This window comes from Fusibacter sp. 3D3 (genome assembly GCF_001748365.1).
GTDB lineage: Bacteria > Bacillota > Clostridia > Peptostreptococcales > Acidaminobacteraceae > Fusibacter_A.
The window spans coordinates 57,672-173,014 of record NZ_BDHH01000009.1 but is presented as its reverse complement, the minus strand read 5'-3'; the positions used below and the strand labels follow the sequence as shown (position 1 = coordinate 173,014).

Below are 115,343 nucleotides of genomic sequence, written 5' to 3'. Positions count from 1 at the left end.
GATGCGGTTTCAAAATTCATATTGAAAAAAACATACCGATCGCAGCAGGCCTTGCTGGGGGGAGCACAAATGCAGCTGCCGTCATAAAGGCTATTAATAGATTGTGTCATTTAAACCTTTCACTTGAAACTATGAAAACGATAGGGTTTAAGCTCGGCGCGGATGTACCTTTTTGCATACAGGGGAATTGTGCTATAGCAAGAGGCCTTGGTGAATTACTAGAGCCCATTAAAGGGTTAGAACATACTTTCATAGTGCTCATAAAACCGAATTTTGGGGTTTCAACTCAAGAAATCTATCAAAATCTGAACTGGCAAAACATAAAGGAACATCCGAATACGACTGCGATGGTCGCTGCGCTTGCTGAAGATAATCGGTATCGGGTTAATCATCTGTTGTGTAATGTTCTTGAAACGGTGACCTTTGAACGGTATCCTAAAGTACATATGCTAAAACAATTTGTTAAGCGATATGGTCCAGATGGTATCCTGATGAGTGGAAGTGGTCCAACAATTTTTGCGATTTATAAAAATTACGATCGTGCAAAGCATGCAGTAAAAAGTTTAAAAAAGCATTTTCCACAAACTTATTTGGTCATGACACACAACGTTGAAAGTCTATGAAAGAGAATATACTTATGGAGGGAAATATGAGCGTAAATTTCGATAAATTGGAAATTAGAAATTATAAGCCTTTAGGGGAAGTTGTTTTTGAATATTTGAGAAATGCGATTTTAAGTGGCGAATTAAAACCAGGCGAACGTTTAATGGAAGTTACAATTGCAGAACAACTCGGTGTGAGCAGAACACCTGTGAGAGAAGCCATAAGAAAGCTTGAAAAAGAGAGCTTTGTCATTATGATTCCCAGAAAAGGGGCATATGTTGCGGATTTAACTAAAAATGATATCCTAGAAGTATTGGAGATTCGAAAAGAACTTGAAGGATTTGCTGCAGCACTCAGTGCGGAACGCATGACTGAAATAGAAAAAGATCAACTTGGAAAAATTGTTGAGGATTTCAACGAATGTTTGGTCAGTATGGATAAAAAACGCATGATAGAATGTGATAATGAATTTCACTCGTTAATCTTTAATGGCAGTAAAAATCAGAGATTGATTAACATTATCTTTGACTTACACGACCAATTTCAAAGATTTAGATTGATCTATTTCAATGAATTCACCAACTATCAAGAAATTCAAGCATCACATAGTAAAATATTTGAAGCGATTCTAAATAGAGACCCGAAAGTTGCTAGAGCAGAAGCAGAAAGTCATGTTGAAAGCATTCGAGAACTTGTTAATAGATGGATAACGGAAGTATAGAGGATGAATGAGATTTTAATTAAGGTAAGTAGTAAAATTACAAATGGCCTTGGAGAAACAGAAGAGATGACACTCTACGCAAATGCACAAGCACAAATCAAAGAGGGCAGTCAATATCTCATCTATGAAGAGTCAGAGATCACGGGCATGGAAGGGACAAAAACCATGCTGAAATACGACGGAATCCATCTCAGTATTAAACGCTTTGGCAATGTGAGCAGTAATCTTAGAATTTCACTTAATGAAACACATGAAAATCATTACAGAACACCCTATGGTGTTTTTACGATGATTACAAAAGGCAATCTAATAAGGTGGCAAGAAGTACCACTGGAAATTGATATTGATTATGATCTTGATATTCTTGGAAATAATGATAAGACGCATATCAGCATAGAAATAAGAGAAAATCAATGAGAAGGGATATTTCCCCATGAATAATAATAAAAAGCAAATGGATCAACAAACACTACTGATCATTAGATTAATTCTTGTGAGTTTGAGTGCGGCGATAATCCCAACGCTTTTGGTGATGAGTATTGGCGCAACAACGTTTTTACAACTTTACCTCATTGAGTTTATTTTTACAATGACGATTACATCCATTGGTTTACAAAGCTACCTAAAATTCATCACACGAACGCAGAAAGAAGTCAAAGCAGTGGTGAAAAATGAAAAACTTATCAATGGCGAATTGATTCTGATCAATAATGAAGAAAAGTTGAAAAATGTTTTATCTCTTGAAATTGAACGCATTCAAGCACTTAATAAAGAGTCAGCAGTCGTCTTTTTTGACGTGGACGATCTGGGTGTTATCAACAATGAATATGGTTATGACTTTGGAGATACCATTCTTGTTGAACTTATAAAACTCACGAAGACTTTAATTACAAATAAAGAGCAACTTGCGAGAATTAAAGGCGATACGTTTGCATTAATATTGCCAAACCAATCCGTTAAGGATGCTTATAGACTAGCAGAGCGACTCAAAATAGCCGTTGAGAAAACCACTTTTGGAGACGTAGGGGGATTAACCTGCAGATTTGCAGTTGTCTCTATATCAGACATTAGATCTGAAGATAAGATTTTAAATATAGCCTATGAAAAACTCATCTTAGCAAAAGAGTATGGAAAAGGTGTTATTGTATAACGCTTAATTTTCGGCGAAACAGCCCAAAATTCGGCGTTTTTTTCGAATTTAAAATAGGAGGCTACATGAGTACTTTTCTAACAGAAGCTCAAGTTAAATTCTTACTCAACTATATCAGTGATGGCATTCAGATCGTCAACAATGAAGGCGTCCTGATCTATTGTAACAGGCAAGCTGCAATGCAGGATGATATCAACATCTCGGAATCTATTGGCAAACATATAACCGAGGTCTATCCGTCGCTACTTCAAGAAGAATCCACGCTTCTAGATGTTATTGAGTCAAAAGAAATGATTTTGAACAAAGATCAAACTTATAGAACCTATAGAGGTAAATTGGTGACAACAGTCAACTCGACACTGCCTATTTTGGATCATGACAAGATTAAAGGCGCGATTGAAATTTCAAAAAATATTACGGAATACAAAGAGCTATCAGAGCGTTATTTGGATCTTCAAAGCCAAGTTAGAGAGAATATTGGCGGGTTAAGAGCCTCAAAAGCCTCAAAGCATTACTATAATTTTGAAGATATCATAACGGATAATGCAGAGTTCAACCGAGTGAAAACCATTGCAATGAAAGCGGCCAGAACAGATATCCCCGTATTGATTTATGGTGAAACTGGCACCGGAAAGGAACTTTTAACTCAAGCAATTCACAATAGTAGCAAACGACGCAGTAAACCCTTTATTGCTCAAAACTGTGCGGCACTGCCTTCTACATTGCTTGAGGGGATACTCTTTGGCACTACAAAAGGCGGATTTACTGGGGCAGTAGACCGCCAAGGCTTATTTGAGCTCGCTGATGGCGGGACTTTATTTCTCGATGAGATAAACTCAATGCCTGTTGAGCTTCAAGCAAAATTGCTCAGAGTGCTCCAAGATGGGAAACTCAGACGCATTGGAGACTCAAAGGAAATCTATGTAGATGTTAGAATTATAGCGGCTTGTAATATTAACCCGAATATTGCACTTGAGCAAGGCTTAATCAGGCGTGATTTATACTACCGTTTAAATACGGTGACGCTTTGGATTCCAAAGCTTTCAGATCGTAGAGAGGATATCCCTCTTTTGACAAAGTATTTTATCAGCAAGTATAACAACAAGCTCTATCGCAATATCCAAGGGATCTCTAAGGCGGTTGAAGCTCTTTTTTTAAACTATGATTGGGAAGGCAATGTCAGAGAACTTGAACATGTGATTGAAGGGGCTATAAATTTTGTTGAAACCAACGAAATAGGCCTTGTGGATTTACCACCGAATTTGAGACGTTTTTCTGAGCTGAATGCCCAAAGGCGATTCGATCTGAAGGATTCTGCTGAACCTGAATATTCTGTTTTAGCGATGTTGAATACAGATTTTGATAAAATGAAAGACCTTAAATCGGTTATGGATGATACGGAGAAAATCGTGATCTTAAATGCGCTTAAAAAATGCCATGGAAATGTGACGAAAGCTTCTAAACAGTTAGGTCTACCACGACAAACACTACAATATAAATTGAAAAAATATCACTTGGATATGATTGAATAAACCATTCCAACAACAATTCGCCCAATTTTGGGCGTTTTTTATTTTTTGGAATGTCCACCCATCACAATTTAGCTCAAAATGCGTGTAATTTGATGATTTTTAAAAGCTATGATATGATGGTTATAGAAAGATTGGATAGTATTTTCAATGCTTTAGAAGGTCAAGGGCCATCTAAAATATTTTTTATGATAATAATTTAACAGTTTGGCATAGCTCTTGCAACTGTAGTAGGGTGATAAATAAATCGTGTTTATGGGAGGCTCATATAATGAAAAAAGGATCAAAATTTGGAACGCACAGAGTAATTGAACCAAAAGGTATTTTGCCACAACCAGCGAAGGTTATTTCAAATGATATGGAAATCTATGACAATGAAATTTTAATTGACGTTCAAACGCTAAACATCGATTCGGCATCATTTACACAAATCAAAGAACAGGCTGGCGGTGATGAAGCTAAAATCAAAGAAATTATGCTTGGCATCGTTAAAGCGTTCGGAAAACATAAAAATCCAGTCACTGGTTCTGGTGGTATGCTCATCGGCACAGTCGCTGAAATCGGATCTGCCCTTGAAGGCAAAACAGACCTTAAAGTAGGCGATAAAATTGCAACACTTGTTTCATTATCATTGACACCACTTGTAATAGAAGAAATTGTAGAAATTAGAATCAATATAGATCAGGTCGACATAAAAGGTAAGGCCATTTTATTTGAAAGTGGCATCTATGCTAAAATACCAACAGATATTCCTGAGAATTTAGCCTTATCTGTCCTTGACGTTGCAGGTGCCCCAGCCCAAACAGCCAAACTTGTAAAACCAGGGGATACTGTTCTTGTAATTGGTGGTGCGGGTAAATCAGGTATGCTTTGTTTATATGAAGCGAAAAAACGTGCAGGCGTTACTGGTAAAGTAATTTGTTTGCAACACTCCGATAGTGCTAAAGACAGAATCATGAACGCGAATCTTGCAGATCACTATATCACTGCGGATGCCACAGATGCAGTTGATGTGCTTGAAAAAGTGGAAGCGGTTACAAACGGTGAAATGTGTGATATTGTCATCAACTGTGTAAACGTAGAAAATACTGAAATGTCATCTATTTTGGCAACAAAAGATGATGGTCTTGTATACTTCTTCAGTATGGCTACAAGTTTCACAAAGGCAGCTCTTGGCGCTGAAGGCGTTGGTAAAGACGTTCAAATGATCGTTGGCAATGGCTATACGAAAGGTCATGCAGAAATTACGCTTCAGATTATGAGAGAGAGTGAGACGCTTAGAAAGATTTATGAGGATCTCTATGCATAACATATGAAGTAATCCTGCGGTGCAAGAGTCCTCAGCTTCGCTTGCGGATTGCACCTCCGAATCACTTCATATGTTTATGCATGAATACAGACATAAATTATCGTTCGCTTGACAAAGGGGCATAAATCATTCTGCGCTTGATATGAGAGACGTAGTTGTAATCCTGCGGATTGTCCTACAGAGCACATAATCATTTAAGCACAATTATAGATGATAAACGTATTAGCGTTAAATCAGTACAAATATTATGGTTTTGAAAAATGATTTAACGATCATTTTAAATAAAGTTGTAAATTAAAACGGTTTACTATTGATATAAAAACGATGTATTAATCCGGAGGCACAATCCGCAGGCAAAGCCGAGGACTCTTGTGCTGAAGGATTAATACAGCGTTTTGTATCTTTTTAAATCGTTTCAAGATATTTAATTAAAAAGGGAGTTAATAACATGAGAAATTACAAAGAAATTGAATTGTGGAAAAATGTGACTCAAGAAGAATGGGATTCTTGGGAGTGGCAAGTTAGAAACAGAATTACGACTTTAGAAGATCTCAAAAAAGTAGTGACTTTAACTTCAAAAGAAGAAGAAGGCGTTGTGAAAACGCTCGAAATTCTTAGAATGGGTATCACGCCATACTATGCACTTTTAATGGATAAAGAAGATTCTAAGTGTCCAGTGAGAATGCAAGCGGTGCCTACTATTAACGAAACTTTCCAATGTTCTGCGGATATGGATGATCCACTTCACGAAGATGGTGACTCTCCAGTTCCAGGCTTAACACATAGGTATCCAGATCGTTGTCTTTTTCTTGTGACAGATATGTGTTCAATGTACTGTCGTCACTGCACAAGAAGACGTTTTGCAGGTCATAATGATGCTGCAGTAGGAACGGATAAAATTGATGCTGCAATTGAATATATCAGAAATACGCCTGTTATCAGAGATGTTCTTTTATCTGGTGGAGATGCTCTTTTAATTTCAGATGAAAAACTTGAGTACATCATCAGCAGATTAAGAGCGATTCCACACGTTGAAATCATTAGAATTGGTTCAAGAACCCCAGTGGTTTGTCCTCAAAGAATCACACCTGAACTCGTTAATATGCTTAAGAAATACCATCCAATTTGGTTAAATACGCACTTCAATCATTCAAAAGAAGTGACCCCTGAAACCAAAAAAGCATGTGCATTAATGGCAGATGCAGGTATCCCACTTGGCAATCAATCTGTACTTTTAAGAGGCATCAATGACAGCGTTCATATTATGAGAGATCTTGTACACGATCTTGTAATGATGCGTGTTAGACCTTACTATATCTATCAATGTGACCTTTCTATGGGTATTGAGCACTTTAGAACACCCGTATCTAAAGGCATCGAAATCATTGAGGGTTTACGCGGTCATACTTCTGGCTATTGCGTACCAACATTTGTTGTGGATGCACCAGGCGGTGGTGGTAAGATTCCAGTTATGCCACAATATATGATTTCACAATCACCAGAGCGCGTCGTCCTCAGAAACTACGAAGGCGTGATCACAACTTATGCACAACCCAATCCTTATGATCTTGAAAAAGAAGGTGCTTTTGAAACAGAAGCACAAAAAAATCATAAAATATTTGGTGTTGGTGGTCTTTTACAAGGCAATCGTGTGAATATTGATCTTAAAGAACTTGAGAGAGCAAAGAGAACAAATCACGAAGAGTAATCGTTTAAGAGATAGAGTATCCTATTTGGGGCGTTAATATAGAATTTATTTAAATTTAAGGAATGACATCGGAGGACCCGCCATGATGAAACTGTTTGAAAATGAATATAAAATTTTTTCAATTGTTGGCATGGCAAAAAACGCGGGTAAAACAGTCACACTCAATTATCTTATTGATCTTGCTAGTGAAAATCAAATACGATTGGGGCTTACCTCTATAGGGAGAGATGGTGAACGTCAGGATATCGTAACGCGAACGGAAAAACCAATGATTTTTATTACTAAAGGGACACTGATCGCCACTGCAGAAATGCTATTTAATCTGTCTGAGGTGAAACTTGAGATTGTAGAAGTGACCGCATATGAAACATCAATGGGCAAAATCATCATCGGTCGGGCATTAAATGAGGGTTATGTTCAACTCGGAGGTCCAACGACGAACCACACGGTTAGAAAAGTTTCGGAAAGAATGATCACACTAGGTGCTGATCGCGTATTGGTGGACGGTGCACTTGACAGAGCGTCATCTGCATCTCCTGCCATTACAGATGCCTGTATCTTGTCAACAGGTGCGGTGCTGAGCAGAGATATGAACAGGACCATAGAACAAACGGTTCATAGAGCCAATCTTTTTAAATTAGAAGGACTTAAAGATGAGGCGGTTATGGGTCTTTGGGACAAGGAAGGCGAGGAAAAAGGCGTTTATATTGTAGATGACACTTTGGGGGTGACACCTTTAGACACGCTAAAAACCGCTTTACTATCTGGACGCATCATAGGCACACATCTTGAAGCAAACAGTCAATATGTTTTTATAAAAGGGGCACTTGTTACCAAGACGCTCAAAGATATACTGGAATCATCACCTTATGCAAGGCAAGCGACTTATGTCGTAGGGGATGCGACGAAAATTTTTATTGAACAGAGAGATTGGAACTACTTTATGCGTGTGGGTGTCACCATTAAAGTGCGTTATGAAATCAACCTAATGGCACTTACCATAAATCCCTATGCGCCATCGGGTTATTTTTATGATTCTGAAAGTTTTAGAGGGAGGCTCTCAGACGCATTAAAGGACTTAGTCGTAGTGGATGTCATGACGTTATAAAGGAGAAGCCCTATGTTTTTAAGTGAGAAACAATATAATGATCTAGATTTAGAATTTATATTTGAACGCATAAAAGTAGAAACACCTTATGGCGAACTTGAAAAGCGTGGCGCACTTCCCTTTAAACGAGGTGATTTAGATTTACTTGAACATGAATTCGATGACCTTGAGAAAGTCATTCAATTATTAGAGGATAAGCGCTATGAGCTTTTAGAGCTTAAAAGTATCTTTAAAAATATCAAACAGCTTGGCAGTACTTACGAACGCATAGAGGCTGGTGAAACTTTATCGATTACCGAACTCTTTGAAATCAAAATTATGGCGATGCTCATGAAACAAATCCGTGCTGTTCTAGATCGAACTGGCTGGGAAAAACGGGGTCTTAGAGACGCATTAGAATCCGTGGACGAAGTCATTCAAATTCTTGATCCAGAAAAAACGGGCATACAAAGTTTTTATATTTATAACAAGTACTCAGAAACACTTAAGACCATCAGAAAAACAATTGAAATACAAAAATCAAAGCTTCAAGAACAAAATGAAGTCGTCAAACAGGAACTTGAGTCTAAAACACTTAGGGTTAAAAATAATGGTGATATTCAAATCCAAAAATCTGCGAGTGAACTGTTAAAATTTGCTACTTCTTATGAAAAAATAGAATATCAATCTGAAATGCCAACCACAGTGATTTATAGAATTAAGCAAGATGCTGAAATCACGGAAATTTTAGAATCGTTAGTGGTTAGAGAAGAAGAAGAGGAATACCTCATAAGAACAGAATTATCTTTGGCTCTAAAGGCAACGTTAGAGTGTTTAGTGGAAAACTCTAATAGGATTGGCAGAATGGATTATCTCATAGCGAGAGCAATCTTTTCAAAAGCATTCGATTGTACAAGACCCAAACTTAGCACAGAAGGCAAGATTGCCATAAAGGCAGGAAGACACCTCAAGGTCGCCAATAGATTAACACTCGAAAAGAAAAACTATACAGCCATTGATGTGGAAATCACTGAAAAAGTAACCTTGATTACAGGGGCAAATATGGGTGGTAAAACGGTTTCAATGAAGATGATAGGTCTTATTGTAGCCATGGCCCATTATGGCATTCTGGTACCTTGCAAATCAGCAGAAATAAGCCTATTTGACTTCATATTTATATCGGTAGGGGATTCACAGTCTATTGATATGGGTCTCAGTACTTTTGGGGGAGAAATTCATAAAATTGGTGAAGTCCTCAGAAGGCAGGATCAATATGGATTTATACTCATCGATGAACTCGCAAGGGGGACAAATCCACTTGAGGGATATGCGATTTCTAGAGCATTAATAGAACATTTGTCTGGAAGTCGGTTTGTGACGGTGATCACGACGCATTATGATGGCCTCACCAATATAGAGCACGTGGATCACTATCAGGTCAGAGGGCTTTCAGAGGTAGATTTTAGTCATCTAGAAGGTGAAAAGGGCATGATGTTACTTCATGAGTTGATGGACTATAGATTGGTGCGGGTCAGTCAATTAAAAGAAATACCTAAAGATGCAATCCGAATTTCCAAATTTATGGGACTTGATGATACGATTATAAGTAAAGCTAAAGTAATATTAGGAGGATCAAATGGTGAGTAAGTTAAATCTGGATTTTAGCGTGGTAGAGGGCGCTAGAAAGTCAGCAAGAATAATCGCTGAAGATACACAAAAGTTTATTGAACGCCATACGACAGTTTCTGTCGAGAGAACTGTGGCAAGACTACTTGGGATAGATGGGATTGATGATTTAGAAAGACCACTTCCAAATGTCGTTATCGACAATATCAAGCATGGTGGGGGCTTATCCGAAGGCGCATCATTCTGGATTGGAAATGCCATGGTAGCACTTTCGAAAACACCTCAAGAGATTGCAGAGTTGGTTTCTAAAAATGAAATTGATCTCACAAAAATTGAAATTCAAGAGCGTTCCAAAATAGATGCAGCGATAGAAACTGTAGCAAAAGAAATGGTAGAGCGTATCCGTGCGAATCGTGCGAAAAGAGATGCTTATTTAACCAACTTAGGCGAAGGCCCAAAGCCTTATTTATATGTGATCGTTGCAACTGGAAATATCTATGAAGATGTTTTACAAGCGCAAGCTGCAGCAAGACAAGGCGCAGATATTATCGCAGTTATTCGTACTACAGCTCAGAGCCTTTTGGACTACGTGCCATATGGCGCGACTACAGAAGGTTTCGGCGGGACATATGCGACGCAAGAGAACTTTAGAATCATGAGAAAGGCACTGGATGAAGTGGGTGAAGAAGTTGGTAAATACATCAGACTTTGTAACTATTGTTCAGGACTTTGTATGCCAGAAATAGCTGCAATGGGTGCGATTGAAAGACTTGATGTCATGCTAAATGATGCGCTTTACGGTATTCTATTTAGAGATATCAATATGCAAAGAACGCTCGTAGATCAGTTTTTCTCACGTGTGATCAATGGATTTGCAGGGATCATCATCAATACAGGTGAAGATAACTACTTGACCACATCAGATGCGATAGAAGAAGCGCATACAGTTTTAGCTTCACAATTTATCAACGAACAGTTTGCGTTATTAGCAGGTTTACCAGAGGAACAAATGGGACTTGGGCATGCATTTGAAATGAATCCTGATACTGAAGACGGCTTCTTATTAGAGCTTTCACAAGCGCAAATGGCACGTGAAATTTTCCCGGATGCACCGCTTAAATATATGCCGCCAACAAAGTATATGACGGGTAATATTTTTAAAGGTCATATTCAAGATGTGCTTTTCAACACCGTTTCAATCATGACTAATCAAGGGCTTCAACTACTTGGCATGATGACAGAAGCCATTCATACACCACTGCTTCAAGACAGAGCACTTGCCATTGAAAATGCGAAATACATCTTTAAAAACATGAGACATCTTGGTGATGAAGTTGAATACAAAAAAGACGGTATCATCCAAAAAAGAGCTCAAGCTGTCCTTGCTGAGGCGGCTGATATGTTAAAGGATATTGAGAAAATGGGTATCATGAGTACGATTGAACAGGGTAAATTTGCAGATGTGACACGAAAAATGGATGGTGGTAAAGGCCTTGATGGGGTCACTCAAAAAGGTGAAAATTACTTTAATCCATTTATTCCAATGATGCTAGGAGGTAACAAGTAATGCGTGTAAACAGCGGATTAGATTTAACGAAAGTTAAGCCTTATGGTGATACCATGAACGATGGTATGATGCAGTTTTCTTTTACTTTACCGATTCCTTGCAACGAAGAAAGTAAAGAAGCTGCAAAACAATTACTCACAAAAATGGGTATTGATGAGCCTGCAGTTGTGCATGCAGAGGACCTTGGTGTAGGCTATACGATGTTCATCATGTATGGAAAATGCATGCATACAGTTGACTATACGACGATTGAAGTCCCTAAGGTTGAATCTGACGTTATGGATAAGTATGGCGTAGAAGATTATATCAAAGAAAATATTAAAAGAGATGTGGTTATCGTCGGTGCATGTTCAGGTACAGATGCCCACACTGTTGGTATCGATGCGATTATGAATATGAAAGGTTATGATGGGCACTACGGTCTTGAGAGATATCACGGTGTTAAGGCGCATAACCTCGGCGCACAAGTGCCAAATGAGGAACTTGTTGCAAAAGCTATTGAGCTGAATGCAGATGCAATCATCGTTTCACAAATCGTTACTCAAAAAGATGTTCATATCCCAAATATGACGGAACTAATCGAACTGCTTGAATCCGAAGGCATCAGAGATAAAATGATCGTCTGTGCAGGTGGTCCAAGAATATCATATGAACTTGCAAAAGAACTGGGTTACGATGCAGGTTTTGGAACAGGTACTTTTGCAGAAGATGTGGCATCTTTTGTAGTACAACAGCTTGTTGAAAGAAAACTCGTTTAGGCAACAAATGTAGAATCGTTTATAAGCCAGTAGTCATCGATCCCTTGACTGCTGGTTTTTTTTATTATATGGTGTTACGTGTTGTACCACGTACACAACGTAACAGTTTTCATGGGAGAAGTCTTAATTTTTTTAAGATTACAAATAAAATGTAAAAAAATGTTACGAAAGTTGTTGCTTTTTCGTAACACCTTATGATATACTTTAAAAAAATCGCATTTGTTGTTAAGAGACAATAGTACTTTCACAACAATATGACTAAATTTTAAAGGAGAATTGTATGCATCATAAAGAGTACACGATTATTTGGATCATGGAAAATGTTTGCTACAAACCAGAGATTAGAATGGAATACGAGGGTACAAATGAGATCATACGCATAAAACCGGGCATACATACCCAAGTTCATAGAAAATAGTGCCTTATAGAGATGCCTTCGGGACGTCTCTATTTTGCGTTCTATGGCCAATATCAAAAGAAGAAGTGAGGCTATTTCTTAACGAGTCTTTGTGACTTGTCGACGATGAAATGAGATTCACTGCAATTTTAAATGTAAAAAAATGCTAAAAATAGCTTGATGTCCTGTGAGAAAACATGATATACTTAAAATAACATATTTTCTATTATGCGGCAGTTTGAATTTAACCCAAAATGATTAAATAGAATAAGATGTGTATATGGAGAACTGAAATGTATTGTGAGGATACAAAATCATGGGTTAGAGTGTCAAAAGTCAAAAGTTGAGCACGATGAGAAATAGAGCTATAGAGTGACGTAAGTCTCCTCATTATTTTGTCGCACTCGCCCATTGATACCCACCTACTACATTATAAAGTGATAAAGACCACCCAAAAAACAGATCAAATAGGAGGATATTTTATGAAACTCACTAAAATCTTAACCACAACCCTATTAACCCTAACCATCCTAACACAAACTATAATCATAGCACAACCCTCGTTTGCTACATCCACCCCAACCGACATTCAAGGTCACTGGTCAGAACCCTTCGTTACTTCACTTGTCGGTCAAGGCGTAATCTCAGGATATCCCGATGGTACATTCAAACCCGATAAAGCCATCAGCAACGTGGAGTTTCTATCCCTAACCCTTAAAGCCATGAATGAGACTGTTCAAGATGCAAGCTCTAGTGAATCATGGGATGTGCCGATCATGAAAAGGGCGTACGAACTTGGACTTGTTAAAACAGGTGAGCCCATGGCAGATGCTACAAATGAAATCACAAGAGAACAATCCGCAACAGTACTTTATAGAGCGTTACAGATCAAAGAGGGGATCCAGTATGACCAGTGTTACACACCTATACTGGATCAAGTGATCTTTGACCACGATCAGATTAATTCGCTTTATAGGGATAGTGTTTACAGTATGCTTCAAAAAGGAGTGTTTACTGGCAATGCGAATCACTTTAACCCTAAAGATATTTTAAATCGTGGCGGGGCTTGTGTGGTTATAGAGAGAGTGTTGGATAAGGAGAAAAGGGCAGAAGCGGGAGCGGTTAAAAATGGTGTGGCGCCATTTGTCGAAAAGAAAATACCTAAAGAAAGTGACGTGGCAAGAAAAGTTCAATTTTTAGATGGAAAGCCAGTAATAAAGAGTGAAGTTGTAATAGGCGAACTTAAAACTCATACAAATAATGCTTTTTCGGGAGCTTTAGCAGACTATTACGATTACGAAGGCTATATCAATTTAGAGTGGAAATCACCATTTTACAAAACCTATGAAAAGAAAAAAGAGGCCGTTGACGAATACTATGATACTGCGGTAAATGGCTTAAAAGTGCTTTATAACTTCTCATACGATGATATCATAACATATGAAAAAGACTTAAAATACTATGAAGTAGCTGACCATAGCACAGAAGATTGGATTAATAGACGACTAGACTGGATAAAGAATAATACGCTTGTTGTAGAAAGCCAGTTTGTAACAGATAAATCAGTATTTTATAGAAGTTCGGATGGATTAAAGCGAACAAGAGGACGACTTTATTTTATCTATCACTCTCCAAGTCAAGAAGCAAGTATGGGTGATGTAGAGCTTAAAGTAGACCAATGGTACTATGTTGATTTTGAAATGGTAACGGGTAGTTATCTTGGACAATCAGATGTTGAATGGAATCATGGGGAAGTAACTTTGGGACACAAAATTTACTTATCAGATGTTGTTCCTCTTGTTCCACAGAATTAAGGAGTTATTATGAAAAGAATAGTTAGCATTTTTTTAGTGATCTCAATACTGCTTCAAATGATGTATGGCATAGGTGTTGCTGATGATTCTGAAAGCAGATTCTTAGATTATTATAAGGACTACAACGCCTTCATCATGCTAACAGACGTCCCCATGGCAACAAATGGTTACGCTTTTAGAACCGTAGGCGTAAAACTCACAGCACCCATTGAAAACGGTGAAGCTCTGACGATATATATGCCTATGAATGAAATTTTAGATAAGCGACAATTATATGATGTTGGAAATAGAACATGGATGAAAAGTGAATTCCACATCAAACTAGATGAAATCTATAAACAATATAAAACCTTCTATGGAAACGATCCCGAGCGGTCAGACGGTCTTGAAAGATTTTTCGGCAATGATAACATCATGGGCGTAGATGCCATACTTGCCCCAGTTTTAAGTGGACAGGTTCAAGGGCAAGTTACAAGTGCTTCAACAGACTTGGGGACCGGTTATACTGGAACGCTCTATAAAACCTTTGATGAATTTAATGCTGCGCCGTATAATTGGCAAGATAGCACAAGACAAGCCGTCAGCAAAGACTATTATAATCGTAAAATTGGGTTCAAAGCTCAACCGGTGGGCAGTATGACCCCCGTTATTACAAAACTGCTTACTGATGGCACGCATGAGCGCAAAACAGAGTACACCTTCAAAGAGGGGGAAGTGATCACACTTGATGGCGTTCAGTCCAWATATACCGTTCATGATCCGATATATCACTGGTCATACTATTTATTTGGAAACAGTAYGCCACTAGGCACMATRGATAAGAACGATCCAGGTGTTTTCTTAAACCAACCCCTTGCAGTGGGCGATTATATCGTTAAACTCAGTATGTCACAAACTTTTGACACCGTTTGGCTAGGCACATCAAAGACTTTGACATCCTCAACTACAGCKGAWGTRCTTCTTCACATCATCCCAAACGAAGCCCCACTCATCACCGCAAGCATCACAGCACCAAATGAAATAAAGCTACCTGAGCATCAAGGCACAGCACAAGTGCCTGTRAACTTAACCACAATCGCAAAAAACATAAACCTAGAAGATATCCAAAGCATCAGTCTGACGCTTCAAACCGATGGCGGGGGACAACCCAAGACACAAATCTTTACCCCAAGTCTGGSCCAAGAATTCAGTGCAACCTTTAGCATCCCTTATCAAGGAAAACCCTTCCTCCAATTTTTTGAGGGTARGGCGACCCTGACACTAAAGGGTGGTAAAAAAATAGAGAGTAACATTGCAAGAACAGGCACATTCATTTACAAAGAAAGTTCCAATATACCACCAGTGCCAGTGATCTCGATGCCAGASAGYGCCATCGTCGGTCCCGTTCACATCTCGGGGAAACGGTCCTATGACAAAGACGGCGAAATCACAAACTATGATTTTTACATTCCAGCGATTGGCTTTAGCGCCAGTGAAGACAATTGCGATCCCAAGTTTTGGGGCACAGGTGAATTTTTAGTCATCCTCGGTGTGACAGATAATGATGGAGCCTACTCTGAAACGAGCGAGCGCATCACCATCACGAAACCTTTTCCGCAAGTACACATCAACACGACAGGGTACTACAAAGAAAACCGAAAAATAGCACTCAGTGCCTATAACGACACCGAATTTCTGAGCAAAGTCGGGAACAACTACACTTGGACGATTACCCCTATGAGCGAAGGAACCGCCGTCCAAAACATCAAAATGACCGCCAATAATGGACAGGCCATAGACGTCCTCTTTAAAAAGACAGGCAAATATCTCATAGAAGTGACAGGGACAAACACCTATGGCATGACCGACACAAAGCAGAAAATCATAGACGTATCCATAGATGAATCCCCGATCATGSTGATCGATGCCAATGAGATCGTTTAYAGGGATGAAAATAAAGTGGCCACGATTAAAGCCTATGACCACTCCTACTCAACAGATGGTGATTACCTCAAYGAGAGAACATGGCGCTATAAATTTGATTCAGATAATGATGGCATATTCACAGAYGAAGCCCCAGTACAGCTCAAAACAACAACCACCCAGTGGGATAGAGCCTTAGAGTTTGAAGCTTCACACGTAGGGCGGTATGAAATCACCCTCACCACCAAAGAAACCTTCGGGCAACCCACCCTACCGAGTTTTTTAGTGGCAAGTGATTACAAGACAGGGACCACCACAAAAGTCATCACAGTGGACAATATCAAGCCAGTGGCAACTTTCCTTGATATTCCCGATAAGAAAATAGACATCACCTTAGTCACAGACTATGAAGGTGATGACCTTACAACCCTAGAGAACCGAATGAATCAGTATGTATCGGATAGCTATGACGATTATAAAAAGGTACAGTTTAACATCGTATCCGGAAAGAAAATCATTGGAAAAGACATTATGGAACAAGCAGACTTCGAAGTCCCACTCAAATATACAACGCCATATACGGTTGCTTATGATGCATTTTATTCTAGAACAATAACAGCGACAGACGAAAATGCTGTAACCGCAAAATTTGTAATGTATGATAGTTATGACAATGCCAAAGACATTGTTTTCACTTACACCAAAACATTTGATTCAAACGTAAAATCAGTCAAAACGATTTTATATGCGGGATTTGTACTTTTAGAAAATGGGGATATTTGGATGTGCGGAACAGATCAAACAAGATTTTCTGATCTTGGATTTAATAGCTGGTACTTATCTTCTTACACACCTTATATGAGCGGTTTTAGAAAAGTTATGAGTGATGTTAAAGAAATCAGAAATGACTATAGAATGTATAATGGTAATGTTGATGGCCCCCAATATGGCATAGATAATATTTATGCACTTAAAAATGACGGTACGGTGTGGGTAAATGGGTGTAATATGGGAGATGCGAATAATGCTCAGTATGATCCAGGTAACTGGGAAGAAAAYAGGACKTTCTTTGCTGTAAATCTTGCGAATTTAAGACTGGAAGGACGTTATCCTGTAAGCGCAACGCTTGGATTTCAACAAATTCCGAATTTTAATAACATAACACGTATTGAAGTTCGAAATGGATTGGTGCTTGGCATGACAACAGATCATCGTTTTTTTACAGCAGGGCAAAGCCCCCAATTAGTAGGTGGGTTTTATAGATCGGGGAAAAACAGGCATCCGACATCAGCCGCGGGTAAAATAATAATGGATAACGCTCCAACAGCAATCGAAGTGACTTGTCTTGGTGGATATGATTTTATTGATATTGCAGCGGATAAATATGGTATTTACTATGTAAGTAAAGACAAAGGACTTTACAAAGTCACCGCATCAACAGGCGGATGGGAATGGGTTTGGAGTGAACAAGCGAGAAATTATTTTGTAACAGAACCGCCATTTACATTTGGAGTAAATCTTGTAAAACAATATCCACAAGATTTTGTAAGTCTTATAAAGTCGCAATTGCCCTATTATGATCGGGAATACAGTATCTATTATGAAATGAATGGGGATTACAATTTTTATAGTTATTTTAATGGCACCAAAATATTAGCTCAACAGGGTGTTAAATACGATAGGGAGGTTGATATTGGAGATGACGAAACAGAATGGGTAACTCGAACCTATATTAAAGCACCCCCCGAAGGCACAGAATGGGTTGAAGTCTACAATGAAGTTGGTAAAATTGCATACCCTGGTCGCAACATCGAAGTCATAGACGTAAACGATGCCACCACCTCAACTTACAGGCCAAACTCAAACCGTTACTTCATCTACCTCGCCAAAGGGGATTCGTTTAAAACAGCTACATCAGCCCTTACAGACTTTATCAAAGAACAAGATCTAAACGTCTACATCTCATGTGATCCAAAGTATAATAACAAACAATCGAAGCTGAATTCAGAAGCCATCACCCTCAGCCAGCTCTTAACCGCAAAACCAAACGGTAAAAAATATGGACTGGGTGCCCTTGAAAGCATTTTAACGGATATCAGCAACGTCAACAGCATCCAAAGAGCACCTGATGGTGGCCTATACCTCGTCTATGGAGAAGACACCATCACCTATGACAAATTCTACAGAGACTTTGAAGGAGACCCGAAACTTTCAGAGCAGTCAAAGGCAATCCACGACAAAGACTACTTTGAAAACACCATGGGCTTATCTGCATATCACAATAAAGTGCTGTCAGTACCCCTGACCACCTTTGACAAAGTGGGCAAATTTACCATCGAATACAGCGCAACAGACAAACCTAGCACAGATGCACGGTTTATGAACTACAATAAAACATCAGACCCAGACACCTTAAAAGTCTATGTACACAGACGGCCCATAGCAGACTTTGACATCACTTACAACTACAGCGCCACAGACATAGGCATCACCCTAAACGATCTATCCTATGACCTAGACCACGGCTCAATGGCAAACAAAGGCATTATCAAATGGGACTGGGCATACAAGATCAATGGCGAGACCACATGGCACACAGGCAAGCCTACAAATGTTAACTATAAAGACACCCTTGAAATCGCAYTGACAGTCACAGACCTAGAAGGGGCGACCTCGAAGATCAATCAAAGGGTGTTTATAATGCCTGATGAAATGCCCATAACCCTGACCAGCACCCTAATCACAGAAAGACCAGAATTTAACACCCAAAGTATCCCCGCATCAGAAATTCTAAAACTCAAAGACATAAAAGTGAACACCACCTTAGCACATGGCATAGAAGTCACTTTAAAAAACAACGCTGGCACAACCCTTAAAAAGGACATTGCCTACACCAATAGCTCTACCGCTCACTACACCGAACCAAATGCAAGCGAAAGGCACTGGCATGACATCACCATAGAGATTCCAGCGTCTTACAAAGATGGGGACTATCAAATCGAACTCGCCCTAAAAGACCTAAAGACGAGCACAAGTGTAGACTATCCGATTTCGGGCGAGGACCAGATGATCAACACACACCCTTTCAAAGTGAAGACACCCGTTAAAATCACCGCATCACTCACCGCAGAAAGTGGCAATGCATATAACCTCAAAGGCATCACAGGGCGATATTCAAACGAGACCCTTGTCAGACTCTTTTCAGGGACCCCCTATGAAAAGACCTTCGCTCTATCCAAAACCTCAGAAACGCATAAAGCGAATCGCCTGGAAGACGAAGAGACATGGAAGCGCAATATAAAAGTCATCGCAACAGATCCAGTCACAGGTGCACCAGCACCCTCTGGACAGTACACCGCAAGGTTTGAAACCCAGACGTTATCAGGGAATCGTGCCATAGACGAAGTGCCCTTTGACTATCAACCCGTAACCGTCAAATACTTCGATGCCATAGGCTACTGGAACCACTGGCGAGGACAGACCACACTCAAGGGCGAAGTCACCACCATAGAACCYCACCGGTTTCTATCACACGAATGYGTGATCTTTGAAGCCTTAATCCAAGGGGATATAGAAARGGCGCTCCTAAGGCTCAGCCCAGAACTGGAATCCATGACCTACTGGGACAAGTACAACAACGTCTACCGCTATGAAGATGACTTTAAAACGAGATACTACTTCCCAGAACGSCTAAGACGCACCAAGAAAACCGCAGAAGGTGACCTCTGGCAATTTGAATACGCCCTGCCCTATGCAGACTCCACCCAGAGCTTTGAGAACGAGCGCCTAAAGCCGAGCTATAAAGCCACACTCTACGTCATCCCAAAGGGCGTGGACTGGAACGGTGACTATAACACAGAGGGCATGATCAAAATGGAGATCACCGACATCGACATCACAGGCAACATCTACGACCTGCTCTACATTGAGCCGGTTCGGGGGAATAGGGAGTAAAAAATAAAATTTGCAAGAAATATTACAAAATTATGACGATTGAAATAATTCTGCAATATGAGTTTCACAATTTATTCACAAATACGTCATAGTGTATACACAAGTAAATTCTATACTGAGTATAAGTTAAGTGAAAGCTTAACGAACCCCATAAACCCCAAACATTATTAACCCCAATTAATAACAAAACCCCAAATGAATTGCGAGTGGGTTCCCCCAAAACTCCCACTCGTGCAATTCCCCCCTAAAAACATATTTATTTTTAAGCCTCTAGCCCGTGCTAGAGGCTTTCGATTTTTTGATCGTGTGTATAGGATTGATCAACTTGACGTACGTTTTAATGTACGTTATAATAGACACAGGAGGTGATATTATGATTACTACAAGCGTTACAAATTTTAGAAAAAACATCTATAATATTTTAAGCCAAACGATTAAATTCAATGAACCAGTGAATATAAATACTAAAGATGGAAATGCTGTTATTATTAGCGAAGAAGACTATAATGGACTGCTTGAAACTTTATATCTATCTAGTATTCCCGAAGTTAAAAAAAGTATTGTAGAGGGTCTAAATACGCCTATTGAAGCATGTTTGGAAGAAGACGAGGTAGAATGGTAAATGTACAAAGTCGTATTTACGAAGAAGGCTCAAAAGGATATCGAAAAACTGAAATCAGTAGGCTTAACGAAAAGAGCAAAAAATTTAGTCGAATTGATTAAGGGCAATCCTTATGCAGTACCACCCTCATATGAAAAACTTGTTGGTGATTTAAATGGTGCATACTCTAGACGCATTAATATTCAGCATAGGCTAATTTACAGCGTAGATGAGTCAGAAAAAATAATAAAAATTATCAGAATGTGGACACACTATGAATAAAAAACGTATTCACAATGAAAAAAAGCCCCATAATCACCTTGCAGGTTCCTCCGCAGTGCATTGAGAACCGCGAACAGAAAGAGTGGTTATGGGGCTTTTTTAGGATTTGGGTCCAAATTTGAACTTGAAACACATTAAAACTCTATAATTTGTTCTGTCGCATCTAAGTGAATTACCTTGCCAAAAGCAAGTGTCGGTTGTGGGAAATTATGACCTGCTCTTAAGTTGGCTAAAATGGGTTTGCCGAAGGGCATCAGAACTTCTCTAAAAATAGTATCAAGGTCTAAGTCCGTACCGCCATAACCTTTACTTTCAGGATTACAATCGCTAAAAGTGCCCAAGATAATTCCTTCGCAATCATTAAATTTACCAGCGAGCGCAAGTGCAGTGAGCATCTTGTCTATTTTATAGTTGGGTTCGCTCACTTCCTCGATAAAGAGAACTTTTCCTTTGGTATCCAGTTCATAAGGGGAGCCTAAAGTGGAGATGAGCAGTGAAAGGTTACCCCCTATGAGCTCTCCACTGCATTTTCCAGGAACAAGCGTTATAAAATCTTCACCAATCGGATTTTTAAGGATACCTTTAAAACCTAAAGTCATCAAATTCGCACGAAAGCTTTCAAGCGTGTACATGTCTTGATAACAAGCATGATCTTCGTCCACGAACACATCCGAAGAGGCCATTGGACCGTGGAAAGTTGCCAAATCACATTTCTGATTGAGGACGATATGAAGTGCCGTGATATCGCTAAAGCCCATAAAGACTTTTGGATGTTTGGCGATCTGTTCATAATCGAGCAATTTGAGTAAGCGTGTCGCACCTGATCCACCCTTGAGGCATATGATGCCTTTAATGCGATCGTCAAGAAAAGCATCGTTTATATCTTTTGCCCTGAGCGCATCTGAGCCTGAAAGATGGCCATGGTAGGCATAGCAAGACGGATACATAACCGGTTCAAAACCTAGAACCTTCATAGCAGCCTCAGCTTTATGAACGCGCATTTCATTGGTCGGTGTTGAGGGACATAGAACGGCAACCTGGTCCCCTTTCTTTAACGGATTTGGGAATTGCATAAAAACCTCCTTTTGTTGTAAATAAATGGGTGCGTATGGATTTGAAGCGTTTTGTGGTGAGTTTCGTGGTGTACGTGGTACACCACGAAACTCTTATTATGTGATTAACGCAAATTTAGTGCCAATCTTTAACTTCAGTATGATATAATTCTGTCAACGCGTAAATAGTAGAATTTATAAAATGAAAAAATTTAAATTGTTATTTAGGGGGTGCGCTTATGGACACATCCAGATTATTAGACGAAATTGATGAAGGATTCATCTATATAGACAAAGAGGGCATCGTTAAAGCTTACAACCAAGTGGCTAAGGAAATCACAGGTGTGGTCTTTTCGAGAACGAGTATCCATTCAGCGGGCAGAATTGAAAAAGGCGATCTCGTGGTAATCGCCAACAACAGAATGGGCTATGATGATGGCAACTTAACCGTTGAAGATTTAAGCGTCTTAAATTTGCCCTACAACGATCTAAAAGCTGGAGATGCCTTTATCGCTGTGGGCATATATGGCGATGACAGTTATAAAGGCATCATCAAAAACTGGCGTAATAAGGCGATTAATCGAAAATTAAAATATTCGGGTGCTTTTGCAGGTCGGTTTATAGAAGTGATTATAGACATTGTTGAAAAAAGTATGGAAATTGCTGTTGATAGCGTGCCTTACATCATGCATTATACACACGCCATTGGACACATGGTGGTAATCGATGGCGCTACGGGTGTGCTCAAGTTTCATCAAGCAAGAGGTTATACCATTCGAAAAGAAACCGTGAGAGATTTATTGAGCCAAAAACCTTTTAGAAGCAAGGTGCCAAACGAAGAATCTTATGAAGTTCTCCATAAGAAAATTGGCGATATCTTTGAATATAACGAGCTTCTGAGTAAAATTTATGACAGTTTAAATGGAAAAGCTTGTTATTTTGAAAAGACATTTTATCAGATCAATAAAAGACCGACACTCTGCACACTTCAACCAATAGGGGAACTTGATGCGCCAGAAGGTGTCGTTCTGAAGATCGTCGATGTTTCCAATCTAGAAGTGCTTATGATGAAGCGAAACGAAATTCTCATGAAGATGGAAATGGCAAATGAATCCTTGTTGACTGAGGGCGCAGATGGCGTACATCAAATGTTTGAGAAGATCATTGGCTCAAGTCAACCGATGCAACAAGTCATGCATCTTGCCTATAAGGCTTCCAAATCGAGATCCACCATTCTCATTACGGGTGAGAGTGGTACAGGGAAATCCCTGATCGCAAAGGAAATTCACAGACTTCAAGATGGAAAATCAAAGCCCTTTATCAGTGTGAACTGTACTGCGATTCCCAATACACTTTTTGAAAGTGAACTGTTTGGCTATGAAAAAGGAGCCTTTACAGGGGCTGAGAGAACAGGCAAAAAAGGTTTTTTTGAACTCGCATCAGGAGGCACCATCTTCTTAGATGAAATTGGCGAATTGCCACTTGAAGTTCAAGGCAAGTTACTCCACGTGCTACAACATAAGAGTTTTTACAAAGTAGGCGCACTTCAACCGACACATGTTAATGTAAGGGTCATTGCAGCGACGAATGTCAATTTGGAAGAAGCCATTGCAGAGAAAAAATTTAGAGAAGACTTATATTATCGCATCAATGTTTTTCCCATAGAAATGCCACCGCTCAGGGATCGAAAATCTGACTTATACCCCTTGATTCGAAACATCATGGAAAAACTTTCTGATGAAATAGAGATTCCGGTAAAGGATTTTTCAGGTGAAGCCCTTGATAAGATGGTGTCTTACCATTGGCCAGGGAATGTCAGAGAGCTGGAAAATGTCATTGAGCGCGCCATGAACATATCAGATGCTGATATTATTGAATCTGACTATATAACCATAAATTTGAGACATGAAGTGAAGCCTCTCAACATGAAAGAACAGCTTCAAGAAGTTGAAAAAAGCATGATTTTAGAAGCACTTGAGAGAAACGAATTCAAACATAAGGAAACATATGAAATGCTTGGACTTTCGAGATCGGTTTACTATGAAAAACTTAAGAAATACGATATCTCTAAATCCTGAGGTTAGGACGATAAAATCCTGACCTCGGGATTTTATTTCTTTTTTGTTACAAGTTAAGCGTATACAATAGTGAAGACCTGATGAGCTCTATAAATAAAGATCTTTTCCGTGAAGTGTTGAGGGTTGCCAGTAAATATCTGTTTTTCAAACCGTAATGAGATTATTCTAGATAAAATTATAGATTTGGCATGAGCTTTGCAATGTACAATACCGAGGTTTTACTTTAAATACATTTGTGATGCTAAAAAAAATGACAAATGTACATATCAAGACAAATTATCAAGACAATCTATCAAGACAATCTATGAAGACAAATTATCAAGCGAATTAAACAAGCGAATTAAACAAGAGAATGTAAAAGGGGGACTATCAAATGAAAAAAGTCATAGCACTGATACTTGCCATGATGCTTGTGCTTTCTGGCTGTGGATCCAAGCAACCAGCGACATCTGCAGAACCACCGACTACAGCACCATCAACAGATGCATCTTCTTCTGGTGATACAGTAGTTGTAGCAGAACAGGCAAAATACGATGAGGTACAAGAATATAAAGCGGTTTATTCTGGCGAAGTGACCACTTTAAACTATTTAACTACAGCTTCAACAAACGAATTTGGTGTGGCAGCGAACTTTATTGACACTTTAATTGAATACGATCAATACGGCGTGGAGCAGCCTTCACTTGCAACAGAGTGGTCTGTGTCTGACGATGGTCTTGTGTGGACCTTTAAAATTAGAGAAGGTGTCAAATGGTATGACAATGAGGGCAAAGAAGTGGCAGATGTGACTGCGCAAGATTTTGTGGATTCTATGAAATTCATCATGAATCCAGTAAATGAATCCAAAACAGCTCAAATTGCTTATGATGTCATTAAGAATGCTCAAGATTTTTATGAGGGTAAAATCACTGACTTTAACCAAGTTGGTGTGAAGGCAATTGATGCTCATACACTGGAGTACACATTATCCAAACCGACACCTTATTTTCTTTCCATGTTGACTTATGTGTGTTTCTTCCCAGTGAATGGGGCATTTCTAGAAGAAACAGGCGATCGCTTTGGCACGGATAATACAAAGCTCCTCTACAACGGGCCTTACATCCTTTCCACATTTGAGCCACAAACGAAACGTGTGCTTACGAAAAACGAAAACTACTGGGATAAAGACAAAGTACACATCGAAAAATTGACGTTTAAATACAACAAAGAAGCGGATGCGCTCTCCACTGAACTCTATTTAAGAGGCGAAATTTCGGCAGTTGCGATTCCATCATCTTCTATAGACGAGTGGATGAATGACAGTGCAAAAAGAGAATTGTTTAGACCTGCAACAACCAGTTTTTACACTTATTTCTTTACACTTAATTTTGAACCCACATTTGAAGCGGCGTTTGAACCAGAGAACTGGAAGCTCGCAGTGAACAATACAAGCTTTAGAAAAGCACTGTTTCATGCTCTAGACTCCAGAGCTGCCATGTTGACTTCAGAACCCTACAATCCTGAAAAACGACTATCCAGCACCATTACACCTAAAAACTTTACATCAGTAAATGGGGAAGATTTCGTCATGATTTCAGATCTTGCAAATTTTGTGGACAAAGAATCCTTTAGCATTGCAGATGCGTTAAAATTCAAAGAACAAGCTATGAAAGAGCTTGAGGGTAAAGTGACTTTCCCAGTGAAACTCTTCATGCCTTACAACTCAGGTTTATCTGACGCAACGAACAGAGCTCAAGTTATACAACAGCAAATTCAAGGCACATTGGGCGATGATTTCATCGAAGTTTACCTGTCGCCATATCCGCCAACAGGGTTCTTAAATGCTACGAGAAGAGCGGGGAACTACTCTTTAATGGAAGTAAACTGGGGGCCAGACTATGCGGATCCAGAGACTTACACAGATCCATTTGTAAGAGACTCAAACTATAATTTCCCTGAATATTGTACAGAAATAGACTAAAATGGTAAAAATCTCTACGAAGTATATGAAGGCCTAATTAACGCAGCCAAAGCAGAGCGCGTTGATATTGCCAAACGTTACGAATTGTTTGCAAAAGCAGAAGCTTATTTAATAGACAAAGCATTTGTAATCCCTTACGCACTTGGTGGCGGCGGGTATGTCTCTTCAAAATTAGATCCATTTGAAGCGATGTACTCCCCATTCGGTGTCTCTTCTGAAAGATATAAATTGCAACACATATTAGCGGTGCCAATGAACAACGACGCGTACGATGACAATCTGATCAAATGGCAAGCAGAGCGTGAAGAAGCGCTTAAAAAGATTCAATAAGAGTGAGCGTGTCAAATTCCATTTAAATCGGATGCATAAAATAAGGCATTCTAAGGGGTGCAATCCTAGAGGCAATCCTCCAAGGGGCACCCTTTTTATCATCTTAAGAAGGAGGAAATCATGCTTAAATATGTGATTAAGCGGATCTTCAGATCATTTATGACGCTGTTTATCGTGACGAGTGTTGTCTTTATGCTCATGAGGCTTATGCCAGAAGAGGGATATTTTGGAGACGGATACGATAAGCTAGACGAAGTTCAAAGGGAAGCCATTATGACGGGCATGGGTCTCAGAGATCCAATGCATATCCAGCTCTTTCATTTTTACAAAGGCCTTATAAAAGGGGATTTAGGCACTTCTATTACTTATAGACCTAAAGTACCCGTTACAGAAATACTTGCAAAGAAGATTCCATACTCGCTGTGGCTTGGCCTCAGCTCTATTTTCATCGCCATTATATTCGGCCTTTGGATGGGCATTAGCATGGCACAGCATAAAGATCGACTTATTGATGGTGCTGGCACTTTCTATATCGTTTTTATCAGGGCAGTGCCCTCCGCCGTTTACTATCTCTTCCTGCAGCTTTATCTCACAAGTTGGTTGAAACTTCCTATTTTATTTGATGTGGATGATAAGGCGAGTTTTTTTCTGCCCCTTTTATCGATGTCGCTGGTGAGCTTGGCGGGCTATGCCATGTGGATGAGACGGTATATGGTAGATGAACTCAATAAAGATTATATTAGACTCGCAAGAGCAAAAGGACTAAAGAGCAAGGAAATCATGTTCAAACATGTGATGCGAAATGCATTTGTGCCCATGGCTCAGTATTTGCCAACTTCCATTTTATTTGCCATCAGTGGTTCACTTTACATTGAATCGCTTTATTCGATTCCAGGAATCGGGAGCTTACTTGTAGAATCCATTCAAAGACAAGATAACCCTTTGGTACAATCACTTGTATTAATTTATGCGGCAATCAGCATATTTGGACTGTTAATGGGTGATGTGCTCATGGCATTCTTTGATCCTAGAATTAAATTTGAAGCGCAAGGCGGTGGCAGATGATGAATCAAAATATGAAGCATATATCAGAAAATATTGACGAGACACTTTTTACCTTTGCAGATTACGATCAATCTGCGGGTGAAGCAATAGGTTACTCCAACTATTCCTACTGGCAATCGACGATTCAGGTGTTCTTTAAGAACAAAGTGGCCGTATTTCTACTGATCTTGATTGTTCTATTACTTGCTTTTACCTTTATACAGCCTCTATTACCCAATCAAAAACTGCCGACGAAAATTTACAATGATCCTGCGACGAACATGCAGTATAGAAATGTGACGCCTAACAGTGAATTTTGGTTCGGTACAAATTCCATCGGACAGGATTTGTGGTCTAGAATCTGGAGTGGCACGAGGACATCATTGATCATTGGCTTTATGGTGGGCTTATTTGAAGTGGTTGTGGGCATTGTCATCGGTGCGATTTGGGGTTACATGAGAAAATTAGACCGTGTGATCACAGAAGTTTATAACGTATGGAATAACATTCCAACGACCATCGTGCTCATCCTTTTGACGTATATCATGCGCCCAGGAATCTTTACACTGATCTTTGCCATGAGCATCACCAGCTGGCTTGGGATGACCTTGTTGGTTAGAAATCTGATTGTTATTTTAAGAGATCGTGAATACAACTTGGCGTCAAGATGCCTTGGAACGCCTATCAACCGTATTATTAGCAAGAATTTAGTCCCTTACCTTGTGTCTGTTATCATGCTGAGGATGGCACTTGCGATTCCAACGGCGATTGGGCTTGAAGTCTTTTTGACTTACATTGGACTCGGGCTTCCAGTGGATATCCCTTCGCTTGGAAATCTTGTAAATGAGGGCCGAATGTTGATGATGAGTGCATCTTTGAGATATCAATTGTTTTTCCCTGCGATTGTAATTTCTCTGATCACAATTGCTTTTTATGTGATGGGAAATGCCTTTGCAGATGCAGCCGATCCAAGAAATCATGTGTAAGGAGGATGCTATGAACCCAAACGAAACGCCAATTTTGACCATAGAAGACTTAGTGGTAAAATTTAATCTGAGAGGGCGCACCCTTTCTGCCATAAGAGAAGCTTCTCTTTGCTTATACAAAGGGGAGAGTTTAGCTATTGTAGGAGAATCTGGATCGGGTAAATCCGTCTTTACCAAATCTTTCATGGGTCTACTAGATGCCAATGGCTGGGTGGATTCTGGAACGATCAAATATAAAGATTATGACCTTGCCACTTTTAAAAGTGAAAAAGATTGGCTTAAAATTAGAGGCAAAGAGATTGCAATGGTCTTTCAAGACCCCATGACGAGTCTAAATCCGCTTAAAACCATAGGGAAGCAAGTGAGAGAAGCAGTAGTCAAACATCAGGGGCTAAAGGGCAATGAAGCCACAAAAGCCGTGTACGAAATACTTGAAAACGTCGGCATAGATGAGCCCCAAAAGCGTTATAAGCAGTATCCGTTTGAATTTTCTGGCGGGATGCGTCAGCGTGTGGTAATCGCTATAGCAGTGGCCTGTAACCCCGAAATTCTCATATGTGACGAACCCACCACAGCGCTCGACGTTACGATCCAGGCTCAGATCATGGAACTCATAGGAGCGCTTCAAAGAAAATACCAGCTCACTGTGGTCTATATCACACATGATCTTGGCGTCGTGGCACATGTTGCGGACAGAGTTGCTGTTATGTACGCGGGTGATATTGTGGAGATCGGTCTTTCAGAAGAAATTTTCTACGATCCGAGGCATCCTTACACCTCTGCACTCTTAGCGTCTTTACCTCAACTTGGCATCAAGGGTGAACCGCTTTATGCCATCAAGGGAACACCGCCAAATCTCTTTAAAAAAGTGGAAGGAGATGCCTTTGCTTTTCGTAATGAAAAAGCACTCAAAATTGATTTTGTGGAGCGCCCGCCTTATTTTAAAATTTCAGAGACGCATTATGCGAAGACGTGGCTTATGGATGCCAGAGCACCAAAAGTGGAAAGGCCTAAAACCATAGAACTCCTGAGGGAAAGGAGCGCCAAATGAAACGAGAAAAACTGCTCGAAGTGAAGGCTTTAACGGTTGCTTTTGGCAATCGAAAAAATAGATTTGTAGCTGTAAATGCTGTGAATTTTGATATTTATAAAGGGGAGACGTTTGGACTGGTGGGAGAATCCGGTTCCGGTAAAACCACCATCGGCCGTGCGATCATGCGTATCAATGAAACGGACTCAGGAGATATTTACTTTAATGGTCAGAAAATTAATGGTAAGATTGATAAGAAACTAGACCGAGAAGTTATTAAAAATATTCAGATGATTTTTCAAGATCCCATGGCATCACTCAATGAGCGTGCCAAAGTGGATTACATTGTATCAGAAGGCCTCTATAATACTAAACTTTATGATGATGAAGCAGATCGAAAGCGCAAAGTAGAAAAAGCATTGCTCAGCGTGGGCTTATTGCCAGAGTTTGCAAGTCGCTTTCCACATGAATTTTCAGGTGGTCAAAGACAGCGGATTGGTATCGCGAGAACACTTGTGATGAAACCAGAACTCATCATTGCGGATGAACCCATATCAGCACTGGATGTGTCCATAAGAGCTCAAGTCATTAATCTGATGAATGATCTTAAAAAAACACTGGGGTTAACCTATCTCTTTATTGCGCATGATCTGTCCGTTGTGAGATTTATAACAGACCGAGTTGCGGTTATACACAAAGGGCGCATCGTTGAACTGGCAGAGACAGAAGAACTCTACCAAAATGCGGTACATCCTTACACGAAAGGTCTTTTATCAGCCATCCCAATGCCCGATCCAAAGACCGAAAAGAATCGCAAATTTGAGAAATACGACCGAAGCATGCATGACTATGAGGTGAGTCCCCCTAAATGGATGGAGATTAGGCCTGAGCATTGGGTTTTAGCAAATGAGGAGGAATTTGAGCGCTATAAGGTAGAGCTGTAGAAGATAGAGCTGTAAATTAGAGTTTTAGAGGTTGAAGTTCGCAGGGGTATACTTTTGTAAATAAAAGATGAGGAGGACGCTCATGGGGAAAAATCTATTAGCGGGAAATTTATCAAAGGGTATATGTGAAAATTTAAAATGCGTGGAAGGCCAATTGATTCTTGAAGATCAACAAAATCATGGCATTTACGAATCAGAGGTGATCGAAGTCAATCCCTTCACCAATCTCGTTATGTCGTGGCGATCCAAAACGCATGAAAATGCATCTGTTGAGATTTGGGTAAAAATCAGAACAGAAGGCAGGTGGTCCTCTTGGTTTAGCTATGGTAAATGGAGTGATCAAGGCAATAACACGGGGAGTTTCAGTGGCCAGAAAGATATATTGGCGACATTGGATGTGGATTTGCTACTTGTGAATAGGGGGCATGCGGATGCTTGTGCTGTAAGAGTGGAACTCTTTAGAAAAGACATTGAAACGCCAACACCTGTATTTGAAAATTACTATATGGCTTTTAAACCCGTCGAGGGATGTGTTAAAGTCCCTTTTGTGGATAAAGCTGTGGATATCCATCTAAAAGTTCAAGCTTATTCACAGCTCGATATCCCAGAGATCGGCAACAAGATTTGCAGTCCAACTTGTGTGAGTATGGTCATGGCGTATTATGGTCTTGAAAAACAAATCACGGACACTGCAAAAGGTGTTATTGATAATGGGACAGGCATTTATGGCAACTGGTCTTATAATGTGGCCTACGCCAATGAAAGAGGTTTTAGGTCCCATGTGGAGCGCTTGGAAAATTTACATGAGATCAGTTTATATCTAAAGGAGGGCATTCCTTTAATCGCTTCTATAAAAACAAGGGATTTAGGGGCTCTACAGGGGGCTTATCAGACGTACCCAAGTGGTCATCTCGTGGTGATTACAGGGCTCTTTTATAAAGAGGGGCAATATTATTTTAGAGTGAATGATCCCGCTGCAAACACGTCGGACAAAGTGCCTAGAGAGTACTTGGTCGAAGAATTCTTAAACGTATGGAACGGTATTGTCTATGTGATCAGGCGATAATCAGACGATAACTAGGCGATAACTAGGCGAGGATTCAACATTTGTAGAAAGGGGAACGCCATGAATTTAGAGTATTTACGCGTAAGCTGTCCGGAAAACATAGATAATCTGGTGAAAATGGGTGCTTTTAGTCAAGCGAGGGCCGCTATTGAAAGGCACATGACACTGGAAATTCCGACGATATTAAAAGAGAGACTTGAACATGAACTGTTGACTATGGAGTTGATAGAGAGAGATTTCTTGCAGACTAAAAGTGAACTTTTCAAGGCGCTTTCTCCCTATATTGTTGGCCTTGATTTGGCCGAAATAGATACCTTCGAATCCGAAGGATATTTGCTTTGGCATATGATAGAAGGTGAGAAGAAGTATCATAAAAGAGCGGTTAAAACCGTTTTAAAAGAGAATATCCGTTTAGGAAACCGTTTAAAATTAGACCAGTATGAACCTGCAAAGGCTTGTTTAAAAGAACACAAGGCAGTGGATCTCGCCATTGATAAAATGAGGTCGACAGGAGAAATAACCGTTGAAACGACTTTAAAGACAAGCCTTAAAATAAAACCTGAAGTTTTAGAGGGTATTTTGGTTTCAGCACGTGAAGTCACAAGTCGATTTTACCTGCCTCTGCCTAGACGTGCCCATTTTACAAAGGCAGTAGAGGTGCTTGAAACTTCGAGTTCAAATTATCAGATTGCCAGTGAACAGGCACTTCAAAGAGTGATTTACGCCGAAGGCAATCTTGCCAGTAATACGAGTGATTCGAGTGATTCGGATGATTCGGATGATTCGAGTGATTCGGATGATTCGGATGATTCGGGTGATGCGTTTGAAATAAAATACCGATTTTTGAATCATATGATGTATAGACCCCTTTATGAAATGGCAGAGCAGCTTGAACAAAAAAATAAGGATGAAACCACAGACGGTCAAGTTGATTTTTTAAATGCCAAGGAGATGCATTTAAAGAAGATGAATTTATATGGTCATTTAAGCCAAGAGGATCAAGAACAGTACTTGAAAGAGAAGAGTCCTCATATTCTGTTCACACCACTCCTTGTGGATTTGGCGCATAAAATTGTCGAGCAAGAAACAGAGCCCTTGATTAAGGCAAAGCGTATATATGATTACATAACCCAGCATATACGCTACAGGTTCATGGGCTCTTATAGAATGCTACTCAATATTCCGGAGTATGGCGCACTTAACATGAGAGGCGATTGTGGGGTACAAGCGCTACTGCTTATTACGCTTCTGAGAATTGTGGGTGTGCCTGCAACCTTTGCATCTGGCCTTACCTCTGCACCTGATGTGGGATGTGGGATGCATGACTGGTCCGCTTTTTATGTTGAGCCCTATGGATGGTGTTTTGCAGATGCTTCCTATGGTGGCAGTGCTTACAGACGCGATTTAAAGGACAAGTGGCATTTTTATTTCGGCAATTTGGACCCTTACCGCATGATGAGTAATTTTGATTTTCAAGTGCCTTTTGAATTTCCTAAAGCTTTTGTGAGAGAAGATGCTTATGACAATCAAGTCGGAGAAGTGGAAACGAGCTCAGGCGCTCTTTTCTCGGATGACTACATTGAAAATACACAATTGATAGCAGTAAGAGAGGTAAGTGATGAGAGTATTTGATGCACATGAGGATATTTGGACACATGTTGCCCAGAAAAGATTAATTGGCGAAACAGATGTTTTTAAGACCTATCATTTGGAGAATCATATGAAAGGCAATGTGAAAAGTGGTATTTTTGTGATTTGGATAGATCCGCCTTTCACAGAAAATCCTATGGAGCGCCTCAAAGTTATTGTGAGAGAAATGAAAGCAGAAATTAAAGAGAGTCGTGAAATCTTGCAGATCGTCAAATCTTATGAAGACTATGAGTCGGCACTTAAAAGGGACGTCATAGGGGCGGTTATAGGTCTTGAAGGCTTGAGCTACATCACGGATTCATTGTCGCCACTGGATGAGCTTTACGCAATCGGTGCAAGACATGCATCGCTCACATGGAATGAAGAAAATGCACTTGCCACAGGGGTTAGAGGGAGCGCAGAAAGAGGCTTGACAGCACTGGGAAGACAAGCGATTAAAAAAATGGAAAATCTCAAAATGATTGTAGATGTGTCACATGCTAATGAACGCACCTTTTGGGATATTATGAGTAAGTGTTCTCGCCCTATCATTGCTTCACATTCCAATGCAAAAGCCATGTGGGATCATCCTAGAAATCTAACGGATCCCCAACTTAAAGCGATTAAAGAAACAGGCGGCGTGGTTGGTGTGAACAGTTATCCCGCATTTGTCAGTCAGGATAGAAATTTAGAGGGACTTGCAAATCAAGTGGATTACTTAGTCAACAAAATTGGCATCGATCATGTGGGATGTGGTTTTGATTTCTGTGATTACTTGGATTGGGAGAAAGAAGACAAGACGCCTAATGTGGCATCGTTTGATGTCCTCAGTGGATTAGAAAGCACTATAAAAGTACCCACACTCTTTTCAAAGCTCAGATCAATGGGGTATTCAGAACAAGCGCTTACCCAAATCGCACACGGCAATTTTGAACGCTTGTTAAAAGGGCTGTAATTGCATAAAAAAAAGACTTGTTCAACAAGTCTATTAGGGGGGAATGAGAAGTGAAAACGGGGGGACGCTTTCACTCTATTACCTTAATTGCTTTTAAGGTAATTTCATTTTACTGAATACTTATGACTAAACTATAGAGTAACTATGAATAAAATGTTAAATGGTTTTTGACACTCTAACTTTAAAGGATTAAGTCTAAAAAGTATTCAGATTTTAATGAAATTTTTATCTAAAATACACAAAAAGGACACAGCGACATGCTAAACTTGGTTTAACCTTTTAAGGCAACCCAAACATAATTTGCTGTGGAGAGACGCCCAAAACTTTCCACTCCCCGATTTGCTAAGCGCCATTTCCCAAGTGGCGCTTATACCTTTTTTGGAAAGACATCATATTGTAATATTAAAATCCCGATAAGTGTTAAACAAATCAACGCTTTAAGCCGATAGATCAATGAGGTTTTTGTAAAATCCTTTTAATGATGAATGGGCTTTTTTATTGTTATAATATTGTTATAATAGAGTATAGGCTAATTTCAAATGTTATATTTGTTATATGATATGAGTGGGTCTAAAAAGTGATTGAATTTTAAGAGAGATTTATAAGAAAGATTCTAATAGAGATTTTAAGAGACAGGGGTGTAATATGAAACGGAAATTGGTACTGTTATTGATTATATTGACGATTATGGGGAGTTTGCCGATGAATGCACTGGCAAGTTACGCTATAGTCGTGGGTTCAAATGACGACGGGAACAGAGTGGTTACGAATGTCAAGTACTCTGTTAACCATACCGGATTTACACTTTTAGAGGGTTACATTGAAATTGAAGGGACGAATCTTGAGGACGTTGGCGTGCTCTTTGAGAAGTCAGGTCAAGGTCTTGTAACTATGGGTGAACGCGTGCTCAATACCAATACCCTTGTAAAATACAACTTAACCAAGGATGAGTCTGAGGCGTTTATCGGCAAAATTAGAGTAGGTGGACAGAGCATCAACTTAAATACGGCCACCTTTCCCAACCTTCAAAGTTCAAACAAACAGACCATCAACATCAATGACCCCAAGCCGTATACGATTGAATTTTATGGGAATTACCTTGACAGTGTCAATACTGGGGGCAATATCACGGGCACGTATGGTAATGGCCTCAGCAGCACAACTTTAGGGACAGATGATTCAAATGGAGGGCATACACTGACCGTGACTAATGCCACGAACCCGGGTCGACTTGGTTATCAAAATATTGTACTCAATCAGACGGTTACCAGTGCAGACCCCATCAACGGTGCACCTAATATCCAAATTGAGTACACTTATACCAGTGCGTTTAGAATTATTGAAAACCTTGGTATAAATGACCTTAAAATGTTCCCCAATACAGGTGCAAAAGGGGATGACGTTTACTTTACAGGAACGAACTTTTCGGATACGCGCAATTATGAAGTCTATTTCTTAAAATCACTCGATGGTTCAGATAAGTATACGACACTTAACAAGGCTACCTTTGTTTCACTCGGGATAGACGTCAATGGCACAGAAGATCGATTGACGGTTAAGGTCCCAAGTGGAGATACCTTTGAAAGGCGTAACTACTACGTCGTATTGACCGATGTGCAAAATGGACAAGTAATCGCAGAGCAAGTGGTCTACAGAGACGATCCCCCCACTGTACTTGACGAATTTACAGTTATAGAGACAGGATACAAACCTACAATTGAAGCGATCTATCCTGCGAAAGGACCTGATACAGGTGGTAACGTTCAGATTTCAGGGCGTAATATCGTCACGCTCAATATACCAGATTTAACCTCAACAGGCACTTTTTCTGCACCTACATCAGAAAATAACGACGAAGTCCTCGTTATAGATTATGCGGATGGCACTTATAAAGGCAACAATGTTTCCATCAAGCGCAAAATTAATGTCAACATAGCGAAGAAAACCATCTTTGCCAAGGATGCACTTGGTGCGTTTCAGGTAACCAAAGGCATTCCCGATAGCATCATCGTTACCACAAGTGTTATAGACGATGCGGAAACGGATCCGTTTAAAGACGTTGTTGTTGAACTTGAAACGACACTGACCATTACAGATGCAGGGCCAAACTTTGGCAAACAATATATTTTTAATCAAATCGTCACAAAGGGAGACGGTTATGAGTTCGAACCGAGTACCTATACACCTGACATTCAAAGTGTATCTCCAACTCAAATTCAAATTGAAGACACGACAAGTGCTTATTCCAGAGTTAAAAATAACACACTACTCTCCATCAAAGGGGATAAATTCTTAGTAGATCGAGTTGTGGATGCAAACGGGGATATCATCACGCGTAAACCTTCTGTTTTAATTAAGAAGAATGATGATAATACCTCATATAGCCGTTACCAAGTGGGCTTTTTTCCAAATGAGACTTGGGTCGATCCAACACCGGGCAGTACTATAAAAGTCACAGGAATTATCAAATATAAAGTCACAGAATCTGACCCAGAACAAGTGCTTTTGGATGCCAATGGCATAGCAGTGCCGTTGACCCTTACCGTGATCAATTCAGCGGGAAACGTCGTCGATGGTACAAATACCAATCAAATTGGTCAAAAGATTTTAATCATGATTCCGAACACCACACTAATAGCCGATGGTGGTATTAAGCATTTACAAGTCACAAACCCAATGCGAGATTCAGATGAACCAGGTAAAGCCAATATCAAATCAGACTATATTGAGTTTATAAAAACAGCAGATATTCCTGTCATTGAAAGTGTCAAGCCGAATATCATCACTGTAGAGGGTAATGAAGAAATCCTCATCACAGGCTCAAACCTTCAAGATGGATTGAAACTTTATTTGGATGGAGAACCGATTACAACCTTCACAAGAGAGTTAGATACCACTGGTAATAAAATTCTCATCACCTTCACAGCGCCGAAAGGTCGCGAGGGCACAACACAATTGCAGGTTGTCAACCCAGGGGGAGGGATTGCTGTTTCGGACTTCACCTATGTTAAAACCTTCAACAAAAATCCTGTACTCACAAGCTTCACGCCGAAAATGGGCACTTACGATACGATGGTGGTCATTAATGGGGACAACTTTTTAAAGCCTGATCCTACAGCGATTACAGAATCCGGTATAGACGCTTATAGATTAATTGGTACGAGAGTCAAGATAGATGGTCGAGAAGTAAACGATTACAATTTGAATGCTTATGGAAATATTGAGTATTTACCATTCACAGTGCCAAGTGAAAATATATTGATCGACCAAGACGCAGGCAAAGCGGTCTTTTCCTCTTTTTCAGAAAATACAAAAATTCTAAATGCTAACGATCTAACCGTGGCAGCGCTGACCAATGATGCCTCAAAAAATCCCGCAATTCAGTGGAATGGCGAACGCTATGCGTTCAAATATGCTGGTGGGGTTTATTCAGCTTACAATTCAAGCGATACGTTAATCGGTGTTGCGACGATAACCTTTGATGGCAACGATCAAACGACAATTGCGATTGCAGGTGGGCCAACTTTCATCGCAACGATGAATAACAACATCGTCAGAGTAGGGAAAAATCCAGATGGTGTGGACTTTGCTTACCTTTCTGATTACGCAGAAAATGTTATTCTCACAGATGGATTAGAGCACTTTACCCTTTCCTATAATTTCAGTGAATTGCCGATTATCACCAATGGCAAGGACAAAACTTATACCATTACCACAGATGGCCTTGGCAATATAAATGCAGAAGATGCGTTTGGCAATAAAAAAACCGTGACGACGAACAACGCAGGACTCGTGCTCAATGGCGTTCAACTCGATATGTTAACCCCTTATAAGACAAACCCCGTAACGGGTGCAATCGAAGGGAATCGTACAAGAATTCTTTCGAAAAACCAAGTGGTCTTCACCGTGCCCTATTTAACCACAGGTAAAGGGTATAAATCTTTAGAAGTGGTCAATCCAGATACGAAACTTGCTGGCAAATACAATCAAGAAGGGTTTTATTATATTGCACAAGCATCCTCTAATCCCGTCATTACAACGATAGTTCCGAATAAAGGCTCTGTGGATGGCGGGTTCTATGTACAGATATCAGGCAGTGGCTTTGAGGACAATGTTAAAGTCTACATCGATTCAGTGGAAGTGCCTACTGCGGATACCTATGTAGCCCTAGATGGGACTTGGATTAAAATTAAAATGCCAGCTTCTATTAAGAAACTCAACGAGGACTATGGTGTAGATCAATTAGCGGTGCCTGTGGTGGTAGTTAACCCAGATGGTGGAAACGATTTTAGAGAAAAAGGCTTCACTTATATCATTCCACAATCAGATCCACAGATTGATACGATCGTGCCAACTTCGGGTTCTTCAAATGGAGGCGAAATTGTTGAAATCATAGGCTATGAATTTAGATTTTATGAACCGTATGAGGATCAAGTCGGTGGACCAGGCTACAATGTGGGGGATCCTTTTGAAGACATTTACTATAATAACAAATGGGATGACCTCTTGTCGGCATCGGTGGATCCCAATGCGATAACGGCATATCCAGAACTTACGAATCCCTATTATGCCGAGTACTATAAATCTGTGATTTTACCAAAAGTCTACTTTGGTGAAAACGAAGCGAATATCGTAGAATACTCCAAGGGTTATCTCAAAGTGATCACGCCAGCACATGATTCTGGTATTGTTGAGGTCTATGTGATCAACAACGATTCTGGTGTGAGCAATAAAATCAAATACACTTATGAGGCATCTTCGCCAACCATAGCCAAGATCAGTCCAAACTTTGGCCGTAAGCAAGGGCAAGAGCCTAAGGATATCTATGGCACCAAACTATACAGAAGCATACTCTATGGTTATGCAGATAACGATGCAACGCAGACAAAGCTTTTATCAAATGTGAATGCTCTCGTGAGATTTGGCGATATCGACAATAGAGAGATCGATCGGACTTTGCCTAACTCGGGATTAATCAATTCACAAAGAACTTCTGTAAACCTAGATGGTGGCTTGACTGTGGCTTATAATGGCGATGCAGATGAGCTGAAACTAACGGTGACAGAAAACAATGTCATCTATACGAAGACCTTCAGCTATAGCGATGCTTTGGTATATGTGCCGCTGAATATGCTTCAAAATGCTGCAGGCGAATACTACGTGCCACATGGTCTTAAAAATATAGACGCGACCACTTACCAAACTAATCCCTATGAGTATATACGTGTAGAAATTTCAGATCGAAGATTGATTGTGGAGAGAGGCTATTCCCCGAAAGTTGTTTATGACAACGATACGCATGTGGTGGCTTACTCGCCTTCATACTACACCATCGATACTGTGCCAGTCACCTATCAAAACCCAGATGGCGGTAAGACAACGGTTCAATTCACGTATACGAACCCTGCCAGTGAACCTAAAATATACAACGTGGAACCACAACAGATTTCACCAGATGAGACCAAATGGATCGTGGAATCCTCTGTAAATGGTGGCATCGATATTGAAATTGCAGGTTTGGATTTTAGAAATAACGTCGAAGTCTACATCGGTTCAACGAAAGCGACAGTAAAGGAAAAGACCACGAAGACCATTAACGGTACAGTATATGATCTCTTGGTGGTAACCGTACCCGCTGGGACGACCAACGACATCGGCATGGAATACCCGATCATGATTAAAAATGAGGATCAAGGGCTTGCCAATTCGAACAATTTGCCAGACCTCATCGGACCAAACTATGGCAACAATACCATCCCCTTTTACTTTGTTTACAGAAAGCCACTATCAGATCCAAGAATTGATTTGATAGCACCTGCAAAGACTTCCATTCATGGTGGCAATACCATCACCATCACAGGAAGTGACTTTAGAGAAGGCGCCTATGTGATCATCGGCACAAGAGCGGGGATTCCAATTTACGATACTGTGGTCAGCGAGCAGGGGACTAAATTGACCTTTGTCACACCGACTAACATGACACTGGGGAGTAAAACCGTTCAAGTGCTCAACAAGGACTACGGCATCGCCATCAAGACCGATGGGATAAAAGTGGTGTCCATGCCTACTTTGGAACCGTATTTTATGGACGAAAATGGTGTTATTTTGACACGGATCAATGTCACTGGCGATCAGACACTCACATTAAAAGGCGCTAATTTTCAAGAAGGGGCATCGGTTTATTTTGCGGGAACTTACACTCAAATCACCTCGACCACCACAGGTGTTGCTGAGACCGAAACCGGTATTTTTACGAACGATAAAAAATATTACGTGAAAGAAGGCTATAAATCGGCATCCGTTACTTTTGTAGACGCCAATACTTTGACTGTAAAAGTGCCTGAAGTTACTTTTGAAGGTGCAATTTCTATCGTTGTGATGAACCCAGATAACGGGATTACAAATGATGCTCTAAAATCAGAATATACGGTACCGATACCGTCTGATCCAATGAATTTAAGGGTGACCACGGTAAGTAAAACTTATATTAAACTCTATGACTATACCGCAAAAAATGTTGAGTATTATGAAATTTATGTCTATATGGGTGATAAAACGGATCAAGAACTGATTTCCAATAAATATGGTGACTTTAAGTACCTAGGCGTCACCAATATAGAGCCTTACAAGATTCCAGATCTTCCTGGATTCAACGAAATTAGAGAGAAAGATCGAATTGTATTCGTCATTAGAGCGGTTAATAAGTTTGGACCTTCTGGGTATTCCAATTTAGCCGATCTCAAGTATAAAGATATTCAAGATATCGATGAGCTTGGACCACCAGATATAGACGGTGGGATTGAAGTGCACGAAGGCAAAGACTATGACGTTAATTTGAGTGAAACCGAACTTAAAGTGACGTTTAATGCCACCAAAATTAATTCAGTGGTCAATGTGGACGCAACTGAAAATCTCACAAGAGATATTAAAATCAAAAAAATTAGTGTGCCTGAAAATTTAGTGAAAACCAATTTTTCGAATATAACAGTAGACTTCGGAAAGCGCATTTATCGCTTTACACCAGTGACTTTGAACACATTAACCTTTAAGACTTTAGCGGATTATTATGAGGCCTATGCACAGATTACTGAAGATGTTACCATGGATCAAAATAGCGCCTATTTGAAGCCGAATATAAGAGGTAAAAAGCAAATTTCAGACGTTGTTCATATTCAATTTGCAGCGGTATCTAATGAAAGTATCAAATCTTTTGACTTGCTCAGTCAGAGTATGGACGTTACAATGGTTTATGAGGATACTTTTTTAAATATGGCCCAAGAATCACAAATCAAAATTTATAAATACAGCCATGCAAAAAATAGTTACGAACCCATAGAAGGCCTATTAGACACGGATAAAAATTATGTAACGGCAAGGATTACGCAAGCTGGGCACTATGTGTTGATGACTAACTACTAATGCTTCAGATTGAAGTAGCAAAAAAGGAAGGACTGTCCATGAAAAGACTAATCTCAATCATGTTAATGGTAACACTTATTTTCACATCGAATTTTACAGCTTATGCAGTGGATGAGTTTGACACGCCTGTGCCTGAATTTACCGCGATTAAGACAGATGTTACCAACAAGACAACGGTAACGGCTTATGAAAAAGGGCTAGAGCTTATCGTGAATAGTTCTTATACGGACATCAGCAAGGACCCGTATAAAGAAGAAATTATAAGGATGTCAACACTGGGCATCGTCAAACAATACGGCGATCGAAAGTTTCATCCTGAATATAATGCCACGGGATATGATGCCCTTGGGGTTTTGATTAGACTTGCCGGAAATGAAAATCAAGTGATGCAACGTGTTTATGCGCAAGCGGGTGATACCACAGATACAGAACGCATTAAATTGCTTATGAATCAAGAGTTTTTAAATGAGGCATTGGCACTTGGCATTATCATGCAAACTGAAATCATTAATTTACAAGGCCCTGTTACGAGAGAAAAATTAGCGGTATGGGTGGCGCGACAACTCAATTTGCAACCGGTTTTTACGCAAGATACAGTTTTTAGTTTTAACGATTGGGAATATGTCAATCCGACCTATCGATCTTTAATTGAATCCATCGTTTCTCAAGGCGTTATTCCCATTAAAACGAGCGGTGATTTTGGACCTAAAGATAGTGTGAAACGGGGGGAACTTGCGAAAGTTGCAAAATCAGCACTTGAAAAGAACTATCCGGCCATGAATATCAGTTCGGGCTATGGGATCGTCATTGCAGCGGGCTCTCAAAAAGTCTATGAAGATGGTGATACCATTACCCGCAATACGATCACAGTGAAAAATACAGATGGTACAGTTACGGATTTAATTTCCGAAATGCACACCAAAAATACGCAGCAGTTTGATTTTGTCTCGTATAAAGCAGGTGTCCCTTCGAATAATAAAAATGTGACACTTGGGGATGAGATTGAGTATCTGATTCAAAACAATAAAGTCATGTATGTTCAAGTACTGGATCACGATAGTGTCTTACAAAAAATAAGTGCCAACACGCTTGCAGAGGAGTTCTCTACTTTTCATTATGGTACGGTCTCTGAAATCAAGTCGAAAAATCAGACTAAAAACGGACAAAATGTAAAGACTGAAATTTACAGAATAGTAGATGTTACAGGAGATGTCTTTGACATTATCGTAGATGAAAACTTATATACAGGCTATAGAGATGACATTATCACTTTCAAAGATCAAAATGTGGGTGGTGTAAAGTATTTAAAGAAAGACGACGTGATTGAATATTTGGTGAATCCAAATAATGAAGTGATCTATATCAAAGTGGCGCCATTAGAAGCTAAAACGGTTTCGGGCACAATTCGTATGGTCAGTGATACCACCGACACGGATCCAGCTACAATAACTGTATTCGGTTATGACGATGCGGTATATCAATATCCAGTGGCACCTTATGCAGATCTTAAAATCAATCAACGCTTCACGCACATTGGTGAATTTGTATATGGTATGGCAGTGACTTTAAAGGTTGCAAATGGGTACATCATAAGTGCAGAAGGTGAATCCTATACAGGTGACCCAGGAAATATCCCAGATTATGGTAAAATTAGGATAGGGAAAGTCGAAAGTGTTTATAAACAAAGCATCAATTTAGCACTTGAAAATGGCAGTTTTATAGCGGTTAACATTCAACCGGGTACTACCATCATCAAAAATGGAGAATCTGTGCCACTGACAACGCTTAAAATTGGTGATAAAGTCAAGGCTTATTATAATGATATCTATTCAGACTTAGCGGTTCGAATTGAAATTGAAGCACCAGAAATTATTTTCCAAATTGTCTACAAGGGCAGAATCAAAAATGTGAGCGAATCCAAAGGTTTAATTGAATTTGTTGGATCAGATGGCCGTTCCAATCCTGAATATATTTTAAATAATGATTGGGTTCCTGCTGATGATTACAGCATAAATCTTGATTTTGACGAACGCACTGAGATTTATAAAGGGAATGAAAAGCTTTCTTTAGATATGCTTGAAAAAGAATTTACGAACTATACAGCGTATGCTATTATAGAAAAAAAATATGGTAAAGAACGCGTGGTTAAATTGTCTGTGAGTACGGGCCGTGAAAGTAATTATTCAAGTTTCGTGAAAAATACAGATCAAGCCATTGGCAAATTTGAAATTGGCACGAAAGAGAACTTTAACCTCACAAAGGGTACCATCGTGATCAAGGATGGTCTGGTTGTTCCTAATAGCAAATTGTTGGCATGGGATACAGTGTTCGTAGTAGCGGAAAGTCCTAAGGGTTCATTTTCGGACAATGCTTTAGTCGTTAAAGTGGTGACGCCGTTTGATAATATTTTTAACACCATACGCATTGGTGCGTTAGAACGTGTTAACACCAATTCACTCACTTTGAAAAATTATACCTACTATACGAACAATGGTATAAATGCCGTGAATAAAAACGAAACAGGGAACTTTAGGTTCTTCTCAGATACGAAGATTGTTGATGTGACAAAATCAGATTCAAAAGTGACGATTAAACCAACTCAGTTCTATCATATGCCATATGCACGTGAGGAAAATAAGGATTCGAGTTATGGTTACTACACGAAAGGCCTTCAATATGATCGTTATTACACGTTCATGGTGGTGGACAATCAAGATGACAGTATCATTGCGATGAATTTGAGACAAAAGGGTCTTATAAAGGGCCAGAATATTGACGATAATGTCTATTATGAAGAAGAAGTTGCAGACCAGCTTGAGAAAACGTTTAGAAATGCCATTCTTTCAAGAGGAACCGTGGTAAGAGATGATGAAACTTGGAAAAGATTTGAAATTACAGATTCTCACGACTATACAGAATACACTGGAAGATGGAATTCTAACACAGCGAATATATATATAGAGTACTCAAATGCCATCGTCATAAAAAACAATAAAGTGATATCCGCAGATGAAGTCTACATTGGAGACTATCTTTATATTATGAGAATTAACGAAGAGGCACTTGTCATATTTGTTGAGAGCTAAGTTGAATGATTTAAAACTGAAATGAGTGGGAAGGACAGTTAACTATGATCAAAGGAAACGGCAAAAAGCGTTATTTTTTTAAGAAGTGTTTCAGCATTGCCTTGATATGGAGTATTCTCTTTGGATCACCTGCATATGCTCAAATTCCATTTGTGGAAGGTGGGCTTATTGGGGACGTCTCTATGACAGCGAACACTTATGAGTATGAAGAACTCTTTTTTATGACGGGTAAGCCAGTGGTTTTAAAGGGGACCTTAAAGATGCCTCAAGCCCCTGACGACAAAGATAAATATACCCTTAAAGTAACTTTTGATTTGTCAAATGTAGCGGAGCGGATTACGCTTACGCGTGCCATCACCTATGATATCGTGAAAACACAAAAATCAAATATCACACAGACACTCTATGAAAAGACCATATCTAAATTTGATGAGACGATCACCACACCAGAAGGGACTTTTACACTGGGGAAATATAGTTTTTCTGACAGTCGATTGTTTGATCAATCCCCAAGTGTCAGCTATTTCTCAGGACATCTTGTTGGTGAGCGCACTTATTATTTAAATGGCGATTATATAACGAACAGTGGATCGATTACAGTGTTAGATGAAGGTGATCCGATTGTTGGGTATATACACGAGTGGGGCGAAAGTGAAACCTTAGTGAACCATCAAGAGATTCAACATGTCATCCCAAACCCCAATTATGATGCAACCGTAATTGATTCCAAGCCCAATATATCATGGCAAGCGGTATTGGATCAGAATTTGGCATGTACGAAGACCGTAGATTTCATCTATCAAGGAACGGACCCGCAGAGTATCAGTTTTAGAGGCAGTTACTTTAAAGTGACATCAGAAGAAAATGTATTGACTGCGAAATATGATCTGCCAATAGTAAAAGCCGATGGTGCGATTGACTATGAAGCGACTAAACGGAATGTCGGTGAAATCAACAAGAGTAAAGAAGTCATCTTAGAAACAAAACCATTGATCACGCCTAAAATTAGAGATATCAGTGGGCACTGGGCGAACCAAGATGTCTTCTTGCTGACTTCACTTGAAATCTTTGATGTGGATCAGGATTACTTTGCACCGGATGCTTATATTTCAAGGCTTGAATTTGGAAAAGCCGTGGTCAATGCACTTGAAGGTGTGTTACCAGAAGCGACAAGGACGGATTTGATCAAGCGCAAAAGACCAGGTGTGACCACGCCATATTTAGATGTTTTACCCGACGATCCAGATTATCAATACTATGAATACATCAAGGCACATAATCTCATGGCGGGGGAAAACAGCTATTTCAAGCCCAATAATCCGATCACAAGGGCTGAAATGGTTGCCGTACTCATCACGGCACTTGGTCTTGAATATTTAGCACCGAATCCCCCCTATAAAACTGTCTTTACAGATGATGATCGGATTTCAGAGTGGGCAAAAGATTTTGTCTACATGGCAAATGAAATTGGTTTAATCACAGGGTATGATGATGGCTCGTTTAAACCGCTAAACCGTGTGACCAAAGCGGAAGCTGCGAGCATGATCCATGCACTTATAAAACATCTTAAAGATGAAATCACTTATGATTATCGTGAGAAAATTATCAACCGTTAAAATACAATAGACCTGTTCAATTTTATTTTGAAATTTTGAAGGGGTCTATTGTTCTGATAAATCATTAGTTTTGACAGACAATGATAGATTGAAAGAAGAGGTCAAGTGTGATATTTAAACAAAAGGTAACGGAACTTGATTTGCACAAAGAACAAAAATTAGCAGTACTGGGGGTCTTTCCGGTGGTGTTTTTGTTCTTTGGGATTTTTCAAGTCATTATGGCTAAAGAATCCTTGGGATATGGGCTTTTAAAAATTGCTTCATCTCCCACGATTTTGATTACAGACTTTTTTGAAGTAGGCGGGGTTGGAGCCTCGTTTATCAATGCGGCTGTAATTGGTTTTTTTAACTTATATTTACTCAAGCGCTTTAAGCTGAGAATTAATGGGCTTCTCATCGCAGCTTTTATGACAGTACTTGGGTTTTCATTTTTCGGCAAGAATTTTTTAAACATATTGCCGCTGTATCTGGGGGGATACTTTTATGCTCTGTATCAAAAGATCCCGATGAAGAATGTAATCCTCGTCATCATGTTCAGCACGGCACTTGCGCCTCTTGTCAGCGAAATTGCATTCTCAGGTGTGTTTCCAGTTCAATACAGCTACGTTATGGGTGCTTCTATTGGCATCTTAATCGGATTTATCATCGTGCCGCTTTCTTCTCATATGATTCGCTTCCACGATGGGTTTAATCTTTATAACATCGGGTTCGCATCTGGCATTATCGGGACTGTTTTTACCAGCGTTTTAAGGAGTTTCAAGATGGATATTGGACCAGAAAACATATTGTATCTCAAACATAATACGTCTTTGTATATCTTGCTAGGGGTCTTGTTTTTGTATTTAATCATCATTGGATTTTGGATCAATGCGCATGCCCTTAAAGAATATGCTCAAATATTGAAATACAGAGGGCGTACTATAACGGATTTCACTCAACTTGTGGGTTATGGCCTGACTTTTTTCAACATGGGCGTAATGGGCATTTTAAGTTTAGGAATAGTAATGCTTTTTAAAGGCATTCTAAATGGCCCCGTCATAGCGGGCATTTTTACCATCGTCGGCTTTTCGGCTTTTGGTAAGCATCCCAAAAATTGTTTTCCCATTGTTTTAGGGGTGCTTATAGCAGGGTATCTGATAGGTATGGATCTCAGTAGTACTGGATTTATCATTTCTGTTCTGTTCTCCACCACGATTGCCCCAATTGCAGGCACCTATGGTCTTGGGATTGGCATCATTGCAGGGATGCTTCATTTGGCACTTGTCACCAATATTGGTGTGATCCATGGCGGTATCAATTTATATAACAATGGCTTTTCGGGTGGATTGGTTGCTGGATTTTTAGTGCCGATTGTCGATGCTTTCAGAAAGGGAGATTAAAAATGCGCCATGAAACTAAGAAAATTTGTCGTATTGTGGATGAATTGACCACACTGTTTTTAAGAGAAGATACCAATGAAGTAGATTTTAAAATTAAGAAAGAGCAAGATCGAACGCTCATTCAAATCACAGATTATGAAACACATTTATCGGATGAAGAGATCGCCCATTTGAAGGAAACGCTCAATGCGCAAAGACAATACGAAATTGAAGAATACTATTGGCAACTGGCAGGAGAAACCGATGATGAAGCGGAACTGACTTTGGTAGGGGCTATGATAGATGCAGCCACTGTGGAAAAGAGAGCGGGAAATTTATATATTGAACTGGTTCGGTTGAATGTGAGGTAATCGTATGAAAAAGTCAAAACGGAATCTACCACCCGGGACAATGGTCTATACGGGTGAATATACAAACGAACCTCTGAAACTAGAACTCTTTGTATTTTCAGAGGCGCATCATGAGTATAAAGTCCTTAAAAGCTTGGATGAGATGCATGTGGCAAAAGGTGTTAAATGGCTCAATGTAGTGGGATTATCACATATTGATGCGCTTAACCAGATTGCACAGCATTATCAAATCAATGATATGGTCATGGAAGATATCGTCAACGTCTCTCATAGAAGTAAGATTGAATTTGAAGAAAAGTATCTCTTTGGTATTTTTAAAATGATCTATTTGGGAAGGGATGATGTGATTTTTAAAGAGCATCTATCGATCATTCAAATGCCTGAAATCATCATCACCTTTCAGGAACGTCAAGAGGATGTTTTTGATGCCATCAGGCAACGGATTAGGATGGGACAGGGTAAGATCAGGAGCAATGGTTCAGATTATCTGTTCTACGCACTATTGGACGCCATCGTGGATCATCAACTGGATGTCATGAATCATATTCAAGACCAAGTGGATGAACTTGAAAAACAAATTATCGATGAGGACGATTCGCTCATTGAATCCCTATATCATATGAGGAAGGATCTACTCATGCTTAAAACAGCGGTAATGCCGCTAGATGATATCATCACCACATTATTATCAGAAACAAATCATTATTTTTTAGAGAGCACAAAACTCTATTTAAGAGATGTATCCGATCATACTACGCATTTAAAAGAGAATATGATGATGTATCGTGAGATCATTTCAGCTCTTTTTGAAACACATCAGACAAATGTGAGTAATAACATGAACAAGGTGATGACAACACTCACCATTTTCTCTGCAACGTTCATTCCACTGTCTTTTTTCGCAGGTGTTTTTGGCATGAATTTTAAGTATATGCCAGGGCTTGGGAACCGAAATTCGTTTTTATACTTTAGCATTTTTTGCTTGGTCACTGGAGTGGGGATGTTGGGGTACTTTAGGAGGCGTTGATCTATACCCTTTCAGAGCAAGAGTCCTCGGCGGTGCCTGCGGATTGCTCTTCAAGGGTATAAATCAACGCGGGGTTGTTAAAGGATTAAAAGATTAAAGATTAAGGATTAAGGGCAGCCCCTCGGCTGGCGCCATTGGGGTGGAGATTGAGAAGATTAAAGGATTGCGCAAGGGTTACGAAGGTAGCGAAGCGGACTGAGTATATGCTTTGATTTATGGATATAGGGAAGAAGTGAGAGGTGAGTGGTATGTCACTTGATATTATGAGTTTACAGAAAGCGCTTGAATCGTATAGGAAAGCGATTGGTATTATTAGAATAAAAGAATTGGATGAGTCTGTTACGGAAGACGAGTGGGCGCTTCTTCGAGCTGGCGTTATTCAGAATTTTGAATTCACTTATGAGCTTTGTTGGAAATATATGAAAAGATGGATTGAGGAAAATATTTCTCCCAATATTGTTTCTGGGGTTCCGAGAATTGAACTTTTTAGGGTGGCTGCACAAAATGGTTTGATCGATGCACCTCAAACTTGGATGATTTATCATAAAGCGAGAAACCAAACTTCTCATATTTATGATCAAAATATTTCTGAGGATGTTTATTTGGTTACTTTAGATTTTTTAGATTCTGCTAATAACTTTTACGAGTGTTTGGAGAAGAGGAATGTTTGATATAGAGGATGAAGAATTAGTATTTATCAAGGAAACTATTGAAAAATTTTGTCCAAATTCAAGAATATGGGTATACGGATCCCGAATGAAGGGCACCAATAAGGTTTGTTCTGATTTAGATTTGGTGATTGTATCTCAAGAGCCTGTGAATTGGATGGTTATTGAAGAAATTAGAGAAATTTTTATGGGATCTGAGTTACCTTTTAAAGTGGATGTGCTAGAATGGTCTTCAATTTCGGATACTTTTAAGAAGATTGTATTGATGGGGTATGTGGAGCTCTAACGTTCGGCAAACTACACCCACGAAGAGCAAGAGTCCTCGGCGGTGCCTGCGGATTGCTCTTCGTGGGTGTAGTTTGCCTCGGGCATGTAGGAGATTAGAAGATTAGAAGATTAGAAGATTAGAAGATTAGAAGATTAAGGGCAGCCCCTCGGCTGGCGCCATTGGGGTGGAGATTGAGAGATTGAAGCGATTTTAAATAGTTATAGCTTTGAAAATGTACTCAACTTAATAGACAGTGCATTTAATGGATTTAATTCATTAAATGTGCTTTTATTTATTTGTTTAATGGTCATAATAGACATAGGCTAGCCTCGAAAATGCAGTGTTTGAAAGATTATAGCAAGTTAGATCGATAAAGGGTTTTAAAGAGGCAGTTAGATAAAAATTTCGTTACGGGGGTACAAAAGGTGAATTTATTCAAAAATGTTTTAAAGAGAAAAAGCTTTGTTTTAGGCTTGATTGTACTGATGCTGATGAATCAGTCGTTTGTTTTTGCCAGTGTGGCAAGTGATGGTTCTGATTATTCGAAGCACTGGGCACAGGTTTATATTTCTAAGTTTTTAGGTCAAGGTGTTATTAGTGGTTATCCAGATGGGTCTTTTAAACCGGACAATCCGATTACGAAGGCAGAGTATATTACTTTTTTAAATCATGTCTTTGGTTATACTGAAACGACGCATGCGGATTATAGTTCTGAGAACTGGTACGAGCAAGAAATTAAAGCGGCACTTAATCAAGGGTATTTAGTGAAAGATTTTACAGGTGCAATAAATGAAGATGTGGCAATTACGCGTCAGGAAGCAGCGGTATTGCTCTCGAATATTTTAATGAAAGATCGAGAGTTGCCAGTACTTGCGAATAAATTTAAAGATGTTGCATCACTGAGTACTGCAGTTCAAACTGGCATCAAATTTCTTGTGGATGAAAAAATCGTATCTGGATTTGAAGATGGCAGTTTCAGACCTAATCAAAAAATCACACGTGCTGAGGTGGCAACGCTTTTAACGAAAACAACGGGTGAACTTGTAAGTCAGAAAGATGCTCAAGTGGGCGATGTAGACAATGCTCAAATAATAAAGGGAAACTTAACGTTGACAGCAACGGGTATCAAGGTTAAAAATACCACTGTTGAAGGGGACCTTTTCATCACAGAAGGTGTTGGCCTCGGTCATATTGAACTTGAAAATGTCATCGTTAAAGGGGATACCATCATCCGTGGAGGTGGTGAAAACAGTATTATTCTCATCAACACGAAACTTGGCAAGGTACTTGTCAATGTGCCTTTCGGCTCAAAAGTGAGATTGGTGAGTGAGGGCAGTACTGAGGTTGAATCAACGACGATTAAATCTATTGCAAAAATAGAATCTTCAAACAGTGGTTTTAAAACCGTCAATGTAGAAATTCCAAAAGATGCAACTATTGAACTGATTGGGAATTTTGAAATGGTGGATATGTTGACCTCTTTTTCGAAACTCAATTTTATCTCAGGAAAGATCAATAAACTCAACATTTCAAGTGAGGCAGAAGGCGTCAACGTAGCTCTCAATAAAAATTCGAATGTCACTCACGCCTATGTGAATAAAGTAGCCACTTTCACAGGCGAAGGCTCCATAGATGAAGCAACTGTTTCAGTTAAGGATATGGACTTTACCCTTAAGCCCAATAAGATCGAAAAGATCAATGCAGCAGCTGAAACGGACAATAATACAGCTGCAGTTGCTGGTGGCGGTGCTTCCGCAGGTTCAACTTCTGGCGGAACTGGCGGGGACTCGGGTCAAAGTGGCAATAATGGTGGCACAGATCAACCTACTTTATTGACACCACCAACGCTTAATGCGGATAGTACTACGCCTACGGTAGCTCAAGATATGGAAATTACGTTCACTGAGAATGCAACTTGGCGTGGTAAAATCACTGACTTGATGGTGAAGCGTAACGCTTATGACGAAGGTGCGTTAAAAGCTTCAGATTATACGCTTTCAGAAGGCAAAATTACCATTAAGTTTAATGAGACCAATCGACAGCTATTTAGTAGTACGAGCAGTGCCATTATAATAACCGTCAAAGCAACGGGGTATAATGACGCTGTGGTCACTCAAAGAATTGAAAGTACGGGGTTTGATCATTTAGAAGTAACGGTTCAACCGCCGCTAAGTATAGTCTCTGGAGAACAATTACCAGAGCTTGCACCAGGATATCTGGCAGGGACATTTAATGGTCAGATCAAAGTGGTTCTCAGGGATGAATTCAACAATACTGCTTCAGAGGACAATGTCAGCATTATTGGCGTGGTTATGAAAAAGGGGACCTCGGCGCAGTGGGAGATTGATGGTTATTATCCTCAAGAGCGCAGTGTGAATTCAGGGGCTACTCGATTTTTCGAATTAATTGCCAAGCTTAAATCAGGTCAAACTGAAGCCATTACAGATGCACAATTCAGATTTTATATTAAGACTTCAGGATTTAATGTAGAAAGCTATGATGGCACAAATTGGCCAGAAAATGTCCCTTATGTGGATTCGCGTGTCTTTGAAATTAGACCTTATACGGGTCCAGAAATAGAGGGTTATTACAAGGAAGAAAAAGGTGTTAAAGAAGTTGGGCTTGGAAGTGGTGATACTTTGACCATCGTGTTTAAGGCAGATACGAATATGGCCGGTTTCCAGCAAGGCGTAATACTTGATCAAAACACATTGAATGCACTGATAGACTTCCAAGGGAAACCTTTTGGATCGGCATACCATGGTCTTTGGATTAATGCGAAGACACTTCAACTTGTCTGTGATGCGGCACCTGCGGGCGCAACGTTGAGAAATTGGTACAGTGCACCAACAGTGGATAATGCCCTTATTTTTGAAGAGCATAATGTTGAAGATTATCAATTTAAAAGTACAAGTGGCCTTAAAGATGCAGGGGATCTTAATGATGTTTGTACACTTTCTTTAAGAAGTGCAGAGAAAGATTTTGGTTCTTTTGGAACGCCTAAAGCGCCTGGTGTTAAATTGACTAAAGAAGATACAACACTTTATGGTGCGCATAACATCGGCATTCAAGTGTTTGATATCGATCCCAATGCTCAAAGCATAAGAATTACTGTTGGTAATTACGGGCTGAATTACGGATCATTCAACACCTCACATCCAGACTCATTTAAACACAGTGTAGAGTGGGTTAAGATGACTTCAACAAGTGCGGTCTTAGTTATTTTGGATCCAAGTGAATTGAAATCTGGCGATGGTGCTGGGAATAATGCGCTTAACAATATTTCTGTTAGCCAGACTGTAAATGGAACTGATAATAATCACTATACAGCAAGACTTGAAGGTGGTTTAGGCTCTTCGAATGGAGAATTTAAACCTAATAATAGTTGGACTGGTTATCTGTACTCATCGGATTATTTCATCACAAGATACACTGGAGATGAACGCTACACACTTAAACCATATGAAGCTAATCACGATTATGAAGGACAAGCTGCCTATCAAACATACTCTCTTTATCCTTACTGGAATGTGATCATGGATGGTCATGTAAAGGATGGATTCTACGCAGATGTCGAGCATGGTAGACCTGTAGGGATTATCTTTGGCAATGGAGGTGTGGACTCAGGTGTAGAGTATAAACAAGAAACCATTGGCATGAAATGGTGGGAGCTTAAAGAAGAACTCAGGGCATCGATGAGTTTGATAAGTGATAATATAAATATGGAATTTTATAACAATATGAATGACGCTGTTAACGACTCAAATGAGATTCAAGATACGAGTATTTCACTTGAACAAGGCATGATCATAAAAGTTAATAGAAGTTATTACTGGGTTTATTAATTTAGATACAAAATAACATTTCCAAAAGAGAAGGCATCTTAGGGGATGCCACTGGGATAGGCATAGAGATATGGCTTTTTCAGAGGCCTTCCTTAGGAATGGCTTCTTTTTTAAAATAATTGGTTAGGTGTCAAAATCCAAAAGTTGAGCAAGCCTCTACCCTTTGATGTCGTTTACGGGAAGTACGCGATAGTGCATATGGTAGGGGGTTAATGTGCAACTGACTTTTGACATTTTAACCATAATTAACACCCGAGAAGGGATGTTGACAATGAAAGAACTTGAAATAGTGGGCATTAAAGGCTTAACTTAGCAAGAAGTTATTCATGAAATCCAATTAGGGGGTCACTTTGTGATCTATAAATACTGCTTTTATTATATAATAACAAGTATTAGAAAATCTTCGCCAATCTACTTGATAAGGGCTCATGAAAGTAGGCGGAAATATGTTTGGCGGTATTTATGGATTACTTTTTTTTTAGGCCCTTGGGGAATTCCAAAAGGGATTGTATACACGTTGGAATGTCTAAGAAATCAATTAGAGGGTGGTACGGACTTAACAGAAGAAATTATGAACTATTTGTCATAAAAATTATAATTTGAAATGCTTTTTTCTTGCAGAGCGCACAGTTCCCCAGTATAATAAATCTACAACTGTTTAAATAGGGGGTAATAAATGCGCTTAAATTTCAATACTTTGTTAAAATTACTGATTGAATTAAGGTATGAATCCAACAGGAAAAACGTAAGTGTCGTAAAGAAATATGAAGAACAGCGCGAAAGATTTCAGGCTGATATTGATTTAGGCGAGACCAGTGTACTAGATCAAGTGATAGAACTCTTTAACCTTCGAAGAAGTGAATTGATTTCTTCAGGCAACAAGTTTTATTTAGAAGATATCTCTAGTCCAAACATCAGCCAATGGCAAAAGAATATTTTACCTACTCCAGTGAAAGCTGCTTTTGTAAGCCATTCAGTGGCGGATGCACTTAAAGATATTAGAATTGAAGAAATATTTGAGACCATCAACAAGCTCAATCAGAGCTTGAATTTAAAGGCGATGCAGTTAGATGAGCCTAAATCAAAAGAGGCGCGTTATTTCTTTTTCTTGAAGTTGTTAGCATTGGCTCACAAAAATGAACTGGTTTATTTAACGGCTGAAGAAATTGAAGAAAGGCGTTTAAAATTAGACGTTACTGCGAAATTGTCTGTTGATGAAGTTTCAATTGCACCTGTAAAGTCAATTTTTAATTTAAAAAGGGTGTTAAATGTCAAGCATCTTAAATGGATGGTTGCCCTTTTTGCGATTTTGATAATGGGAAGTATTGGTGTTAACATGACGATAGAGCCGTACATAGAATTTGCCGATCCCACACTAGAAGCCGTATTAAAACGTGAGGTAGAAGGTGCTATTGGCAAAAAAATTGAGGGAAAAATCACAAAGAAAGAAGCACTTTTAATTACAGCGATAACGTATGATATAAAGAACCCCACCACAACGCAGTGGTATAATGATGTGCCCATACAGGATTTGATGGGCATAGAGTATTTTGAAAATTTGGAATTAATCAACTTTAGAGGCAATCAGATTGCAGAACTGGGTGCTCTAAAACACTTAAAGAAACTGAATCAACTCTATATAGGTTCTAATCGTTTTAATCAAATAGAGTCATTATCGGGATTAACGGCGTTAAAGCGATTAGCGATAGATGGAAATTCAATAACGGGATCTCTTGAGCCCCTGAAAGCACTTAAACATCTAGAACTTTTAAATATAAGCTATATAAAAGCAAAAGATATCACACCAATTCTTGGACTGAAGACTTTGAAATACCTTTACCTTCAAGGGCCTACCACTGCAGAAGTGTCAGCTATTCAAACAATGACAAATCTCGAAGATTTATATCTAGATAATACGAATCTCAAAGGTGGTTATGATTTTTTAGGTAAGATGCCCAATCTTAAACATTTAAATCTCAGTCAAAATAATCTCAGTGAAATTAAATTTGTAACCACTTTGACAAATTTGGAAGGACTGGATGTAAAGGAAAATCAAATCACAGCTATTTCTCCGATTTTAGAAGCAGAAGCTCAAAAAGAAGTGGCATCTAGTTGCATGAAATATTTGAAAATAGATCATAATAAAATTCAAAGTATAGAGGGCCTTAACACTTTAAAAGAGTTAAAGCGATTGATGCTTACAGGCAACCCCATAGTTTTATATAATGAAGCTTATCTCATCTGTGCTAGAAATCCAATTTTAGAAAAAGATTTTGAAATCGATCTTGAAAACTATGGCAGTTCTGTGCAAAATCCACACGATGAAATTTGGTACGCCTTTAAACCCAGTCAAACAGATTTTTATGTGTTTTTCACAAGGAGTGAAGGCGATATTCAAGGGGCAGTATTCGATGAAAATAGAGAAAAGATCTTATCGGGGTGGTATAACGAGGGTGAATCCATTCGCTTTTATACAGAGGGTACTTTAGAAGCGGGTAAGACGTATTTAATAAAAATACGCGCCAGAGGGAATACGCTCGCCCCTTATGAGTTCCATGTGGTAGGTGAGAAGCATAGCGTTTCAAAAGATCGAATTTCGATAATCGGTGTGGAAAATCATTTTACACCAAAATAATCGTAGAGATTTAAAGGCAAACTTGCTATAATGAAAGATGAAAAAATGCTTCATAGTAGAGGATAGGAAGGTGACACATTGAAAGGCAAGGAAAATAGAATAAAAACAACCCAAAGCAACAAACGGAACAAAAAACATGAAAGACAGATGCTGTTTAAAAAGATATTGGTGATCCTACTGGTTTTGCTTTTAGTTGGGACAGCGATTGCGCCTGTTTTTTCCCAGACAGATAACAATGTGACGCTTTTAGCCAATACGGTTAATGTAAATGTCGGTAGTGATGGTGAAGTAAAAATAGATGAGAGTGTGAGTTACTATAAAAACTTTGTAGAATTTATGGTAGACTTTGCTAAAGATAACTATTATAAAGACGTGGATAAACAGATTTTGATAGAGGGTGCTTATAGAGGCATCTTTGAATCGCTTGATCCACACAGCAACTATTTTACACCTGAAGAATATTCAGAATTTAGTACGGATATGGAAGGTGAATTCAGTGGCATAGGGGCTACAATTACAGACGGAGATGAGTATGTTGAAATCGTATCGCCTATAAAAAATACACCCGCTTACAGAGCAGGCCTTTTGCCGAATGATAAAATCGCCACAATAGATGGCGAAGACGCTAAGGGTTGGACTAAAGAAAAAGCAGTTGTTAAGATTAGAGGCGAGAAGGGGACGAAGGTGACACTTGGCATTATAAGGGGCAACCATTCAGAGATTTTACCTTTTGAAATTATAAGAGATATTATTGTCGTCAATACTGTAAATTTTGAATTACTTGAAAACAACATAGGTTACATTGAAATCACTCAGTTTGGAGAAAAAACAAACGCTGAATTTGATGCGGCCATAAAATATATGCAAGAAAATAAGGTTGACAAGCTAATCGTCGATGTGAGAAACAATCCAGGCGGCTTCTTACATTCAGCAATCCACATCAGTGATTATTTTGTGGACAAAGGCAAAGAAATTGTCAAAGTGGATTACAGAGGCAAAACGGATGAAGTTTTTAGAGCGGAACGTGAAAAATTGCCAATGACACTTGCTGTGCTTGTCAACGGGGGATCTGCCAGCGCTTCTGAAATTTTTTCAGGAACTGTGCAGCAAAACAAAACGGGGACCGTTATTGGAAGTTTAACTTATGGCAAGGGGACGGTTCAAAACTTAGTGCCGCTTACAAACGGCGGTGGCATCAAATTAACGGTCGCAGAATATTTAACACCTAATAATACACATGTGGATAAAAAAGGCATTACCCCCGATCTAGAAATAAGAGGTGTTGACAACATTGTCAGAGCTCAGTATTTGGAATTTGTGCCAATGAGTGAAAAAGTATACCGTTACAGAGGCGAAATCGGCTTAAATGTGTATGGTGCTCAACAAAGATTGAAAATGCTAGGCTATGACGTAAGTGTAGACGGTCAATTTGGCGAACAAACAGAAAAGGCCATCAGAGCTTATCAAGCGGAGCATCATTTAACGGTAAATGGCGTCTTGACACTTAAGACTGTAGATTCAATTGAAGTAAAAACAGCGGCTTATATTAAAGGTGAATATGACCTACAACTCAATAGAGCTATAGAATTATTGAAGCTCAATTAAAATGTAGTTAATGTAGTAATCATAAATAAGGGTTTCAAAGATTGTCTAAAAGCATCTATGTACAAAACCACCAATCTGCAGGCACAGCCGAGGCATTTTGGTGGTTTTGTACATAGATGCTTTTGTTACAGAAATATTACAAGGCATGTCATAAAGATGTAACGCACAAAGCATACAGGATAGTATATCCCGTTTTCGACAGTTTGAAAATAAAAAGAGGTTACAAATGGCTTTAAATGGCTGTTTGTGACCTCTTTATTAGTGTTGACTTTGTTGTACGGAAATCTTATCCTAAAATTTTTTTAATTTTTTTGTTGAGTTCTTTTGGTTGATAATACTTTTTATTCAGTTCTAAATCAAATACAGTGTTTAACGCCGTGCAAACTTGAGAGCATGTGTAGGTTGACATATAACACATATCTTCGATATTTGCTATTTCCATATTTTTTAGAGTTTCAACAATGTTTTCAACAGAAAAATGAGTTTGATTCAAGTCTAGTTTCTTTTCTAGCAAGCGATAGATTAGAAGAGCTGTGTAGCATATCATAAAATGCGCGATGATTCTTTCTTTGTTCTGATGAAACACAGGACGGGCTGAAAAGTTTGTTTTCATAACGCGGAAACAGTCTTCGATTTTGTATCGTTTAGAACTGATTTCAATAATATCTTTTGCAGAATCATCAAGATTAGTAGCTATTGCGTAATAACCATCGTATTTTTCTTCTGCCTCAATGGCATCTTGGTCAAGCGCATAACGATCAATAACTTTGTCGCCCATTTTGGAAGAAGACGTTCTTTTGATAAATCGAGTAACATCATTAGGTCCCTTTTTATATAAATCGGGATCTATGTTTTTTAGCAGCGCTTTAGCTCTTTCTATCTGACGGTTTCTAATAAATCTCTGATATTCCATCATCTTTCTTGAAAATGTAATGATGATTTTCTGCTTAACCACCGCTTTTGATTTTACTGTCTTTGTCTTGCCACTTTTTAAGGTTTTTTCTTCGTAAAGACCAAGATCTATAGCTTTGTCTGCTGTTACAATCTTATATAGTTTGTCGTCATATAGATTCCTGTTTGCAGGATCATTTTTATCAAAACGCTTCATAGCTGCTACAGATACTTCGTTGTCAGTGGAGAGTAGTCTGTAATCGGTATCGTTAAATACAGCTTCTTTTAAGGTGCCTGAAAGTTTCTTGATGGATTGTGTGACAATAAACGCTCTACCACCCATAGAATTAAAGTTCCTGATGCTGAGAGCACCCAAACCAGCATCTGCACAGTAGATGAACTTTTTCCCTTTAAACATTTCAGTCAGTTTTTTTTCTAATGGAATGACTGTCGTCTGCTCGTTATCGGCCCCTGGAGTAAGGCACATGGAAAGTGGTATGCCATCTGAATCCATAAATAGTCCCATCTGAACAAGAGGTGCTGGTTGATGTTGCTTGGATATGCCGTATTTGCGAAAACCTTTAATGATTTCACCGGTAATCTCGTCAACATAATCATCATCGGGAGATTCGATTTCAAAATAATAATTAGAGCAGTCATAATAGCAAACAGATGTATCACGTTTAACTATAGTCTTGCTTTTATCAAAAAGATAAGCAAGATAGTCGTCATAATGAGCCTCTAGAAGATCCATAGTGCGCAGTATATGGACATAGTCAAAAGAAGGCTTTTCAAAATAGTGATTAAGATGTTGGTGTGTTCCTAACTTGGAGTCAGGGTAAAGAATCCTTGCAAAAGTAAGGAAACGATTGACAGTGTTTGGGTCAAAAGTAATCTTAGAATCATTCGTTATACTTTTAAAGAAAGATCCAATTTGCAAGTCGTGATAAAGCTGCTGTAAAAACAGATATCCGATATTCAAGTTTGTACTAGAAGAAACAAGGTCGTTGTTGAGTTTGATTTTTTCAGCAAAATCGATTTTCACCTCCATAGTCACCTTGCCATTTTTTTCTTCATCATTATACTTAGTAACTTGTTCCTTGGCATAAGCCAAAGGATCATCTGTAATCTTTAGCAGTTCAGAATGTTTACCAATTCTAGCGATATTCTTTGTTGTGGTTTTATTACCGTTACGGTAGCCCTTTTGCACAAAGTAGGTTGGGTCTTTTGATTTCTTATCATAATTTAATTTCATAGCCTATTATATCACAATATACAACTCCGTACAACATATAAAACTGAAAAATTTGACAAAAAAATAAGCCTTAAAGGCCTAAATACAGCATTCTATAAAAAAATATCATTTACAAGTGTCGAAAACCCGGTTTTGTACATAGATGCTTTTGTTACAGAAATATTACAAGGCATGTCATAAAGATGTAACGCACAAAGCATACAGGATAGTATATAATGTGTATATGGTGTAATAAAGCTATTTTACAGTTCTATTACATTCTAAAAGTTTGATTGACCACAGTTTTACTTTAGTGGTATAATCATGTAGTAAGATTTTGCAATAAACCTCAAGGGATTTGCTGAATCTGAGGACTAAGGTCCTCAGAAGGGGGTTATTGATCAAAACTCTCTTCTGAAAAGAAGAACAAACAATTATTTTAAGGGAGGAATTCACAGATGAAAAAAGTATTATCTTTAGTACTCGTTTTAGCGATGGTACTAGGTATGATGCCAGTATTCGCCGCAGGTGAAACCGGAGCTGACCAGCTCTACAAATACGGTTTTATCGCAGGAAATAATGGCGACTTAATGGTTGACAAAGAGTTGACTAGAGCTGAAATGGCTGTACTTGTTGCAGAAATGAACGGCTTAAAAGAAGAGGCAGCTAACTACGCTGCACCAGCAAACTTCAGTGATGTAACAGCTGGGAAATGGTATACACCATATGTAGCTTATGGACAAGCTAATGGTTGGTGGGCTGGATATCCAGATGGCTCTTTCAAACCAGAAATTGGCATGAGTGGACAAGAATTTGCTTCAGTATTGATGAAAGCATTGAAATATGATGTTACATGGAATACTGTAATAGCGGATGCGGCTGCTGTAGGCGTAAGCGTTAAGTCAACTGCTTCTCTTACAAGAGGTGCTGCATTTGATTCAATGTGGACTACTGTAAACACACCGGCTAAAGGCGAGACAGTTGCTTTAGGTGTTAAATTAGGTAGATTAACATCAGCAATAGTTTCAGAAGGTCCTTTAGCAGTTGATACTGTAACAGCTAACACTGCTAAATCTTTTGAAATTAAATTCAAAAACGTAGTGAAAGATACAACTAAAGTAGCTTTCGAAGTTAAGAGAGATACAACTAAAGTAGCTTTAACTGCTGCTTGGAACGAAGCAAAAACAGTTGCAACTTTATCTTCTGCTGCTAAATTTACAGAAGGTAACTACGAAATCGTTGTAAGTGATGCTACTGCAGCTACTCCAGTTGCGTTAGGCACATTTAAAGTGACAATCGAAAAAGAAAAAGTGGCTGCTGTTACTTTTGATTCTGATACACTTCTTCGTTTAAGTGATATCCAAGGTGTTGTTGGCTACAAAGTAGTTAACCAATACGGAGAAGATATAACTGATGGAAGTTTAGGAAGAAGTTTGCAATGGATCTCTTCAACAGATAAAGGTGCTGACGCCGATGAAAAAACGGGCGTTGTCACAGTAACTCAAGGTACCGATAAAGAGTACAATAGTCAATTAAGAACATTTAAAACAGTAGTTCTTACAGTTAGAGATACTTCTTCAGGTTTTGTTTCTACTAAAACTTTAAATGTTTCTGATACTATTTCTGTAGTTAATGAAGTTAAAATCAATGGTATCGTTAATGAAGCGGGTGAGTCAGTTGATTTTGCTTACGACACTTCTAAAACATACTATTTAGATGTAACTGTTTTAGATGCTAACGGTAAAGAAGTAAAATCTTATGCGATTTTAAATGCTACTGTTGGTGAGGCTAAACAAAAGATTTTAAGCGTGGAAAGTACTAATAAATCGGTTATTGAGATTAAGCCTGAAAAACATCCGAAACGTTCTGGCGAGATGGCTTATAGAATAAATTTTGAAAAGCCTCAATCTGAATCTTATGATATGCCAATTACTTTCTTAGCACTCTCTCCTTATTCAGGTAAAAGTGCAACTGCTACTTTTACTTTAGGCAGATCTTCTACAGTAGAAAAATTTGTATTACAAGCACCTGCTATAACTGTTTCAAGTGGGAAAACAATTGAGTTTCCGTTTGAAGCATTTGATCAAAGCGGCAAAGTTGTTACAGAATTTGACAAATTAAGTGGTAAAATTAATCTTAGTGGAGTTCCAGACGGAGATTCATTTAAATTCATTAGACAAGCTGATGGGTCTGCTAAATTGTTTGGTACATTTATAAACGCTACAACAACTGATAAAAGCGTTTTTCTTTCATCAACAATTGATGGCGCAACAACAAACTCTTATAGTTCAATCTCTATAATAGTTAAAGAAAAAGCAATTCCAGAGACTATTCAGGCATTGGCTCATCCTTATGCGTTCACTGAAAATGCACAATGGAATAGAAATATTAGTCACATGAATATCTTTGACCAATTTGATAACAAGATGAACTTAAAAAATGATAGTGATAACCTAACTTACCAAGTAAAAATAACTTCTTCACAAGATGATAAGATTTATCTTTCTACTACAGAAGCGGACTCCTTTAATGGAACTACACCACTAGATGAAAATGGTGCTGTAATTGCTAAATTAAAAGAGGTAACAATTAGTGGAGATACAAAAGTATACTTCTACGGTGGTTCTAAATATGGTTCTTCAACGATCACTTATGATTTGGGTTATATGAGCGCAGCTATTCCAGCTACTGCAACTGATCCAGCTGTTCCAGCTGCTTGGAAGTCAATTAATACTGCTTCTACATCTGTTTACAATATTGTACCAAAAGATATTGTAAGTGCTTCTGTTGGCGATCTTGAAGGTACAAAAATCTTAATGTTAAAAGGTTTTGATTCTTACTATGATGGTACTAAGATCACTTGGGCTTCTGATGACGCTGAAGGCGTGATTTCAAGACCTAGTGTATACGGTAAAACTTCTGGTGGCACGATTGTAAGATTACCATCATCAATGCAAGCTGGTTTCACAGTAAACAATAACAAGTTTTCAGTAGTTGGAAATGATACAATTATCGCTGCTGGTGATTTCAATAATGCGACAACAGCTGATGCTACTGTTACTGGATTAGTTTATGGTGCAAATGGTATTTTACAAGCATCTGCTAATATCACTGCAAGTAATGAATCTCCTAAAGCGTCTGCAGTAATTGCATCGTTTGACGACGCTAAATTAAGAAATAAAACATTCGTATTGACTAATGACGTTGCTACAGTGACTAAAACGACATTTGATGCTTTTAATGGTAAATCTTTATTATACCTTAATAAAAATGGTACTAAAACATCTACAAATGGGTTTAAATTCAAAGTGAATACTCAATATGGTGCTAGTACTGGTATTGCAGATAAAATTAGTGTGGTTAAGACTGCTGTAGGCGCTCCTGCTGCTGCAGGCGATGCTCCGTCTGTTTTATATGTAGATAGTCTTGGTGTTGCTCATATTACTGGTGTTGTAGCCGTTGGGGATGAATTCTCAATCACTGCAAGTGCTGGTGCTTATAGCAAAACGATTATCTTCAAAGTTGTTACTTCTAACTAATCGTTAGAATTAGATTTTGAAAGATGGTTATAAATATTAAACGCTATTTGAGCATTGCTCAAATAGCGTTTTTTATCAATTTGAGTAATTTAGGGTTACATACTACAGTAGTGAAAGGAGTTTTCAATGATAAAGAGAATACCATTAGTAATGATTGTGATTTTGTTGATCAGTATTTTTCCGAGTTTTATGGAAAATCAATCGGAGACAGGGGCGGATATGCTGCTCAAGTATAAATTCATAAGTGGCGATAATGGGGATCTGATGTTGGACAAGCCATTGACTAGAGCTCAAGTTGCTGTTATTTTAGCGGAGCTGAAAGGAGTAAAATCGGAAGCACAGTACTATGCAGCACCAAGCACATTTGTGGATGTTGCATCTGATCAATGGTATGCACCTTATATTGCGTATGGACAAGCGTATCGTTTGCTAGGGGGGTACCCTGATGGTTCATATCATCCTGAGGCTTCTGTGAGTACGCAAGAATTCGCAGCTTTTCTGATGAATGCGATGGGGTATAATGGAAATTATGACTATGCAAATGTGGTTTCTTTTTCGAAAAGTAAAAATATCGAAGTGGGTGCTACGAATGGTCTTTTTCTAAGAAAAAATGCATTTGAGTCGATGTGGCAAGCTGTCAATCAGCCTGTAAAGGGTTCTGAGGTAGCTTTAGGTGTAATGCTCGGTAAACTAGAGGCCGGTCTTGTGAGTGATGTGAAACCTTCAAATCCAGAAAGTATAGCGTCTGAAATGGTTGCTGTTTCAGCAAGGGCATTTGAAGTCAGGTTTAAAAAGGCAGTCCAAAACCCCGATAAAATGACTTTTGAACTTAAAAATCAAATGAATAAAATATCATTTAGAACCGTTTGGAATCAAGATAATACAGTTGTCAAGCTCATTTCAAGCTATAGCTTGACACCTGACAAGTATGAGGTTATTGTCGTGGACCAATCGAATAACGAACCTATACAATACGGACCTTATTATGCTGTAACAGAAAAAGAAGCGGTTACTAGAATTTCGTTTGATTCAGAAACACTTATCAGATATAGTGATTATGTGGGCAGTGTTAGGTACAAAGTCTTCAATCAATATGATGAGGATATAACGGATACTTCTTTAGGGAGAGGTCTTAAATTCAGTGTTTCGACGAATAAGCCGGAACCTATAGTGGACCCTAGAACAGGCGTTATAACCGTGCAACATGGAACTGCGCCACAGAAAAGCGGCATTTTAAAAGACCTTAACAACGTGACCATAACAATAACAGATCCTTTTAGTGGTTTTGCAGATAGTAAGGTATTAAAGGTTTCAGCCACTATGAATGGTATTAGTCAAGTTGTTATCAATGGTGTAGTGGATGAAAATGGGGAGTATGTCGATTTTATATATTCTACATCGAAACAGTATTACTTAGACATCAGTGTAGTAGATACAGATGGCAATTTGATCAAATCCAAGAGTATTTTAGATGCTTCTAATGTCGGTGGTCAAGAGGCGTTGATGGTTTATACAACCAATCCAGCATTGGTTTCTGTTTCCAAAGGTTTTCATCCGAAAAGGGATTCTGAAGTTGCTTATAAGATAAATTTCCTTTCAGTACCAGATGGTGATGTTTATGTTACGTTTGGTGCTGTTGCCCCCTTTTCTACATCAGGAGATAATGCTGCGTTCTTTAATATTGTGCTTAAAAAGTAGCGCATTTATGACAATGTGTTAAAAAAGATTCAAATTATATAGTTATAAAAAAGTGAGAATCATTTAAAAAAGTGATTCTTATTTTTGTTTTTAAAACGATCAAGGCCTATATGGAACGTATAATGGCATAAATTGAAGCAAGAGAATTGACTATGTTATAAAATTCGCCTAAAATAATAGAGACGTATAAATTTTATGAAATGACTGGAGATATAAAATGAAGGAAAAAATGAAATGGCTACTGTTAAGCGTTATTTTGATCGTGGCGCCACTCTGGAAAGGTCTCTTTTTTTACAGTGATATTCTCATGTTCATGATAGGGACGACTTTACTTATGGGTATAGATTTCTATTTGGTGCGAGATGAGCTCACGAGAAAGCGTTTTTTCACATTTGAGCCTCCCATCATAGCGGGCATGTTGATGATCGTGACTTATGCCTTGACATGTGCACTGGGCAGTTGTGTCAATGTGGCAGAAACCGTTATGGCTGCCCTTAAAATCACATACATGTTGGTTGTTTTTATATGGATTAGGACGCGATTTTTAAAAGAAGACCAAAATAGAATGGTGTGGATCTATGTTTTGGGTTCGTTTGTAGGTGCCGTCGTTTCGATTATGGCTGTATCAGGCGTTATAAATCTATCAGATGCCTTTTTAGATACTAGATTTACAGGGACTTTTCAATATGCAAATGCCTTTGCCATCTATTTAATGATAGGTGTTCTCTTTACAAGTTATTTGTTTGAAATCTCAGAACATAAAAAAGGCAAGTTTGGCTTAGCCGCAATGGGCTTTGGACAGTTTATGGTTTTTGTGTTTACGTATTCAAGGGGCGCGTGGCTGATTTTGCCAATTGGCCTTCTTCTGATGTTCACTGCGTTACCGTGGAAAAATAAAATTTCAATGCTATTTTACTATGCAGGGCAACTCATAATAACTGTAATTTTAAGTAAATCCTTTATAACCGCAAATACAGCTACAGAAGTAATAAAACCTAAAACAATAGGGCTCTTTATTTTGGGCATAAGTATGTTTGTATTTTATATCGCTTTAATTGAGTTAATAAAACAGCATTTTAGCAATAAGCGCATTCAAATATCAAGGAAAATTGTCTTGCTTTTCAGTGCTTTATTATTGGCTTTAGTGGCCTTTGCAGTTTCGATAGATCAACCCTTAGCTAAAGATTTAAGAGGTCAGTTGGGACACGAAAAGGTTTCAGTCGTAAGGGAAATTAAAGCGATTGAATCCAATACCGCTTATGCGTTATCTTTAAAAGTGGATACAGCTGCAGCTTTGGAAAACGATATAAGTCCTGAAAATGCAGCTTTGGACAATTCACCTCTATGGTCTATTGCTGTTCAAAGTATTGATTCGCAAGGGTTTGTTTCGAATATACCTATAGAAGCTGATTTTTTCAGTTCAGGCAATTTTGAAATTCCATTTAAAACACTAGAAAATACAGAGCAGCTAAGAGTGATCTTTGTTGCGGGGCATTCAAATCTAAAAGTGGCTTTAGATCACGCAGTTCTCAAAAAAGATGCGGGTAAAATCGTTAAGCGCATTAAGTTGAGTTATAGATTCGTACCAGAGTTTATTGTGAGTAGACTAAACAGTATTAACCTTGATGAAAAAGTATCGGTGGGGAGCCGCTTAACGACATATAACGACACTTTGACGATATTTAAAACACAGCCGCTTATAGGGAGTGGTGGCGGTGCTTGGACGTCGCTTTATCCAAAGTACCAAACAGAACTTTATTATACGGCAGTGGTTCACAACTACCTTGCTCAGATTATGCTTGAATTAGGTGTGCTCGGCATAGTGGCGTTGATTTTCATTGCATCCGGAATTGTCTATGCTTATATTGAGGGCATTCGTCACAAGCGTTATTCAGAAGCTATAATTGCAGTGGCGTTGATGACATTGTTAGGACACAGTTTAATCGATTTTGATATGTCCTATTTGAGCTTGATGATAAGCCTATGGGCTCTAATGGGCACTTTGACCTATCCTAAGCTTGTGCAGAATGAAAAGGTGCATGGTCATAAAAAGAAAGCCTTTATAATCGCGATAGGGATCATGGTGATCATCGTTCTAACCAGTGGCAGTTTCTACTACGCTGAATTTCAATACAATTTGGCAGTTGCATATAAGAAGGCACCAGATTTTGATCGAGCTATAACACATTACGAAAAAGCGGTACAAGCAAATCCGTTTAAAGTGAACTACAGATATGAACTAGCAGATCTATTAAATGCTAAAACATCAGGATCAGGGGACTTAACACACGCTGAGAAAGGCAATAAAGTGCTTTTAAAAGCGTATGCATATGCCCCGTATGACTTAAATGTACTTAAATTTAGCATCGATAATAATATTGTAATAGGCGATTTTGATGCTGCTCTAAAACTAACAGATGAGATTATACAAGCGGCGCCTTTGAGACAAGATCCATATGATGTTCAAATGCAGGCATGTTACATCATGGGTGATTTCTATATAAACAAAAATGAAATTTCTATGGGGGCTAATTTTTACAAGTATCCAGAGCGTGGCTTGATGATCAGAGTTCGGAAAAACAATGAGATCAAGCAGAAAGAACGCCTATCAGAGGCTTATATGAATTTGTATGGGCGTATGCAGTTTTTCTATAGGAACTCTGAAGATTTGCAAAGGGCAATGCGGATTTCGGCCCTTAAATGGGTTTCGTTTTTTGAAATAGATGTGGATCAAGATGAAACACCAGATGATTGGAAACTCATGGGGGATCAGATCGTTAAACCACTCAATCTAGAGCCGAATAAATTATATGAAATTCAACTGCATACAGCGGATTCGAATCCGGAGACACTTTTTAAGTTGGATTCCAAAGCGGGGACTGAGGGCGAAATTGTTATAGATAATGCGCTCAATAGTGATGGCGTTTATATCGTGGTGATTAAAACTTCGGAAAGTTATCAACCTCAAAATCATCAGTTTTCACTTTCAAAAGCTTCCCTTCAGCAGATTTCAGCGGTTGAGCTTTACGCGATACAGTAATCGTAGACATCAAATTTAAAGAGGTTTAAAATGTTCAAAGAAAACCAAAAAACACTCAACCAATTGCAAATTGTGATCGATATATTTGTGATGAGCATTGCTTTTTCGCTTGCGCATTACATTAGGTTCTACACGTCGTTTTTTTCAGAGGGGATCTTGGCGATTCCTTTGACACAAGCCTTTGTGCCACTGCTGGCATCGATTCCGATTTACTTGATGTTTTATAATTTTATGGGGCTTTATCAAGTGCGATCTTATAAGCTCTTTGAAGAGTTAAAAGGCGTTATTAAAGTGAACACCTATGGGATTGTGACTTTGATTTTAATCCTCTTTGTCTTCAAAATAGTGGATTTTTCAAGACTTGTACTGGTGACGTTTTATTTCTTAAACATTGTATTTACCTTTGCTTCCAGAGGGGTGATCATTTCGCTTGTTCAGAATTATAGGAAGAAAGGGTATAATCTTAGGAAGTGCCTTTTGATAGGCTATAATGATATCGGCAAACAATTCATCAAGAATATCGGGAAGAATCCCGCGTTTGGGTATAAAATCGTGGGAATTTTAGATGATGTGACCATTAAGAGACGTGATTTGCCAGCAGGTTGCGGCATTAGAGGTAGAATAGGAGAACTGGAAGACGTTCTAAAAAATGAAGCTATAGATGTCGTCACGATCGCTTTAACCTTCAATGCCTATGACTGCTTAGGTGAGCTTATAGGGCTCTGTGAGAAGCATGGCATCAAGACAAATATAATCCCCTACTACTATCAGTACATCCCAGCAAGACCTTATATGGACGATTTAGAGGGGATGCCTATCATAGACACCAGACATGTGCCGCTTGATAATCTCTTTAAAGCCATCATGAAAAGACTTGTAGACATCTTGATTTCCAGTGTGGCTATTGTGCTTTTTTCACCTATAATGCTCTTAAGTATTTTGATGATAAAGTTCACATCACCGGGGCCGATTATTTTTAAGCAAGAGCGCGTGGGATTGAACCGAAAAAACTTTGAAATGTACAAGTTTAGATCCATGCGTGTGGAAGATAAAAGCAAAGAGAAGCACAAATGGACTACTGAAAATGACCCCCGTAAGACCAAGTGGGGCAACTTTATGAGAAAGACAAGTATCGATGAATTGCCACAGTTTTTTAATGTGCTCAAGGGCGATATGAGCGTGGTAGGGCCAAGACCAGAACGGCCTTACTTTGTGGATCAGTTTAAAGAAAAGATTCCCAAGTATATGATCAAGCACCAAGTGAGACCTGGGATTACGGGATGGGCACAGGTGAATGGCTGGCGCGGAGATACTTCCATAGAAAAGCGGATCGAGTTTGATCTGTACTATATTGAGAACTGGACGATGAGCCTAGATGTGAAGGTGATTTTGCTCACGTTTGTGAAGGGGTTTGTGAATGGGAATGCTTATTGATCCATCTTGAATTTACATTTGATAACAAGAGAATTAGCATTTACATCTCTACCCCGTACATTGTATAAAGCTGACCCCTCAAAACAGGTATAGTTCTGTGATGCTTTTTTAAAGCGAAAAAGTGGAAAACATACAAATTTAACACATAATGCTTGAAGCTGTATTCTAGAGAAATTGTACTTATTCTCGATGATGCAAGAATTTATCATATCTCTCCATATAAACCGAATTTAAACGAAGGTGGGGTTGAATTAGGAAATGAGCTATAAACAAGGTTTTTGTGATAAAATATAGCATCGAATGATAGTCGATGAGATAAATTTATTGATGCTCTTTGAGGTAGATCTTAATTAAGGATACTTGTGAATGGAATAATATTAAGAATATATTCCAAATTAGAGACAAAAGTCAGCTAATGAATTTTATTGTGATAAAATAGTCTTTGAGAATTAAAAATGGAGGAAAAAAGAGATGCAAGAAAAACAGAATTATCATATTGAAGAATATAATGAAATAAATATTAAAGAACTGATTTTATCAGTTTGGAAAGAGAGAAGATTAGTTGCTGTTATTACTTCAATAATTGTTATTCTAACAGGTGCATATGTTTTTATTTTTACATCACCATCTTATGAATCAACGAGTGAGCTTATGATTAAAACACCAACGGATGTTCAAACTAGATTTGGGGTTTATTCATTTCCATCTCAGAATATAGATGACTATATTCAATATGTATACAGTAAAGATGTGCTAGATCAGGTTATAAAGGATAATGAATTGGATGTCACAAGAAGTATATTTAAGAGGTCAATTAAAATTGTAAAAGATGACAAAAAAGAAACTAATCGTTTTCAAATTGTAGTTGTGGCTAGCGATCCAGTATTATCTAAAACAATTAATGATAATCTGGTTAAAGTATATTTGGAGAATCTAAGAAGTACATTTAAAAAAAATGCACTAGACAATTTTATTTTGTCATATGAAGTTTCAATTGATAATTTCCAAAAATCAATTGACCTTAAAGAATCTATATTGGCGGAGACAAAACAACTAATGGATAGTGTAAATCCGATTTATACTCTTCAAAAAGCATTGTTTGCCGACCCTAATGCAGCAGCATTATATGCAGAGGAGTTAAATGTAGATATAAAATCACTTTCACAAAGCGTGATGATAGAAGAATATTCTGATTCAAATTATTTTAGTTTAGAATCACAGTATTTGGAGCAGAAAACAGAATTAATTAATCTTAAAGAGACTTTGAAACAGACAAAAGATTTTTATAAGGAACTTTTAAATGAAAGAAATGAAATTAACAATTCTAAAGACAGTGAGAGTTCTTCTACTATTTTAAATGGAAAGCTAGATGTTTTATCTTCAAATTTTAATATTATCTCAGATGCATATTTGCCAGATATTCCTTTGGCTCAAAAGAGATTAATTAGAATTTTTATTAGCTTAATATTAGGCTTAATGTTAAGTATCATCATTGTAGTGTTTAGAACATATTGGAAAAACACGTTATAATTAAAAATAGAGCAGAATGAGTGGTTTATTTTGCTCTATTATTGTGTGCCTAGCCGTGTACAGTCACTAAGAAAATTAGCAAATGAGGTAGCAATGTTTAGTTCCTATTACAGAAAGTTAAGCAAGAGTATAACGTTGAATAATATTGGAAAAATGTTATTTTTATTAATGATATTATTGCTTAATTTTATGAAAGTTATATATATTGGACAAGTTCCATTCAATTTTGCGATTTCGGATTTTGTGATTCCATTTATTATTCTTTTCATGCTGATTAATATGAAATTAAAGGATATCGCAGAGGGTGTTAAAATATATATTTGGGCATTGATTTTGTTCTTTTGGATTATTATTGTTGGATTTCATGCTATTTCTAGTGGAACAATAATAGATGAAGGGTGGAAAGGCTTATTAGGAGAGCTTATAAAACTTTTTATTAATTTGAGTTATTTTTACATTGGCTATAAGGCTTTATTGATAATCAAAACAAAATATATCAAGGTGATATGGACAATAAGTTCTTACCTTTTTATGATTATAGGTTTATTGTTAAATTTTATTGCAGTTAATAATTATTTTTCGAATTATATGAATCTAGATAAATATAAGTTTTTTTTTATGGGTACTTACACAGACCCCAATCATGCAGCTACGTTCCTGGGTATAAATGCATTTCTAATGATGCGCTTTGCAAGAAGAGAAAACCGAATTGGTTATAGATGGGTGTATTATTTAAATACAATAATCTCACTTGGCTTGATTCTTTTGACAGATTCTAGAGGCGGATTTTTAGCCGCTTTTTTAGCTTCTATAGTGTGGATTGCATGCAGATCAACAAAAAGAGTTATCGTATTATTGGATGCTATACTTGTGTTTTGGATGGGATTGCTTGCTATTCTAAATATTGATGGTCTAATATTTAGACATGAATTTCTTACTAAATTATATAATAGTTTTTTGAACTTTGGGAGTGGATATGATACGCGTCACAGCCTGGCATTGGTTGCATGGCTGATTGGCAAAGATAATCCGATTTTTGGTGTAGGTAGAGGAAATTACATTGTCAATTCAAAAATATATTTTGATTTTTTAAATCTAGAGTATATAGGGAAAATCCCTCACAACACATATTTGGGACTGTTTTCAGAAACCGGAATTATAGGAATTTTATTATATTTTTTCCCATTGTATTTATTACTATATGTGATTATTAAAAATCGAAGTAAAATCGCGGATAATTTTAGCAATTTTGTGTATCTCAACTCAGAACTTTTGGCAATTTTATGTGTCGTTATGGTACAAGCGAGTGTGCTTAATATTGAAAATCAAAGAGTTTTATGGTTCCTATCAGGAATGGCAATTTATTATTTTAAATCTTTCTCCAGTTTTAAAATTGTTGATCCATTAAAAGTGAAATTGGATTTATATGCCTTTTTAAAACGAGGCGTATCGATTATTGTACTGATTATACTTACATTACTATGCAGTAGTAATGTCTATATTCTAAAATCTGATACTAAAATTGATGGTAAATCTGAAACGGAATTGGACTTAAGTGATTTTGGATCGGATTCGGATTTAAAAGTTTCTTATAATATCTTGAACAATAATGAAGATAGCATAGTCGTAATGAAATTAACTGAAATTACAATTTATGGAAATATAATTGAGCACGCTCACTATGATTATGATAATGTGAGTGGACGAGATTATGTAAACTTTAAGAGACAATTTCCTGATTCTAAAGTTTTTATAAGTTTTGAGAGTATTAAACCAAAGCATGCTACCTTTAACGTTAAGCTTACGAGTCTATCAACACTTGAAAAAATAAAATATATTGATAGGATTTATCCATTACGATTTTTAAATGAAAGCAAATATCCACTGGAAAGCGTGAACAATCAAGCTGATGATTTAGAAACTTTTGATTATAAAGAACTGGATAATGGATTTGTTCTTGTTGGTGCAGATTACAAAGAAAACAAAACTCTAATCATTAAAATAAAAGCAATTAGTAACATTGACAAAAATTATAGATTGAGTGCTTATTTATTACCAACAAGTATTAGCCGATTCAAAAGTAACGGTGGCGTAGGAAATACAGAAAATATAACTTTGGAACACATAGAAAACACTACTATGTGGAATGTCAATGAAATACACGATTTGCATTTTAATGTTTCGAATATTAAAGGTGATTATATAATCTATTTCATAAGCAGCTACACTGATGAAAACGGAATTGTTCATTGGTTAAAATTAAAAAATACAGATAAATCAGATATTGAGATTGGTAAAATTGTTGTAGAGTAGAAAATTAATTCTATTTAGGTTGACCAATGACAAAGTATCGATTATAATTAACGTGTTCAATAAATGAACGATAAAAATAGAACCGCGTGTTAAATCAATTAAGTAAGGAGCAATAGTCTTATGGAGACACACGAAGTTAACATATTAAGTGTGATACAACAAAATGATATGATTTCTCAACGCGATATATCAGATCAAACAGGATTATCACTAGGGATGGTAAATTTGTTGTTAAAAAAATTTATTAAAGTAGGTTTAATCAAAACTGAAAGATTAAATGGTAATAGAATCAAATATATGCTTACACCAAGTGGATTTACAACTCTATCTAAAAAAACTTTACACTTTATAACAAGATCATATCAAGCGGTCTTGAAAATTAGAGGGCATATTGAAACTCTTATATTAGAACGGTTTCAACATGACGAAATTGTTTATATTTTTGGACAACAAGATGAAATTGCAGCTATTTTAATCGATGTTTTGAGTGCACATAAATATAATTATGAATGGGTAAAAGAAAATCCTAAGACAAATAATTTTGTGTATTGGGATGATCAAACTCTAAAAGGGATACATCTTTTGGAGGGGGTTTCTTTAAAAGTATATGATTAAGTTACAGATTTTTATTTTGGGGACAAACGAGGTGGTTAAATGTATTTGAAAATAAAGAGATTAATTGATTTTATGTTGTCGTTGATTGGGTTGATTATACTATCGCCAATTTTTATTATCTTGATCATTGCAATTAAATTGGACACACCAGGTCCAGTACTTTTTAAGCAAAAAAGAGTTAAGGTCAATAAAAAATATTTTGAAATTTATAAATTTAGAACAATGAGGATTGACACACCAAAAGATACTCCGACACATATGCTAGAGAACCCAGAGAAATGGATTACTAAAACTGGAAAGATTTTGAGAAAGACGAGTTTAGATGAGTTGCCACAGATTTTAAATATATTGAGAGGCGATATGTCTATTATTGGTCCACGTCCCGCTTTGTGGAATCAATATGATTTGCTTGATGAGAGAGATCTATATGGTGCAAACGATATACCTGTAGGACTAACTGGGTGGGCGCAAATAAATGGACGAGATGAGTTACCAATAGATGTAAAAGCTAAATTAGATGGTGAATATGTTAAAAAAATAGGATTTGTGATGGATTTAAGATGTTTTTTTGGAACAATTTTAAAAGTTGTAAAAAATGAAGGCGTTTTGGAAGGAAAAAAAAGAAATTATAAAAATTAAATTTTCTGGATTGAAATGAAAGTTTTAACAAAGGTGGGTTTAGCATGAAAAACTATAAAATATCAGCATGTATTGTTACGTATAATAGTGAAACTGAAATAAGAACAATTTTAAATGCATTACTTAAAAGCAGTGTAATATCAATTATGGACGTATATGTTGTTGATAACTGTTCGACTGATAATACAAAAAATGTTGTGGAGAACGAATTTCCTTCAGTTAAACTACTTAAGCTTGAATATAACATCGGGTTTGGTGCAGGTCATAATAAAATAATTATGAACTTAAATACTAAATATCATTTCATTGTAAACCCAGATATTCACTTTGAACCCAATTTAATTGAAGATTTACTTGATTATATGGATGAAAATGAAGATATTTGTATGGTGACACCTAAAATATTAAATCCAGATGGAACTGAACAATTTTTGCCCAAACTAAATCCCAAAATAAGATATTTTTTAGGTGGTCGTTTTGAGAAGTACGGATTTGTATTTGAAAAATGGAGATCCGAATATACAAGAAAAAATGAAATGATTTCAGAACCAACAGATATTGAATTTTCAACAGGTTGTTTTATGATGAGCCGAACAAATGCTTTAAGAGCAGTTAAAGGCTTTGACGAACGCTATTTTTTGCATTTTGAAGATGCAGATTTATCTAGAATGCTTGTTAAAGAAGGTCGACTGATTTTTAATCCGAATTTTACTGTAACACATTTGTGGAAAAGAGATAATGTTAAATCAAAAAAAATATTTTTGATTGCCTTAAATTCAATGATGAAATATTTTATCAAATGGGGACTTTAATGTGAGCTGAAAGGACGGCAAAGGTGAAAAATTCATATAGCATTAGCGAGATTATAAAAAACATAATCGCTTTAGTTTTCACAAAAATATTCTTTAAAAAGGCTAGATTGATTAGACTCCCTATATATATAAGAGGAAAGACACACCTTTCGTATGGGAACGGTTTTACCACAGGATATAATTGCAGACTAGAAATGTTTGATATAACGCAAGGAAATTATAAAAAACTAATCATTGGGAATAATTGTAAAATTGGCGATTATGTGCATATTGCTGCTGGTGAAAAAGTAATTATTGGAAATAATTGTTTAATGGCATCTAAGATTTATATAAGTGATATTAGTCATGGCTGCTATAAAGAAGGCTTGGAAAATGATTCACCAGATATACCACCGGATAGAAGATTATTGGCTACTGATCCTGTTATTATTGGTAATAATGTATGGATTGGTGAAAATGTTAGCATTTTAAGTGGTATTACAATTGGTGACGGATGCATTGTCGGTGCTAATTCAGTTGTTACTAAAAATGTACCGAAACATACAATTGTTGCGGGTGTTCCAGCGAAGGTAATTAAGGTGTGGAATAAAGAAAGTGAATTATGGATCAAGAGCTAAATTTTACACGAAAGGACACATTGAAAGGAAAATACACAGATTAGGTTGTTGTGTAAGCGTAATTATGAAAAAGATTATTATATCGGGAATCAATTTGTTTGAAGGTGGTCCATTATCTGTATATAAAGATTGTTTGGATACAATCATTGAACATGAATATGATAAAGAACATAAAATAATTGCATTCGTTCATAAAAAAATACTATTTAGCGAATACCCAAATACGATTCAATTTATTGAGCTCCCTAATTCTAGGAAAAACTATTTTTGGAGATTGTGGTATGAGTATTTTTATTTCAAGAAATTTTCTAAATTAGAACGTGATATTGATATTTGGATTTCTTTGCATGACATTACTCCAAATGTAGTAGCAAATAATCAATTTACCTATTGCCACAATCCATCACCATTCTTAAAACCAGAGATAGCTAATTTTAGATATAGTCCTACAAATTTTTTATTTTCATTATTTTATAAATATTTGTACAAAATTAATATAAAAAAAAATAAGAGCATAATCGTTCAGCAAAATTGGATTCGGGAGGCATTTGAAAAACTTTATGGCGTAACAAATGTTATTGTTGCTAGGCCAAATCTTGTTAACGTGACAATTGGTCCAAATATAAATAATAACAATGACAAATTCACTTTTTTATTTCCCGCATTTCCTCGGTTTTTTAAAAACTTTGAAGTTATATGTGAAGCATGCAAAATACTTGAAAATAGAGGAATTTACAACTTTGAAATCTGTTTAACTTTAAATGGAAAAGAAAATAATTATTCTAAAGCAATATATAATAAATATAAAGATTTGAAATGCATCACTTGGATAGGACTTCAATCAAGAGAGTCTGTCTTTAGTCTATATGAAAAGATAGATTGTATGATATTCCCTTCAAAGTTAGAGACATGGGGATTACCAATATCAGAGTTTAAGGAAACTAAAAAAACCATTATATTATCTGATTTACCCTATGCTCACGAAACTATAGGCAACTATGATAAACTTAAATTTTTTGACCCGAGTAATTTCGAAGAGCTTGCAAGCTATATGATTAGTGCTATTGAGGGCAGTCTGGACTATGACAAAAGCGTATATAATAGCCCAAAGGAACCGTTTTCAAATAATTGGCATGAATTGCTTATAGAGATAGGCTTTGAATAAGTTACATTGATATAAGAGTGTTTGGAGGTATAAATGATAATTAGATGGAAAAAAACACATGATACGGGTGTGAAATACTACTTTTTTTTATTTTTCGTATATACACTTTCACTTTTTTTCGCAGATGTGAAAGTGGGAACATTTGCCTCTTTATTTATGTTATATCTTATTCTAAAATTGGTTGTAAAAAAACAAATTATTAGAAACTATGCCGATGTTTTGGTTGTAATATATATATTATACAATATATTAACAATTCTGTGGTTCCCAAAAGGGATGTTACCCATGAAGGTTTATTTAACTGAGATAGCTTACTCTATTTTGCCAATTTTATTCTATTTTCTTAAGAATACAAAAAATGAAGCTAAATTATTTACAAAATACACTGTTGATGCAATTTATTATAGTTTGTTCATTGGACTGATTCTTTATATATGGGCGCCACAATTTTATGGACATTACTTGGTCTACCATGGTTTTTCAAGCAACTATAAAATGGGTTGGATAAGGCAAGCTTTACAATCTTTTTATGGTGTTACAGCAGTAGGAACATTATCCACCATTGCGTTGCTTTATTCTTTTCTGCAAGTGGGTGAAAAAAAGAAGATTAAAGATTTACTTTTTTTTATATTTGGGTTGATTTGCCTGATTCTTAGTAGTAGACGATCAGCATGGCTGGCTTTTGCAATTGTGCTGGTGTATTTTCATTATTTGTTTTACTTAAAATTAAAAAAGCTAAGGGAAATTCATTTTTTAGCAGAAATTTTTACCTTAGTCGGTGGAATGATATGTCTCAACTTATTTTTTAATGATGCATTTAATGCGATGATTAGAAGAATAAACACGATGAGCTCAGCAGTTAATGAAAGAGCATATAACTGGATCGATGGAATTAATAGTGTTAATAATTTGGTTATTGGAAAAGGTCTTGGATCTATGAATCATGAGTCTGCTTTGTTTGGAAATATTGGAGTATTTGATAGTTCATATGTGAAAATGCTATGTGAAGTAGGACTTATAGGGTGTGTTTTATTTGGCCTAATAGTTTTTTTAGCTTTGTTTAATGGCATAAAATCAGAACATGTAAAACACATGGAAGTTGGTATAATAATTGTGTTTTTAGTACAGGCAATTGGTTCAAATGTATTTGCCTTTCAAGTATTAGCACCTCTATTTTGGTATTCGATAGGGCAATGTATAAAAAACAGTAGGAGAAGTGAAGATGAAAATATTAGGACTTTATCTACCACAATACCATGAAATTGAAGAAAATAATAAATGGTGGGGAGAAGGGTATACCGAATGGGAAGCGGTCAGATCTGCTAAAGCTCTTTATGAGGGGCATTATCAACCCAGAAAACCTTTAGATAATAATTATTATGATTTGCTAAATGACGGTGCAAACACTTGGAAATGGCAAGCTAAGATAGCTAAAGAAAATGGTGTTTATGGCTTTTGTATATATCATTATTGGTTTTTAGGAAAACAGCTTTTGCATAGACCAATGGAAATATTATTGGAAAATAAAGATATAGATACAAACTACTGTATTTGTTGGGCAAACGAAACTTGGACCAAAACATGGTATGGACTTGAATCAGAAGTGCTCATGGAGCAGGAATATGGCGAAGATAAACAGTGGAGAGAACATTTTAATTATTTACTCCCTTTTTTTAAAGATAAGAGATATATTAAAGTCGATAACAAACCGATGATCAATATATACAGATCTTATGATATCGAAAAGCTAAATAATATGATTTCTGTTTGGAATGAAATGGCTATCTCAAGTGGATTTTCTGGTGTATTTATCATTTCTGGAAATACAAATGGAAAGCTTGAAACAAGAGAAAATCTTATTGACGCATATTACAATTTTGAACCTGGTTTTTCCCTCAAGCACAGGGTGACACCTTTTCAAACGGTTAAATACAATTTTTTAACTTGGATAAGGCAAAATTATAATATCATTTTCAAAAAAGAAATATTGGAACGAACTTTTGATATACGAGATATTTATAAAGTCAATTGGAAAAAACTTAAATATAAGAATAAACCTGTCATTCCGTGTACCCTCCCAATGTGGGATAATACTCCAAGACGAAAACACAAAGGATTTGAGTATATAAATGCTTCTCCCAAAGAATTTCACAAAAATCTTATTCAGATTAAAACCAATTTACACTTACACAACGAATATGGATTTGTATATGTTAATGCTTGGAATGAATGGGGTGAAGGTGCATATTTGGAGCCAGATGAGTATTACAAAGATGAATATTTAAAAATTATTAAAAGTGTTACAAAAGACTTGTAAAATAGCATCTGATGAGGTGAAAAACAATTGGACAAATTGGTAAGTATTATAATACCTGTATATAATGTTGAAAAATATTTAGAAAGATGTTTAGATAGCATTATTGATCAAAGCTTTAGTAACTTTGAAATTATATTAATAAATGATGGATCCACAGATAATTCTCCAAGTATTTGCGAGACGTATGCTTTAAGCAATGATAAAATTAAAGTGGTGCATCAAAATAATAAGGGACCGTCTGCTGCACGAAATAGTGGCTTAGATATTTGTTGTGGTGAATTTGTGATGTTTATCGATAGTGATGATTTTGTTGATTCAAATATGATCAGGACATTGTATTCAGACTTAGAACAGGGAAATGCCGATATCAGTATCTGTAATTCAATTAAATTCAAATCAATTGAGGATCTGAAAACTTATCCTAATAAAACTAATTTTATTGAAATGACAAGTGAAGAAGTTTTAGAATGGTTGCTTACAGACCATGAACTCTGTGTTCCTTGGGGAAAATTGTATAGAAAAAGACTGTTTGATCATTTAAGATTTGATCTTGAACATTATAATGAGGATATGTTTATCATTCATCAGTTGTTTCATTTAGCCTCAAATATAACCTATAACAGTTCAGCTTTATATTTTTATAGTCAAGAAAGTGAGAGTCTTACTAGATCAAATTTTAATTATAGAAAACTGGATATGGTTGAAGCGACAAAGCTTTGGAAAGAGTTTATGGAGATAAATTATCCTAATTTAGCATTAAAAGCTAATACTCTTTTTATGACAGTTATGATTAATACATGTACTAGTCTTTCTGAAATGAAAGACGAATTTGGGAAAAAAACTTACCGTGAATATAGAAAAATCATTTCAAAAAACTGTTTGTCATATATAAAGGCTGAAGATGTCAATCAAAGAGATAAAATTAAAGCAATTCTCATAATGTTGAATCTCTATAAATATTTTGTCAAGTTAAAGAAAATTCGTTCAAGTTATTGAGATAAAGGAGTTATCTATGTCTTTTAAAAATAAAAGAATTTTACTTTTATGCAAAGAAACATACTCATATCCATTGTATTTTCTCGCAGAAAAATGGAAGGAAGACAACACTGTTGCAGCATTTTTTTTTATGCCAGCAGAGTGCATGTACAATAAATGTTATCTAAATGAGTCAACATACTATAGATTTTTGGATATGAAAAATATAGATCTGTACGACGTTAAGGATATTGCAAGGACGTTTAGTGATAATATGAATTCGCCAAAAGTTGATAAAAATTATATGTCTTATGTAGAAAAAACTTACTGCCATTTTAAAAAACTTAATATGCAATTAATGTCCTCTCAATTTACAACAAACTACTATCACGATAGAAGTTATTATAGTGATTTTACGTACGAACAGCAAATGTATTGGCTTCAGTTAAATTATAAAAGGGTAATTGATATTTTCGAAGAATTCAAACCAGATGTTATTATTGACTTAGACGATGCAGAGCTACCAAGGACGATAATAAATGAAGTAGCATATGCGCAAAATATACCATATATTACATTTGAGCACCCAAGATATGAACAACATAAATATCCGACATTTAATATGGGAATTGGCATTGATGACTATTTTAGAACGATTTATGAGAACTGTTATAATTCATCAAATGAAGCGCTAGTTGAAGAAATAAACTACGTTAACAATTTTAGGAGTCAAATTTCAATTATGCCTCAAGAATTTAGAAATACCATTACGGCACAGTACAAAAGAGATCCTATAGTTAAAACCATTAAGACTCTTATCGGTAAAATAATTTACTTTTGGGATCAAGACATATTTAGTGGTAATCGTGGACTTAAAATAAAAAATAAAATATTATATCCAGATTCATTAAAATATGTTCTTTTTTATTTTAAGGTTGAACTATTGAAACATAAGCTACTAGGTAAAAATAAATATTTCAGTGATCCTGTTGAAGGCGAACGATATGTTTATATGCCATTGCATTTGATTCCTGAATCAACAACTTTCGTAAAGGCGCCTCTATTTGTAAATGAACAATTTGTAATAGAGGAAATATCAAAATCTTTACCGATTGGATGGTATTTATACGTTAAGGAACATCAATCTATGCTTGGTGAAAGATCTGTACAGTTTTATAGAACTATTTCTAAATTACCGAATGTTAAGGTTGTGTCTATAAATTATTATGATGATCCTAAACCTTGGATACTAAAAGCTGAGGGCGTTATAACAATTACCGGGTCAAGTGCTTATGAAACGGCAATGCTTGGGAAAAAGGCATTAGTTTTTGGAGAAGTTCCATTTTCATTAATAGAAGGCATTACAAAAGTTAATTCACTTGAAGATCTTCCTAAAATGATTTCAAATTTTGGAACGATTGAAAATATAAAATCGTGTGCAGCTTATATTGCAGCAGTTAAAGAGGCCGGAAGAGAAATCAAACTTAGGTATCTTTTGACTGAAGGTGAAAATATTTTCTTGAGAAATGCTGTTGTGAGTGAGGCGTATTTGAAGCAGATGGATATACTTGAGTCGTTTTTTTATGATGCTTACGCTAGGTATGAATCAATAATAGAGTAGGATGTGGTCTAATGTTTAAGCAAGTAGTAAAAAGATTTTTGCTAAAGAAAAAGGGGATTGTTATTGATTTTAAGTCTCAAATCAATTTATCAGTCAGAAGGCTTAATTCATCAGGAGAGGAAATTAAAATAATAAACTCAAAACTGCATTTAACAAACGTCGATGAAGGCGTTTCTATAGAAAACGTATTTTGTTATGGTGATATTAGCATCGGAAGGTTTACCTCTATATCTGGACCAGGGACCATACTCCACGCTGAAGTAAATAGTATTAAAATAGGCGCATTCACTTCAATTGCACAAAATGTTTCTATTCAGGAATTTAATCACAATCACAATAGACCAACGACTTTTGCTATAAATCACTCTATATTTAAGACGTCATTTAAGGACGATGCAGTTTCTAAAGGCAGTATTTTAATTGAAGATGATGTGTGGATCGGATCAAATGTCACTTTACTGTCAGGAGTAACGATTGGCAGGGGCAGTATTATAGGTGCAGGAACGGTAGTTACAAAAAATATACCGCGATATAGCATAGCGGTTGGAAATCCTGCAAAGATTATTAAAAAAAGATTTGTAGATGAAGTGATTGAATTTTTAGAGGCACTTAAATGGTGGGAATGGGATTTGAATAAAATAAGAAAGAATCATATATTTTTTAGTAGTGACTTAAATGAGATGACTATTAGTGAAGTACAAGATATTATTGTATAAGAATTTTTAGGAGCATAGATGGAAACTAATGTAGAATCTGGTGAAAGAAAAAATAGAGAAGCCTTCAAATCAGGCGTCTGGTATACGATTTCAAACGTGATTATTCGTTCTGTGAGTATTTTGACAGCGCCGATTTTTACTCGAATCTTAACGACTTCTGATTATGGAAAAGCAAGTAATTTTACGGCATGGATGAGCTTATTTGCTATTTTTACAGGTCTCTGTCTTTCTTATAGCTTCGGAAGAGCCAATATAGACTTTAAAGAACAATTTAATGAGTATGTATTATCAATGCAGACGTTGAGTAGTGGCTTTGCTTTACTCATTTTTATTTTCGCGGTACTATTAAGTAAACAACTTGCGATATTAATGAATATGGAACAATTTCTTGTAATTATTTTGTTCTTATATCTACTTATAGTACCTTCGGTTGATTACATGCAAACCAAATATAGATTCTGCTTCAAATATAAGGAAAACATCACGATTACATACATTAATACGATTGGTGTAGTTGGGTTTTCACTCATTTTTATTTTTATATTCAACGAACAACGGTATTTAGGAAGAATTATTGGGATAATATTGCCGATGTTTCTCATTGGCATTGTTTTTTATGTTAAAATATTTATTGAAGGAAAGCGTATTAATTTAACCTATTGGTCTTATGCCTTAAAAATTTCGATTCCGATGATTCCTCATGCACTTGCAATAGTTGTTTTAACACAAATTGATAGAATTATGATTACAAAATTTTCTGGAAGTTCTGCACTGGGAATATATAGTTTTGGTTATTCGTATGCCATTCTATTATCTATTTTCACTAATTCTATTGCACAGGCATGGATTCCATGGCTTTATAATGAATATCATAGTGGGAGATACGAGTTAATTAAAAAAGCCAATAAAATAATCAATATTGGCATGGGAATGTTAACCATATTATTTGTTTCAATTGCGCCTGAGGTTTTAAAGCTACTTGGAACTGAAGCATTTTGGGAAGCAAAATGGGTAGTTGCGCCAATTGCTATTGGAGCTTTTTTTCAGTATTTGTATAGTAATTACTCAAGTATAGAACTTTATCATAAAAAAACAATCCCAATTGCGGTGGGAACTATTTTGGCCGCAGGTATAAATTATATTTTGAATTATATGTTTATTCCAAAATACGGATATGTTGCAGCGGCTTATACAACTTGCATAAGCTATTTATTCCTGGTATTATTTCATTGGATTAATTGTAAAAAAATAATAAAAGAGAAAATATATGATGATGCATTCATTTTAAAAATAATTGTTGTAACTGTCATTATAACAATTGGTGTTGTAAAATTGTATGATGCCATTTTAATTAGATATCTATTTTTAGTTGTATGTATAGTGATGATGTCATTCATCTACAAAAGCGAAGTTAAAACAGCGGTAATTAAGTTAAAACAGCAATTTTCGAGTAAAAAATAAACTAATATTATAAAAGGAAGTGAGAGCATGAAAATTCTAGTTACTGGAGCTGATGGGTTTATCGGAAGTCATTTGGTAGAGGAGTTGATTTCACAAGGTCATCAGATTAGAGCCTTTGTGTACTACAATTCTTTTAACACTTGGGGATGGCTTGATACTTTACCCCAAAATATACTGAATCAAGTTGAAATTTTTGCAGGAGATATTAGAGATCCCAATGGGGTCAGAGAAGCCATGAAAGGCATTGAATGTGTTTATCATTTAGCGGCATTGATTGCAATTCCATTTAGTTATCATTCTCCAGATTCATATGTGGATACCAATATCAAAGGGACTTTAAACATATTACAAGCTGGACGCGACTTGGATACGCCAAGAATTTTGGTTACTTCTACCTCAGAGGTTTATGGAACTGCACAGTATGTTCCAATTGATGAAAAACATCCCTTTCAAGGACAGTCCCCATATTCTGCGACAAAAATAGGTGCAGATAGAATTGCAGAATCATTCTATCGCAGTTTTAATATGCCTATTACAATTGTTAGGCCATTTAATACTTATGGACCAAGACAGTCTAATAGGGCGGTTATTCCGACTATTATTACTCAGTTACTTTCAGGAAAGACAGAAATTAAATTAGGGAGCTTAACGCCAACAAGAGATTTTAACTATGTAAAAGATACCGTTAGAGGATTTATAGAAATTGAGAAATCGGCGCAAACTATTGGTGAAGAGATTAATATTGCAACGCAGGATGAAATTTCTATTGGACAGTTGGCAAATGAAATGATTAGACAAATTAATACAAATGCAAAAATAATTTGCGATGACCAACGTCTTAGACCTGAAAAAAGCGAAGTTAATAGATTATTAGGTTCAAATGCAAAAATCAAATTATTGACTAATTGGACACCTCAATATACTTTGGAAACAGGTCTTAATGAAACAATAAAATGGATGGAAAAGAATTTAGATAAATATAAAATAGATATTTATAATATATAGGGGGTGTGTTTATGGAACATTTTATTCCTTTATCAGTACCAAACTTGAAAGGAAAAGAACTTGAGTATGTTTCTAATGCTGTTAAAACGGAGTGGGTTTCTACTGGGGGACCATATGTGAACCAGTTTGAAGAAAAAATTGCTGAATATTTATATGTAAAAGGTGCCGTATCTTGTCAAAATGGAACTGCTGGAATTCATACGGCTTTATTGGTTTTAAAAGTTAATCGAGGTGATGAGGTGATTGTGCCAACGTTAACCTTTATAGCTGCAGTCAATCCCGTAAATTACATAGGTGCGGAACCCGTATTTATGGATTGTGATGATTCTCTCTGCATGGATCCTAGAAAACTTTATAAATTTTGTACAGAGGAATGTGACTTTGTTGAAGGACATTTATTGAACAAATTGACTTCAAAAATTATCAAAGCTATTATTGTCGTACATGTTTTTGGAAACATGGCGAATATGGAGGAAATCACAAAAATAGCTAAAGAATTTAATTTAGCCATTATTGAAGATGCAACAGAGGCAATTGGAACTTATTATACAGAAGGAAAATTCAAAGGTAAATATGCAGGGACAATAGGGGATGTAGGTGTATTTTCATTTAATGGAAACAAAATTATTACCACTGGTGGTGGTGGGATGATTGTTTCAAATGATGAGTATATTTTAGATCACTCAAAACATCTTACAACACAGGCAAAAAGTGATGAATTATTTTATACTCATGATGAAGTCGGATATAATTATCGAATGACTAATTTACAAGCTGCATTGGGATTGGCACAACTCGAACAATTAGAAAAATTTATTGAGATTAAGTTAAGTAATTACGATAAATACAAGCATGCGTTGACTAATGTTGCGGGTTTAATTATGATAGATTTTGTTAAAGTAGCTAGATCCAATAAGTGGTTTTATTCTTTAATAATTGATGACAAAGAATACGGAATAGGCAGAGATGACCTTATTGTGAAACTTAATGAAAAAGGAATTCAGAGTAGACCTATTTGGGGTTTAATCCATCAACAAATGCCGTATAAAGATAAGCAAAGCTATAAAATTGAAAAGGCTTCATATTATATTGAAAAAGTTTTAAATATTCCATGTAGTACGAACTTAAGTGAAGCAGATGTTGATTACGTAATTTCAATTATTAAGTCATTAAAAAAAAGTGGTGAAATATAATGACGGATATAAATTCACTTATAATATCTGTAGATATGACTATTATTCAAGCGATTCAAAAAATTGATATTACATCTAGGAAAATATTGATTGTTGCAGAAGATAATAGATTGATTGCAGGTGTTGTAACTGATGGTGATATTAGAAGATGGATTTTAAAAAGTGGCGATATGAATAGTAGCGTTTCATATATTATGAATCCTAATCCTATTGTAGTTCAAGATGGTGAAGAAAAAAAAGCTTTTGAAATAATGAAAAATCGATTTATAGATGCAATTCCTGTTGTGAATGAAAATCAAGAAATTGTAGATATTATTTTTTGGAATGATGAATTAAATGGTACCTTATTTAAGAAACCTAATTTAGATATTCCGATTGTTATTATGGCAGGGGGGAAAGGGACTAGACTATATCCCTATACGAGGATTCTGCCTAAACCACTAGTTCCAATCGGAGATATCCCAATAGTTGAGCGCATCATTAACAAGTTTAGAGATTTTGGTGCAGAACATTTTTATATGACGGTTAACTATAAAAAAAACATGATCAAATCATATTTTAGTGATTTAGAAAAAGACTATTCTTTAGAATTTGTTGAGGAAGAAAAACCTTTAGGAACAGGTGGTAGTTTAAAGCTACTTAATGAAACACTAGTCACTACGTTCTTTGTCAGTAACTGTGATATTCTAATCGATGCCAATTATTTGGATATATATGAATATCACAAAAAGAATAAAAATCATTTAACAATGATTACCTCGTTAAAGAATTTTAAAATTTCATATGGTGTTGTTGAACTCAACGAATTTGGTTTAATCGACAAGACAATTGAAAAGCCCGAATATAATTTCTTGGTAAATACAGGTATGTATTTGGTTGAACCAGAACTCTTGGAGCTTATTCCTAATGATCATTTTTTTAATATGACTGAATTGGTTGATTTGTGTATTGCTAATGATTATAGAGTAGGCACTTTTCCTATCAGTGATAATGCTTGGCTAGATATGGGACAAGTAGGCGAAATGGAAAATATGATTAAAAAATTAGGTATTGAATAATCAATAAAAAAGGTTATAACAACATTATAGTATTTAGGGAGGATCTGTATGAAGGGCATTATTCTTGCAGGAGGATCAGGAACACGTTTATACCCATTAACAATGATTACGAGCAAACAGCTCTTGGCAGTTTACGATAAACCAATGATTTATTATCCGCTGTCAACACTTATGCTAGCTGGGATAAAGGATATTTTAATCATATCAACACCGCATGACTTGCCAAATTTTATAAAACTTCTGGGAGACGGAAGCCAATTTGGAATCCAACTAACATATAAAGAACAACCATCACCAGATGGTCTTGCGCAGGCATTTTTAATTGGAGAAGAGTTTATTGGAAATGATACATGCGCCATGATTTTAGGCGATAATATTTTCTATGGAAATGGGTTTACACAATTATTAAAAGAAGCAAAAGAAAATTCTGATGTCGGAAAGTCGACCATCTTCGGGTATTATGTCCATGATCCTGAGCGTTTTGGGATTGTTGAATTTGATGAAAATGGTAAAGTGATATCAGTTGAGGAAAAGCCACAAGAGCCAAAATCAAATTATTGTATAACTGGATTGTATTTTTATGATAATAGAGTTACAGCATTGGCAAAGTTAGTTAAACCGTCTCATAGAGGTGAACTTGAAATCACAGATTTAAATAGACTTTATCTTGAGCAAGGAGATTTAAACGTAAAACTTATAGGGCGTGGTTATGCTTGGCTTGATACGGGTACTGTTGACAGCTTGATTGATGCGGCTAATTTTGTTCAGATGATCGAGTTACGACAAGGCATTAAGATTTCAGCACCAGAAGAGATTGCTTATGTAAACAAATGGATAACAAAAGATGATGTTTTTTTGGCTGCTGAACGCTATGGGAAATCACCCTATGGGGAGCATCTAAAAAAAGTTGCTGAAGGTAAATTGAGATATTAGATATGAGGTTTTGAGATCATGAAAATTATAAAAACAGAATTTAAAGGATTATTGATTATTGAGACAGATGTATTTGGTGACAATAGAGGGTGGTTTTCAGAGACTTATACAAAAAGTAAGTTTGCTGATGCAGGGATAGACATAGATTTTATTCAGGACAATCAATCTTTCTCTCAAGCGGCTAATACATTGAGAGGTTTGCACTGTCAGACAGATCCCAAAGCACAAACAAAAATGATTAGGTGCACAAGGGGTAGAATAATTGATACTGTAGTTGATTTAAGAAAAGGGTCTGATACTTATAAAAAATGGTTAAGCATTGAACTATCTGAGGAGAATAAAAGGCAGTTTTTGATTCCAAAGGGATTTGCTCATGCTTTTTTAACATTGACTGATAATGTGGAGGTTCAGTACAAAGTTGATGAATATTATTCCAAAGAAAATGATCGGAGTATTGCATTCAATGATCCTGAATTTGCTATTGATTGGGAGTATAAAAACCCGATCTTATCAGATAAAGATCGAAATGCCCCTTTTTATGCTGAATCCGATATTCAGTTTAGTATCAAAGTTTTAGTGACTGGTGCAAGTGGACAACTAGGGTATGATGTTGTAAGAAAACTCAATCAACTTGGAATTAAAAACTATGGTGCAAGCACCAAGGATTTTAATATAACAAATATCTTAGAAACAGAGCAATTTATTCAAAATTATAATCCTGATGTTGTAATCCATTGTGCGGCTTATACTGCTGTGGATCTAGCAGAAACTGAAAAGAATTGTTGTCATCAAATAAATGTAGATGGGACGCGAAATATAGTAAATCTATGTAAAAAGATAAATGCAAAGATGCTCTATGTCAGCTCAGATTACGTGTTTGATGGAAGTGGTGATGATCCACATCGTGAAGATGAAGATACAAAGCCAATTAACTATTATGGCTATACAAAGGAACAAGGCGAAAAAGTAGTTCGTGAAACTCTTGATAATTATTATATAGTGAGAACTTCATGGGTTTATGGGAAAAATGGAAATAATTTCGTTAAAACGATGCTTAAATTATCTGAAACAAAAAAAGAGTTGAATGTAGTTAGTGATCAAATTGGTGCACCAACATATACCAAAGATTTAGCTGAATTTATTTGTGAATTGATACAAACAAAAGCGTATGGCATTTATCATGGTGTTAATGGAGGTTATTGTAGTTGGTATGAATTTTCAAAATCTATTTTTAAACATCAAAAATTAAATATTGAAGTGAATCCTGTTTTATCATCTGAATACAAAACGACTGCAAAAAGACCGTTTAATTCAAGGCTTTCTACTCATAAAACGGATTTACTTAATATTTATAATTTTCCGAATTGGGAAGATGCTTTGGTAAGATTTTTGAATGAACTTAAAGAATAGTCACGAGAGGGAGATGTTATGAATTCGATATTAGTAACGGGTGGTGCCGGTTTTATAGGAAGTAATTTTATAAAGCAATTTCTAAAGAACCATAAGGATGTTCATGTTGTAAATGTTGACTTATTAACCTATGCTGGAAATTTAATGAATTTAGACGATGTTAAAGAAAGTGACAATTATACTTTTTTTAAAGCTGATATAAGAGATCGAAAAGCAATTGAATCTATTTTCGAAAAATACAACATTATGAATATAGTGAATTTTGCTGCAGAATCTCACGTGGATAGAAGCATTGAACACCCAGAAATATTTTTAGAAACCAATATTATAGGAACTCAAAATTTGCTAGATATTGCAAAAAAACATTGGAAAAAAAATCCAAGCGACAAATATTGTAAAATATATAAAAAAAATGTTAAATTCTTACAAATTTCAACAGATGAAGTGTACGGCACTTTAGGAAAGGAAGGTAAATTCACTGAAGATATGCCTCTTATGCCGAATAGTCCTTATTCAGCTTCAAAAGCTAGTGCAGATTTGATAGTGAGGGCATATTTTGAAACATATGGTTTACCAGTAAATATCACAAGATGTAGTAATAACTATGGCCCCTTTCAGTTTCCAGAAAAATTAATACCTTTGATAATCAATAATTGTTATAATGAAAAAGAACTTCCCGTTTATGGTGATGGACTTCAAATTAGAGATTGGCTTCATGTGTCAGATCATTGTTCAGCTATAGAAACCGTTCTTTTTAATGGTTCAATGGGTGAAGTATATAATATTGGTGGTAATAATGAAAAATCTAATATTCATATTGTAGAACTAATAATTGAACATCTGTCTAAATCTAGAAATCTCATTAAGTATGTGAAAGATAGACCTGGCCATGACAGGCGATATGCAATTGACAATACTAAAATCACTAGAGAATTAGGATGGAATCCTAAGTATACGTTTGAAGCAGGAATTGAAGAGACCATTAATTGGTATTTAGAAAATTTGAAATGGATTGAAAATATTACTTCTGGTGGATATCAGGAATATTATACTAATATGTACGATGGATCATTTGGGGTATAGAATTGTTGGAATATAATAGGAGAAATGTATGAAATGGAATGGATTACCAGTTGTTATTTTTGGCACCGGAGGAATTTCAAAAGAAGTCTATGCTTTAATAGAATCAATTAATAGAAACTCAAGTCAACAATGTTTTGATGTTAAAGGGTTTGTTGATGAAGATGAAGCAACAATAGGGAAGAAGATTGTAAATCAAATTTCAGTCATAACTTGCGACAAGTTTTTTAGAGATTATTGTGAACATTTTAAGGTCTTAGGGATTGTGATTCCAGTAGGTACTCCGAGCGTTAAAAGGAAGATTTATGATAAAATCAAAGATATTAAAAATTTGGTTTATCCTAATATTATTGCACCTAATGCTATTTTTGATTTTTCAATAAATAGTATTGGATATGGAAATATACTAACACATGGAGTCATTACAACTGTAGACATTCAAATTGGTAATTTTAACTTAATAAATTTAGCGACTACACTAGGCCATGATAGTATTTTGGGGGACTTTAATGTTATAAATCCACTATGTGCAATATCTGGGAATGTACACATAGGTAATGAAAATTTGCTTGGCGTAAGTTGCACAATATTACAAATGCTTTCTATTGGTGATTCATGTCAAATAGGCGCAGGAGCTGTAGTTACAAAAAATGTAGACTCAAATTTGACTGTTGTTGGAATACCAGCAAAGGAGTTAAACAAAAAATGAAAATTGTTTTTGGATCAGTCATATACAAGCAGAAAATAGAATATATAAATGCTTTTATACAATCTCTGAATGATCAAGATTACGATACGTTTGATGTCCTGTTACTTAATGATGACTTACAGCTTGAAGAAATCGAATATATCTGTCAAGGCATTAAAAAAAATGTTATTTTAGAAGAATTTTGTAAGGATTTAAAACCTTATGAATTGCGACAAGAATTGATAAAATTATCCTATATAAAAGGTTATGATCTTTTGATAATGGGTGATTTTGATGATGCTTTTTCGCGCAATAGAGTAAGTGCTATTTTAGAAGGTTATGATGAGGAATGTGGTTTTTTTTACAATAAATTGGTAATATTGGGATCGGATGAACCTTATTTTTCATTTTTTCAGAAAGAGACGAATTCAATCAACGATATTTTAAATGGAAATTATCTTGGATTATCAAATTGTGCTATAAATTTAAATTTACTAAATGATAAAATCCTTAAAGATATCAGTAAATGTAACACATCGATTTTTGATTGGGCTCTTTTCTCAGTTTTATTGCTGTCATCATTAAGGGGAAAGTATATTGAAAATACACATACGTTATATAGATTTCATAGTAATAATATTATAGGTAGTCTTGTGGGGCAAAATCAAAAAATGATTGAGAAAGAAATAGACATAAAAATAATACACTATGAAATTCTTAAACGTATCGAGCCAGATTTTATTCGATATTTTCATTATTATATGAACTTAAAGGAATTAATAAAGAATAGGCCAGAACGATTATTTTATTTTTTGAAAGACGATAAAAATAAGTGGTGGAATAAACTAGAATATAAAGAGGACGGTGTAAGTGGAATGGTAAATATCAATGGATACTTGATTGAAAACTATAATAAACCTTATGTAATTGCAGAAATAGGGGCTAATCATAACGGTGATATGGAACTTGCTAGAAAACTGATTGATGCAGCTAAAAAAACGGGGGCTCATGCCGTTAAATTTCAGTCGTGGACTGAGAAGTCTTTGGTATCAAGAACAGAGTATGATAGCAATCAAAAATATGATGATTCACCTAAAAAGCATTTTGGTTCACTTGAGGAAATGGTTTCAAAATATTATTTAAGAGAAGAACAACATTTTATGTTGAAAAATTACTGTGATGAAATTGGTATCGATTTTTGTTCGACACCTTTTTCAGAAGAAGAAGTTGATTTGCTTGAAAAATTGGATGTGCCTTTTTACAAAGTTGCTTCAATGGACATTAATAACTATAGATTGCTAAGATATATTGCCAAAAAGAATAAGCCAGTTTTTCTCTCTACAGGAATGTCTACTATATATGAAATTGATAAGGCCATAAAGATCATTGAAGAAGAAAATAATAATCAAATTGTGATATTGCATTGTATTTCTATATATCCGCCAGATCCAAAGGATATTCACCTAAACAACATTAAAATGTTGCAACAATTATATCCAATGTACCCAATTGGGTTTTCTGATCACACAATAGGTACTTCTGTCCCTGTAGCATCTGTTGCGTTAGGTTCAGCGGTGATAGAAAAACATTTTACGATTGATAAACAAATGGAAGGTTGGGATCATGAAATTTCAGCAGATCCTATTGAATTAAAATATATTGTAGATGAGAGTAAAATTATAGCAGATGCGTTAGGCAATTATAATAGGACTGTATCTAAAGCAGAAGAAAACAAAAAAAGTAAATTTAGAAGAAGTATTGTTATGAATAAAAATATGAAGGCCGGCGAGATAATTGGTGAAAAAGATATTGCTTTTAAGCGTCCAGGAACCCACATATCTCCAGAAAATGAAGCCTATATAGTTGGTAGAAAATTGAAAAAAGATATGGCATACGATGATCTTCTATCTTGGGGGGATATGGAATAAATATGATAGCAATTATACCTGCAAGAGGTGGTTCTAAGGGATTGCCTAGGAAAAATATTAAGTTGTTTCATGGAAAACCTTTGATTGCCTATACTATTGAAGCTGCATTAAATTCAAAATATATTGAGCGTGTTATTGTTTCAACTGAGGATGCTGAAATAGCGGAGATTTCAAAAAAATATGGTGCAGAGGTTCCTTTTTTGAGACCGGCAGAATTGGCAACAGATACATCAAAAGCGATCGATGCTTATGTTTTTACGGTTGAGAGTCTTCAAGAAATCAATAAAATGACTTTTGATCAGATTGTAATTTTGCAGCCAACATCACCTCTTAGAAAAGCTACCCATATTGATGAGGCAATTGAATTATTTTTTGAAAGAGGAGCAAATTCTATAATTTCTGTTACACCATCTGATCATCCACCTCAATGGTATAAGACAATAGATACACAAGGTGTATTACACAGTTATATTGACTCGGATAATAGTAAAAATAGGCAAGAACTCGAATTAACATATATTCCCAATGGAGCTATATATGTATTCAACTATAGTTTTTTAAAAGAAAATGCTAGTTATTATTCAGATTCTACCTATGCTTACGTAATGGAGAAGAGGTTCTCAATTGATATTGATTCGATGTACGACTTTGCTTTAGCTGAAATAATTTATCACGATAACCTTAGAATAACTTTTGAACAACAAAAAGAGAAGGTGCAAATAACTATAAACTGATGAGAGGTTATTCTGATTTTCAGTGAGATGACTTGATATTGAATTTATAAACAAGGGGGAGATGTTATGGGGCATAGCGATTTGGGAAATGAACTTTATGATTTTGCAGTTGAGTTATTTCCTATAAATAGAAGTATTACCGGTGAGGGGGTTCGAGAAACATTATTGCGAATCAAGAAGCGGATACCCATTGAAATTAAAAGTGTTCATACTGGAACTCAAGTTTTTGATTGGACAGTTCCGAAAGAGTGGAATGTTAGAGAAGCATACATTGAGGATAGTAATGGAAATCGAGTTGTAGATTTTAAGAATAACAATCTACATCTTGTAGGCTACTCAATTCCGATGGATAAAATAGTAAACCATGGTGTCTTTGGTAAAATAGAATTAAGCAAAACGGCAATCAAAAATGACAAAAAATAATTGCCAGTACAATCCCAATAAACTATCCTTTTAGGTAGACAAACACTTAAAAGGGGTGAAAGGACGTGCTGACAATTACTCAAATCAATTATATACGAAAAATGTACTTCGATAAAGGACATTCTGTCTCAGAAATTGAAAAAAGAACAACACATTCACGTAACACCATATTGAAATACATTGAGAAAGAAGACTTCAACGAAAAGCAGCGTTGCCAAAAGGAAAACCGCAAATCAGATTTGGTTCGGCCATTTGTGCGCCAAATATTGCTTGAAGACAAAAACAAACGAAGAAAACAACGTCATACAGCCAAGCGCATCTATGAGAGAGCACTGGATGAAATACCTGAACTTTGCCAAATTAAAGAACGGCAAATGCGGACTGTTGTCGCTGAAGAGCGCAAAGAAATTTATACAGAAAACGTATGCTTTTTAGATCTTGAGCATCCTGGCGGAGAGGCACAAGTAGACTTTGGTGAAGTCGACATTTATGAAGATGGCAAGCTTGTTAAAGCACATGAGTTTGTAATGACGTTTCCATCAAGTAATGCAGGCTTTTGCCAAATAACTAAAAGTGAGACAATGGAAGCAGTCTGCGATAGTATGGAGAAAATATTCAATCACATTGGCAAGGTGCCCTATAAAATCTGGTTTGATCAAATGGCTGCCGCTGCGTTACGGCAAAAAGATGAACATGGCATCGTAATGGCAAATCCACGCTTTCAGAAATTTGCAATGCATTATGGCTTTGAAATTAACTTTTGTAACCCGAACTCAGGTAACGAGAAGGGATCAGTCGAAAACAAGGTAGGTTATTTTAGAAACAATTTGTTTATTCCWGAGCCCCAAGTACATCACTTAGATAAATTTAATAAAGAATTGCTGGTACGCTGTGATAAAGACAATGAGCGGGCACATTACAAACACAAGCCTGAAACTATCCAAATGCTTTTTGATAGAGAGAAAGAACACATGCACACTGTTAATACCAAAGCTTACGATCATGCCCGTGAAACAATAAATCATGTTTATAAGAATGGGCATATAAAAGTAAATTCCAATGAATATTCTGTATCCCCTAGTAAAGTAGGTGAAAAAGTAATCGTCAAATACTATGCTAATGAGCTGATTATTTATGATTCAGGTTATCGTGAAATCACAAGACACAAGCGTTCATTTGAAAAAGATAAAAAATTTACCCACTGGATCGATTTCATCACACTGGTTTCAAGACGGCCAAAGGCACTTAAATACACAGGTTTTTATAGTCTTTTGCCCGATGTATGGCAAAATTATACTTGCACCTTAAAGAAAGAGGAAGTAAGTGAGGCGTTGTCATTTCTCAAATTTTGTTTACTTGAAAAAGATTTTGACTTTGCCAGCAAGGTACTTGAAGAAAATATTAAGCAGGCAGTGTATTCACCTAGCGCTCTGTGGACAACGTACTACAGATTAAGTGAAAATAAGGCCCTTTATCTACAAGGAACAACRGATACACTTCCAATGCTTCCAGGATACGCCATACACCTCGATGATTATGATATGCTGTTAGTAGGTGGTGTGTCATGAAACAAGCCATTACAAGGCTACAACAGCGGTTAAAACTAAGTAGCAATCTCATTGACCTTTATGAGACAATCCCATACGAGTCAAAGGATCAGTTCATTCACGATTTTCTTCTGAAATTACTAGAAGAGCGGCAAGTGAATATCATCGACAGAAACATGAAGCAAGCTGGTTTTCCTGGTAAAAAGACACTTGAAAGTTATGATTTTTCTAGGGTTATTTTTCCAGAAAAACTTACTCTTGAAAGTCTTACTGAACTCGATTTTTTAGAAAACCAACAAAATCTCATTTTATATGGGAACATAGGTGCGGGAAAATCGCATTTAGGTGTAGCACTTGGTATTAAAGCTATTCAGCACCAAAAGTTGGTGTATTTCTTTACTGTCCACGATTTAGTGAATCGCTTGGTTGAAGCACGAGAAAATGGAACGCATGGAAGGTTAATGAAAAAACTTGAAAAGGCTCATTTACTCGTGCTAGATGAGTGGGGCTATCTACCACTGCATCAAGAAGGTGCTAGACTGCTGTTTGAAGTGGTGAGTATGTGTTACGAACGAAAAAGCATTATCATAACGACGAATATAGAGTTTAGTCACTGGAAAAACTTTCTATTCGATGAAAAACTTACTGCAGCGATCATTGATCGGGTGATACATCACTCTCATTTACTATTCTTTGATGGTCCAAGCAGACGGAAACAAGAAGCTCTATTAAAATAATAAGACTATCGGATTGTACTGTTCAAATTATTTTGCCATTTTCGTCAAAAAACTATTGCCAAATACATGATAGAAACTGATCCTATCCAGTGGATCAATTTCCCCATACAAAAATCCACCGAATGTCATAACAACATTCAGTGGCTCAATTCATTGATATTACTATATTCTACCGTCTTTCGTCTATCGTCTTTCTAACTTCACAACGACCTCTACGTGCCTTGAGGAGACAATAATGATGTCGTTAGGACCCATTGGGACCTTGGCGTGAGTAGTTTTTCCTATTTAGTCATTTGATTTCGCTATCCAATTTCTAATCATATGAATATTGCAATTTCAAAGTCTCCATCTTTGCAGGTATGGTGTTCTTTAAGCCAATCCGCAGTTTTATAATCAGCGAGCTTTGATGGGTGCCCATGAGTATTATTCAAACCGTAACTATAAATAGCTAGTGAATTGATTGATTTTTTTGCTGTAGGGACTACACCTTTCGCAGACCAACAGAATTTTCCTCCATGATGACTCGCAACAAGTATATCTAAATTGTCCAACTGGCTTTTCTTTACATAATCATATTGCTGATCTCCTGCCACTAAAATATTGTAAGCGTCAAAGAGCCCACACGTGGTGAACGTATGAGCTCCAAGTTATAATGGTATAGATTTGCATTTTTCAACAACAGAAGGGCTCCATGGGAGTAAATGATCGAGTGCATCTTCAGTTGTCAATGAGATGTTAGGCAATTGCTCCATAATGAACATTAGATAGGCAAATGGATTTAACCCATTTAGTTTTGCCGTCTCAATCAGCGTAAAGTACGTAGCACTTGCCTTCGCGCCGACTGCTGATTTTGAAAAGAGAAAGTTCTTACGAGAGATTACGAAGGGTTTTACTAAGCGTTCCGCCAAATTATTTGAAAGAGAGCACTGTCCATCTAAAAGATAGTTCGTTAACAACTCCCAATTGGATAAGCTGTAAGCAATAGCTTTACCTAAAAGACTTTTGGGCATCGTAATCTTTTCGTTTTCTTTTAGCCACACGAAGAAAGCCTCCAGAACGGGCTTAGATACTTCGAGACGTTTTTCGTAACGCTCTTGAACCGTGAGCTGATCTTTTTTAAAGCTCGCTTCTAGTTTAAAGAGGACTTTAAAAAACTTTAGTGCTTCATTGGCACGTCCGCTTTCGACAGGTGCATTTTTCTTACCCATCATGTAAGCATTAAAAAAATAACGTCGAGCATGGGCGTGGCACCCGACGCGGATTACATTTTCGACCTTGTTATAGCCGTTGAAGTCATCAGTCTGCAGATAACCACTAAAGCCATTCAAAAAGACTTTTGCATATGCACCAGCCCGTCCAAGGCAATGGTCGAACATAGCGATTTTAAAGGCGCTAAGCTCTCCGCTGCCATACACCCACATATATGTTTTCTTTCCAGTAGGGTTGAATGTCTTATCTAAGACGGTCAAAGTTGTTTCATCTGCGTGAAGAAAAGTCTCCATAATGAGGTATTGGCGCATTCTCTCATAAAGTGGTTCGAGCCACAGTTCAGAGACTTTGATGCACCAGTTAGCCATATTCTGCTTCTTGATCTCAATACCAATTTCATGATAAAGCCGTTCCTGACGATCAAAAGGAACAGCACCATTGAATTTTTGATTAACAATCTGTGCAAGCAGGCTCGGTGACACGAAACTACCCATCAGAAGCGGTGCCGGTGCGGATGCTTTCTTAATAGGTGTCGCTTCTTCATGCAACTGACAGTTCCTACAGGCATACTTATGCATATGGACTTCTTTGATATACAATCGTGCTGGAACGTACTCAAGTGTAGACTTTACTTCAGTGCCAATGGAGTGCAGTTCGCCTTGGCAACATTCGCATAGGCGTTCCTCTTCAGGGAGCTCATAGAACTCTTTTTCTACCGGCAAGTCTTTAAAGGCATCACGATTTAAGCCGCGGTTATAAGCCTTGCGACGTTTATATGTGATTTCTTCAATGGTAGGTTCTTCAGACTGAGGACGTTGTTCAACTTCTATTTCATTAAAGAAACTCATTTGATTAGAATCAATTATCTCGCTAGATTTACCGAATTGTGCCTTCTTAAGAAGGCCAAGCTGCTCTTTGAGCCACCTGTTTTCTTGGTTTAAGACTTCAACTTCGTGTTGAAGTTTTGCGACGATTATATTCGAATCACTAGTGCCTTTAAAGTCTTTGTTTTCAATGGGTTCGTGTGTTTTAATCATACTTTATTATACCACAGATTCCGTAACAAAAAAAGAGAAAACTGTTGAAAAATCAACAGTTTTAGAGAATTTGTCGCTGTAGTACTTCCGTATGAGAATTAGGTTGAAAAGGGTCTAATCCATCAAGTAACCAGTTGAACTGTCGCATCGTAAAGGTCTTACACTTACAACTATCTGTGGGCTTGGGCCATTTAAAGTACCCCTTCTCAAGACGCTTATAATAGAGCCAAAAACCATTATGGTCCCACACTAAAATCTTTAACTTATTTCGGTCTTTGTTGCAAAACGCGAAGAGCTCGCATGAGAATGGATCCAGGTTAAATTGGTATTTAATTATCATCGCCAAGCCATCGATATGGTTTCTCATATCTGTTGATCCGCATGCTATATGAACGCGTTGGGCCTTATGTCCATTTATGAGCATATCTTTAGGACCTCCATTAGCGTTCTAAGAGAAGATGCATGGATGGTGGTAGGAATATGGACTTTAAATATGCCAATTTCAATCGTGTAGTAATCTAGTTTTGGTGCAGGCTTTTCTTGACTCGGATCCACCGGCATTGAATCGGTTTGTGATGTTTGCGGACTTTCTTCTTGAGCACTAATCCATGCCACTTTGGGCACTTTCTTTTTCTGCTGTTTGGCCTTTTGCGCTGGATTAGTTGGGAAGTTATAGTCTCTTATCGATTTGGAAAAGTTCTTAAATGAACCATAAGGCACTTGATTCTTTTGGCACCACTCAGTAGCGATTAGCCCACTTGCTTTCTGTTCTTGCAGAAACCGCACTTTATCTTCAATTGTATATCGCATGATTAATCAACCTCCTAAGCTGATTATCTCATGGTAACAAACGATTAACTATGTGTGCTGTATTGTACGCTTACAAAATATTAAGTTCATCTCCCTTAACATCACTTCCTTGAATACGTAAAGTTAAACCCATTTCATGAACATGATTCGCCGTCCTAAGCGGATTTATTTTCGAATATCCGCTATAAGTAATCGTTCCACAAGGAAAAGACAAGTCAGAGTTAATCATATGTACTGATCCTCCACTTACAATAATCTCTGCTAATTTATGATTAAACTGAGGTCCTCTCGGTTGGTCAGGTATATACCAATGACATCGATATGCATTTATATCATCTGCTAACCTAAACCAATGATCCTTGTCAACATGGGACAAAATTATCGTAATCCCTGGATTTGTGGGCATATTTATTCTTGCAGGTCTTGTGAACGCGTTTCCACCATATGGCATGCCATAATCAAAATATAAAAGTATAGAATTGTTCTCATCAGATAACGATGTAGCTAACGCTTGTCCAACATTATGTGTTTTAAACACGCATCGTTTTATTTCACCTTCTATTTTTTTATTAATTACATCCAAAGCTTCAATTTTTTCGGTTTCATTTATGTGTAATGATAGCTCATTCATAATCGTTTCTACCACTTCTGGCATTTCAAAAAAATCATGAATCTCAAGAAAATCTAAGTAATCCCCTCTTGTACTATCATTGCTTAACTTCAGCGCCTCATTCTCTACAATTCCAATATCAAAACAGCCTTCAAGTTGTAATAAATTATTTCTAAATCTATCAATATGCGAAGTTTTCACTTTCTCAATTCTTCTATGTCTACCTTTAACAAAATAGCAACTAATTTCGTTTGTATCAGTTGATATATTAAATAGCGAATTATGATCGATGTATGTATCCATTATATCTATATAGAGATTTTTTTTGATTTCGTTGATATTTTCACTATATGGATTTTCATATAATAGATTATTACTAACTTTTTTTTCATAAAAATTATTAGCTCTTTTCAAGAATGAGTTTTTTTCATCTAACAGAGTTGAGTCGATTAACTCACCATAAATAAAATCCTCGCGAGAGCTAACAGTCGAATAAAAAAGAGCGTAAAAAGTCTGCTCCATTCTCACAAATCCGTATCTGTGAATTCCAATGGGTAGTCTTGACTTAAGCAATCGCCCCATTTCTTGCAACAATCTTTTATGTACGGTTACATATAGCCTAAATTCAAAATATCGCTCTTCAACTATACATTCCTTCAAATTTTCACTAAATAATATCTCAACAACTTCATTAATCTCCTGATTATACTCCAAAAGCGAAGTGTTGTTTCTTAATTCACCATTTTTTATTTGATATCTATATATGAATGCCAATACAATTGCTCCTTCCAAAATATTAACAAAATTCGATGACCAAAATACACATTAGAACTACTTATTTCAAACAACGCATAGACCACATTATGTACAACAGATTCACAATCAATTGTATATAAAATCGAGAACAATATTTCCATCTTACTTCTACTTATGGTTTGCTATAAATTACTTGTACTTTTCACATAAGTTTATTTCTTTGAATACTGTACATCCCCCAGAACAGGGTGTTGCAAACAAGCAATTATCCATACATTCATTATTCCGCATACCGAAAATAAGCCCCTTTTGAGACTGCTAAACTAACTATAAAAATTTAATTAACCTTGTCCATAACTTCGCCAACTATTCTAGTAATATAACTCGGAACTATATTGAACTTGGTTTTATCGAGATAATGCAAATAGTCATTTTCGATGTGATATGTTTCATCAATGAATTTATACCATGCATCATCAAAAGTTGAAAATTTTATTTTTGTCGGGTCTATAATTCCACATAAAGTCCTGAATAATTGTAGCTGAAAATATTCATTGCCTTCATTCTCATATAATATTTTAATTCCATCAACCGTGAAGCTGTTATTTTTGAGATGTTGAAAATCAAAATCTGGGATAAATTCAATAATTTTTGATAAGCCATCACTTTGATCGCTCTCAGGCATTTCAATATAAACGTCATTTGCAATTTTTCTTCTTATTTCACTACCATGAATAAGGCAGGATAATATTTCATAAGCATTAGACCATGAACCACTGCATTCATTTAACTCACATAACTTTCTCAGAAAAACAACTCTACTTACAATATTTACATCTTCATTGCTAGATATTTCGTGGCATTCAGAAATAATCAATTTAACATCCACTGATGCGTCTATCTCTTTTTCTCTTAAAATACCATTTTCATTCCAGACATAAGATGACATTGCTTTATCCTCTGCTAACTTTCCAACTAAAATGAAATCGGTAATCGGTTCAAAATCATGAGTTAACAATAGCACTGTTTTTCCCAAAAATGAAACGTCCTTTTTACCTAAGTTTTTAAACATACGGTGCATAATTGCATATTTCTTGTTGCTATCAAACGAAGAAATTGGATCATCCAGAATTATCAAATCTGGATTTTGAGCCTGAGCGTAATACATGAATAAAATCAAAGAAAATGCATTTTTCTCACCCCAGCTAAGTCTCTGCCGAATATCTGAAACGCCGGTTTTCTCTGTTGCAAAGCATTGTTTTAAGACTGTTTTATTATTACTCTCATCTTCTGCCTGAATTTCTAATTCATAATTAATTCCTGCGGTTTTCAAGAATCCGTTAATATCATTTTGAGATGCTTGGATTGTCGCTTGAAGAATTCCCTTTAACGCACCTAAATCTCTTTTCAATTCTTGTACTTCATCCTTGAGCTTGTTGACATTACTATTAATCTCAGTGAAAACTCTATCAATAATTTCCCCTCCAAACATATCAAATAATGGTAGAGGGAAATCCATTTTGTTTATATGTGATTCGATATTTGCAATATCTGCAATCACAATTTTCTTGTAGCCAAACTCTGATATTGCTTGGAATCTTGATAACATCAGGTCTAATTCAGATACCAACTTGTTCACAATAGTACTAATTGCATCCTCAGGTGTATCATTTTTTATGAATCCAATTAGCTCAACATACTTTTCTTCCTTCATGTATTGTTTTAGATTTTCCAACAACTCCAATGCTTCTTTAAGATTCTGAGAATCTGATTTTGAATACGTCTTTTTAAATACGTCTCGTTTCGTAGAATGCTTAGGAATATCCAACTGCTCTGCACAATAAGGGCAATGACTTTCTATATCATAAGCTTCACCTTTATTTTTCCAATCAATCCAAGGAATATTAATTTCTTTATTCTCTAAAAATGGCTTATATGATTCTAATTCATTGGGTACATTATAAAGGTTCTGCTTTGAAAGAAGGCTTTTATAGGTACCCGTCTTTTTAATACCTCCCGTTGCAGTCCGATTAAATTTGTCATTTATCTTAGTCAAGTTCTCTTTTAACATTGATATTTCATGATTTTCTTCCATGATTTTCTTTAATGCAACCAATCTATTATCAATCGCTTGCTTCTTTTCATCATAATTCGGCGTTTTTAAAAACACTTGAAACGTATTCTCAATAACGTTATCTTCTTTAAAAACAACTTGGTCGACAAAAGTATCATCAAAAACAAGAATTTTAGAAATAGTAGGGCTTATAGAAATATTTGCTGGATTCTCTGAATAATATGTCTTCAACGACTGAAGCTTCTCTGCGTTACTAGAAAACAGTATAGCTTTTGAAATAGTGGATTTTCCTGTTCCATTTATTCCATACTTGATATTTAATTTATTCCTCATGATTGTAACATTACCTTGCAAAATGTTATTGCAGTTAGTTAAATTGATATTATGCATCTTAACTCCCCCTTACCGAATCAATTTATAGTGAACCAATATTTTATCCTATTTAACTATAACAAAAGAAACTGTAGATATAAGTTTTACATCTTTAAATTCATGAATCATTTCTATTTTGTTAACATAAAGTGTAATTTTCTCTATGTAAACTGGAGTTAACTCAAGCAAATACTGATGAGATTATTGTAAAATGCATTTAGTTCTACATCCAAAAATTCCTCGCCTTCAAATACAGCCTTGCAAATATTAAAGATTTCAGTAAAATGCTTATCTGCAATTTTACTATTAATATCTCCAAGAAGTTTTAGAATTTCATCTTTATACTTTTTTTCAATAATCTTAAAATACTTTGCATCCTGTTTGTCGATTAGCACTTGTCGAGATTTTGAGTATGCCCACAATAATTCGCCTACACGATCAACATTTTCGTATCCTGTAACAGCAGGTTTTTCAACATCATATACATTTGCAAAACAGTTCACCATCTGTATTGTAACCTCTACAGGAAAAGGCGGAGTCAATTCATTTATCAAAGACTCATCATCATTTTCGACAGCTTGTTTTAGTGTCTCAAAAAATTTCTTTGGAATCTTTAACCCATTAGGAATTAAGATATTGGGTTTGTTGCTACATAAGAGAATCAAATAATCATATTCTAATTCGGCAAAAGGAGTGCATAGGTACAAGAGATGCAAAAGTTTATCACCATCTGTCATATCAAAATTATTCACAATAATCGGATATTGACTCAGTATCCCATCGAAGCAATAATGTTTAGGGAAACTTATGGAATATGCAGCTGATAAATCACTTAAGGCATATAATGTTTTTATAAGTTTTTCTTTATAGTTCTTCTCATACCAAATGCTTATTTGATATTTATTAAAGTATTTGCTAGGTTTGTGTTCATTAAAATACAGGCATGAACTCATTAGGCGTTGATATGCTTCATCTTCATTTTTGCATAGCTCTTGATGTTTTTCCATTAGTATTTTTTGTTCTATACAAATCTCGTTAAAGTATGTTTGCATTTTCATTAGAGTCGACAATGTCTGCCGTAAATTTATTAATGCTAACCGAGATTTCTCGTTATCTCTACTCAAAAATCCAACTACTTGATTGTAGAAATTTTGTATGCTTTGAAAAAAGTCGCTTTTGATTTTGCTTAACCCCTCTGGAAGATTTGCTTTTTCGTCAAAAGGTCTATCCTCATAAGGATATTTATACTCTCTAATCAGCTTTTTGTTTAATTCTTCCCTAAGTTCATCTATTTCATCTGCAAGTTTGCCTAATTGTTTTTGCTCCAACAGTCTATGAATGCACACAACAATTTTATTGGACAAATTTACAATATTTGTTCTAATACAAAACCAATGCTCTAGCCACCCATAAATGCTATCGCATTCATAATTGCTGAGAATTGTTTTGCTCCAAAGGGATGTAAATTCTTGATGATACATAATTACAATATTTTTGATTGGCATAGTCTTATGTGCATCATTAGGAATTTCATATCCAGACAGTACATCTATTACTGGTTTAATAGCATCAGCACAATAAGTATCAAAAATGGGAAGCGTTTTGCATACGGTTTTTAATCTTGCCACACTCTCATCATTGCCTTTATTGATTTCGCTTGCAAAGAGAATATAATGCACATGGATTTCATCTCTTTTCTCGTTAAAGTATACTTGTAGTGATTCAGTTTCATTTCTTAGATATTCTAAAATACAATCTAAATTTTCATTAACATACACCATGTAGGTTTCTCTGTTTCCACAAAAACAAGTGTACATAATAGTTGATATAGTATCCACAGAATAACTGTTGCAGCGTTCCCAAAGCAATTTTAGGGAAATGTTATTTGATAAATTAAACGAATGGTCAATGTTGATGAGCCAATAAATAATTGTTGCATATGAAGTAATATCCGATGTAATATTAAAGGCTTCATCATTTTTAAAGCGTTCATGTAGAGCTTTACACAGAAAGTAGATGTCTGTTTTTGATAACTCTATTTTAGGTGTAGAATTTCTAAGGTTGCATAGATATTCTATATTTTTGTTATCAGGCATTATTTTTTGTATATCATCTAAAGTGTTTAAGGAGGTGTCTATCTCTTCAAATTTAGTAAATGGATTTAACTCCATATCTAATAGGCATAAACCACCATGTTCATTTGCATCATCATAAATACTCTGATTGGCAAGGTAATATTGCATAACGCTACCAGAAAATATGCCACGCAAAGCATCTACGTATGGGATCAAATTATTTTTATCCCATATCACTTCAACTAATTGTAAATAGAAATTTTCTTTATTACTTATTAACTTTGGAAGACAAGAAAATAGCTTAGCATAATAAGTAGAATCTGCAATATTTATAACTTGCAATGCCGTAGTTTCTAACCCAATAAATTCATGCAACTTATCAACAATATGCTGCGAGCGTACTGGATGTAATCCTTCTATATATTTTTCCGTGCTATCAATGCGAATTAAAAATTCATTTTCAATGCTCTTTAGCAGTTCTCCATAATCTTGAGAGGTTGTTTCTGTTAAACTACCAATGAGTTTATTTGCTGAAAGTTTAATTCCGCATATGTCCGCGAAACAAATCTTGCGAAGAATTTCGCACTTAATTTTACCAGAATTAGTACCACTAATTTGAATAATTTGATTATTGATTCGCTCTGATAGCATTTCGCCATGAGTAAGTAAATAAATATATTCAATCAATAGTTTCTTTTTTTCAACAATCCTAAACGATTTTTGCCAATCTGTTATTGAAGGGTGCAATTTACCTGTTTGACAAAGCACTTTAAAAATATCCTGTGCTTCTTCTTCACCAAGAAACAATTTAACTACATGTAAGGATTTAACACTGCTTAAATCTCCGCTATAATTATACCAATCATCTTCTCTGGTCGTTATAACTAATCTGTAATGATATGCCACTTCATTTTGTAGCAGTTGGGCTAATCTATTCCACTCACTAAGTTGAGAATCTAGATTATCAATAATAATTAGTGGCTTTTCTCCCATTTTTACTCTCGTGGCAAAATAAGAAACTATATTGCTCAACTCTTTATGGTCATTACACGATAAAAGCTGATAAATTGTATATTGTTCTTGCAAGTCATAGGCAACTTTAAGAGACAAGGTTGTTTTCCCCTGACCGCTCGATGCTTTAATTACAGTCACTCTATTTTCTTCGACAGATATAGCAACTTCCTTTTCCAATAAAGTTCTTTTTACTGGTAAGTGCCGTGCGATATCCTGATAAGAAGGTTTTTTTCCTTCATAATAGCTATAGTCTGTTTCGTAGTTGTCGCCGGACTCAAAAACAGCTTTTTTTATCCAACTGTGTGCAGGGTTATGTACACCTTTGCTAATATCATCTTTAATATTGAGAATTACAATATCAAGCTCATTTTTATTAATGCTATTTCTGTGTTCCATTTTTTCTAAACAACAAATTTTAAGACCGTTTGCAAATATTGAAATATTGTCTGTTACAATATCGTAAGTGCCTATCAAGAGCTTTTCAATTTCTCGAGACAAAATGCTTTTTTCTATTTTTTCAAAAGAAAGCTTAGAGATAAAGCTATCGTATGAGAAGTCATTCCAATTCCAAAATGGATTTTCTTCTTTAATTTGTTCAATTATCCTTGCCCAATAAGTGTTGGAAGTAATATCTAAGCTGCTTTCAAAAAGTTTACTCAAATTCCCATTAGCAACCTCAAAATCATAGATCAATTTAAAATTTCGATTTTTATCAATAAGATAAGCTTCTAAATAGTTTTTTAGAACATCTTTTAAAAAACTGGCATCTTGTTTTTGTGTTGAATATTTTAATTGTATATGAGTAGTAAAATCATCCGAATCTCTAAGGCTAATCTTGTCAATATCTTCAATTCCCTCTAAATAAAAAACAGTATTTTCTTTTATTTCAGATAATATCAAATAGCAAGAATATAGAAATTGATAAGTAAATCCTGTGAGTGCAATTTGCCCTCCAGTTCTTGACACTTGCAATTCTTGAATAGTTGACTTAGATGTACAATAATTTTTTTTTATTTTATCTGCTTTCTTTTTCGCCATGTTCTCACCAACTTTCTCTCCAAATTAATGCATATATTTTAAGCTTTGTGGTAGCTCATCTTCTTACTTACAAAGTATAACATGTTAATCAGTAAATACACACTTCTCATGTCGTATCTTTTAATTAAAACATGTCCATCATACACTTCAATCCTATCCACCTTACTTTTCAATTCACCTTCATCGTAAACACCGTGTTATCCCGCACATTATTTACTTTTGAATAACCCTATATCAGTCAAAATAAAAGAAGTTAGTAGACATTTTAATCTGTTGCATRATGCATCAAATTATTTTATYCGCTAACTTCTTATGTTATCATGAATACATTAAGTTTCATTCATACARCAGAAGTCTCCCCGACCAAAGTTTGACTTCTGCTGAAACTCATTACAGAGAGGAGATAGACCTCGTCTATAACAATTCATATGATAACGATTTTAACGGATAATTGCAATCCTATTTCTCAAATTTTATACGATAATGTCCTAAATAATCTTCAGAATCATCAGTTGGGATGTATTTGTGGCCATTCGGGATGCATGTCTATTCATGGTTACTATAACCGTGATATTAAGTATGAAGATGCTTCAGTAACCTTACGCATCAGACGTGTCATCTGTTCATTTTGTAAAACAACTCATGCCATTCTATTAGCCTCCATAGTCCCTTATTCTCAGATCTCTCTCCATGACCAAGTTCGTATTATAAACTGCCATAAACGCTCTGATGACTTTACGCCTATCATGGAAGACACGCCCTCTATCGATGAGAGCAATATTCGGTATGTTATTAAACAATATCTCTGTCATTGGTTAAACCGCCTCCTTGCTGCTTCTTTACCTCTTTGCCCTTCAAASRATTTAGTAAAGCGCTCTTTTTCAAACTTCAATCGCCAGTTTATGCAGATTAAACGAACRCCTAATCTCCTTTTTCTAAAACCCACATAACCTAACACGACCAACTTTATATTTGCTCCTATAATGAAGATAATTCTAAAGGAGGAACATACTATGACTMACGATCAAACTCATGCAATCGCTTTGATGCGCTATTCTATCATCGCTCCACTTATTTCTGGTCTATCTGATCAATACGAATCTAAGGAGGCTTTCTTTCGTGATGCCTCAAGTAAAGGTGTCAGTACCCCAAAGGGCACCATTAAGCATTTTGCACCCGCTTCCATTAAACATTGGTATAACAGTTATCAACGTGGCGGTTTCGACGCACTACTACCTGCCTCTAGATCGGATACGGGAAAGTCTCGCAAACTTGATGATGAGCTTCAAGAACAGATTAAATACCTTAAATCCAACTACCCGCGTATGTCTTCTGCTGCAATTTTCAGGCAGCTTCGAGAAACTGGGAGTATAAAACCCTCTGAATTATCAGAATCAACGGTCAATCGCTTTATMAAGCACCTTGCGATCCATCAAAAGACCACTACCAATCAAGACATGCGACGTTATGAACGCCCTCATATCAATGAAGTTTGGTGTGGGGATACCAGTGTGGGACCTTATCTTAAAACGCAAGACGGTAAGAAACACAAAGTGTTCATTATTGCCCTTATTGATGATGCTAGCCGTTTCATTGTCGGCATCGATGTCTTTTTTAACGATAATTTTGTGAACCTTATGTCGGTGATGAAGTCTGCTGTTGCCAAATATGGTCGCCCACAGATGTACAATTTTGACAATGGTAGCTCCTTTAAGAATAAACAAATGGAACTGTTGGCAGCGCGCACTGGCTCAGTGCTCCATTACGACAGGCCTTACACGCCAACACAAAAAGCAAAAATCGAACGTTGGTTTCGCACCATGAAAGATCAATGGCTTGCGGCTCTGGATATTCGGGATTTTCATTCCCTTGATGAGTTGCGTGGTAATCTTTTAGCTTACGTCCAAAGGTATAATCAGTCACCACACGCCTCACTTAAAGGGTCTTCTCCACAGGATCGCTTCTTTTCAGAACCCGAACGCATCAGGCGTCTTACTGATGAGGAGATTCAAAAACACTTCCTCCTTGAAATTGAAAGGCGCGTTTCCATCGATTGTGTCATCACCATCGATCAGATTGAGTATGAAGTTGATTATCGCTTTGCAAAGCAAAGAGTTCGCCTACGCTACTCTGCGGATATGGCATCTATTTTTATTGTTGAACACGATGGCACTTTTACACCTATCCGATTACTCAACAAACACGAAAACGCCTTTGTTAAACGAGAAAAGTTACATTTGTATAGAGGTGAAGAARTATGAACATGAACTATATMGCCCGCTACGGTTTGGAATTCAACCCTTTTTTAAAGAATTCTAAAGARGTTCTTGTTGACACCAAAGAATATCGCGAAACCCTCTTTCGTCTTGATTATTTAGTTAAAACAAAGGGCTTTGGTCTTCTTACGGGCACTCCTGGTCGCGGAAAAACCACTGCTATCAGGCACTGGGCGAATAACCTCAATCCCTCTTTATATAAGGTGATTTACTCTAGTTTTTCTACGCTCACAGCTAATGATTTTTACCGCAATCTTGCTGTAGAACTTGGMGCGCAACCCGCTTTTCGTAAGCCTGATAATTTCAGAACTATTCAAGATGAAATTTCACGACTTGCCATTGAAAAACGAAAAACACCCGTTATTATCATTGATGAAGCCAACTATATCAATACCGCCATTCTCAATGACCTTAAGATTCTCTTTAACTTTGAAATGGATTCTAGAGATCGCGCTGCCATACTCCTTGCTGGACTGCCTTCTCTCAATTCAACACTTCGTTTGGGCATCCATGAGCCCTTTCGYCAGCGCATCGTGATGAACTATGACATGGGGGGCTTAACAAAAGAAGAAGGTCGATGCTATATAAATGATAAGCTTAAAGGTGCTGGATGCACTCAATCCATTTTCGATGATAATGCTATCGAAGCCATACTCAATGCCGCCGATGGCACACCCCGAATTATCAATAAGTTTTGCAACGCGAGCTTACTCATCGGCGAAAGTCACAAAGCGTCATCTATTAATACTGACATGGTCATGCAAGCCATTAACGATACTGARCTCTAGGAGGTTTTTTATGATTTTTGATTATCGTTGTTCTAAAAGTAAATCTAAGTCTGGCTCTTGGGAAGGTCAAGTCCAGTTGCTCACTACCGTTCATCCCTATGAGATAAAAATAACCGCTCGTGGAAGTTGTTTTCACATCATTTGTGGTCACTACGCCCATGGTAACTTCTTATGTATTCCTACCCATGGCGTGGCAACTGAACTTGCGGCACTAACCGATACCTTCTGGAACTTAGAACGCCTTACGAATTATCATCCGAATTTTTCAAAAACAGATGCCATCAGCATTATTTATGCCTTGAAGGCGATTAGTTCATATATAGATATTTAACTCAAATCATAAGCGAGGTCACTCGCTTTTTTTCTTTGGATCATTTAATATGCACTAAATATGAGGCAGTTTATTTAATGTGCTCATTAGGCCGCTAATAATTTGCTTCTGATCCCTAGACTAGGCACAATTTAGGATTAAACAATGCGACTGATGGTGGTGCTTTTAATTTGACGGATAACAATATAACCGGTCCCCAAGTCTGTTGAAGCACTTGTAACTTGCCCTTGAACCTGTCCACTTAAAACTGGGGCAAGTATGGCATCTACGACCATGATGTTATCATTGCCGAAAAATCTTTCAAGACCGTCTGACCGCTCGGGATCGTTTCCATAGAAGGTTTTATATTGTTTATAGATTTCATCTAGTTTGATGTGAAATTCCGTTTTGACCCATGTTTTTCCTTCAACTTGTCTTTCTTCACCATTTCCGATTTGTGTCATAGGCATATATATCGTCAGAGCTTCACCGTTTTCAATGGGTGCTGTGAGTTTTACGCCTACGGTTCTAAAAGCGTAACCATTTGTTGCCATGGGGACGTCTGTTAGCATGATGAAGGCGTTGTAGTTATCATCATAATCTAAAAATTGACCTTCATCTTCGGCAATTGAAATTCCATAAGTTAATTGTAAAAGCATTGAGATAATTAAAAAAATGCTTATTTTTTTTTTCATAAAGACTCCTTAGTTTAAAGGTTTGAGAGGAATAACATCACTCAAGTAAATTTTCCCCCCCAATGTGATTCTTGCATGATCCCACTCAACACCAAATTGTCCAAGATATTGAGAGGTTTTCACTTCAAAATCTACGTAGTACCATTGATCCACTTTAAGGTCAATATCACTCATACTTGCTTCTTGACTCGGAAAATGATAAACAAAATAGAGTCTTCCTCTTGTTCTATTTGTCCCATCAGAACTACGATAAAACAATGATTTATCTGTTACAAAATAGCTTTCCATTACAAGGGTATTATCTGTTATCCACTGTAATCGTCTATTAATCCAATCTTCTGTACTGTGGTCATCTACTTCATAGTATTTTAAGTCTTTTTCATATGTTGTGATATCATCGTATGAGAAGTTATAAAGCACTTTTAAGCCATTTACCGCAGTATCATAGTATTCGTCAACGGCCTCTTTTTTCTTTTCATAGGTTTTGTAAAATGGTGATTCCCACTCTGAATTGATATAGCCTTCGTAATCGTAATAGTCTGCTAGTCTACCTGTAGACGCATTATTAGGATGTTGTTTAAGTTCGTTGTAAACTAACTTTTCATCAATGATTGGTTTTCCATTTTCGAAAGGAACGGTTTTAGTAGTAGTGCTTTCTTTGGGTTCAACATGTGACACTTTGATTGTAGTAATATTAGGGTTTTCCATTAAATCCATGACAGGATCAAGTCTTTTAGATTTATCCATCACTCTTTCAATTACAACACATGTCGCCCCTCGATTTAATAACCCTTTTGGATTAAAATAGCTTTGACTTACTGTAAACACCCCTTTTTGAAGCATACTGTAAACACTATCCCTATAAAGCGAATTAATCTGATCGTGGTCAAAGATCACTTGATCCAGTATAGGTGTGTAGCACTGGTCATACTGAATCCCCTCTTTGATCTGTAACGCTCTATAAAGTACTGTTGCGGATTGTTCTCTTGTGATTTCATTTGTAGCATCGGCCATGGGCTCACCTGTTTTAACAAGTCCAAGTTCGTACGCCCTTTTCATGATCGGCACATCCCATGATTCACTAGAGCTTGCACCTTGTACCGTCTCATTCATGGCTTTAAGGGTTAGAGATAGAAACTCCACGTTACTGATGGATTTGTCGGGTTTGAATGTGCCATCAGGATATCCTGAGATTACGCCTTGGCTGACAAGTGAAGTGACGAAGGGTTCTGACCAGTGACCTTGAATATCGGTTGGGGTGGCTGTAGCAAAAGCTGTTTGGGATAGTATTGTGATGCTTAAAATTCCTATGAGTGCTAATTTTTTAAAGTTCATAAATTTCTCCTTCCAATTTTCTAAAATGATCAATTTGGCATTCTTTTAATTCAACGTCTATAGAAATGATTAAATCCTTTTTTACTTGTTGCTTATTGCTTGTTGCTTTTATAGCCCACATGTCATTTTCAATATTTAAAGCCTCCCATACAATCGTATGATCAGGATAATGATAACCAAGATTAGACAAGGTAAAACCTTTCAAAGCGTCTACTCAGCCCGCTTCGCTACCTTCGTAACACTTGCACAATCCTATCGGATTGCATTCAGTGGGCGTTTGGACTCCCACTGAATTAGGAATATGAACCCCCACTTTGAGAAGTGGGGGACATCTCCTCAAGGGTTATATTCATCATGCTTTAGATCATTATTATCATTTAATAACGAATACATTTTTTTTAGTATAACACAGGACATTAAGTAAAATCAAGATCATTTTTACATATTATTACATCTTTTTTGTGATGTATTTTTTGTGATGAATTCTTTTTAAGCTTTATTGCTTTTGCACAAGGCGTTTCATAGATCTGTGACCTATACATTTTGACTTCATAATCACCTAGGCCGTTTGCTCTCTTGTTGTGAGTTCTTGGTTTGTGAAGGCAAATTGCTATAGAACGCAAAATAGAGACGTCCCGAAGGCATCTCTATAAGGCATTATTTTCTATGAATTTGGGTATGTATGCCCGATTTTATGCGTATGATCTCATTTGTACCCTCGTATTCCATTCTAATCTCTGGTTTGTAGCAAATATTTTCCATGACCCAGATGACCGTGTGATCTTTATAATGCATTACGATTCTCCTTTAAAATTTAGTCATATTGTTGTGAAAGTACTATTGTCTCTTAACAACAAATGCGTTTTTTAAAGTATATCACAAAGTGTTACGGAAAAGCAACAATTATATAACATTTTTTTACATCTTATTTTTGTTGCGTTGTGTACGTGATACAACACGTAACACGTGGTATTTGTAATCTTTAAAAAATTAAGGCTTCTTCCATGACGAATTAAAAATCATGACAGAAGCCTCTCCATAAAACGGATACTCAGTCCGCTTCGCTACCTTCGTAACACTTGCACAATCCTATCGGATCCTCAAGGGTTATATAAGCTCCACTTTCTATTCTCTCTTGTTAACAAAATATGAGATCGGAGATCTAGCACAAAGTAGATGGGAGAAGCGAAATTGGCTTTTGACACTCTAACCTATATAGCATTTGAAAATTCAGGAGACCGCCTCACAACCATCCCAAACCAAATATAGACGATAATCCCCTTAAAAATACTGCTTATGGTAATCGTCCACCAAATGCCATTGAGCCCTAAAGGCGTCTGAGTACTTAAATAGTATGCAAGCGGAATTCTCAAAGCATTAAACACGATGCTGATAAAAGCAGCTGGTTTTGTATTGCCAATACCGTTGAGTGCACCTGTGGCTGTAATTTCAATACACATAAAAAGCTGAGATACTGCAAGAATTCTGAGATAATCCACGCCTTGAATAATCGCAAGCGGTTCTCGGATAAAAATCATAAAGAGCCACTTTGCACCCAAGAATAACAGCAAACTGTTAAAAACGCCCAATAGAACAGCAACGCCAATTGCC

The 115,343-nt window shown here is 36.6% G+C and carries 85 protein-coding genes (2 of these 85 cut by a window edge); 71 read left to right on the top strand and 14 right to left on the bottom strand.

All coding sequences use genetic code 11. From position 1 onward, the window contains the following. From ispE to F3D3_RS11905, 16 genes are all read left to right on the top strand, one after another. Positions 1–623, top strand: the 3' portion of a protein-coding gene (ispE, locus tag F3D3_RS11975) for a 4-(cytidine 5'-diphospho)-2-C-methyl-D-erythritol kinase (RefSeq protein WP_069874220.1). It extends 244 nt beyond the left edge of the window; 623 of the gene's 867 nt are visible here — the last part of the coding sequence; the start codon falls outside the window, past its left edge; the stop codon is at positions 621–623. Between the two features lie 26 nt (positions 624–649). Further along, positions 650–1,324, top strand: coding sequence for a GntR family transcriptional regulator (locus F3D3_RS11970; protein WP_069874218.1), 675 nt, complete (start codon positions 650–652; stop codon positions 1,322–1,324). Between the two features lie 3 nt (positions 1,325–1,327). Then, complete coding sequence (locus tag F3D3_RS11965; RefSeq protein WP_069874217.1) at positions 1,328–1,741, top strand: DUF1934 domain-containing protein; 414 nt, start codon at positions 1,328–1,330, stop codon at positions 1,739–1,741. A gap of 16 nt (positions 1,742–1,757) precedes the next feature. Then, positions 1,758–2,474 (top strand): GGDEF domain-containing protein, encoded by a 717-nt coding sequence (locus F3D3_RS11960; protein WP_069874215.1) that lies wholly within the window; start codon positions 1,758–1,760, stop codon positions 2,472–2,474. 65 nt (positions 2,475–2,539) lie between these two features. Next, on the top strand, positions 2,540–4,006 hold the full coding sequence (locus F3D3_RS11955; RefSeq protein WP_069874213.1) for a sigma-54-dependent Fis family transcriptional regulator: 1,467 nt from the start codon (positions 2,540–2,542) through the stop codon (positions 4,004–4,006). 268 nt (positions 4,007–4,274) lie between these two features. Beyond that, a complete protein-coding gene (locus F3D3_RS11950; RefSeq protein WP_069874212.1) occupies positions 4,275–5,312 on the top strand; it encodes an L-erythro-3,5-diaminohexanoate dehydrogenase in 1,038 nt (345 codons plus the stop codon). A gap of 448 nt (positions 5,313–5,760) precedes the next feature. Further along, complete coding sequence (gene ablA, locus F3D3_RS11945; RefSeq protein WP_069874210.1) at positions 5,761–7,020, top strand: lysine 2,3-aminomutase; 1,260 nt, start codon at positions 5,761–5,763, stop codon at positions 7,018–7,020. 82 nt (positions 7,021–7,102) lie between these two features. Further along, a complete protein-coding gene (locus tag F3D3_RS11940; RefSeq protein WP_084388990.1) occupies positions 7,103–8,128 on the top strand; it encodes a hypothetical protein in 1,026 nt (341 codons plus the stop codon). 12 nt (positions 8,129–8,140) lie between these two features. After that, positions 8,141–9,754: a hypothetical protein gene (locus F3D3_RS11935; protein WP_069874209.1), complete on the top strand. Its 1,614-nt coding sequence runs from the start codon at positions 8,141–8,143 to the stop codon at positions 9,752–9,754. Then, a complete protein-coding gene (locus F3D3_RS11930; RefSeq protein WP_069874207.1) occupies positions 9,744–11,300 on the top strand; it encodes a lysine 5,6-aminomutase subunit alpha in 1,557 nt (518 codons plus the stop codon). The genes F3D3_RS11935 and F3D3_RS11930 overlap by 11 nt, the downstream gene beginning before the upstream one ends. Next, positions 11,300–12,058 (top strand): B12-binding domain-containing protein, encoded by a 759-nt coding sequence (locus F3D3_RS11925; RefSeq protein WP_069874205.1) that lies wholly within the window; start codon positions 11,300–11,302, stop codon positions 12,056–12,058. Before F3D3_RS11930 ends, F3D3_RS11925 begins: the two co-directional genes overlap by 1 nt. Before the next feature lie 280 nt (positions 12,059–12,338). Beyond that, a complete protein-coding gene (locus F3D3_RS24140) occupies positions 12,339–12,476 on the top strand; it encodes a hypothetical protein (RefSeq protein WP_175438363.1) in 138 nt (45 codons plus the stop codon). 461 nt (positions 12,477–12,937) lie between these two features. After that, a complete protein-coding gene (locus F3D3_RS11920; protein ID WP_069874203.1) occupies positions 12,938–14,269 on the top strand; it encodes an S-layer homology domain-containing protein in 1,332 nt (443 codons plus the stop codon). A gap of 9 nt (positions 14,270–14,278) precedes the next feature. Beyond that, on the top strand, positions 14,279–20,125 hold the full coding sequence (locus F3D3_RS11915) for a hypothetical protein (RefSeq protein ID WP_069874201.1): 5,847 nt from the start codon (positions 14,279–14,281) through the stop codon (positions 20,123–20,125). 373 nt (positions 20,126–20,498) lie between these two features. After that, the gene (locus tag F3D3_RS11910; protein ID WP_069874200.1) at positions 20,499–20,747 is read left to right on the top strand and encodes a type II toxin-antitoxin system Phd/YefM family antitoxin; all 249 of its coding nucleotides are present in this window, start codon (positions 20,499–20,501) and stop codon (positions 20,745–20,747) included. Then, positions 20,748–21,008 (top strand): Txe/YoeB family addiction module toxin, encoded by a 261-nt coding sequence (locus F3D3_RS11905; protein ID WP_069874198.1) that lies wholly within the window; start codon positions 20,748–20,750, stop codon positions 21,006–21,008. A 134-nt stretch (positions 21,009–21,142) separates the two neighbouring features. On the opposite strand, the gene F3D3_RS11900 is transcribed toward F3D3_RS11905, so the two are convergent. After that, the gene (locus F3D3_RS11900) at positions 21,143–22,081 is read right to left on the bottom strand and encodes an LD-carboxypeptidase (RefSeq protein ID WP_069874196.1); all 939 of its coding nucleotides are present in this window, start codon (positions 22,079–22,081) and stop codon (positions 21,143–21,145) included. A 218-nt stretch (positions 22,082–22,299) separates the two neighbouring features. On the opposite strand from F3D3_RS11900, the gene F3D3_RS11895 reads away from it, so the two are divergent. From F3D3_RS11895 to F3D3_RS11800, 22 genes are all read left to right on the top strand, one after another. Next, positions 22,300–24,138, top strand: a complete 1,839-nt coding sequence (locus F3D3_RS11895) for a sigma-54-dependent Fis family transcriptional regulator (RefSeq protein ID WP_069874194.1) — start codon at positions 22,300–22,302, stop codon at positions 24,136–24,138. A gap of 373 nt (positions 24,139–24,511) precedes the next feature. Continuing rightward, positions 24,512–26,098 (top strand): peptide ABC transporter substrate-binding protein, encoded by a 1,587-nt coding sequence (locus F3D3_RS11890; protein ID WP_207645373.1) that lies wholly within the window; start codon positions 24,512–24,514, stop codon positions 26,096–26,098. 84 nt (positions 26,099–26,182) lie between these two features. Further along, complete coding sequence (locus tag F3D3_RS24450) at positions 26,183–26,428, top strand: hypothetical protein (RefSeq protein WP_207645372.1); 246 nt, start codon at positions 26,183–26,185, stop codon at positions 26,426–26,428. A 120-nt stretch (positions 26,429–26,548) separates the two neighbouring features. Continuing rightward, a complete protein-coding gene (locus F3D3_RS11885; RefSeq protein ID WP_069874192.1) occupies positions 26,549–27,493 on the top strand; it encodes an ABC transporter permease in 945 nt (314 codons plus the stop codon). Next, positions 27,490–28,458 (top strand): ABC transporter permease, encoded by a 969-nt coding sequence (locus F3D3_RS11880; RefSeq protein ID WP_069874190.1) that lies wholly within the window; start codon positions 27,490–27,492, stop codon positions 28,456–28,458. The genes F3D3_RS11885 and F3D3_RS11880 overlap by 4 nt, the downstream gene beginning before the upstream one ends. Before the next feature lie 10 nt (positions 28,459–28,468). Next, a complete protein-coding gene (locus F3D3_RS11875; protein WP_069874188.1) occupies positions 28,469–29,509 on the top strand; it encodes an ABC transporter ATP-binding protein in 1,041 nt (346 codons plus the stop codon). Further along, complete coding sequence (locus F3D3_RS11870) at positions 29,506–30,432, top strand: ATP-binding cassette domain-containing protein (protein WP_069874187.1); 927 nt, start codon at positions 29,506–29,508, stop codon at positions 30,430–30,432. Before F3D3_RS11875 ends, F3D3_RS11870 begins: the two co-directional genes overlap by 4 nt. An 82-nt stretch (positions 30,433–30,514) precedes the next feature. Beyond that, positions 30,515–31,498 (top strand): C39 family peptidase, encoded by a 984-nt coding sequence (locus F3D3_RS11865; RefSeq protein WP_069874185.1) that lies wholly within the window; start codon positions 30,515–30,517, stop codon positions 31,496–31,498. Between the two features lie 60 nt (positions 31,499–31,558). Then, entirely contained in the window at positions 31,559–33,130 is a 1,572-nt protein-coding gene (locus F3D3_RS11860) for a transglutaminase-like domain-containing protein (protein ID WP_069874183.1), read from the top strand. Then, complete coding sequence (locus F3D3_RS11855; protein WP_069874181.1) at positions 33,117–34,082, top strand: dipeptidase; 966 nt, start codon at positions 33,117–33,119, stop codon at positions 34,080–34,082. The genes F3D3_RS11860 and F3D3_RS11855 overlap by 14 nt, the downstream gene beginning before the upstream one ends. 645 nt (positions 34,083–34,727) lie before the next feature. Beyond that, positions 34,728–41,501 (top strand): IPT/TIG domain-containing protein, encoded by a 6,774-nt coding sequence (locus F3D3_RS11850; protein WP_084388988.1) that lies wholly within the window; start codon positions 34,728–34,730, stop codon positions 41,499–41,501. A gap of 38 nt (positions 41,502–41,539) precedes the next feature. After that, the gene (locus tag F3D3_RS11845) at positions 41,540–44,587 is read left to right on the top strand and encodes an S-layer homology domain-containing protein (protein ID WP_069874178.1); all 3,048 of its coding nucleotides are present in this window, start codon (positions 41,540–41,542) and stop codon (positions 44,585–44,587) included. Between the two features lie 44 nt (positions 44,588–44,631). After that, positions 44,632–46,203, top strand: a complete 1,572-nt coding sequence (locus tag F3D3_RS11840; protein ID WP_069874177.1) for an S-layer homology domain-containing protein — start codon at positions 44,632–44,634, stop codon at positions 46,201–46,203. 107 nt (positions 46,204–46,310) lie between these two features. After that, positions 46,311–47,582, top strand: coding sequence for a DUF1576 domain-containing protein (locus tag F3D3_RS11835; RefSeq protein ID WP_242877128.1), 1,272 nt, complete (start codon positions 46,311–46,313; stop codon positions 47,580–47,582). A 2-nt stretch (positions 47,583–47,584) separates the two neighbouring features. Continuing rightward, a complete protein-coding gene (locus F3D3_RS11830; protein ID WP_069874176.1) occupies positions 47,585–47,932 on the top strand; it encodes a hypothetical protein in 348 nt (115 codons plus the stop codon). Positions 47,933–47,936: 4 nt separating this feature from the next. Further along, the gene (gene corA, locus F3D3_RS11825; protein WP_069874175.1) at positions 47,937–48,959 is read left to right on the top strand and encodes a magnesium/cobalt transporter CorA; all 1,023 of its coding nucleotides are present in this window, start codon (positions 47,937–47,939) and stop codon (positions 48,957–48,959) included. A gap of 248 nt (positions 48,960–49,207) precedes the next feature. Then, on the top strand, positions 49,208–49,630 hold the full coding sequence (locus tag F3D3_RS11820; RefSeq protein ID WP_069874173.1) for a nucleotidyltransferase substrate binding protein: 423 nt from the start codon (positions 49,208–49,210) through the stop codon (positions 49,628–49,630). Further along, positions 49,623–49,913: a nucleotidyltransferase family protein gene (locus F3D3_RS11815; RefSeq protein WP_069874172.1), complete on the top strand. Its 291-nt coding sequence runs from the start codon at positions 49,623–49,625 to the stop codon at positions 49,911–49,913. The genes F3D3_RS11820 and F3D3_RS11815 overlap by 8 nt, the downstream gene beginning before the upstream one ends. 407 nt (positions 49,914–50,320) lie before the next feature. After that, on the top strand, positions 50,321–53,740 hold the full coding sequence (locus tag F3D3_RS11810; RefSeq protein WP_069874170.1) for an S-layer homology domain-containing protein: 3,420 nt from the start codon (positions 50,321–50,323) through the stop codon (positions 53,738–53,740). A 352-nt stretch (positions 53,741–54,092) separates the two neighbouring features. Then, positions 54,093–54,329 (top strand): hypothetical protein, encoded by a 237-nt coding sequence (locus F3D3_RS23735; RefSeq protein ID WP_139132078.1) that lies wholly within the window; start codon positions 54,093–54,095, stop codon positions 54,327–54,329. An 87-nt stretch (positions 54,330–54,416) separates the two neighbouring features. Then, positions 54,417–56,375 carry a leucine-rich repeat domain-containing protein gene (locus tag F3D3_RS11805; protein WP_069874168.1) on the top strand — a complete coding sequence of 653 codons (1,959 nt, stop codon included), beginning with the start codon at positions 54,417–54,419 and terminating at the stop codon, positions 56,373–56,375. Positions 56,376–56,453: 78 nt separating this feature from the next. Beyond that, entirely contained in the window at positions 56,454–57,980 is a 1,527-nt protein-coding gene (locus F3D3_RS11800) for a S41 family peptidase (protein ID WP_069874166.1), read from the top strand. A 286-nt stretch (positions 57,981–58,266) separates the two neighbouring features. Here F3D3_RS11800 and F3D3_RS11795 read toward each other — a convergent pair whose 3' ends face one another. Then, entirely contained in the window at positions 58,267–60,126 is a 1,860-nt protein-coding gene (locus F3D3_RS11795) for an IS1634 family transposase (RefSeq protein ID WP_069874164.1), read from the bottom strand. Between the two features lie 437 nt (positions 60,127–60,563). Here F3D3_RS11795 and F3D3_RS11790 point away from each other — a divergent pair, with 437 nt between their 5' ends. The 29 genes from F3D3_RS11790 to istB all read left to right on the top strand — a co-directional run bounded on the left by F3D3_RS11790 (position 60,564) and on the right by istB (position 97,333). Continuing rightward, positions 60,564–63,644: an S-layer homology domain-containing protein gene (locus F3D3_RS11790; protein WP_069874162.1), complete on the top strand. Its 3,081-nt coding sequence runs from the start codon at positions 60,564–60,566 to the stop codon at positions 63,642–63,644. Between the two features lie 126 nt (positions 63,645–63,770). Further along, a complete protein-coding gene (locus F3D3_RS11785) occupies positions 63,771–65,342 on the top strand; it encodes an S-layer homology domain-containing protein (RefSeq protein WP_069874161.1) in 1,572 nt (523 codons plus the stop codon). A gap of 217 nt (positions 65,343–65,559) precedes the next feature. Next, the gene (locus tag F3D3_RS11780) at positions 65,560–68,382 is read left to right on the top strand and encodes an O-antigen ligase family protein (protein WP_069874159.1); all 2,823 of its coding nucleotides are present in this window, start codon (positions 65,560–65,562) and stop codon (positions 68,380–68,382) included. A 30-nt stretch (positions 68,383–68,412) separates the two neighbouring features. Further along, positions 68,413–69,816 carry an undecaprenyl-phosphate glucose phosphotransferase gene (locus F3D3_RS11775; RefSeq protein ID WP_069874157.1) on the top strand — a complete coding sequence of 468 codons (1,404 nt, stop codon included), beginning with the start codon at positions 68,413–68,415 and terminating at the stop codon, positions 69,814–69,816. Positions 69,817–70,287: 471 nt separating this feature from the next. Then, positions 70,288–71,346 carry a Wzz/FepE/Etk N-terminal domain-containing protein gene (locus tag F3D3_RS11765; protein ID WP_069874153.1) on the top strand — a complete coding sequence of 353 codons (1,059 nt, stop codon included), beginning with the start codon at positions 70,288–70,290 and terminating at the stop codon, positions 71,344–71,346. Positions 71,347–71,391: 45 nt separating this feature from the next. Continuing rightward, positions 71,392–73,659 (top strand): O-antigen ligase, encoded by a 2,268-nt coding sequence (locus tag F3D3_RS11760; RefSeq protein WP_175438362.1) that lies wholly within the window; start codon positions 71,392–71,394, stop codon positions 73,657–73,659. A gap of 120 nt (positions 73,660–73,779) precedes the next feature. Further along, positions 73,780–74,274 carry a winged helix-turn-helix transcriptional regulator gene (locus tag F3D3_RS11755; protein ID WP_069874150.1) on the top strand — a complete coding sequence of 165 codons (495 nt, stop codon included), beginning with the start codon at positions 73,780–73,782 and terminating at the stop codon, positions 74,272–74,274. A gap of 39 nt (positions 74,275–74,313) precedes the next feature. Next, complete coding sequence (locus F3D3_RS11750; protein ID WP_069874148.1) at positions 74,314–74,913, top strand: sugar transferase; 600 nt, start codon at positions 74,314–74,316, stop codon at positions 74,911–74,913. A 44-nt stretch (positions 74,914–74,957) separates the two neighbouring features. Continuing rightward, complete coding sequence (locus F3D3_RS11745; protein WP_069874146.1) at positions 74,958–75,725, top strand: glycosyltransferase family 2 protein; 768 nt, start codon at positions 74,958–74,960, stop codon at positions 75,723–75,725. 194 nt (positions 75,726–75,919) lie between these two features. After that, positions 75,920–76,342 (top strand): DapH/DapD/GlmU-related protein, encoded by a 423-nt coding sequence (locus tag F3D3_RS11740; protein ID WP_242877127.1) that lies wholly within the window; start codon positions 75,920–75,922, stop codon positions 76,340–76,342. A 64-nt stretch (positions 76,343–76,406) separates the two neighbouring features. After that, positions 76,407–77,507, top strand: coding sequence for a glycosyltransferase (locus F3D3_RS11735; protein ID WP_069874142.1), 1,101 nt, complete (start codon positions 76,407–76,409; stop codon positions 77,505–77,507). A gap of 33 nt (positions 77,508–77,540) precedes the next feature. Further along, a complete protein-coding gene (locus tag F3D3_RS11730; RefSeq protein ID WP_069874141.1) occupies positions 77,541–78,767 on the top strand; it encodes an O-antigen ligase in 1,227 nt (408 codons plus the stop codon). Beyond that, positions 78,730–79,824 carry a glycoside hydrolase family 99-like domain-containing protein gene (locus tag F3D3_RS11725; RefSeq protein ID WP_069874139.1) on the top strand — a complete coding sequence of 365 codons (1,095 nt, stop codon included), beginning with the start codon at positions 78,730–78,732 and terminating at the stop codon, positions 79,822–79,824. The genes F3D3_RS11730 and F3D3_RS11725 overlap by 38 nt, the downstream gene beginning before the upstream one ends. A 27-nt stretch (positions 79,825–79,851) precedes the next feature. Next, positions 79,852–80,820, top strand: coding sequence for a glycosyltransferase (locus F3D3_RS11720; protein WP_069874137.1), 969 nt, complete (start codon positions 79,852–79,854; stop codon positions 80,818–80,820). 16 nt (positions 80,821–80,836) lie between these two features. Next, positions 80,837–82,420, top strand: coding sequence for a hypothetical protein (locus tag F3D3_RS11715; protein ID WP_069874135.1), 1,584 nt, complete (start codon positions 80,837–80,839; stop codon positions 82,418–82,420). An 11-nt stretch (positions 82,421–82,431) separates the two neighbouring features. After that, positions 82,432–83,136, top strand: a complete 705-nt coding sequence (locus tag F3D3_RS11710; RefSeq protein WP_084388986.1) for a CatB-related O-acetyltransferase — start codon at positions 82,432–82,434, stop codon at positions 83,134–83,136. A gap of 18 nt (positions 83,137–83,154) precedes the next feature. Further along, positions 83,155–84,597, top strand: coding sequence for a lipopolysaccharide biosynthesis protein (locus F3D3_RS11705; RefSeq protein ID WP_069874133.1), 1,443 nt, complete (start codon positions 83,155–83,157; stop codon positions 84,595–84,597). A 27-nt stretch (positions 84,598–84,624) separates the two neighbouring features. After that, positions 84,625–85,602 carry an NAD-dependent 4,6-dehydratase LegB gene (locus F3D3_RS11700; protein WP_069874132.1) on the top strand — a complete coding sequence of 326 codons (978 nt, stop codon included), beginning with the start codon at positions 84,625–84,627 and terminating at the stop codon, positions 85,600–85,602. An 11-nt stretch (positions 85,603–85,613) separates the two neighbouring features. Next, entirely contained in the window at positions 85,614–86,795 is a 1,182-nt protein-coding gene (locus tag F3D3_RS11695) for a LegC family aminotransferase (protein ID WP_069874130.1), read from the top strand. Next, on the top strand, positions 86,795–87,853 hold the full coding sequence (locus F3D3_RS11690) for a nucleotidyltransferase family protein (RefSeq protein WP_069874129.1): 1,059 nt from the start codon (positions 86,795–86,797) through the stop codon (positions 87,851–87,853). Before F3D3_RS11695 ends, F3D3_RS11690 begins: the two co-directional genes overlap by 1 nt. A gap of 48 nt (positions 87,854–87,901) precedes the next feature. Continuing rightward, entirely contained in the window at positions 87,902–88,786 is an 885-nt protein-coding gene (gene rfbA / locus F3D3_RS11685) for a glucose-1-phosphate thymidylyltransferase RfbA (RefSeq protein ID WP_069874127.1), read from the top strand. 18 nt (positions 88,787–88,804) lie between these two features. Next, entirely contained in the window at positions 88,805–90,196 is a 1,392-nt protein-coding gene (gene rfbD, locus F3D3_RS23350) for a dTDP-4-dehydrorhamnose reductase (RefSeq protein ID WP_084388985.1), read from the top strand. 18 nt (positions 90,197–90,214) lie between these two features. Next, the gene (rfbB, locus tag F3D3_RS11675) at positions 90,215–91,279 is read left to right on the top strand and encodes a dTDP-glucose 4,6-dehydratase (protein WP_069874125.1); all 1,065 of its coding nucleotides are present in this window, start codon (positions 90,215–90,217) and stop codon (positions 91,277–91,279) included. Between the two features lie 28 nt (positions 91,280–91,307). Beyond that, positions 91,308–91,985, top strand: coding sequence for a hypothetical protein (locus tag F3D3_RS11670; protein WP_069874123.1), 678 nt, complete (start codon positions 91,308–91,310; stop codon positions 91,983–91,985). Beyond that, a complete protein-coding gene (locus F3D3_RS24445) occupies positions 91,982–93,892 on the top strand; it encodes an N-acetylneuraminate synthase family protein (protein WP_207645371.1) in 1,911 nt (636 codons plus the stop codon). The genes F3D3_RS11670 and F3D3_RS24445 overlap by 4 nt, the downstream gene beginning before the upstream one ends. Before the next feature lie 2 nt (positions 93,893–93,894). Further along, a complete protein-coding gene (locus F3D3_RS11660) occupies positions 93,895–94,626 on the top strand; it encodes a cytidylyltransferase domain-containing protein (RefSeq protein ID WP_069874121.1) in 732 nt (243 codons plus the stop codon). Between the two features lie 66 nt (positions 94,627–94,692). After that, the gene (locus F3D3_RS11655) at positions 94,693–95,049 is read left to right on the top strand and encodes a DUF4910 domain-containing protein (RefSeq protein WP_069874119.1); all 357 of its coding nucleotides are present in this window, start codon (positions 94,693–94,695) and stop codon (positions 95,047–95,049) included. Positions 95,050–95,150: 101 nt separating this feature from the next. Then, the gene (gene istA, locus F3D3_RS11650; protein ID WP_175438361.1) at positions 95,151–96,617 is read left to right on the top strand and encodes an IS21 family transposase; all 1,467 of its coding nucleotides are present in this window, start codon (positions 95,151–95,153) and stop codon (positions 96,615–96,617) included. Next, positions 96,614–97,333, top strand: a complete 720-nt coding sequence (gene istB, locus F3D3_RS11645) for an IS21-like element helper ATPase IstB (RefSeq protein ID WP_069874115.1) — start codon at positions 96,614–96,616, stop codon at positions 97,331–97,333. Before istA ends, istB begins: the two co-directional genes overlap by 4 nt. Positions 97,334–97,650: 317 nt before the next feature. Here istB and F3D3_RS24135 read toward each other — a convergent pair whose 3' ends face one another. The 7 genes from F3D3_RS24135 to F3D3_RS11610 form a co-directional block, all read right to left on the bottom strand. Continuing rightward, positions 97,651–97,926, bottom strand: coding sequence for a hypothetical protein (locus tag F3D3_RS24135; RefSeq protein ID WP_069874113.1), 276 nt, complete (start codon positions 97,924–97,926; stop codon positions 97,651–97,653). Between the two features lie 54 nt (positions 97,927–97,980). Next, positions 97,981–99,579 carry an IS66 family transposase gene (locus F3D3_RS11635; protein ID WP_069874111.1) on the bottom strand — a complete coding sequence of 533 codons (1,599 nt, stop codon included), beginning with the start codon at positions 99,577–99,579 and terminating at the stop codon, positions 97,981–97,983. A gap of 61 nt (positions 99,580–99,640) precedes the next feature. Then, the gene (gene tnpB, locus F3D3_RS25180; RefSeq protein ID WP_069874109.1) at positions 99,641–100,003 is read right to left on the bottom strand and encodes an IS66 family insertion sequence element accessory protein TnpB; all 363 of its coding nucleotides are present in this window, start codon (positions 100,001–100,003) and stop codon (positions 99,641–99,643) included. Then, a complete protein-coding gene (locus F3D3_RS11625; RefSeq protein WP_069874107.1) occupies positions 99,994–100,389 on the bottom strand; it encodes a hypothetical protein in 396 nt (131 codons plus the stop codon). Before F3D3_RS11625 ends, tnpB begins: the two co-directional genes overlap by 10 nt. A gap of 70 nt (positions 100,390–100,459) precedes the next feature. Further along, positions 100,460–101,791 carry a hypothetical protein gene (locus F3D3_RS11620; protein ID WP_175438357.1) on the bottom strand — a complete coding sequence of 444 codons (1,332 nt, stop codon included), beginning with the start codon at positions 101,789–101,791 and terminating at the stop codon, positions 100,460–100,462. Between the two features lie 301 nt (positions 101,792–102,092). Next, complete coding sequence (locus tag F3D3_RS11615) at positions 102,093–104,219, bottom strand: AAA family ATPase (RefSeq protein ID WP_069874103.1); 2,127 nt, start codon at positions 104,217–104,219, stop codon at positions 102,093–102,095. A gap of 158 nt (positions 104,220–104,377) precedes the next feature. Beyond that, entirely contained in the window at positions 104,378–108,328 is a 3,951-nt protein-coding gene (locus tag F3D3_RS11610; protein ID WP_069874102.1) for a hypothetical protein, read from the bottom strand. Between the two features lie 428 nt (positions 108,329–108,756). On the opposite strand from F3D3_RS11610, the gene F3D3_RS24130 reads away from it, so the two are divergent. From F3D3_RS24130 to F3D3_RS11595, 4 genes are all read left to right on the top strand, one after another. Next, the gene (locus tag F3D3_RS24130) at positions 108,757–109,278 is read left to right on the top strand and encodes a DUF6431 domain-containing protein (RefSeq protein WP_175438360.1); all 522 of its coding nucleotides are present in this window, start codon (positions 108,757–108,759) and stop codon (positions 109,276–109,278) included. A gap of 63 nt (positions 109,279–109,341) precedes the next feature. Then, positions 109,342–110,589: a DDE-type integrase/transposase/recombinase gene (locus tag F3D3_RS11605; protein ID WP_069874100.1), complete on the top strand. Its 1,248-nt coding sequence runs from the start codon at positions 109,342–109,344 to the stop codon at positions 110,587–110,589. Then, positions 110,586–111,392 carry an ExeA family protein gene (locus F3D3_RS11600; RefSeq protein ID WP_242877126.1) on the top strand — a complete coding sequence of 269 codons (807 nt, stop codon included), beginning with the start codon at positions 110,586–110,588 and terminating at the stop codon, positions 111,390–111,392. The genes F3D3_RS11605 and F3D3_RS11600 overlap by 4 nt, the downstream gene beginning before the upstream one ends. Positions 111,393–111,402: 10 nt before the next feature. Then, positions 111,403–111,723: a DUF6618 family protein gene (locus F3D3_RS11595; protein WP_069873694.1), complete on the top strand. Its 321-nt coding sequence runs from the start codon at positions 111,403–111,405 to the stop codon at positions 111,721–111,723. 137 nt (positions 111,724–111,860) lie between these two features. Here the strand turns inward: F3D3_RS11595 and F3D3_RS11590 are convergent, their stop codons facing one another. The 5 genes from F3D3_RS11590 to F3D3_RS11575 form a co-directional block, all read right to left on the bottom strand. Then, on the bottom strand, positions 111,861–112,397 hold the full coding sequence (locus tag F3D3_RS11590; protein WP_069874099.1) for a hypothetical protein: 537 nt from the start codon (positions 112,395–112,397) through the stop codon (positions 111,861–111,863). A gap of 9 nt (positions 112,398–112,406) precedes the next feature. Further along, positions 112,407–113,732, bottom strand: a complete 1,326-nt coding sequence (locus tag F3D3_RS11585) for an S-layer homology domain-containing protein (protein WP_069874097.1) — start codon at positions 113,730–113,732, stop codon at positions 112,407–112,409. Further along, the gene (locus F3D3_RS11580; protein WP_139132077.1) at positions 113,722–113,937 is read right to left on the bottom strand and encodes a hypothetical protein; all 216 of its coding nucleotides are present in this window, start codon (positions 113,935–113,937) and stop codon (positions 113,722–113,724) included. The genes F3D3_RS11585 and F3D3_RS11580 overlap by 11 nt, the downstream gene beginning before the upstream one ends. 452 nt (positions 113,938–114,389) lie before the next feature. Then, positions 114,390–114,527: a hypothetical protein gene (locus tag F3D3_RS24125; RefSeq protein ID WP_175438359.1), complete on the bottom strand. Its 138-nt coding sequence runs from the start codon at positions 114,525–114,527 to the stop codon at positions 114,390–114,392. 416 nt (positions 114,528–114,943) lie between these two features. After that, positions 114,944–115,343, bottom strand: the 3' end of a protein-coding gene (locus F3D3_RS11575; RefSeq protein ID WP_069874094.1) for an MATE family efflux transporter. The gene runs 971 nt beyond the window's last position; only the last 400 of its 1,371 coding nucleotides appear in the window; its start codon lies beyond the right edge, outside the window; the stop codon is at positions 114,944–114,946.

Bases quoted from the DNA above. Each gene is read 5' to 3' on its own strand.
- F3D3_RS11585 (WP_069874097.1), bottom strand. From the start codon at position 113,732: ATGAACTTTAAAAAATTAGCACTCATAGGAATTTTAAGCATCACAATA.
- rfbB (WP_069874125.1), top strand. From the start codon at position 90,215: ATGAATTCGATATTAGTAACGGGTGGTGCCGGTTTTATAGGAAGTAAT.
- F3D3_RS24445 (WP_207645371.1), top strand. From the start codon at position 91,982: ATGAAAATTGTTTTTGGATCAGTCATATACAAGCAGAAAATAGAATAT.
- F3D3_RS11635 (WP_069874111.1), bottom strand. From the start codon at position 99,579: ATGATTAAAACACACGAACCCATTGAAAACAAAGACTTTAAAGGCACT.
- rfbA (WP_069874127.1), top strand. From the start codon at position 87,902: ATGAAGGGCATTATTCTTGCAGGAGGATCAGGAACACGTTTATACCCA.
- F3D3_RS11820 (WP_069874173.1), top strand. From the start codon at position 49,208: ATGTCACTTGATATTATGAGTTTACAGAAAGCGCTTGAATCGTATAGG.
- F3D3_RS11610 (WP_069874102.1), bottom strand. From the start codon at position 108,328: ATGGCGAAAAAGAAAGCAGATAAAATAAAAAAAAATTATTGTACATCT.
- F3D3_RS11960 (WP_069874215.1), top strand. From the start codon at position 1,758: ATGAATAATAATAAAAAGCAAATGGATCAACAAACACTACTGATCATT.
- F3D3_RS11615 (WP_069874103.1), bottom strand. From the start codon at position 104,219: ATGCATAATATCAATTTAACTAACTGCAATAACATTTTGCAAGGTAAT.
- F3D3_RS11955 (WP_069874213.1), top strand. From the start codon at position 2,540: ATGAGTACTTTTCTAACAGAAGCTCAAGTTAAATTCTTACTCAACTAT.
- F3D3_RS11670 (WP_069874123.1), top strand. From the start codon at position 91,308: ATGAAATGGAATGGATTACCAGTTGTTATTTTTGGCACCGGAGGAATT.
- F3D3_RS11870 (WP_069874187.1), top strand. From the start codon at position 29,506: ATGAAACGAGAAAAACTGCTCGAAGTGAAGGCTTTAACGGTTGCTTTT.
- F3D3_RS11655 (WP_069874119.1), top strand. From the start codon at position 94,693: ATGGGGCATAGCGATTTGGGAAATGAACTTTATGATTTTGCAGTTGAG.
- F3D3_RS11855 (WP_069874181.1), top strand. From the start codon at position 33,117: ATGAGAGTATTTGATGCACATGAGGATATTTGGACACATGTTGCCCAG.
- istB (WP_069874115.1), top strand. From the start codon at position 96,614: ATGAAACAAGCCATTACAAGGCTACAACAGCGGTTAAAACTAAGTAGC.
- F3D3_RS11790 (WP_069874162.1), top strand. From the start codon at position 60,564: ATGAAAAAAGTATTATCTTTAGTACTCGTTTTAGCGATGGTACTAGGT.
- F3D3_RS11970 (WP_069874218.1), top strand. From the start codon at position 650: ATGAGCGTAAATTTCGATAAATTGGAAATTAGAAATTATAAGCCTTTA.
- F3D3_RS11940 (WP_084388990.1), top strand. From the start codon at position 7,103: ATGATGAAACTGTTTGAAAATGAATATAAAATTTTTTCAATTGTTGGC.
- rfbD (WP_084388985.1), top strand. From the start codon at position 88,805: ATGAAAATTATAAAAACAGAATTTAAAGGATTATTGATTATTGAGACA.
- F3D3_RS24125 (WP_175438359.1), bottom strand. From the start codon at position 114,527: ATGCATTATAAAGATCACACGGTCATCTGGGTCATGGAAAATATTTGC.
- F3D3_RS11930 (WP_069874207.1), top strand. From the start codon at position 9,744: ATGGTGAGTAAGTTAAATCTGGATTTTAGCGTGGTAGAGGGCGCTAGA.
- F3D3_RS11850 (WP_084388988.1), top strand. From the start codon at position 34,728: ATGAAACGGAAATTGGTACTGTTATTGATTATATTGACGATTATGGGG.
- F3D3_RS11765 (WP_069874153.1), top strand. From the start codon at position 70,288: ATGCAAGAAAAACAGAATTATCATATTGAAGAATATAATGAAATAAAT.
- F3D3_RS11750 (WP_069874148.1), top strand. From the start codon at position 74,314: ATGTATTTGAAAATAAAGAGATTAATTGATTTTATGTTGTCGTTGATT.
- F3D3_RS11710 (WP_084388986.1), top strand. From the start codon at position 82,432: ATGTTTAAGCAAGTAGTAAAAAGATTTTTGCTAAAGAAAAAGGGGATT.
- F3D3_RS11705 (WP_069874133.1), top strand. From the start codon at position 83,155: ATGGAAACTAATGTAGAATCTGGTGAAAGAAAAAATAGAGAAGCCTTC.
- F3D3_RS11935 (WP_069874209.1), top strand. From the start codon at position 8,141: ATGTTTTTAAGTGAGAAACAATATAATGATCTAGATTTAGAATTTATA.
- F3D3_RS11745 (WP_069874146.1), top strand. From the start codon at position 74,958: ATGAAAAACTATAAAATATCAGCATGTATTGTTACGTATAATAGTGAA.
- F3D3_RS11895 (WP_069874194.1), top strand. From the start codon at position 22,300: ATGGACACATCCAGATTATTAGACGAAATTGATGAAGGATTCATCTAT.
- F3D3_RS11950 (WP_069874212.1), top strand. From the start codon at position 4,275: ATGAAAAAAGGATCAAAATTTGGAACGCACAGAGTAATTGAACCAAAA.
- ablA (WP_069874210.1), top strand. From the start codon at position 5,761: ATGAGAAATTACAAAGAAATTGAATTGTGGAAAAATGTGACTCAAGAA.
- F3D3_RS11590 (WP_069874099.1), bottom strand. From the start codon at position 112,397: ATGAAAAAAAAAATAAGCATTTTTTTAATTATCTCAATGCTTTTACAA.
- F3D3_RS11905 (WP_069874198.1), top strand. From the start codon at position 20,748: ATGTACAAAGTCGTATTTACGAAGAAGGCTCAAAAGGATATCGAAAAA.
- corA (WP_069874175.1), top strand. From the start codon at position 47,937: ATGAAAAAGTCAAAACGGAATCTACCACCCGGGACAATGGTCTATACG.
- F3D3_RS11910 (WP_069874200.1), top strand. From the start codon at position 20,499: ATGATTACTACAAGCGTTACAAATTTTAGAAAAAACATCTATAATATT.
- F3D3_RS11865 (WP_069874185.1), top strand. From the start codon at position 30,515: ATGGGGAAAAATCTATTAGCGGGAAATTTATCAAAGGGTATATGTGAA.
- tnpB (WP_069874109.1), bottom strand. From the start codon at position 100,003: ATGCTCATAAATGGACATAAGGCCCAACGCGTTCATATAGCATGCGGA.
- F3D3_RS11690 (WP_069874129.1), top strand. From the start codon at position 86,795: ATGACGGATATAAATTCACTTATAATATCTGTAGATATGACTATTATT.
- F3D3_RS11875 (WP_069874188.1), top strand. From the start codon at position 28,469: ATGAACCCAAACGAAACGCCAATTTTGACCATAGAAGACTTAGTGGTA.
- F3D3_RS11900 (WP_069874196.1), bottom strand. From the start codon at position 22,081: ATGCAATTCCCAAATCCGTTAAAGAAAGGGGACCAGGTTGCCGTTCTA.
- F3D3_RS11735 (WP_069874142.1), top strand. From the start codon at position 76,407: ATGAAAAAGATTATTATATCGGGAATCAATTTGTTTGAAGGTGGTCCA.
- F3D3_RS11625 (WP_069874107.1), bottom strand. From the start codon at position 100,389: ATGCGATATACAATTGAAGATAAAGTGCGGTTTCTGCAAGAACAGAAA.
- F3D3_RS11925 (WP_069874205.1), top strand. From the start codon at position 11,300: ATGCGTGTAAACAGCGGATTAGATTTAACGAAAGTTAAGCCTTATGGT.
- F3D3_RS11695 (WP_069874130.1), top strand. From the start codon at position 85,614: ATGGAACATTTTATTCCTTTATCAGTACCAAACTTGAAAGGAAAAGAA.
- F3D3_RS11830 (WP_069874176.1), top strand. From the start codon at position 47,585: ATGCGCCATGAAACTAAGAAAATTTGTCGTATTGTGGATGAATTGACC.
- F3D3_RS11755 (WP_069874150.1), top strand. From the start codon at position 73,780: ATGGAGACACACGAAGTTAACATATTAAGTGTGATACAACAAAATGAT.
- F3D3_RS11920 (WP_069874203.1), top strand. From the start codon at position 12,938: ATGAAACTCACTAAAATCTTAACCACAACCCTATTAACCCTAACCATC.
- F3D3_RS11730 (WP_069874141.1), top strand. From the start codon at position 77,541: ATGATAATTAGATGGAAAAAAACACATGATACGGGTGTGAAATACTAC.
- F3D3_RS11805 (WP_069874168.1), top strand. From the start codon at position 54,417: ATGCGCTTAAATTTCAATACTTTGTTAAAATTACTGATTGAATTAAGG.
- F3D3_RS11885 (WP_069874192.1), top strand. From the start codon at position 26,549: ATGCTTAAATATGTGATTAAGCGGATCTTCAGATCATTTATGACGCTG.
- F3D3_RS11725 (WP_069874139.1), top strand. From the start codon at position 78,730: ATGAAAATATTAGGACTTTATCTACCACAATACCATGAAATTGAAGAA.
- F3D3_RS11700 (WP_069874132.1), top strand. From the start codon at position 84,625: ATGAAAATTCTAGTTACTGGAGCTGATGGGTTTATCGGAAGTCATTTG.
- F3D3_RS11795 (WP_069874164.1), bottom strand. From the start codon at position 60,126: ATGAAATTAAATTATGATAAGAAATCAAAAGACCCAACCTACTTTGTG.
- F3D3_RS11740 (WP_242877127.1), top strand. From the start codon at position 75,920: ATGTTTGATATAACGCAAGGAAATTATAAAAAACTAATCATTGGGAAT.
- F3D3_RS11860 (WP_069874183.1), top strand. From the start codon at position 31,559: ATGAATTTAGAGTATTTACGCGTAAGCTGTCCGGAAAACATAGATAAT.
- F3D3_RS24140 (WP_175438363.1), top strand. From the start codon at position 12,339: ATGCATCATAAAGAGTACACGATTATTTGGATCATGGAAAATGTTTGC.
- F3D3_RS11890 (WP_207645373.1), top strand. From the start codon at position 24,512: ATGAAAAAAGTCATAGCACTGATACTTGCCATGATGCTTGTGCTTTCT.
- F3D3_RS11785 (WP_069874161.1), top strand. From the start codon at position 63,771: ATGATAAAGAGAATACCATTAGTAATGATTGTGATTTTGTTGATCAGT.
- F3D3_RS11660 (WP_069874121.1), top strand. From the start codon at position 93,895: ATGATAGCAATTATACCTGCAAGAGGTGGTTCTAAGGGATTGCCTAGG.
- F3D3_RS11965 (WP_069874217.1), top strand. From the start codon at position 1,328: ATGAATGAGATTTTAATTAAGGTAAGTAGTAAAATTACAAATGGCCTT.
- F3D3_RS11880 (WP_069874190.1), top strand. From the start codon at position 27,490: ATGATGAATCAAAATATGAAGCATATATCAGAAAATATTGACGAGACA.
- F3D3_RS11815 (WP_069874172.1), top strand. From the start codon at position 49,623: ATGTTTGATATAGAGGATGAAGAATTAGTATTTATCAAGGAAACTATT.
- F3D3_RS11775 (WP_069874157.1), top strand. From the start codon at position 68,413: ATGTTCAAAGAAAACCAAAAAACACTCAACCAATTGCAAATTGTGATC.
- F3D3_RS11840 (WP_069874177.1), top strand. From the start codon at position 44,632: ATGATCAAAGGAAACGGCAAAAAGCGTTATTTTTTTAAGAAGTGTTTC.
- F3D3_RS11845 (WP_069874178.1), top strand. From the start codon at position 41,540: ATGAAAAGACTAATCTCAATCATGTTAATGGTAACACTTATTTTCACA.
- F3D3_RS11780 (WP_069874159.1), top strand. From the start codon at position 65,560: ATGAAGGAAAAAATGAAATGGCTACTGTTAAGCGTTATTTTGATCGTG.
- F3D3_RS11715 (WP_069874135.1), top strand. From the start codon at position 80,837: ATGTCTTTTAAAAATAAAAGAATTTTACTTTTATGCAAAGAAACATAC.
- F3D3_RS11595 (WP_069873694.1), top strand. From the start codon at position 111,403: ATGATTTTTGATTATCGTTGTTCTAAAAGTAAATCTAAGTCTGGCTCT.